Here is a 110,786-nt window from a genome sequence, read left to right on the forward strand (position 1 = left end):
AGTCGGTGTCCTCGGCGACCTTCGCGTCGGCCCCGCCGTAGAGCCGGTCCTCGCCGGTGCCACCGCGCAGGACGTCCTGGCCCGGGCCTCCGCAGAGGACGTCGTCGCCGCCGAGGCCGATCAGCACGTCGTCGCCGCCGGCGCCGTCGATCACGTCGGGACCGCTCGTGCCCCGCAGCGTCTCGCTCTTCGACGTGCCGTGGATCGTCGGGGCGGAGCAGGGACCGGCGGCGGCCGACGCGGTTCCGCTGGCGACGAACGACGCGGCGGTGAGGGTGATGGCAGCGAGGATCCGAGAGGCGCCCATCGCGCCAACCTACGCCGACAGCGCGGTGATCTCCCGGTCAGCACCGTCGGGGGTGAGGTAGTGGCCGTCGTCGAACCAGATGACGCCGTTGCAGAGCTGGCACCAGCCCTGCTCGGTGTGGTCCGAGACGATCTGGGCGCTGCAGCAGGTGTCGGAGCTGCTGTCCGGACAGGCCGGGGAGTGTGTGCACATCGTGGTCTCCAGGAATGCTTGGTGACTGTTCCATCGGCACGAGGTCGGTGGGGCTTGAGTGGTTCGTGTCACTGATTCCCAGCATGCGCCTCTTCGACGCCCGGCGCTGGGCTTTCTCCACAGGTCGTCTGGACCAGGCCCCAGGAGGTCAGTCGAAGACGTCGACGTGCACGTGGTCGCGGTGCTCCAGGATCGCGCGGTCACCCGGTTCGTCCGGCGGGTCGTAGTCGCGCCAGCCGTCGCCGGACCGGTCGTCGGCGGTCCAGATCCGGTCGTCGAAGATGACCGTCCGGATGTCGAGCCGGTCGGCCTGGGCGACGAGGTACTGCGCGATCGCCCAGCCGCGGACCTTGTTCTCCGGGCTGATCGGTCGCACGAAGACGTCGATCGCCCGGCCGTCGTAGTGGGCCGAGCCCTCCATGTGCCCCGAGCTCACGCCTCCCGGGGCGAAGCCTCCGAGCGGCGGGTTGTCGAAGACCTCGTCGATCTCGCGGCGTACGACGTCGGCGCGGCGCGTCAGCCCGGAGGCCGTGAGCTTGTCCCGCTCCTCGCCGGGGGTGCCGCCGAGCCGGCAGCTGAAGGCGTGCGGCGAGTTGCCGGTCAGCGCCGAGGCGAGCACGCGGGCGTCGGCCTCGTGGTCGGCGTACGCGTCGGGGAAGCCCGACCGCTGCACCTCCTGCGCGGCCTCGGTGACCGGCAACGACTCCCAGCCGTCGACCTTCTCGAGGGCGTCGTAGAAGGCGTTGGTCGCGTAGTAGGGGTTCTGCACCTCCTTCTCGGTGCCCCACCCCTGGGACGGCCGCTGCTGGAACAGTCCAGCCGAGTCACGGTCGCCGGACTCGAGGTTGTAGAGCTTGGACTCCTGGTACGCCGTCGCGAGCGCGATCGTCGCGGCGTGGGCAGGCATCCCGCGGTCGACCGAGACGGCGGTGATCAACGCGGCGTTCTCGGCCTGCTCGACGGTCAGGCTGACGGTGCGGCCACCGACGGTCGCGGTGCACTCGTCGGGGCTGAAGAGCGGTGCGACCTTGTGGAAGACGGAGTAGCCGGCGACGACTGCGACACCGAGGGCGGCGAGCCCGACCAGGGCCGCGACGGTGCGCAGCTTCATCGGTGGTCAGTTGGTGTGCAGGGCGGTGTTGAGCTCGATGCCGCCGCTCTTCCACGGCACCGCCTCGATCGTGCCGGTGACCGAGTTGCGGCGGAAGAGCACGTTGCTCGCACCGGACAGGGCGGCAGCCTTGACGACCTCCGGACCGATGCCGTCGACCTTGTCGATCAGCGTCACCTTGGTGCCGGCGGTGATGTAGCAGCCCGCCTCGACGACGCAGTCGTGGCCGAGCGAGATGCCGAGCCCGGCGTTCGCACCGATCAGGCAGCGCTCGCCGACCGAGATGACGTGCTTGCCGCCCCCCGACAGGGTGCCCATGATCGACGCGCCGCCGCCGACGTCGGAGCCCTTGCCGACCACGACGCCCGCGGAGATCCGGCCCTCGACCATGGAGGTCCCGAGCGTGCCCGCGTTGTAGTTGACGAAGCCCTCGTGCATCACGGTGGTGCCCTCCGCGAGGTGGGCGCCGAGCCGCACCCGGTCGGCGTCGGCGATCCGCACGCCGGCGGGCAGCACGTAGTCGACCATCCGCGGGAACTTGTCGACGCCGAAGACGGTGACGTGCCGGCCGTTGGCCCGCAGCCGGGCCCGGGTCGTCTCGAAGCCCTCGACGGCGCACGGGCCGGCGCTGGTCCACACGACGTTGGTCAGCAGCCCGAAGATGCCGTCCAGGTTGACGGAGTGGGGTACGACGAGGCGCGAGGACAGCAGGTGCAGCCGGAGCCACACGTCCTCGGTGGTCTCCGGTGCGGCCTGCAGGTCGTCGATCTCCACGAGCAGGACGTCTCGGGTGACGCCGCGGTCCTCGTCGCGGCCCTGCAGAGCGCCGAGCTCGGACGGCACGACGGCACCGGCCGGCTTCTCACCGCGCTTCGGCGCAGGGAACCAGACGTCGAGGACGTTGCCGTCGGCGTCGATGGTGGCGAGGCCGAAGCCCCATGCCGTCGAGGGGGCAGTCGTGGGTGTCGCGGTCACGCCGTACACCCTAGGGGGCGAGGCGAAGCCGCCTCACTGCCCGGTGCGGCCGTCGATGCACTCACGGAGCAGGTCGGCGTGGCCGACGTGACGGGCGTACTCCTCGACGACGTGGACCATGATGTCGCGGACCTCGTACTGCTCCTCGTCCGACGGGTTGCCGATGAAGCGGCTCCAGTCGGTGTCCTGGTCGTACCACGCGTCGGCCTCCTCGCCGACCCTGCGCCAGGTGGCCCAGGCCTCCTCGACGACGGCCGGGTCGGCGACCGCCCCGTTGAAGTCGCCCTCGCGGTCGCCGTCCTTGTAGAGCTGGGCGACCTCGTCGGCCTTGCCCTGCAGCACCCGCACGGACCAGTGGTGCTCCATCTGGGCCAGGTGCCGGACGAGCCCGAGCAGCGACAGGGTCGACGGCGGCACCGACCGGGCCGCCAGCTGCTCGGCGTCCAGGCCCTGGCACTTCAGCTCGAAGGTGAGGCGGTAGTTGCGCAGGTAGGCCAGCACGTTGGCGCGCTCACCACGGGTGGGGGAGTAGTCGCGGGGGTCCTCGTCCTGGCTCAGCCACATGTCGCTCATGGGCGCTACCCGATCAGGCGGGTGCGTCTGGCGCAAACCGATTCGCCCGGGAGCACCTAGCATCGGCCCATGCAGCGGTGGATCGTCGTTCTCGGGCTCGCTCTGGTCGTCGGTGGTCTCGGTGCCGCCCCGGCCGACGCGAGCATCTCCTACTCCTGGCGGTTCGACTCCCGGCCGGCCGGGCTGCCGGCAGCGACGGTCCCGGCACAGACTCTCGTCTTCGCCGCGGCCGGTGCGGAGTCCGGCGAAGGTCCGGCCCAGCTCCGCGCCGAGGTGGTGCTCGGTGGCGTCCCGGACGCCTCGACGAAGTCGTACCTCGAGATCGCCCTCGGGGTGGTCCAGGACGACGGCACCTGCGCGATGGACTGGCAGCTGACCGTCCCCACCGACGAGCCCGGGGGGCCGGTGACCAGGGGCGGGGACCGCCTCTCGATCAGCACCACGCTGGCGCCCCTCGACTTCGTGGACCGCTGCGGGTGGGTCCAGCTGACCGCCGCGGACGGCACGGTGCTCGACCGGCTCGATGCTCCGGGGGCCGGCACGGCGATCGGCGACCCGGGTGGCGTCATCCGGATCCGTGCGGTCGACGGACTCCGGGTCCAGCCCCACCAGTGGGCTCGGATCTGGGTCCGGATCGGCTACCACGGCAGTCCGGCCCACGCGGTGCGGCTCTCGGGCAAGGGCCGTGGGGTCGACGTCCGCACCACGCTGCAGGACGTCGAGCTGCGCGATGGCGACAGTCTGTGGATCCCCTTGCGGGTGCGGCTGACCAGATCGGCGCCTGCGCAGGTCGCGCTGGACGCCCTGCCGCGCGGCTACCTGGCCTTCCCCCAGGCCGGCCACCGCGACGTGGTGCTGCGCCCGGCCCGCTGAGGACGAGCGCCGCGAAAGGGCTCGCGGACCGTCTCGCCAGCGGGTTAGCGTCCGGGCGTGCACGATGGAGAGCTGCTGCTGATCATCGGACCTCCCGCCGTCGGCAAGATGACGGTCGGGCGGGCCCTGTGTGCCGTCACCGATTTCCGGCTGTTCCACAACCACCACACGATCGAGCCGTTGCTGGAGATCTTCGGGTTCGGAACGCCTCCGTTCGTCGTGCTCAACGGGGAGTTCCGGCGCCGGGTGATAGAGGAGGCGGCAGCCTCCGGGACCCGGCTGGTCTTCACCTTCGTCTGGAACGTCGACGACCAGCAGGACGCCGATGAGGTGCGCAGGCTCGTGGCGCCGTACGTCGATCGCGGACTACCGGTCTCCTTCGTCGAGCTGTACGCCGACCTCGGGACCCGCCTGGAGCGCAATGCGGGCGCGGACCGGATCAGCGAGAAGAAGTCGAAGCGGGACCTGGCCTGGTCCGATGCTCACGTGCGCGAGCTGGATGCGGCCCACGTCATGAGCACCGACCCCGCGCGCCCCACACCGGCTGACGCGGTGCTGGCGGACTTCGCGCACCTGCGGCTCGACAACAGCGATCTCTCGCCCGAGGACGCGGCGGCCCGCATCGAGGCCTGGCTGGACGACCGCAGCAACTGATTCGCGCGGTCGTGAGGGTGCGCCGTACGCTGTGACCACAGGCGTCTGAGCCGTCATCAGCGGTGAGCCTCCGGAAGAACGGTCTCGACAAGCTCGACCACCGACGAGATCTAGTAGAACCGGACGGGTAGGCCCGTCACAGCCGTGAACGAGCGGTCCCGTCGTACGACGGGGCAAGCGAGGTGGTACCGCGGCTCACGTCGTCCTCGTGGCAGAAGCCCGAGCACGACGTACCCGCAGGAGATGCCCCGATGACCTACCCCAAGGTCTCCACGAGCGACAGCTCGTCCGTCCCGTCGAGCCCGAAGTTCCCCGAGATCGAGGAGCGGGTGCTGGAGTACTGGAAGCAGGACGACACCTTCCAGGCCAGCATCGACCAGCGCGACGCGGGCGAGGACGGCGCCAACGAGTTCGTCTTCTACGACGGCCCGCCGTTCGCCAACGGCCTCCCGCACTACGGGCACCTGCTCACCGGCTACGTCAAGGACCTGATCCCGCGCTACCAGACGATGCGCGGCAAGAAGGTCGAGCGACGCTTCGGCTGGGACACGCACGGCCTGCCCGCCGAGCTCGAGGCGATGCGCCTCAACGGCATCAAGACGACCGACGAGATCCTCGAGCTGGGCATCGAGAAGTTCAACGCGGCCTGCCGCGCCTCGGTCATGCAGTACACCGGCGACTGGCGCGAGTACGTCACCCGCCAGGCGCGCTGGGTCGACTTCGACAACGACTACAAGACCATGAACCCCGACTACATGGAGTCGGTGCTCTGGGCCTTCAAGCAGCTGCACGACAAGGGCCTCGTCTACGAGGGCTTCCGGGTGCTGCCCTACTGCTGGAACGACGAGACGCCGCTCTCCAACCACGAGCTGCGCATGGACGACGACGTCTACCAGATGCGCCAGGACCCGGCGGTCACGGTCGGGTACGACGTGACGACGCCCGGCCAGTTCCAGGGCGCCAAGCTGCTGATCTGGACGACGACCCCGTGGACCCTGACCAGCAACCTCGCGGTGATGGTCGGCGAGGACATCGACTACGTCATGGTCGACGTCGAGGGCACCCGCTACATCCTGGCCGAGCCGCGCCTCTCGGCGTACGCCCGCGAGCTGGGCGACGACCCCACGGTGACCTGGCGCGGCACGGGCGCCGACCTGGTCGGGCTCGTCTACACCCCGCCGTTCTCCTACTACCTCGGCCACGAGAAGGCGTTCCGCGTCGTGCCGGCCGAGTTCGTGACGACCACGGACGGTACGGGCCTCGTGCACACCGCCGGCGCCTTCGGTGAGGACGACAAGATCGTCACCGACCGCGAGGGCATCGAGCCGGTCATGCCGGTCGGCAAGGACGGGAGGTTCACGTTCCCGGTCGTGGAGTACGAAGGCATGAACATCTTCGACGCCAACCTCCACATCATCGACCACCTGAAGGCCGTCACCGCCGGCGAGGCGGCCGGCTCGGTCACGCCTGGGACGGTGCTCCTGCGCCGCGAGACCTACGACCACAGCTACCCGCACTGCTGGCGCTGCCGGAACCCGCTGATCTACAAGGGTGTCTCGTCGTGGTTCGTCGAGGTCACCGCGATCAAGAAGCGGATGCTCGAGCTCAACCAGGAGATCAACTGGGTCCCGGACCACATCCAGGACGGCCAGTTCGGCCGCTGGCTGGAGAACGCCCGCGACTGGTCGATCACCCGCAACCGCTTCTGGGGCAGCCCGGTCCCGGTGTGGAAGAGCGACGACCCGGCCTACCCCCGCACCGACGTCTACGGCTCCTTCGAGCAGATCGAGGCCGACTTCGGCCGGGTGCCGCGCAACCAGGACGGCGAGCCCGACCTGCACCGCCCGTACGTCGACGACCTGGTGCGCCCCAACCCGGACGACCCGACCGGCCAGTCGATGATGCGGCGCGTCTCCGACGTGCTCGACGTGTGGTTCGACTCGGGCTCGATGTCGTTCGCCCAGGTCCACGTGCCCTTCGAGAACTCCGACTGGTTCGAGCACCACTTCCCGGCGGACTTCATCGTCGAGTACATCGGCCAGACCCGTGGCTGGTTCTACACGCTGCACATCCTGGCGACCGCGATCTTCGACAAGCCGGCGTTCGAGAACTGCATCAGCCACGGCATCGTGCTCGGCTCCGACGGCAACAAGATGTCGAAGTCGCTGCGCAACTACCCCGACGTGCGCGAGGTCTTCGACCGCGACGGCGCCGACGCGATGCGCTGGTTCCTGATGTCGTCGCCGATCCTGCGCGGCGGCAACCTGGTCGTCACCGAGCAGGGCATCCGCGACTCCGTGCGCCAGGTGCTGATCCCGCTGTGGAACAGCTGGTACTTCTTCCAGCTCTACGCCAACAGCTCGTCGTACGACGCGCAGGCGTCGACGGCGTCGACCGACCCGCTCGACCGCTACCTGCTGGCCAAGTGCCGCGACTTCGTCGGCGAGATGACCGAGGCGCTCGACTCCTACGCCGTCGCGGACGCCTGCGACGCGACGCGGTCCTTCCTCGACGTGCTGACGAACTGGTACATCCGCCGCTCGCGGGACCGCTTCTGGGGCGACAACCCGGCCGCGTTCGACACGCTCTACACGGTGCTCGAGGTCGTCTGCCGGGCGACCGCGCCGCTGATGCCGCTCACGACCGAGGAGGTCTGGCGCGGCCTGACCGGTGACCGCTCGGTGCACCTCGCCGACTGGCCCTCGGTCGACGAGCTGCCTGCCGACGACGCGCTGGTCGCCGCGATGGACCAGGTCCGCGAGGTCTGCTCGGCGACCTCGGCGCTGCGCAAGGCCGGCAACCTGCGCAACCGGCTGCCGCTGTCGACGCTGACCGTCGTCGTGGCCGACCCGGCCGCGCTGACCGGCTTCGAGTCGATCGTCCGCGACGAGGTCAACGTCAAGGAGGTCCGGCTGCTCGCGGCCGAGTCCGACGAGGCAGCGGCGTACGGCGTGGAGCAGAAGCTCACCGTCAACGCGCGCGCGGCTGGCCCGCGGCTCGGCAAGGACGTGCAGCTGGCGATCAAGGGCTCGAAGTCGGGCGACTGGTCGGTGGCCGAGGACGGCACCGTGACGGCCGGTGGGCTGGCGCTGGAGGAGGGGGAGTACTCCCTCGAGACCGTCGCAGGCGCCACCGACGGCGGCTCCGCGACCGGGGTGCTGCGCAGTGGCGGCTTCGTCGTGCTCGACACCGACGTCACGCCCGAGCTGGCCGCCGAGGGCCTCGCCCGCGACCTGGTCCGCCAGGTGCAGCAGGCGCGCCGCGACGCCGGCCTCGACGTGTCCGACCGGATCGCACTGACCGTCGGCGGCTCGGACGAGGTGCTGGCCGCGGCCCGCACCCACGAGCAGCTGATCACCGGCGAGACCCTTGCGACGTCGTACGACCTGGTGTCCTCGGACTCCTCCGAGCCGACCGTCACCGTCGTCAAGGCCTAGGTGGGTTGAGGAAGGCGCGCTAGCGCCTGTCTCGAAACCCGGGGACCAGGGTCAGCCCTGGAGGCCGAGGCGGGTGGCCATCCGGTCGAGCGAGCCGATGACCTCGTCGGGCGACTTGTCCGGGACGCCCCAGATGAGCTCGGTGGCGCCCTGCTCGGCCCAGGCCATCAGGTCCTCGGGGTTCGGCTTGAACGCGATCAGGATCCGGATCTCGGGGGCACCCGTGCGGCCGGCCTCGGACCACGCCTTCTTGAGCGCCTCGATCTGACCGGAGATGTCCTGCTGGGTCGGGGTGGTCATCCAGCCGTCGGCGTTCTCGGCGATCCACCTGAAGGTCTTCGGGCCGCCACCGGCGCCGATGATCAGCGGGATGTGCGCGGCCGGCTTCGGGAAGGCCCACGACGGGCCGAAGGAGACGAACTCCCCGTCGTACGACGCCTCCTCCTGGGTCCATAGCGCCCGCATCGCCTCGACGTACTCCCGCAGCACGGTGCGGCGCTTCTCCGGCGGGACGTGGTGGTCGGCGAGCTCGTCGGTGTTCCAGCCGAAGCCCGCACCGATCTCGACCCGGCCACCGGAGAGGTGGTCGAGCGTCGCGATCTGCTTCGCGAGCGTGATCGGGTCGGACTCGACGGGGAGGGCGACCGCGGTCGACAGCTTGATCGTCGAGGTGACCGCGGCGACGGTGGCCAGCGAGACCCACGGGTCGAGCGTGCGCAGGTAGCGGTCGTCGGGCAGCGTCTCGTCGCCGGTGCCGGGGTGCGCGGCGGTCCGCTTCACCGGGATGTGGGTGTGCTCGGGCACGTAGATCGTGTCGAAGCCCCGCTCCTCCGCGGCCTTGCCGAGGGCGGCCGGCGTGATGCCGCGGTCGGAGGTGAAGAGGACGATTCCGTTGCGCATGCGGCAAGACTAGAACCTGTTCCAGTTCTGAGGAAGAACAGTCTGCTGGTTGGATGGGTCACATGCTCGACCTCACCGCCGACGCCGTCACCCTGACCGAGCAGCTGGTCGACATCGAGTCGGTCAGCCGCGACGAGCAGGCGATCGCGGACGCCGTCGAGGCGGCGCTGCGCACCCTCGACCACCTCACCGTCACCCGTCGTGGCAACACCGTGGTCGCCCGCACCGACCTCGGTCGCGGCGAGCGGGTCGTGATCGCCGGCCACCTCGACACGGTGCCGCTCAACGACAACCTCCCGTCGCGCCGCGAGGGTGGTCTGCTGCACGGCCTCGGCACCTGCGACATGAAGGGCGGCGACGCGGTGATCCTGCGCCTGGCCGCCACGGTCCCGGACCCCAACCGCGACGTCACCTTCATCCTCTACGAGGCCGAGGAGATCGACGCGGAGTTCAACGGCCTGCGCCTGCTCGCCGAGAGCGACCCCGACCTGATGGTCGCCGACTTCGCGATCCTGATGGAGCCGTCGAACGCCGTCGTCGAGGCGGGCTGCCAGGGCACCCTCCGGGTGGACGTGCGTACGACGGGGGAGCGGGCCCACTCCGCGCGCAGCTGGCGCGGCGTCAACGCGATCCACGGCGCCGCGGAGGTGCTCCGCCGCCTCAACGAGTACGACGCCCGCCGGCCGGTCATCGACGGGCTGGAGTACCACGAGGGACTCAACGCGGTCTTCATCCGCGGCGGCGTCGCCGGCAACGTGCTGCCCGACGAGTGCGTGGTCGAGGTCAACCACCGCTTCGCACCGGACCGGTCCGAGGCCGAGGCCGAGGCCTTCGTCCGCGCGTTCTTCGACGGCTTCGAGGTGACCCTCACCGACAGCGCCCCCGGGGCGCTCCCCGGCCTCGACGTACCGGCCGCCAAGGCGTTCATCGACGCAGTCGGCGGCGAGGTCAACCCGAAGTTCGGCTGGACCGACGTCGCCCGGTTCACCGCGCTCGGCGTCCCGGCGGTCAACTTCGGCCCCGGCGACCCGATGCTCGCCCACAAGCAGGAGGAACACGTGCCGATCGAGCACATCACCCGCTGCGAGACCCAGCTCCGTGACTGGTTGACCGCATGAGAGCCAAGTTCAAGGGCCCGATCATCCAGCGCCGCGGCCAGGTCGACGAGGGCACCACCGACCAACGGCTGCTCGACTCGCGCGGCCCGTCCGACTGGGTCCACACCGACCCGTGGCGCGTGCTGCGGATGCAGGCCGAGTTCGTCGAGGGCTTCGGTGCGCTGGCCGAGCTCGGCCCCGCGATCGCGGTCTTCGGTTCGGCGCGCACGCCGCGCGAGCACCCCTACTACGCGCAGGCCGAGCAGGCCGGCCGGCTGCTCGCCGAGGCCGGGTTCGCGGTGATGACCGGCGGTGGACCGGGCGCGATGGAGGCCGCCAACAAGGGTGCCTGCGAGGCCGGTGGCATCAGCGTCGGTCTCGGCATCGAGCTGCCCTTCGAGTCGGGCCTCAACGAGTGGGTCGACGTCGGCATCAACTTCCGCTACTTCTTCGCCCGCAAGACGATGTTCGTGAAGTACGCCCAGGGCTTCATCGTCCTGCCCGGCGGTGTCGGCACCCTCGACGAGACCTTCGAGGCGCTCACCCTCGTGCAGACCGGCAAGGTCACGAGCTTCCCGATCGTGCTCGTCGGCACGGCGTACTGGAGCGGCCTGCTGGGCTGGATGCGCGACACCGTGCTGGCCGAGGGGATGCTGGGCGAGGCCGACCTGGAGCGGCTGATCGTCACCGACGACGTCGAGGAGGCCGTGGCGCTCATGGTGGCGGCCAAGGAGGTCGAGCGGTCGTGATGTGGTTCTTCGCGGTCCTCGTGGTCCTGGCCCTCGGTGGCATCGCCGTCGTGGCCGCCGGGCGGGGCGCGCCGCTCGCCGAGGTGTACGACGACCGCCCGGACGCCACGGTGCCCGCGGGTGGCCCGCTGCGGGCTGACGACCTGCGCCGGGTGCGCTTCTCCCTGGCCTTCCGCGGCTACCGGATGTCCGAGGTCGACGCCCTGCTCGACCGGCTCGCCCGCGAGCTCGACGTACCCCCGGTGGAGCCCGAACCGGGCGACACGCGTGGCGACACGCCCGCCGGATAGGGCACACTGCGCTCCGTGTCGACCTCGGTGATCGTGTACGTCCTCACCGCGCTCGCCGCTGTCGTGGTGGTCCTGACCCGTCTCCGCCTCGGCCGCGGGGACGGCGGTGCGGGCCGCTTCAGCGTGGGCAACGGGCTGCTCAACCTCCACACCGGCGCCGGCGTCCTGGCCCTGGTCACCTGGGTGGTCTTCCTGGTGGCACCCGAGGACTCGACGCTCGGCAGCCCCACGCTCGGCATCGTGGCCCTCGCCTTCTGGTGGGTCGTGGTCGTCGCCGGGCTGCTGATCCTGGTCCGCTGGCTGCCCAGCCGCGGCAAGCACGCGTCCGACGGCAGCGAGGACAGCTGGTCCGAGGGTCCCGGCCTGTCGATCCTCGCCCACGTCGGCATGCTGGTCGGCGTCTGCGTCTTCACCTGGGCCTACCTCACCTCGGCCGTCTAACTGGAGTGTGTCGGTAGGGTTCAGGCATGCGACTCGGGACCCTGATCACCACCACCCTCCTCGCAGCCTCCCTTCTCGCGGGCACGGCCCTGGTCGCCCTGCCGACCACGACGTACGCCGCGATGCCCGCGCCGGACGCCAGCGCGGTGATCGGCAAGGAAGTGATCGGCCACTCCGTGCGCGGCCGGCCGATCACGGCGTGGCACCTCGGCGAGCGCGGCAAGCCCAAGGTCCTGCTCATCGCGACCATGCACGGCAACGAGGGGGCGCCCCGCCAGATCCTGGCCACGCTGCGCGACGGCCGGCCGATCCGCGGCGTCAACCTCTGGGTGGTGCCGGTCTACAACCCGGACGGCCTCGCCGCGCACACGCGCCAGAACGCCCACGGCGTCGACCTCAACCGCAACTTCCCCTACCACTGGGCCGACCTCGACGGCAGCTACGAGTCAGGCCCGCGGGCCGGCTCCGAACCCGAGACCCGCGCGATGATGCGGTTCCTCCGGGAGATCCGCCCGCGGCGGATCATCAGCTTCCACCAGCCGCTGAACGGCGTCGACACGGACACCAAGAACCAGCGCTTCTCCGTCCGCGTCGCACGCGCACTCAACCTGCAGCGCAAGTCCTTCACCTGCGGCGGCATCTGCCACGGGACGATGACCGGTTGGTACAACAGCCGCTTCGCCGGCAGTGCCCTCACCGCCGAGTACAGCGCCCGGCCCGGCCATCACCGGATGCGCGTGCTGGCGCCCCGCCAGATCCTGTCCCTCTGGGACGCTCACCGGGTCCGGGGCTAGAGCGATGGCCACCACACGCATCCTCCTCAGGGCCGGCAAGGACCCGTTCCAGCCGCTGAGCGCCGAGGAGACGCTCGCCCGCAACGTGCTCGGGGACAACGGCGGCAACGCCCTCTTCTCCGGAGCCATCCACCAGCTGCTGAGCCGGGCTGACACAGAGGTCGTCGCCGACCACTGGAGCACGCAGAAGCCCGCCGACCAGCGGATGACGGTGCGCGACATCGCCGCCATCAACGAGGAGTACGACGCGTTCGTGCTGCCGATGGCGAATGCGTTCCGCCGCGGCTTCACCCGCAACCTGCGCGCCCTGACCCGCGTGATCGAGCGCCTGACCATCCCGGTGGTCGTCGTCGGCGCCGGTGCCCAGCTGCCGATGGACGGTCCGTTCGTCCAGCCCGACGACGAGCCCGACCGCCACATCGTCCGGTTCCTGCGCGCCGTCCTCGACCGGTCCCCGGCGATCGGGGTGCGCGGGGAGAAGACCCGCGCCTACCTCGGCAGCCTGGGCTTCGGGGACGAGCACGTCGACGTGGTGGGGTGCCCGTCCCTGTCGGCGCACACCGGTCCCGAGGTCGTGAAGCGAGTCGACTCCCTCGACCGCAGCAGTCGCCTGGCCCTCAACCTGACGCCCGTCGTGCCCGGGATCGGCGCCTTGGTCGAGCACCACGTCGACGCCTACGACGACCTCGTCTACATCGCCCAGACCAACGCGACGCTGGGGTTGCTCCTGGGCCAGGGCGACGACCGGGCCGCGGAGCTGGACCCGCGCCTCCCGCACAGCGTCGACCACCCGCTGTTCCGTGCGGGGCAGGTCCGCTTCTACGTGGACCCGACGCCGTGGATCGACTACCTGGCGACACGCGACTTCGCGTTCGGCACGCGGCTCCACGGCAACGTGGCGGCGTTGGAGGCCGGCACCCCGGCGGTGCTGCTGTCCATCGACTCACGCACCCAGGAGCTCGCCGACTACCACCAGATCCCGCACCGACGGCTCACCCACGACCTCTTCGAGACCGCTGACGCCGCCGAGCTGTACGCCGAGGCGGACTTCACGGCGTTCAACGCCCGGCGCACGGAGATCCGTGACCACCTGCTCGCGTTCCTGCACCGCGCAGGGCTCGAGACGCAGGACGAAGCGGACGCCGCTGCCTACCGTCAGCGGCTGGCGGCCACGCAGTTCGCTCCCGCGGTGGTCTCCGGGTCGTCGCCGGAGCGCTGACCCGGGGTCAGCGACCCTCGAAGACCGGCTTCTCCTTGGCCACGAACGCCGCGACCGCGGCCGCGTGGTCGGCGGTCGCGCCGGTCTTGGTCATCATCGCGCTCTCGAACTCCAGCGAGTCCTCGAAGGAGTGGCCCGCGGAGAACGCGACCGACTGCCGCATGGCGCCCAGCGCGACCGTCGGGCCGGCCGCGAGCCGGGCCGCGAGAGAGGCCACCTCGGCGGCCAGCTCGTCGGCCGGCACGACCGACGTGGCCAGTCCGAGCTCGAGCGCGTCCTGGGCGGAGATCGTCGACGGGAAGTAGAGGAGCTCGATCGCCTTCGCCCGGCCGACCAGCCGCTGCAGGGTGTAGCTCGCCCCGGTGTCGCAGGAGAGCGCGACGTTCGCGAACGCGAGGTTGAAGCCGGCCGTGTCGGCCACGATCCGCAGGTCGCAGGCGAAGGCGAGGCTGGACCCGGCGCCCGCGGCCACGCCGTTGACGGCGGCGATGACCGGCTTCGCCATCCCCGCGAGCGCGGTCACGGTCGGGTTGTAGTGCTTGTCGACGGTCGTGAAGAGGACGTCGCTTCCGCCGTTGTGGAGCAGCTGGACGTGCTCCTTGAGGTCCTGCCCGGTGCAGAACGCCTTGCCGGTGCCGGTCAGCACCACGCAGCGCACGGCCGGGTCGTCGGCGACCTGCTGGACGATCTCCAGCAGCAGTTCCTTGGTCGCCACGTCGAGGCTGTTGTAGGCCTCGGGGCGGTTGAGGGTGATGGTGGCGACACCGTCGGCGATGTCGAGCAGGACGGGAGACTCACTCATGGCGGCAGTCTGGCAGACGGGTCAGACGCCGAGGCAGCGGGCGACGAACCGGTCGGTCCCGGGCTTGAGCTCGTCGGCGCGCTCGGCGAAGAGGTCGGCCGCGGCGCGGCCAGGCCACTCGTCCGGCAGGAGGGCCGGCGGCAGCCCGGGGTCGGCGAAGAGGAACTTGCGCCACTCGTGGACGAGGTGGAAGCGCGCCGCGAACGCGGCCTCGTCGCCGTCGTCGTGGGCCTCGAGGTGCTGGTCGACCAGCTCGTCGGCCGAGCTCAGCCAGGCGTCGTACGACGAACGCAGCCCGTCGAGGTCCCACGCGCCCGTCGGGAGCGGGTCGAACCCGTCGGCGCGCGCGGTGCGGGCCCGGGCTCCGGCGCGCTCGAGGATCGAGTCGAGCTCGGCACGCGGGAAGGGGCTGACCCAGACGTTGTCGGACAGCTCGGCGTAGCCGACGAAGGCCAGGTCGGCCCGGAGCCGGGTGCGCGCGGTGCGACTGGCGGGCGGCTCGACGAACGCGAGCTGCCAGGTGCCGTCCCAGGTCGGCAGGTGCCGGCCGTAGACGCGGTCGCCCGCGTCGTCGAGGCGGCGGTTCGCGCGGTCGGTGGTGCGGTAGCCGCGCCCGCCGTCGAGCTGGACCGGCTCGAGCCAGCCCTGCATGACCATCCGGGAGATCGCGGTGCGGACCGCGGGGGCCGCGATCCCGACCGGGTCCAACATGCGGACGACGGCCGCGACGGGGGCCTCGCTGCCGCGGGCGCGCAGGTGGTCGCCGTACACGTCGAAGAGCGCCGAACGAGCCTGCATGACCCGAGTCTGCCAGCCCCGAGATGGTCCGGGTCCTGCCCTGTGCTCCACGTCACCGGCGGATAGGGGATAATGGTGTCGCGTACGGCGCCGCAAGCCCGCTCGGAGGCTCTGCTGGCGCCCTGATCATGCGAAGGAAGGTGCGCGGATGGCGGCGATGAAGCCGCGGACGGGCGACGGTCCGCTGGAGGTCACCAAGGAAGGACGCGGCATTGTCATGCGCGTCCCGCTCGAAGGTGGTGGCCGCCTCGTTGTCGAGCTGAACGCCGAGGAGGCCGGCGCACTCGGGGATGCCCTCAAGGACGTCGTCGGCTGACGCCGTGACGACCCAGAGAAGTACGGCGTCCTCGATACTTCCGAGCCAGGTCTCGCCCCCCGAATTCGCACTCAGTGCGGCCCTGCCGCACGCCGTTCTCGGAGCCGACGTGGTGGCCCTGCCTGTCCTACCGGCAGAGCAGGGTGACGGACCGCTGGTGGGTCCGGGCGCCGCGGAGCTCTCGGACGTGCTCGGGATCGACCTGCTGGGCGTGCTCGAGGTCGCCGGAGCGACGGGCAGGACCGGCGAGGTCACCACCGTGCCGGTGCCGCTCGGTGCCCCGGACAACGCCGACCTGCGCGTGGTGCTGCTCGTCGGCGTCGGCGCCCAGCAGGCCGTGGACTTCCGGCGAGCCGGCGCGGCGTTGGCGCGAGCCACCCGCGACCGCAGTGCGGTCGCGACCTCGATCCCGGCGCTCGCGCCCGAGGTGGCGCTCGCGCCGTTCGTGGTCGGCGCGATGCTCGGCTCGTTCGCGTTCCACTGGCGTTCGGGCCCGCCCGACCACCGGCCCGTGGCCAAGGTGGTGCTGGCCGAGGTGCCCGACGACCACGGCCCGGCGCTCACGCGCGCCGTGGCGGTCGGCGGTGCCTCGTGGCGCTCCCGGATGCTGTGCACGGTCCCCTCCAACGTCAAGAACCCCGCGTGGCTCGCCCAGCAGGCCGAGGCGCTGGCCCAGGAGGCCGGGCTGTCGGTCAAGGTCTGGGACGAGAGCGCGCTCGCGGCCGAGGGCTTCGGCGGGATCCTCGGTGTCGGTCAGGCGTCGGCGACCCCGCCGCGGCTGATCCGCCTCGACTACGCGCCGCCCAAGGCCGGGCGGCGGACCCCCACGGTGGTGCTGGTCGGCAAGGGCATCACCTTCGACACCGGCGGCCTCTCGATCAAGCCCGGCGAGGCGATGGCCACGATGAAGCGCGACATGACCGGCGGTGCCGTGGTGATGGCGACGATGGCCGCGCTGGCGGCGGTCGACTGCCCGGTGCGGGTCGTCGGGCTGGTCGCGGCGGCCGAGAACGCCGTGGGCGGCAACGCGCTGCGGCCCGGGGACGTCGTGTCCCACTACGGCGGCCGGACCAGCGAGGTCACCAACACCGACGCCGAGGGCAGACTGGTCCTCGCCGACGGCCTCGCGTACGCCGTCGCCGAGCTCGACCCGGCGGTCATGGTCGACGTCGCCACGCTGACCGGCGCGATCAAGGTCGCCCTCGGGCAGCAGATCGGCGGCATCTTCTCCAACGACGATGCCCTGGCTGCCACGATCCGCGCCGCCGGCGATGCTGCCGGTGAGCCGCTGTGGCGCTTCCCGCTGACGGAGGCCTACGAGTCGAAGCTCGTCTCCTCGGTCGCCGACGCCGACAACGCGCCCGGTGGCCCGGGTGCGATCACGGCGGCCCTCTTCCTCCAGCACTTCGTCGGCGACGTTCCCTGGGCGCACCTCGACATCGCCTCGGTCGGAGACGCCCCCGAGGAGAGCTACGAGTGGACCACCGGCCCGACCGGGTTCGGCGTCCGTGCGCTGCTCGAGTGGCTGGGATCGCCCGAGCCGCTCGCCGGGATCGGCACGTGACCGGATCGCGGCCCGGCCTCACCGTGCGCTGGTCGCTCGTGGGGGCTCCCGAGGGCGTCGAGGCGGAGCTGGCGTCGTACGTCGCCGAAACCTCGCACGCCCGCTTCTCGACGATGGAGGGCCTGCGGTTCAAGACCTGGCGCTCGCGTCCGGGCGAGTGGTTCGAGGGCTGCTACGTCTTCGCGACCGACGAGGTCCGCGACGAGTTCCAGCGCACCTTCACCGCGACCGCCGACGAGTCGCCGGGCTCGCGGATCATCGGCAGCTCGCCGATCCTGATCGAGGCGTGCTCGATCGTCGCCGTCGCCGAGGGAGCCGACGGCTTCCTCGCCGCACCGCGCTACTGAGCCGGGCCCGACACCTCAGTCGGCGTCCGGGCTCCACTCCTTCTTGGCGACCAGCAGTCCGTCGCCGACGGGCAGCAGCACGGGCACGAGCGCGTCGTGCTCAGCGACCTGCCGACCGAGCTCGCGGATCGCGACGGTCTCCTCGTCGCGCTGGGCCGGGTCGGCCACGCGGTCGTGCCAGAGAGCGTTGTCGAAGGCCACGACGCCACCGGGCCGCAGCAGGCGGAGCGCCTCGGCGAGGTAGGCGGAGTACTCCGCCTTGTCGCCGTCGCAGAAGACCAGGTCGTAGTGACCGTCGGTGAGCCGGGGGAGCACGTCGAGGGCCGCGCCGGAGATGGTCCGGGCCCGCTGGGTGGGGATCCCGGCCTCGTTGAAGGACTGCCGGGCGAGGCGCTGGTGCTCGGCCTCGATGTCGACGGTCGTCAGCACGCCGTCGCCGCGCATCCCGCGCAGCAGCCAGAGGCCGGAGACACCGGTGCCGGTGCCGATCTCGACCACCGCGCGGGCGTCGAGGACGGAGGCGAGGAACCGCAACGCGGCGCCGCCGCCGGAGCCGATCGGGGTGACGCCGACCTCGGCGGCACGAGCTCGGGCCGCGGCGAGGACATCGTCCTCCGCGACGTACTCCTCGGCGTAGGACCAGGTCGCAGGCTTCACGCGGCCAACCTAGCGCGATCGGGACGGATCCAGCGGGAACACCGCGCGAGGGTCGCTCGTTGTGACGATCGAGGCTGCTCACAGGATCCTCTCAGCAGCAGTCCCTACGGTGAGGAAGGACAGACCACTGTTCCCGCAAGCGCGCAAGCGTGGCCACCAGGCCGAGGAGGCCCCCATGGACGCAGCTCCCCTGCACGAGGGCACCCAGGGCGTGCCGTCGTGGGAGGAGATCGTCGAGAACCACTCCGACCGGGTCTACCGCCTCGCCTACCGCCTCACCGGCAACCGGCACGACGCCGAGGACCTCACCCAGGAGGTCTTCGTCCGCGTCTTCCGCTCGCTGTCGACCTACACCCCCGGCACCTTCGAGGGCTGGCTGCACCGCATCACCACCAACCTCTTCCTCGACCAGGCCCGCCGCAAGCAGCGGATCCGCTTCGACGCGCTCTCCGACGAGCGGGCCGAGCGCCTCACCAGCAGCTCGCCGAGCCCGGACGCGGCGTACGCCGACCGCACCTTCGACGACGACATCGAGCGCGCCCTCGCGACGCTGCCCCCGGATTTCCGTGCCGCGGTCGTGCTGTGCGACGTCGAGGGGCTGACCTACGAGGAGATCGCCGAGATCCTCGACGCCAAGCTCGGCACCGTCCGCTCCCGCATCCACCGCGGTCGCGCCATGCTGCGCTCCGCGCTGGCCCACCGCGCTCCGAGCGAGGGGCGGGTGCGGTACGCCGGTCCCGCCACCGGACCGCTGCTCACGGGCTGGGGGACCCCCACGTGATCGGGCACCTCGGCACGCGGACCAGCGCCCTGCTCGACGGCCGGCTGTCCGCCGAGGAGACCGAGCGGGCGTGGGAGCACGTGCACGGCTGCCACGCGTGCCGTGACCTGGTCGAGCGCGAGGGGTGGGTCAAGACCCGGCTCGCCGGCCTGGCCTACGACTGCTCGTCGGCGCCCGACGGGCTCAAGGGCTCGCTGCTCGGCGCGATCGGCTCGTCCCCGATGAGCATGACCCCGGGTGACACCTACCTGGCCATGAGCGCTCCCGACCACCGGCGGCGCAACGCCGGCCTGGCCGCGATCGGCGGCGGTGCCATCGGCGCCGCCGTGATGGGGGTGCTCGCCCTCGGCGCCGCTCCCGCCGACGCTCCCACGATCAACCGACCGGCGCCGGCCTCGATCACCCAGACCCGTGCACCGCAGGCGGCTGTTCCGAGCGAGCAGGTCGCGTGGCGGATGGCCCACAGCGGCTCCCGCCAGCCCTGACCGACACCCGCCACGCGTGGAATTGGCGCGACCGGACAAGATAGACCTGTGACGCAGGACGACGACCGGGGCGAGGGCACGCCCGACGAGCCCACCCGACCGCTCCCGTTCGCCTCGCCCTCGGGCCCGCCGCCGGTCCAGCCGCCCGTCCCGCCCTCGGGACCGCCCACGTGGGTCCCGCCGACCATCCAGGCGCCGCCGTACGCCCCGCAGGCGACCTGGGCGGGCTACGCGCCGTACCCGACGCCCCCGCCGCGACCGGTCGTGCCCCAGGGTCGGGTCCCGGCGTGGATGTGGCCGGTGGTCTGCGTCCTCGCGCTGGTGCTCGGTCTGTTCGGGGGTGCGCTCGGAGGCCTCGCGTACGACCAGGTCCACGACCAGGACGGCACCGTCAGCAACGGTCTCGACGGCGTCGACACCGTCACGACGCCCCAGCTGCCCGCCGACAACGGCTCGATCGCCGCGGTCGCCCAGAAGCTGCTCCCGAGCACCGTCCAGATCATCGCGGAGTACCAGGGCCAGGCCGGTGGCGCGACGGGGTCGGGCTTCGTGCTCGACCGTCAGGGCCACATCATCACCAACAACCACGTCGTGGCGGACGCGGCGTCCGACAGCGGTCCGGTCGAGATCGTCGACCAGGACGGGCGTCGCTACAAGGCGACCATCGTCGGTCGGAGCGCGGTCTACGACCTGGCCGTCCTCTTCGCCCCCGAGGCGCGCCGGCTGCAGCCGGCCGCGCTCGGCTCCTCGCAGCGGCTCGTCGTGGGGGAGGGCGTCGTGGCCTTCGGCTCCCCGCTCGGCCTCAGCTCGACGGTCACCGCCGGCATCGTGAGCGCGCTGCACCGCCCGGTCACCACCGGTGACGCCGGCAACGACTCGTCGTACATCAACGCGATCCAGACGGACGCGGCGATCAACCCCGGCAACTCCGGTGGTCCGCTGGTCAACCTGCGGGCGCAGGTGATCGGGGTCAACTCCGCGATCGCGACCACCGGTGGCACCGTCGGGGGACAGTCCGGCAACATCGGCGTCGGCTTCGCGATCCCGATCGAGCAGGTGCGCATCACCGCCGACCAGATCCTGCGGACCGGTGAGGCGAAGTACCCCGTCATCGGCGCGAAGGTGAAGACGGGCGACACCGGCGGCGACGGCGCCGAGATCGACTCGGTCATGCCCGGCACCCCGGCCGAGGACAGCGGGCTGCGCAAGGGCGACGTCATCGTCGCGGTCAACGGCGCCCGGGTCACCGACGGCATCGCGCTGATCGTCGCGATCCGGTCGCACCAGCCCGGCGAGAAGGTGGAGTTCACCGTCGAGCGCGACGGCGGCGAGCAGAAGGTCTCGGTCACCCTCGACGGCGAGGTGGGCTAGCGGGGACGCGCCAGCGGACCCGCTGATGGTGGTCGAGCGAGCCGCGCCGACCGAGGAACGAGGTCGCGACCGGCGTGTCGAGACCCAGTCAGATGTCCTGGATCATGTTTCCGGCTCGGCCTCGACGAACGGGTGCTCGTCGACGAAGGTCCGGGTCTCGGTGTACATCCGGGAGATGTACTGCTCGAGCTGCTCGGACTCGACCCGCCACTGGCCGCGGCCGCCGATCTTGATGGCGGGCAGGTCGCCGCGCCGGACCAGGGCGTAGACCTGGGCGCTGGAGGTGTTGAGCACCTCCGCGACGTCGGCGAGGGTGAGGAATCGGGGCGTGCCGGCCATGACCCCATCGTCGCACCTCGGATCCCCCGAGGGGACGTGGCCCGCGGGGCTGTGGATGACCGGGTTTCGGTGGGTACGGCGAGGGCCATCATGTCCGCGTGAGTCTCGGCACGGACCCGGTTCCCGCTGCCACCCGGACCAGCCGGCCAGGGTGGCGCGATCCGCGCCTGTGGGTCGGGATCCTGATCGTCGCGGTCTCCGTCGTCGCCGGCGCCCGGCTGCTCTCCGCGGCCGACGACACGGTCGCGGTCTGGGCGGTCGCGACCAATGCCGGCCCCGGCGCCGAGCTCACCAGTGCCGACCTCGTCGCCCACCGGGTCCGGTTCGCCGACGCGGGTGACCTGGACGGCTACTTCCGGGCCGACGACGAGCTGCCGAGCGACCTGCGCCTGGTGCGCGGCGTCGGCGCGGGCGAGCTGCTGCCGCGGGCGGCCGTGGGCGCGGCCGACGCACCCGCCGACACGGTCGAGCTGCCGGTCGCGGTCGAGCCCGCCCAGGTGCCGCCGTCGGTGCGCACCGGCTCCGTCGTCGACGTCTACCTGTCCGGGGGCTCCGGCAAGCACCCGCAGGTCGCCACCCCGGTCCTCCAGGAGGCCACCGTGGTCGACGCGCCGAGTGTCGACGCCGGCTTCGGGGGAGCCGTCGGGGAGCGCCAGCTGGTCCTGGCGATCGACGAGGACGACGCGGCGGCCTACTTCGCGGCCGTCGGTGTCGTCGACAACCCCGTCCTGACCGTCGTACGCCGGGGCTGAGCCGTGGTGGACCGGGTCGTCGTCCTGATCGTCGCGTCCGGCGCCGCCTGGGAGCCTGCCGCGCTCCAGGTCCTGGCCGAGCACCCGCGGATCGTGGTGCTGAAGCGCTGCGTGGACGTCGACGACCTGCTGGCCGCGGCCTCCGCGGGCCAGGCCGACGTGGCGGTCGTCGGGATCGACGCCCCGGGCCTCGACCGGGCCGCGGTCGACCACCTGCGTGGTCACGGTGTCCGCCCGGTCGCGATCGCCGCCGGCGGCGCCACGCTCGACGGTGGTCGGTTGCGGGCGGGCCGGATCGGCATCCCGGTCGTGGTCACCGACGACCGGCTCGACGAGCTGCCCGACGAGATCTGCGCCGAGCGGCAGCCGCCCACCGCCGTCCGCCCTCCGCCGCCGGTAGGGCCTCCGCCGGGCCAGCCGGCCGCCCTCCCGGCGCGGCCGGTCCCCGGCCGGGTGATCGCCGTGTGGGGACCGGCGGGGGCGCCCGGTCGCACGACGGTCGCCGCGGCGGTCGCCGCCGAGATCGGGCGCCGGAGGCGTCGTACCGTCCTGGTCGACGCCGATCCCTACGGAGGCGCCGTCGCGCAACAGCTCGGCATCCTCGACGAGGTCTCCGGGCTGCTCTCCGCCGCTCGGCTGACGAGCTCGGGCCAGCTCGCCGAGCGGTTCGGCTCGGTGCAGCGCGGGATCGACGCCCACCTGAGCGTGATCACCGGTCTGCCCCGCGGCGACCGGTGGGTCGAGGTGCGGTCCGGCACGCTCGAGGAGCTGCTCGAGGTCGCCGCCACGCAGGCGGAGGTCGTGGTCGACACCGGCTTCAGCCTCGAGGACGACCCGACGCCCGACTTCGGGTCCCGGCCCGCCCGCAACCAGATGACGCTGGCCGCCCTCGACGCCGCCGACGAGCTCCTCGTCGTGGGGAGCGCCGACCCGGTCGGGCTGTCCCGGCTGGCCCGGGGGCTGGTCGAGGTCCGGGAGCGGCGCCCGGGCCGGCCGGTGCAGGTGGTGGTCAACCGGATGCGGGCCTCGCTCGGGTGGAACGAGCGCGACATCGTGTCGATGGTGGCCGGGTTCAGCCGCACCAGCGCGGTCCACTTCCTGCCCGACGACCAGGTCGCGGTCGACCGTGCGCTGGTCTCCGGGCGCACCCTCGTCGAGGCGGGTGACTGTGCGCTGAGCCGGGCCGTCGCCCGGGTGGTCGACAGCCTGGTGCCCGTCCCCGCCTGAGGGGGCGATGTGAGGTAGTCCGATGGCCCGGATCTCTCAGCAGGGCCTCCGGGATGCCGAACACTCCTCTGTGGGAACTCGATGACCTCGAGCCGGCCGCTTCCGAGATGGAGGCCCGCCTGCTCTACCCCAGCGGACGGCGCAGTGTCGCCGTGTCGCCGCTGCTGGGTTCCGTCGTCCCCGCGCTGATCCCACGCATGTCCCGTGAGGAGCTCGGCATGCTCGGCGGGATGCGGGGCCCGGTCAGCCCCACCGTGCTCCCGGCCGGAGCGCCCCCCGACGCGCTCGTGAGCCAGATCCGCGTGCGCGCGAGCCTGGTCCGCTTCTACCTGGACCGGATGCCCGACCTGGACCGGATGCACCGCAACGGCGTCGACGCGCTCTGCGACATCGCGACCGTGCTGCACCTCGAGAGCTGGATCGACCCGGCGATCACGGGGCAGACCATGCGCCCGCTGCGCCAGCTGGTGGGTCCCGAGGAGGAGCTCGGCTTCGGTCCGTCGTACGTCGAGGTGCTCGCTGCGCTCCACAGCATCGCGGACTTCACCGGCAGCAGCCGGCGCGCGCAGGCCGTCACGCGCGCGTGGGTCGCGCGCCCCATCGGCTACTGGGACGAGGTCGCCGACGCGCTGCTCTCGGCCGCCACCGTCATGGGCCGACAGGTGTCGCTGCGCATGGTCAACCGGGTCACGGCGGTCTCCAGCGTCAACGTCCGCCAGAGCAGCGTCTTCCGCGCCACCCGTCTCCGGGCCGCCGCCGTGATCCTCGGCGACCTGGTCGACGACGAGCTGATCGTCGCCGCCAGCGAGCCGTGGCTCGCGGGTGTCGCGCCGGGGCCTGCTGCTGCCTGACGATCCGGTGGTTGAGGAGGTCGCGCGGCGACCGCACTCGTTGTCCCCCGCAGCCAACGCGGCTGCGTCGGTTTCCGGGGTTTCGAGACAGGACTTCGTCCTTCCTCAACCGCCGGGGGTCAGGCGGCGAAGAGGAGGTACAACCCGCCCACCGTGAACGCGATCATCGCGAACAGCAGCGGGAGCTGACCGGTGAGCTGGTGGCGCCGCGGCAGGATCCGGATGGCCCGGTCGTGGGCAGCGATGACACCGAGCACGTGGCCGGCGACGACCGCGACCACCTTGGTGTTGGCGAGCAGGGTCGGGTGGTAGCTCAGCCAGTAGCTGACCTGCAGGTTGCCGGTGCCGAGGTAGTTGCTGCCGTTGCTGAAGGGGTCGCTGAGCTGGATCAGGGTCAGCTGGCCGACCTCGACGAGATAGCTGAGGTAGTGGGCGACGACGTAGCCGACCACGATCGGGACCACGGAGTGCGCGAACAGGTTGGGCAGCTCGCGCCGCTTCAGGTCGTCGCCCAGGCCGGTCAGCATCGTGCCGGTCGCGAAGATCGCTCCCACCGCCACGCAGAAGGTCAGCAGCCCGAGGTTGTTCCAGGCGTAGCCGCTGAGGCCCTCGTGGTTCTGGACGAACTTCACCCAGTGCGCGGAGTCCTTGAACGAGTCGAACGCCGTGCTGCCGAAGAGCACCGCGACCACACCGATCAGGCCGGGGCGGACCGGCGTGGCGTCGAGGTTCGCCAGCGGGCTGCGGATCAGCAGCACGTCGTCCCGCCGGCCCCAGACCGACATCCGGGAGACCAGGGTCGAGTAGACCTCGAACGGGTCCGCCTTCTCGTAGAAGGTGTTGCCGAAGAGGGCTCCGCCGACGAGCATCACCGCGACGTACGCCGCGCACCACAGCCGGACCGGTCCGATCTCGGTGGAGTAGGGGTAGACCAGCTCGAGCCAGACGAACGCGAAGAGGCCGACGGCCGCCGGCCAGTGGCCGAGCCGCTCCGGGTAGGTGAAGACGCCGGTGTCCGGGTCGCTGCCCGAGATCTTGGCGAAGCCCAGGTTGATGGTGCGGACCGGGCTGATCGCCTTCCAGACCGGGCCGAACAGGAGCGAGAGCGGGACCAGGCCCACCCACCACCAGACGTAGAAGACGCCGAAGACCGGGTTGATGACCAGGTCCTTGCCGAAGATCGCGGCTGCGCCGACGTACAGGAAGACGACGAAGCCGACGACCCGCCACAGCACCCGCCACCAGGTCGAGTCGACGATCGCCACGATCCAGTCCGGCGCCGGACGACCGCTGGTGGCGGCGTCGTAGCGGGGGTTGCGCCACGCGACCGCGAGGACAGTGAAGGAGACGACCAGCGCGGCGGTGGCGCCGGCGATCGCCAGCTCGGGGGAGATCGGGAGGTCCTTCGCGCCGCCGAGCCCGTGCGCGAGGTTGATGCCGTCAGGTGACAACTCCCGGACCTACTTGACCTCGAGCTGGACGATGGTCTTCTCCAGCGTGTGCGACTCGACGACGACGATGCCGGGCTGGTCGATGCCCTTGATCGTGAAGGTGCTGTCGCCGGCCTCGTACTCGAACTCCTGCTCGGGGCTCGAGTGGACGTGGATCTCGCCCGGGGCGTCGGCCGTCACGTCGAGCTCGACGTCCTGCCCGACGGCGACGTCGACGCGATCGCCGTTCGGCGTCACGGAGTCACCGTCGATCGTGATCTGGATGACCTTGGGATCGGTCGAGCTGCTCGACGGGGCCTCGTCGCTGCCGCAGGCGCTGACGAAGGTCAACGTCGACAGGATCACGGCGAGGGCAGCCAGCGGTCGTCGCATGTTCGGTTTCCTCCACGTCGGTTCCGGGCAGGACCCGCCTGCCGGCATCTCGTCTGCCAGAATCCCATGCGGGACCAACTGTCGGTACGCCGCCCCGGCGCCCATGACGACGGGGACAGCGTCGACGGGCACCAGCACGCACGCAGGAACGAGGGGCATGGATGAGTGAGCGGCTGCGGCCACGTGACGTGGCCCTGCTTGCCGAGGAATCTCCGTCCACGCCCATGCACAACACCACGGTGGAGATCTTCGAGCCCGGCTCGTCCGGCTTCGACTACGCCCGCCTGGTCGAGCTCGTCCAGGAGCGGATCTCGTTCGTGCCGCGCTACCGGCAGCGGGTGCAGAGCGTCCCCGGACGGATGGCGAACCCCGTCTGGGTCGACGACGAGCACTTCGACATCGGCTACCACGTACGCCGATCCGCCCTGCCTCGACCGGGCTCGCTCGACCAGCTGCGGGAGCTCGTCTCGCGGATCGTCTCGCGCCCGCTGGACCGCAGCCGGCCGCTGTGGGAGATCTACGTCGTCGAGGGCCTGGCCGACGGCCAGGTCGCGCTGCTCTCCAAGTCCCACCTGGTGCTGGTCGACGGCATCGAGACCGTCGACCTGACCCAGGGGCTGCTCGACACCTCACCCGACGCCAAGCACCTCGGCGTCGACGAGTGGCGGCCCCGCCGCAGCCCGTCGCCGTTCGCGCTGATGGCGGGCGCCGCGAAGGACTCGGTGACCGACGTCGACACCGTCACCGACACGATCCGGACGACCACCGGCTCCGTGCTGCGCGGGTTCGCGGGTGCCGCGCGCACCACCGGCCGGGTGGCCGGTGCCCTGGCCAACCACACGCCGCGGTCGGACTCGCCCATCATCGGTCCGCTCTCGCAGCAGCGCCGCGTGGTCGCGGTGCGGACCGAGCTCGCCGACTACCGCAAGGTCCGCGAGGCGCACGGCGGCTCGGTCAACGACGTCGTGCTCGCGACGATCACGGGTGGCCTGCGGGCCTGGCTGATGACGCGCGGCGAGTCGATGCGCGGCGTACGCCGGGTGCGGGCGCTGGTGCCGGTCTCGGTGATCGACGACGAGCTCGAGCCCACCTCGCTGGGCAGCCAGATCGCGTCCCACTTCGTCGACCTGCCCGTCTGGGAGGCCAGCCCGGTCGTCCGCCTGCACCAGGTGTCCTACTCGTTCCTCGCGCACCAGGAGACCGGGCGCGGCGTCTCGGCGAGCCGGCTCGCGGCCATGTCCGGCTTCGCCCCCGCGACCTTCCACGCGCTCGGGTCGCGCGTGGCGGCCGACGAGCGCGGTCGCGGCTACGGACTGTGCGTCACCAACGTCCCGGGGCCGCAGGCGCCGCTCTACGCCGCCGGCGCCCAGATGATCGCGACCTATCCGGTGCCGCCGCTCTTCGAGGGACATCCGCTGGCGATCGGCGTGACGTCCTACAACGGATCCGTCTACTACGGCATCACCGCCGACCGCGACATGCTGCCCGACGCCGACCTGCTGGGCCCGTGCTTCCGCGAGTCGCTCGACGAGCTCGTCGACTCAGCGAGCGCCAGCCGCACCCGGGCTCCTCGCGGACGTCGCAAGCGCAAGCCTGCGGAGCCGACGTGACCACCCGCGTCTACCTGCCGCTGACCCTCGGGATGCTCGCGACGGCGTACGCCGAGGGGGAGGTCGTCGTGACCGACGCCGCGGTCGTCGCGGTCGACGACTCCGAGGACCAGGAGTACGCCGCCCTGATGACCGCGGCCGATGCCTCCACCGCGCTGCTCCACGGACCGGGTCGCCGGGTCGTCGCCGTCGCGGAGCTCGACAAGGAGCCCGAGACCGGCTGGACGATCCCGTTGAAGCGGATCGTCGCCGTCCACGCCGACACGGCCGACCGGCCGGTCGACGCCGACCCGGACGACGACCTCGGCTGGTTCGGGACCCAGGAGATCCCGTACCTCATTTGAGCTGCCCCGGAGCGAGCCTGCGAGGTCCGGGACCCAGCAGCCAGGTTGAGTAGTCGCGCGAGCGAGGGACGAGCTCGCGACCGGCGTATCGAAACCAAGGCATTTGGGGGGCTGCGCGCCCGAGTGAGAGCATCGCCAGCATGGACGCCATCACCTCTCCGCCAGTTCCGGTGAACGAGCCCAACCTGACCTACGCGCCGGGTAGCCCCGAGCGCGAGGCCCTGCTCACCGAGATCGAGAAGCTCGAGCGCAGGCCGAAGGACCTCAAGGCCCACATCGGCGGCCGTCGGAAGTCGGGCGGTGGTGCGGAGATCAAGGTCGTGCAGCCGCACGACCACCAGCACGTGCTCGGCACCCTGAAGAACTCCACGCAGGCCGACGCCCGCGCCGCGGTCAAGGCCGCGGGCGACGCCGCCCCCGGCTGGCGCGAGCTCAGCTTCGACGACCGCGCTGCGGTGATCCTCAAGGCCGCCGACCTGCTGGCCGGCCCGTGGCGCCAGCGGATCAACGCCGCCACGATGCTCGGCCAGTCGAAGACGGCGTTCCAGGCCGAGATCGACTCGGCCTGCGAGCTCATCGACTTCTGGCGCTACAACGTCCACTACGCGCGCGGCATCCTCGAGGACCAGCCGATCGCCAACAGCCCGGGCATCTGGAATCGCACCGACCACCGTCCGCTCGAGGGCTTCGTCTACGCGATCACGCCGTTCAACTTCACCGCGATCGCCGGCAACCTGCCGACCGCTCCCGCGCTCATGGGCAACACGGTCATCTGGAAGCCGTCGCCGACCCAGCAGCTCGCCGCGTCGCTGACGATGGAGCTGCTGGAGGAGGCCGGGATGCCGCCGGGCGTGATCAACATGCTGCCCGGCGACGGTCTCGAGGTCTCGAAGGTCGCGCTCGCCAGCCCCGACCTCGCCGGCATCCACTTCACCGGCTCGACCCCGACCTTCCAGCACCTCTGGCGCGAGGTCGGCAACAACATCGAGAACTACCGCTCCTACCCGCGCATCGTCGGTGAGACCGGCGGCAAGGACTTCGTCGTCGCGCACCCGTCGGCCGACCCCGAGGTCGTGCGGACGGCGCTGATCCGCGGCGCCTTCGAGTTCCAGGGCCAGAAGTGCTCGGCCGCGTCGCGCGCGTACGTCGCGCGCTCGGTGTGGAAGAAGATGCGCGACTCGTTCCTCGCCGAGGTCGAGGCGATCTCGATGGGCGACGTCACGGACTTCTCGAACTTCATGGGCGCGGTCATCGACGACCGGGCGTTCGCCAAGCACAAGGCGGCGATCGCGCGCGCCAAGCGCCAGAAGAAGCTCGACGTCGTCGTCGGCGGTGAGGTCGACGACTCGGTCGGCTACTTCGTGCGGCCGACCGTCGTCGAGTCGACCGACCCGACCGACCAGATGTTCACGACCGAGTACTTCGGCCCGATCCTGGTGGTCCACGTCTTCGAGGACGGCGACTACGAGAAGGTCGTGCGGGGCATGGAGTCGATCGCGCCGTACGCCCTCACGGGTGCGGTCATCGCCCAGGACCGCCGCGCGATCGCGTGGACGCAGGCCGAGCTCCGCTTCGCGGCCGGCAACTTCTACGTCAACGACAAGCCCACGGGCGCGGTCGTCGGTCAGCAGCCCTTCGGCGGCGGCCGGGCCAGCGGCACCAACGACAAGGCCGGTGCCGCGGTCAACCTGCTGCGCTGGACCTCGCCGCGGTCGATCAAGGAGACGTTCGTGCCGCCGACGGACTACCGCTACCCCTACATGCGCTGACCCTCAGGCACGTCGACCCGCCCGAAACTCTCGGGCGGGTCGACGTGATGTGAGGTCAGCTGGCGAGGGACGGGTAGTCCGTGTACCCCTCGGCGCCGCCGCCGTAGAACGTGGCCTCGTCGGGCTCGTTGAGCTCGGCGCCGGTCTCCCAGCGCTTCGGCAGGTCCGGGTTGGCCAGGAACAGGCGGCCGACCGCCACCGCGTCGGCGAGGTCCTGGTCGAGGATCGCCTGGGCCTTCTCGCGGGTGGTGATCTTGCCGAAGCCGTCGTTGGCGATCATCACGCCGCCGAAGTCCTTGCGGAGCTTCTGCACGAGCTCGTCGCTCGGCTCGGCGAGCACGCTCAGGTAGGCCAGGCCGAGCGGGGCGATGCCCTCGATGAGCGCGGTGTACGTCGCGGCCACGTCGGCCTCGTCGGTCTCGGTCGCGCCCTGGATGTTGTGGGCGGGCGAGATCCGGATGCCGACCCGCTCGGCGCCGATCGCCTCGGCGACGGCCCGGGTGACCTCGATGCCGAAGCGGGCGCGGTTGGCGGGCGACCCACCGTACTCGTCGGTGCGCTCGTTGGAGCCGGGCGCGAGGAACTGGTGGATCAGGTAGCCGTTGGCGGCGTGCACCTCGACGCCGTCCAGGCCGGCCTCGATCGCGTTGCGGGCGGCCGTGACGTACTCCTCGACGACCGCGGGGATCTCGTCGGTCGCGATCTCGCGGGGGACCGGGAACGGCTTGGGGCCGTCGGCGGTGAACATCTCGTCGGGCGCGGCGAGCGGGCTCGGCGCGATGATCTCCTCCCCACCGGTGTTGTCGGGGTGGGAGATCCGGCCGGCGTGCATCAGCTGGGCCACGATGCGGCCCCCGTTGGCGTGCACGGCGTCGGCGACGCGGCGCCAGCCCGCCAGCTGCTCGGGGGAGTGGAAGCCGGGGGTGTTCAGGTAGCCCTGGCCGCGGGCGCTGGGCTGCGAGCCCTCGGTGATGATCAGGCCGGCGGACGCGCGCTGGGAGTAGTACTCCACGGCCAGGTCGCCGGGGATCGTGCCCTCGGCGCGGTTGCGGGTCAGGGGCGCCATCACGAGACGGTTCGGGAGCTCCCAGGACTGGACGGTCAGGCCATCGAAAAGGTCAGGCACGTGTGCGTCTCCTCTGGTTGGGTCGCGGACGGGTACAGCGACACTGGGAGAACCGGGGCAGGTGCGCACGCGATTCCCCGTTCGGGCGAGAATGGTCCGCGATGAACGTCACGGTTTGGCTGGCAGCGCTCCACATGGGCGCGATGCACCCCTACGAGAAGGCGCTGACGCTGGTGCTCGCGTTCGCGCCGTTCGTGGTGCTGGCGGGGGTGATCGTCGTACGCCGCCGCCAGGACGAGCTCGAGGACGACCGGGCGGACGAGAGGGCTCAGCGCGACAAGTAGTCGCGCCCGGCGTTGCCCTCCGTCCGCAGCGCTGCGCGCAGCATGTCACCGATCAGCGACTCGATCTTGCCGCCGACCAGCGGGATGTTGACCTTGATCTCCACGTCGACGGTCTCGGTGGTGGTGCCACCGGACTCGACGAGCGTGATCGACCCCGTCATGGCTCCGGGCTTGCCGGGGATCGTGACGTGGAGGTCGGCGCGGTCGTCGGTGGACCACTCCTCGCGCTGGACGATGTTGATCTCGTCGCCGACGAACTTCTTCGCGAAGCCCGGGATGCCCTCGGCCGGCTGCACCTGGTCGACGACCACGGTCATCCCCACGCCGGAGCCGTCCAGCGTGATCTCGGACGGGGTGCCGCCCTGAGCGGTGCAGACCTCCTCGCGGAAGCCCCGGTCGGCGAGCATCGCCACGACCCGGGCCAGCGGCGCGTCGTACTCGATCTCGTGGGTGAGGTGCTTGCTCATCGGTTGCCTGCCAGGTAGGCGACACCGACCGCCTGGTCGGACTCGATGCCGGCGGCGACCTTGTCGGCGAGCAGCTTCTCGAGCTTGCCGCCGATGAGCGGGACCTTGATCCTCAGCTCCAGCTCGATCACCTCGCGCGTGGCGCTCGTGCCCTCGGGCTGGAGGGTGATGGTGCCCGTGACCTCGGACGGCTTGCCGGGCGCCTCGATGCGCAGGGTGCCGCTGGTGGCGTCCTTCCACACCTCGCGCTGGATGGCCCGGGTCGTGTCGCCGGCGAAGGTCCGGGCGAAGGCCGGCAGGTCGTCGGTGGGCTGCACCATGTCGACGGTCAGGGTGAAGCCGTCGCCGGCGGGCTCGAGCGTGACGTCGGCCGAGATCACCCCCTGCTCGGTGCAGCACTTCTCGCGGAAGGCGGGGTCGGCCAGCATCGCGAAGACCTCGGCGGGGGGCGCGTCGTACGTCAGCTCGTGTCGGAACTTCATGGCGGCCATCATGCCCACTCTCAAACCTGCCTACCGTCTCGCGCACGAGTGAGGCTGAGATCGGGTCCGGGGTAACGAGTAAAGGACTTCGTCCTTCCTCAACCTCCGGATAGACAGGACTTCGTCCTTCCTCGACCTCCGGAGATGACTCGCCGGTAGGAGGCCAGGTTGGCCGGGCGGGGACAGGGGTCCTAGTGTCGGAGGGTGTCAACGACGACGCGGGAACAGGACCTGTCCGAGCTGCTGAACGAGGCCGTGGGCCTCGCCCGGAGCGGGAAGGGGACCGGGGGACCACCCCACGATTCCGCCGACGCTCTGATCCGGGCCTACTACCGCCACGTCGCGGCTGAGGACGTCTGTCTGCGCTCCGCGGTCGACGTGTACGGCGCGTTCGCGTCGCACTACCGGCTGGCCGCCAACCGCCCGCAGGGCACCGCGCAGGTGCGGGTCTTCACCCCCGGACCGAGCGAGCAGGGCTGGTCGGCCGAGGGCCACTCGGTCGTCGAGGTCGTCGTCGACGACATGCCCTTCCTCGTCGATTCGCTCACCATGGAGCTCTCGCGTCAGCTGCACGACGTGCACCTGGTGATCCACCCGCTCTTCGACGTCGCCCGCGACATCACCGGCGCGCTGCGCGAGGTGCGTCCGGTCGCCGAGAGCGACTGGTCCAACAACACCGCCGACGGGATGGACGAGGTCGTCCGCGAGTCGTGGATGCACGTCGAGATCGACCGGATCCCCGACGGCGTCGACATCGCCGAGATCGAGGACTCCATCCAGCGGGTGCTCCGCGACGTCCGTGAGTCCGTCGAGGACTGGGACAAGATGCACGCCGAGGTCGCCGCGATCGTCGCCGAGCTCGAGACCACCGAGCTGCCGCTGGACCCCGCCGAGGTCGAGCAGACCCGGAGCCTGCTCCAGTGGCTGTCGGACGACCACTTCACGTTCCTCGGCTACCGCGAGTACAAGCTCGAGCGGCACGGTGAGGACGAGTACCTCCGCGGCGTACCCGGCACCGGGCTCGGCATCCTGCGCGCCGACCAGGACATGTCGGCATCGTCCGGCCGGCTGCCCCGGCTGGCCGGGTCGAAGGCCCGCGAGAAGACTCTGCTCGTCCTGACCAAGGCCAACTCGCGATCGACGGTCCACCGTCCGGCGTACCTCGACTACGTCGGCGTCAAGAAGTTCGTCGACGGCGAGGTCGTCGGCGAGCGGCGCTTCCTCGGGCTCTACTCCAGCGCGGCCTACACCGAGTCGCTGACCCGGATCCCGCTGCTGCGGGAGCGGGCTGCTGCGGTGCTGAAGCGGATCGGGTTCTCGCTGCAGAGCCACGACGGCAAGGCCCTGATGGACACGCTCGAGACCTACCCGCGCGACGAGCTCTTCCACACGAGCGTCGACGAGCTGGCGCCGATGGCCGAGGCCGCGATGCACGCCCGCGAGCGTCGCCAGCTGCGGCTCTTCATCCGTCGCGACACCTACGGGCGCTACGTCTCGGTGCTCGTCTACATGCCGCGGGACCGCTACAACACCAACGTCCGCGAGCGGTTCTCGCAGATCCTCAAGGAGCGCCTCGGCGGCGACTCGGTCGAGTTCACGGTGCGGCTCACCGAGTCGACGACGGCCCGGGTGCACTTCGTGGTCCACCCGGCCAAGGGAGCGACCATCCCCGAGGTCGACACGGCCGACCTCGAGCGACGGCTCACCGAGGCCTCGCGCTCGTGGCGCGACGACTTCACGACCGCGGTCCTGGGGGAGTACGGCGAGCAGGCCGGTGCCCGGCTCGCCCGGCGCTACCTGGACTCGTTCCCGGAGGCCTACAAGGAGGACTTCGCCCCGCGGGTCGGCTCGAGCGACCTCGGCCGGCTCGAGGCGATCGTGCTCGGCGAGGACGGCACCGGCATCGACCTCTCGCTCTACGAGGACATCGACGCCGGCCGTGGCGAGGCCAGCCTCAAGGTCTACCGGGTCGGGGCACCCCTCTCGCTCTCGCAGATCCTGCCGATGCTGTCGTCGATGGGGGTCGAGGTCGTCGACGAGCGACCGTACGAGATCGACGGCCTCGAGCGCCCGACGTACATCTACGAGTTCGGCCTGCGCTACGGCCGCTCGCTGCCCGACAACACCCGCGAGCTCTTCCAGGACGCGATCCGGGCGGTGTGGGACGGCAACAACGAGATCGACGGCTTCAACGCGCTGGTGCTGTCGGCCGAGCTGACCTGGCGGCAGGCGACGGTGCTGCGCGCCTACGCGAAGTACATGCGGCAGGGCGGCAGCCCGTTCGCCCTCGACTACATCGAGGACGCGCTCGGCAACAACGTCGACATCACCCGGCTGCTGGTCCGGCTCTTCGAGGCGCGCTTCGACCCGGCACTCGACCGGGACGCTGCCGCAGGGAAGGCGGCCGACATCGAGGAGCGGATCGCCCGCGCCCTCGAGGACGTCGCGAGCCTCGACCACGACCGGATCCTGCGGTCCTACCTCACCCACATCCGGGCGACGCTGCGCACCAACTACTTCCAGCCGGCGGCCGGCGGGGGAGTGCGCTCCTACATGTCCTTCAAGCTCGAGCCGTCGGAGATCCCGGACCTGCCGGCGCCGCGACCGAAGTTCGAGATCTTCGTCTACTCGCCGCGCGTCGAGGGCGTGCACCTGCGCTTCGGCGCGGTCGCCCGCGGTGGGCTGCGCTGGTCCGACCGCCGCGACGACTTCCGCACCGAGGTCCTCGGCCTGGTCAAGGCGCAGATGGTCAAGAACACCGTGATCGTCCCGGTCGGCGCGAAGGGCGGCTTCTTCTGCAAGCAGCTGCCCGACCCCAGCAACCGCGACGCGTGGATGGCCGAGGGCGTCGCCTGCTACAAGACCTTCATCTCCGGTCTGCTCGACATCACCGACAACCTGGTCGACGGGGTCACGGTCCCACCGAAGGACGTCGTCCGCCACGACGGCGACGACTCCTACCTCGTGGTCGCCGCCGACAAGGGCACGGCGACGTTCTCCGACATCGCCAACGCCGTCGCGATCGACTACGGCTTCTGGCTCGGTGACGCCTTCGCGAGCGGTGGCTCGGTCGGCTACGACCACAAGGCGATGGGCATCACCGCGCGCGGCGCGTGGGTCTCGGTGCAGCGACACTTCCGCGACCGCGGCATCGACTGCCAGACCGAGGACTTCACCTGCGCCGGCATCGGCGACATGTCCGGCGACGTCTTCGGCAACGGCATGCTCTGCTCCGAGCACATCAAGCTGGTGGCCGCCTTCGACCACCGCGACATCTTCCTCGACCCGACGCCCGACCCGGCGACGTCGTACGCCGAGCGCCGGCGGATGTTCGAGCTGCCGCGGTCCAGCTGGCAGGACTACGACAAGTCCCTCATCTCCGAGGGGGGCGGTGTCTACTCGCGGTCGCTCAAGCGGATCCCGCTCAACGACGGGGTCCGTGCCGCTCTCGGCATCGACGCGTCGGTGGAGGCGATGACGCCGGCGGAGCTGATGAACGCGATCCTCAAGGCCCCCGTCGACCTGCTGTGGAACGGCGGCATCGGCACCTACGTCAAGGCGTCCACGGAGACCCACGCCCACGCCGGTGACAAGGCCAACGACGGCATCCGCGTCGACGGCCACGAGCTGCGCGCGGCGTGCGTCGGCGAGGGCGGCAACCTCGGGCTCACCCAGCTCGGCCGGATCGAGTACGCCCGCGAGGGCTGCGGTGGCACCGGCGGCCGGATCAACACCGACTTCATCGACAACTCCGCCGGCGTCGACACCTCGGACCACGAGGTCAACCTCAAGATCCTGCTCGACCGGGTCGTCAAGGACGGCGACCTCACGGAGAAGCAGCGCAACCACCTGCTCGCCGAGATGACCGACGAGGTCGCCGCCTTGGTGCTGCGCGACAACTACGAGCAGAACCTCGCGCTCGCCAACGCGATCTCGCACGCCCCGTCGCTGCTGCACGTCCACGAGGAGTGGATCCGCCGCCTCGAGAACGACGGGCTGCTCGACCGCGAGCTGGAGGGCCTGCCGAGCAGCAAGGAGGTACGCCGCCGGCTCGACCGCCACGAGGGCCTCAGCGCCCCGGAGCTGTCGGTGCTGATGTCGTGGACCAAGATCGTGCTCGCGGACGAGCTGATCGCCTCCGAGGCGCCCGACGACCACTACTTCGACCAGGACCTGCGCTCCTACTTCCCGCACCCGATCCAGCAGGGCTTCGAGACGCCCGTCCACGAGCACCCGCTGCGCCGCGAGATCATCGTGACCCAGATCGTCAACGACCTCGTCAACGGTGCGGGCATGACGTTCTGGCCGCGGCTGGCCGGCGAGACCGGCGTCAACGCGGCCGAGCTGGCCCGGGCCAACTTCGTCGCCCGCGAGATCTTCGGGTCGCTGCCGATGCGCCAGGAGCTGGCGTCGTTCGACAACGTCCTCGACGCGACCGTCCAGACCCGGATGCGCCTCGAGATGCGCACCCTGGTCGAGCGCGCGTCGCGCTGGCTGGTCAACAACCGGAGGCCCCCGCTCGACAGCCAGGGCACCGTCGACCTCTTCACCGGACCCGTGCAGCAGGTGATGGCCGAGCTGCCGGACCTGATGACCGGCTACGAGCACGAGGCGTACGTCGCCCGGCGCGACCGCCTGATCGCCGAGGGAGTGCCCGAGGACCTGGCCAGCCGGTCGGCCGCGCTGCCGCCGGCCTACATGCTGCTCAACATCGTCGAGATCGCGTTGCGGGAGAACCGCGACCCGATGGTCGTCGCCCGCGTGCACTTCGCGCTCGGCGAGCGGCTCGGGCTGCCGGCGCTGGTGCAGCGCATCCTCACGCTGCCGCGCGACGACCGGTGGCAGACGATGGCGCGGGCCGCGCTGCGCGACGACCTCCACTCGGTGCACGCCCAGCTCACCGCCCAGGTGCTCGCGACCACGTCCGCGGACGACTCGGCGACGGCTCGGATCGCTGCCTGGGAGGACGCCGACGACGTCGTCGTGAGCCGGGCCGCGGTGACGCTGCAGGAGATCTGCGCCGACGAGGTGACCGACCTGGCTCGGCTGTCCGTCGGTCTGCGGGTCGTGCGCGGGCTGCTCACCTGAGTTCTCGGCCCCTCGGCACAACCCGCGAGGTCGCTCGGGACATCTGGAGGGTATGGACGCATTGGCCGATCGGGCGGAGCAGGATGCAGCGACGACTCCGGTGACGGAGGAGTTCGACGAGTTCTTCCGCGCCACCTGGCCGCGGCTCTTCCGCACGGCCTACGCCGTCGCCGGTGATGCCGCGTCCGCCGAGGACGCCCTGCAGGTCGCCTACGCGCGGGCCTACGCGTCCTGGCGCCGGATCCGGTCGGTCGACCACCCGGAGGCCTACGTCCGCCGGATCGTGGTCAACGAGATCATCGGCACTCGCCGGCGCGGGTGGTGGCAGCGCGAGCGTCCCCACGCGTCTCCCGAGCCGCCGGGCTCGGTCGCGTCGCCCGAGCTCGGGGTCGTCGATCGCGCCGCGGTGTGGGAGGCGGTCCGCACGCTGCCACCACGACAACGCGCGGTGATCGTCCTGCGCTACTACGAGGATCTCTCGGAGCAGGAGATCGCTGCCGCCCTCGGCTGCAGCGCCGGGACCGTGAAGTCCCAGGCATCGGCCGCCCTGGCCAACCTCCGCCGCCGTGCGGCCGAGCTCTCGAACGGAGAACCCGCATGACCACCGACCTCCGCGATGTCCTCCACGACCGGCTCGACGCCGTGGTCGCACCCGTCGGTGACCTCGACGGCGTGCGCGCCTCCGGCCGTCGGCTCCGTCGGCGCCGCCGCATCGTCGCGGGCGGTGGCGTGGTGCTGGCCTCGGTCCTGGTCATCGGCGCGCTGGGCTATGCCGGGTCCGGCGACGACCGTCCCACCGACCGTGGGCTCGAGCCCGTCGGCCCGATGGACTTCGACCAGGGGCTGCGGGCCTACGCCGACCCCGGCCACGAGATCCACCTCGGTGGCCGGACCTTCCCGTCGACGCGGCTCGACTACCTCGACACCGACGCGGCGGCCACGCCGTACGGCGTCGTCTTCTACGCCGGCGGCCGGCCGCGCCTCCTCCAGGAGACGGGGAAGGTCGCCGACCTGGAGCCGGACGCGGAGGGCACCGACTTCCACCCCACGGCGAAGGTCGACGCGCAGGGCCCGCTGGTCGCCTACGGCGTGACGATCGACGGGCAGGCGGAGGTCGTGGTGCGCGACCTCGACAGCGACGAGGTCGTCGCTCGCCACGACGTCTCGCGCGACACGGTCATCGACGCGCTCGACGGGGGCACGGTCTTCCTGCGCACCGACGCCGGCACGACGACCTGGGACACGGTCACGGGGCAGGTGGACCCCTTCGCCGGCCCGAAGACCCGGGTCGCCGACGTGCGCAACGGTGTCGTCCTCTACGACGGACCCGAGCCGGCGGACCCGGACACGCTGCCGTTCTTCCTGGTCAAGGGCGCGATCGACGCGCAGCTCACCTACGACGGGTCGCACGTCCTCTCCTGGTCCAACCGGCTCGAGCCCACGGACGGCGGACGCCCGATCGTGCTGGACGTGAAGGCCACGTTCTATGCCGTCGACACCGACGGCTCGATCCTCGCCGCCGGCTTCGCCCGGGGCGGCGGCGCCGTCGTCCACGACTGCGAGGTCCCGTCCGGCGAGTGCACCGAGCTCGGCCCGCTGACGACGAAGGGCGGCGACCCGATGTTCATCGGGGTCGACATGTAGCGGTCAGTAGGGTTTGGGCCATGACCGACCTACGCGCTGCCGGTGTGGCCGAGACCGCTCGCCTCGTGACCTCGGGAGAGTCCTCGGCCCGCAGTGTCGTCGAAGCGGCGCTCAGCCGGATCATGTCGACCGACGGGGAGCTCAACGCCTTCTCGCGCGTGCTGGCGACCGAGGCGCTCGCCGAGGCCGACGAGCGCGACGGCGCGTCGGCCGCGGGTGAGCCGGTCGGCCCGCTGCACGGCGTACCGATCGCCATCAAGGAGGAGATCGACGTCGCCGGCACGGTCACGACCTTCGGCGGCGACGGCAACTCCACTCCGGTCACGGCTGACGCCGAGGTCGTACGCCGCCTGCGCGACGCCGGGGCGGTGATCATCGGCAAGACGACGATGCCCGAGTTCGGCGCCTTCCCCTTCACCGAGTCCACGTCGCGCGGCGTGACCCGCAACCCGTGGGACCCGTCGCGGACCCCCGGCGGCTCCAGCGGCGGTACGGCGGCCGCGGTCGCCTCCGGCATGGTGCCGGCCGGGATCGGTGGCGACGGCGGTGGGTCGATCCGGATCCCCAGCGCCAGCTGCGGTCTCTTCGGCCTCAAGCCCCAGCGGGGACGAGTGTCGACCGCTCCGCACCCGCACCTGTGGTTCGCCCTCGGCACGGCCGGACCGCTGACCCGGACCGTGCTCGACAGCGCGCTGGTCTACGACGCGATCCGCGGCAACGTGGAGGGTGACCTCTACACCGCGGGTGGCGACGAGCCCTTCGTCGACGCGGTCGGCCGCGCCCCGGGGCGGCTGCGGATCGGCTGGTCGGTCAAGTCCGCCTCGCTCGGCGTGCGGCCCGACCCGGAGCACGTCGTCGCGATCGGCGAGATGGTCCAGCTGCTCACCGACCTGGGTCACGACGTGGAGTACATCGAGCCGCACTACCCCGATCCGACGGCCGCGTTCGTCCCGCAGTTCTTCGCCGGCATCCGGGCGGAGGCCGCGCAGGTCGAGCACTACGACCGCCTCGAGCGTCGTACCCGCGAGACGTGTCGGCTCGGCTCCTGGGTGACGCCGCGGGTGGTCGACTTCGCCCTGCGCCGGACCGAGCAGATCTCCGCCAAGGCCAACCGGGTCTTCGACGACATCGACGTGCTGCTGACCCCCACCATCGCCCACCGGCCGCCCCGGGTCGGTCGGCTCGAGGGCGTCGGCACCGTCACCGCCTCGCTGCGGTCGATGCCGTCCATCGCGTACGCCGCGCTCTGGAACGTCGCCGGCAACCCGGCGGCCTCGGTCCCGTGCGGCATCGCGGACGACGGGCTGCCGCTGGCGGTCCAGCTCGTCGGGCGCACCGACGACGAGTCGACGCTCTTCTCGCTCGCCGCCCAGATCGAGCAGGCGCGCCCGTGGCCGTTGACCTCTTCCTGACGCCGCGCTCCCGGCTGCGTCGGTGGCGCGGCGGGCCGAGCCCGCTGCGCGGCCGCACGGTGCTCGTGACCGGGGCGTCGTCCGGGATCGGCGAGGCGACCGCTCGCGCCGTGGCGGCGCAGGGTGCGACCGTGCTGCTCGTCGCCCGCCGGGACGAGGAGCTGCTCCGGGTGCGGTCCGCGATCGAAGCCGGCGGCGGCCGGGCGGCGTCGTACGTCTGCGACCTGACCGACGGCGATGCCATCGACGCCCTGGTCGGGCGTGTCCTCGCCGACCACGGCACGGTCGACTACCTCGTCAACAACGCCGGTCGCTCGATCCGGCGCTCGCTCGCCCTGTCCTACGACCGGTTCCACGACGTCGAGCGCACCATCGCGATCAACTACCTCGGGCCGGTGCGGCTGACGATGGGGCTGCTGCCGGCGATGCGGGCGCAGGGCTTCGGCCACGTGGTCAACATCGTGACGTGGGGCGTGCAGCTGAAGGCGCCGAAGTTCAGCGCCTACATCGCCTCCAAGACCGCGCTCGACACGTGGAGCCGGATCGCCGGCCGTGAGGCGTACGCCGACGGCGTGACCTTCACGAACATGCGGTTCTCCCTCGTGCGCACCCCGATGTCCGCGCCGACGGAGGCGTACGCCGGCCGCGGGGCGACGCCCGAGCAGGCCGCCCGCCGGATCGTGCGTGCGCTCGAGGACCGGCCGCTGACGGTCAACACCGTGGCCGGCAACGTGGGCGAGGTGGTCAACCTCGTGGCGCCACGGCTCAGCGACTGGATGTTCCACCGCTTCGACCGGATGTTCCCCGACTCCGCGGCAGCGCGCGGTGCGGTCAGCCCCGGTTCGGTCCCATCACCTTGAGCCGGACACCCTGCGGGTCCGCGAAGCTCGCCAGCCGGCCGTAGGGCGTGTCCTGCGGTGCATCGACCTCGGTGGCGCCGAGCTCGACCGCCTTCGCGAGCGCCGCGTCGGCGTCGGCGACCTGGATGTAGGTGCTCCACGCCGGGCCCTCGTCCCCGAGGAACGCCGAGCCGTCCATCAGGCCGGCGCGGGCCAGGTCATCGGAGCCGAGGGTCGTGTAACGGAACTCCGGGGTGTCGCTCAGCCTGTGGGTGTCCCACCCGAAGACGTTCTCGTAGAACGGGATCGACGCGTCGTACGCCGTGGTGAGCAGCTCGAACCACGCTGGCGCGTCGTCCTCGCCGAGGGCCGCGAAACCCGGGTGCTCGTCCGGCTGCCAGATGCCCACCATGGCGCCGGCCGGGTCGGTCACGACCGCCATCGTGCCGCGGTCGCCGATCTGCATCGGCTCGACGACCACCTGGCCGCCGTTCGCCTGGGCCATCGCGACGGTGTCCGCGGCGTTGTCGGTCTCGAGGTAGACCGCCCACGCCGACGGACCCTGGCCGTCGTTGCGCATCAGGCCGGCGACGGGCGCGCCGGCGCGCAGGAGCAGGCGGTAGCCGCCGTACTCGGGACCGGCGTCCTCGCTGGTCCAGCCGAAGAGGGTGCCGTAGAAGTCCTGGGCCGCGTCCGGGTCGGGCGTGAACAGCTCGATCCAGATCGGGCGGCCGGGCAGCTCGTCCATCAGTGGGCTCCTTCGTGCGCGTGGAGGTGAGCGGTGACGACCGGTGCCACCACCTTGGGCTTGATCATGTGGGTCTGTCCAGGCAGGACGGCGAGCTCGGCGCCGGGCACTGCAGCCGCGATCGCGGCCTGTGCGTTGCGCATGTAGTGGGGGCTCTTGCCGCCCGCGATCACCAGCGTCGGAGCGGCGACCTGGTCGTAGTAGCCGCCCGGCAGCGGCGTGCCCTGCTCGAACGGCACCACGATCGACAGGTCGTACGGGAGCGTGTGGGCGACCGCCTTGAGCTTCCTCCACGGCGGCATCAGGGGCATCACGGCGACCATCACCGCTGGTGCACCGACGGTGCGCAGGAAGGTCTTCACGGCATCGCCGCGACGGCCGTCGTCGACCATCGCCTGGAGCTGCTCGGGCAGGTCGACGGGGTTGGGGGCGTGGGTGTCGTCGAGGATGAACGGCGCCTCGTAGGCCACCAGGCTGTCGAGCGCGATGCCCGCGCGGGCGCCCTCGAGCGCAAGCGCTGCGCCTGACGATGCCGCGAACACGTGAGCGTGACCGCCCGCGACCGCGATCACGGCGCCGAGGTCCTCGACCTCGCGGTCGACGGCGTACGCCGTCGCGCCGGGTCCGCTCTCGCCCCGACCGCGTCGGTCGTAGATGTAGACGGTGAAGTCGCCGGACAGCGCGTCGCTCAGCCCGCGAGCAGGCCCCATCGTGCGGCTGCAGAGGGCGCCGTCGACGATGACGAGGGCCGGGCCGCGGCCGTGGACCTCGTAGGCGATCTCGGTGCCGTCGGCCGACACGGTGTGCTGGGTGGTCATGCGTTCTCCTCCGCGCGCCGGGTGAGCAGCGCGCGTTCATCGGTGTTGCGGGTCAGGATGGCGGCCGCACGGAACGCGGCGGCCGCCTCGGTCCGACGGCCGGCGCGCTCGAGCAGGTCGGCGCGTACGGCGAGCACGAGGTGAGACCCGGCGAGGGCCGGATCGTCATCGGTGGCGTCGAGGATCGCGAGTCCGGCAGCCGGCCCGAACGCCCGGCCGTGCGCCACGGCGCGGTTGACCTCCACGACCGGCCCGGGTGCCGCGGTCGCGAGCACGTCGTACAGCCGGGCGATCTCCGGCCAGTCCGTGTCCTCGGGCCGACGGGCGCGGGCGTGGCAGGCGGCGATCGAGGCCTGCAGGACGTAGGTGCCGACCGGCCGGCCCAGCGTGGTGCCCAGCGTGGTGCCCAGCGTCGTGGCCAGCGTCGTGGCCCGGTCGAGGGCGGCGAGCCCTCGGTGGACCAGCAGCTGGTCCCAGCGACTGCGATCCTGGGCCTCGAGCAGGACCGGCCGTCCGTCCGCGTCGCGGCGCGCCGCCAGCCGCGACCCCTGCAGCTCGAGCAGCGCCTGCAGGCCCTGGACCTCCGGGTCGTCCGGCACGAGCGACGCGAGGATCCGGGCCAGCCGCATGCCCTCGAGACAGAGCTCGGGGCGGGTCCAGGAATCGCCGGAGGTCGCGGCGTACCCCTCGTTGAAGACCAGGTAGACCACCGCCATCACGTCAGCCAGACGCTGCGCGCGCTCGGGTCCGGTGGGCATCTCCATCGACGCGCCACTCTCCGCGAGCAGGCGCTTGGCGCGGGAGATCCGCTGGCCCATCGTCGCGTCCTTGACCAGGTAGGCGTGCGCGATCTCGGTCGTCGTCAGGCCGCCGACCAGCCGCAGGGTCAGGGCGGTGCGTGACTCGGGAGGCAGCGTCGGGTGGCAGGCGAGGAACGCCAGCCGCAGCACGTCGTCCTCGATGTGGTCGACGGCGTCGTCGAGGTCGGGCATCTCCGCCTCCTCCAGCCCGTGGGCGAGCTCCGCCGTACGCCGGCGCAGGGTGTCGTTGCGCCGGAACTGGTCGACCGCCCGGCGCTTCGCGACCGCCATCAACCAGGCGCCGGGGTTGGCCGGAACCCCTCCGTCGGGCCACTGCTCGAGCGCCGCGACGAGGGCGTCCTGGGCGAGATCCTCCGCGAGGTCGAGGTCACGGGTGACCCGGGTCAGTGCGCCGACCAGCCGGACCGACTCGCGGCGCCAGACCGCGGTGATGGCCTCCTGGGTGGGTGTGGTCACTCGTCCTGGTTCCAGATCGGGCGGATCTCCACCGCCCCCTCCCACCCGGGCCAGTGCTGCTGGTGCAGCTCCAACACTCTCCGTGCGTTGGCGACGGCCTCGTCCTGGGTGCGTGCCTCGATGATCGAGAACCCGCCGACCAGCTCCTTCGCCTCGGCGTACGGCCCGTCCGTCGTCGTGATGCCCCCGCCTGCCAGGCGCAGCTCGACGATCTGCTCGCCACCCCCGAGGCCGCCGGCCGTGATCATCGACCCGTCCGCGAAGGACTGCGCCATCTCGGCATCCATCGCCTCGAACAGCGCCTGCGGCGCCTCGCCGACGTCGGGGGCCATCTTCACGAACACCATGTAGCGCATCTGCTTCTCCGCTCGATCGGGGTTGCTGTCACCAGGGCGTCGGACGAAGTCTTCCGGTTTCGACAGCCTCGTGGAACTGGTTCCGGTTCCCGGTCGGCCGGGCGGCTCCGGTGGGGGGCCTTTTCGGTTGTTCACACGTTCGTTCGGGATCTACGTACGAACGTGTGAACAACCAGAAACTGCCCTGCGGATCAGCCCGCCTCGCAGACGGAGAGCTGGAGCGCCGCTTCTGCGCTGAGAGGCGCGCGGGACGAGAAGTACCACCGTCCACGAGTCACCTGCGTCGCTGCGTCGTACGTCTCCGCGACGTCGACCTCAGCTGGCCTTCTTGGCCGCGGTCTTCTTCGTCGTCGACTTCTTGGCCGACTTCTTGGCGGCGGCCTTCTTCGCGGGAGCCTTCTTGGCGGTCTTCTTCGCAGCCGGCTTCTCGTCCGAGGAGGACGAGGACTCACCACGAGCGGTCTTGGCTGCGTCCACCGAGCGCTGGAGCGCCGCGAGGAGGTCGACCACCTCGCCGGAGGACTTCGTCGAGGTCTCGGTGCGCTTGACCTCGCCACCCTCGATCTTCGCCTTGACCAGGGACTCGACGGCCCCGGCGTAGTCGTCCTCGAACTCGGTCGCGTCGAAGTCGCCGGCGAGCGTCTCGACGAGCATGTTGGCCATCTTGACCTCGGCCGGCTTCACGTCACCGGTCTCGACGGAGAAGTCAGGCGTGCGGATCTCGTCGGGCCACATCATCGTCTGCAGGACGATCACGTCGTCGCGCACGCGGAGCACGGCCACCGAGGTGCGCTGGCGCAGGGCGACGGTGACGACGGCCATCCGGTCGGAGTCGACCAGGGCCTGGCGGAGCAGGCCGTACGGCTTCGCGCCGGACTTCTCGGGCTCGAGGTAGTAGGCCTTCTCGAACAGCATCGGGTCGATCTGGTCGGACGGGACGAACTTCTCGACCGAGATCTCCCGCGACGACGTCGACGGCAGCTCGGCCATGTCGTCGTCGGTGAGGATGACCATCTCGCCGTCCTCGGTCTCGTAGCCCTTGGCGATGTCGGCGTACGCGACCTCCTCGCCGTCGATCGAGCACACGCGTTGGTACTTGATCCGTCCGCCGTCCTTGGCGTGCACCTGCCGGAACGACACGTCGTGCGACTCAGTGGCGGAGTAGAGCTTCACGGGCACGCTCACCAGCCCGAACGACACGGCGCCCTTCCAGATTGCTCGCATGCCTCAGTATGACCGGCGCGACCCACGCCATTCATCGAAGGCCTGGCGAGAAGTTCGGGTCGGGGTGTAGCCGAAGACGGTCTTGAGGCGGGTGTTGTCGAGCACCGGGCGGTACTGCAGGAACATCGTCTGCTCCGGTCCGTACGGCGACAGGCCGAGCCGGGACAGCACCGCCAGGGCCGTGCGGAGCACCGGCTCGGGGATGGTCAGGACCGGCTTGCCCAGCAGCTCGGCGATCTCCGAGATGGTCAGTGCGCCGTCGCCGGCGACGTTGAAGACCCCGGTGACCGACCCCGTCACCGCCTGGGAGATCACGGCCACCACGTCGGTGTCCCAGATGAACACGAACGGCGACTCCGAGCCCCGGATCTTGAGCAGCCGCTTGCGCTCGAAGAGCGCCGTGATCTGGTTGTCGACGCTGGCGCCCAGGATGGTCCCGATCCGGAGCACCACCTGCTCCAGCGAGGGGTACGCCGGCAGCATCTCCTCGACCAGCCGCTTGTGGTGGCTGTAGGCGAAGACCTCGTTGCCGCGCACCGGCTGGTCCTCGGTGATCCAGTCCGGGTTGTCGGGGTGGTAGCCGTACGCCGCCCCGCTGGACGACACGACGACGCGTCGGACGCCGTGGGCGACGCAGGCGTCGAGGACGTGCCGGGTGCCGTCGACGTCGACGGCGTACTCCAGGTCGCGCGTCGAGCCCGGTCCCGGCGTCACGATCGACGCGAGGTGCACGACGACCTCCGGCCGGACCTCGCCGATCACGGTGTGGACCGCGGACTTGGACGTCACGTCCATGACGACGGACGGCGGGCGCAGGTCGGCGCTCACGACCTCGTGGCCAGCCGCCGTCAGCCCCGCGACCACCGACCGTCCGAGGAAGCCGCCGCCTCCCGTCACCAGCACCTTCACGCGGCCACCGGCTCCGCGACGTCCGCCGTACGCCGCTTCCAGACGGTGGCGACGATCAGCCCCGCGAGGATGTCGTAGAGGCCCCACCATGCGGCCACCAGCGCCATGCCGCCCAGCCCGTCGAAGTAGGCGAAGACCAGCACCAGCCCGAGGCCGGTGTTGCGCACGCTGACCTCGAAGGTCATCGCCTTGCGACTGCGACTCGGCAGCTGCGTGCCGCGCGCGACGCCGTAGCCGAGCGCCAGCGCCATCAGGTGCTGCAGGAAGACCGCGAGCAGCACGAGGGTGATGTAGTTCGTGAAGATGCTCCAGTTGCCGATGAACGCCAGCACGATGATGAGCAGGAGCATCACGAAGGCGACCGGTCCGGCGACCTGGTGGATGCGGTGCGCGGCCCGCGGCCGGAAATGGGCGATCGAGACACCCGCGACGAACGGCAGCCCGATCACCAGCGCGATCTCGAAGAACGTCTTCACCGGGTCGAGGTCGACCGACGTCAGGACGTCGCTGCCGTGGGGGGAGAGGCCACCCCAGAAGGCGAAGTTGATCGGCAGCATGAAGATCGTCAGCAGGTTGCTGATGGCGGTCATCGAGATCGACAGCGCCACGTCACCGCCCGCGCGGTGGGTGAGGATGTTGGAGACGTTCCCCGGCGGGCAGCAGGCGACCAGGATCATGCCGAGCGCGATCGAGCCGCGGACGTCGAGCACGATCGTCAGCAGCAGCGTCAGCGCCGGCAGCAGCAGGAACTGCGCGACGATGCCGACCGCGATCGGGAAGGGGCGCCGCAGCACGGCGGTGAAGTCGGAGATCTTCGTGTCCAGCGCGATGCCGAAGAGGATCGTCGCGATGATGATCTTCAAGACGGTCGAGGCGCCCGAGCTGAAGTCGATGTTGACGTCGTCGATGTCGGTGACGAGCGCACTGACAAGAGGGGCGAGCAACACGGTCATGCGATGGCTCCTGGGTCCTGCCCGAGTCGTTCGATCTCCGACCGCACGGCTCGGCGGTAGGCGTCCTTGTTGACGTAGTAGGACATACGTTCCAGCCCGAGGTAGTGATATCCGCCGGAGAGATCAGGTCGCGGCCCGGCGATCCGCTGCTCCAGCGCGGCGGCGGCACCTGGGGCCGTCGTGCGGGCCCTGAGGTACGCCGCGACCAGCTCGGCCTGCTCGTAGCGGCCCTGCCACCCGATGCCGGAGGCCTCGATCATCCCGAGCACGAAGAGGTTCGGGTCCTCCTGCGTGAAGACGTTGAGGTAGAGGTCCGGCGCCGTGCCGTGCCCCTCCCAGCGCAGCAGCTCCGGGCTCAGGAACGGGTAGTGCAGGTGGTAGCCCGTGGCCAGCACGATGACGTCGTACGGCGTCCTCGAGCCGTCCTTGAAGACGACCCCGTCGCCGTCGAACCGGTCGACGTCCGGCTTGACGCTCAGGTCGCCGTGGCCGAGGTGGTGGAGGATCAGCGAGTTCACGATCGGGTGCGACTCGTAGATCTTGTAGTCGGGCGCCGGGAAGCCGAACTTCACCGGGTCACCGGTGAAGAGCCGGAGCACCCGCGAGTCGATCGCCTGCTTGATCCGCGGCGGCAGCGGCTTGCCCTGGTTGAGGGTGTCGGCGGGCTTGCCGAAGAGGTACTTCGGCACGAAGTAGTAGCCGCGGCGCACCGAGATGTCGACGGACGCCGCGTGGTGGACCGCGTCGACCGCGATGTCGCAGCCCGAGTTGCCGGCGCCGATGATCAGCACCCGCTTGCCGGCGAAGATCGACGGCGACTTGTAGGCGCTGGTGTGGATCACCTCGCCGTCGAAGCTGCCCGCGAACTGCGGCACCGCCGGCTCGCTGAGCGTGCCGTTGGCGACCAGCAGGCCCGCGTGCCGGCGCTCGACGGTGCCCTCCGGCCCGGACGACACGACGATCCAGCCACCGTCGCCCGACGGCCGGGCGGAGACGACCTCGGTGCCGAACGAGAACCCGTCCGCGAGGGCGTGGGCGGCCGCGAAGTCCCGGAAGTAGCCGAGCAGCTCGCGGTGCGACGGGTAGTCGGCGACCTCGTCGCGCATCGGGAACTCGGTGAACTCGGTCGTGCGCTTCGACGAGATCAGGTGGGCCGACTCGTAGACCGTGCTCCGCGGACCGTCGATGTCCCACAGCCCGCCGACGCCCGAGGCCAGCTCGTAGCCCTCCCAGGGGATGCCGAACCGCTGCAGGTTGCGGGCCGCCGCCAGGCCGGACGGTCCTGCACCGACCACGGCGTACGTCCCATTGTCGAGCGGACGAGTCGAGTTCACGGAAGGCATGATGTCAGGCATGCGCCCGATGCTCGCGACCAAGGCGACCCACGTGCCGGTCGGCGAGGCGTGGACCCACGAGGTGAAGTGGGACGGCGTCCGGGCGCTCACCGACGTCCGCGACGGCGTCGTGCGGATGACCAGCCGCAACGAGAACAACATCACCGTCGCCTGGCCCGAGCTGTCCACGAGCCCGCTCGGTGAGCGCGACCTGCTCGTCGACGGCGAGATCATCGCGCTCAACGAGCGCGGGCTCCCGGACTTCCGCACCCTCCAGGAGCGGATGCACGTCCGCAACGCGACGACGATCGCCCGGCTGGCCGACGCGGTACCGGCCATCTACATGGTGTTCGACCTGCTCCGCCTCGACGGCCGCGACCTCACGTCCGAGCCGCTCGAGGCCCGCCGCGAGCTGCTCACCGGCCTCGGCCTCGACGGGTCGTGGCAGGTCCCTGCGCCGTACGACGACGGCGCGATGCTCTTCGAGGCGACCCTCCAGCAGGGGCTCGAGGGCATCGTCAGCAAGCGGCGCACGTCGCGCTACGTCTTCGGTGAGCGCACGCCCCACTGGCAGAAGCTCGCCCACCGCCACCGGCTCTCGTACGTCGTGGGCGGGTGGCGGCCCCAGGAGGGCACGTCCGACCGGCTCGCGGCCCTCCTCGTGGGGGAGCAGACCCCCGACGGGCTCCTCTACCGGGGCCGGGTCGGGAGCGGCATCGGACCGAAGCAGAGCAAGGTCCTGACCGAGCTGGTCGCCGGGCTGAGCAGCAGCGAGAGCCCGTTCACCGACGAGGTGCCGCGGGTCGACGCGGCCGGCACCCACTGGCTCGAACCGGTCCTCGTCGTGGACATCGACACCCACGGACGTGGGTACGACCGGTTGCGACAGCCCTCGTTCCAGGGGGTCCGCGCCGATCTCGCCCCGGAGGACCTGTGAAGCGCCTTCTCCTTCTCCTGCTCACCGCGGCCCTCCTCGCCCCGGCACCGGCCGAGGCGCAGCGTCAGGCCGAGCCGCACTCCGAGCCGGTCCACGTGCGCCTCGACGGTGTCGACGTCGTGCTCCACGCGCGCACCACCCAGGTCGTCACGGTCAACCACACGCGCGGCTATCGCGCCCGGGTCACGCTCTGGCGGCTGCGCGACGGGGCCTGGGAGCGCCGGTTGCAGGCCACCGACGGCCGGATCGGGTACGGCGGGCTCGTGGTCGGCGAGCGCCGCCACCAGGGCACCGGCACGACCCCGATCGGCACCTACGACCTGACCTGGGCGTTCGGGATGCACCCGGGCAGCAGCTCGTGGGACCTGCGCTACCGCCAGGTGCGGCGCGGGGACTTCTGGGTCGAGGACAACGCCTCGCGCTACTACAACCGCTACCGCAACCAGAGCCAGGGCGGCTTCCGCTGGCGCCTCCCGGCCAGCGCCGAGAACGCCTCCGAGCGCCTGACGGACTACCCGCAGCAGTACGAGTGGTCGATCGTCACCAGCTTCAACCACGGCCAGGTGCGCCACCGCGGTGCCGGGATCTTCCTCCACGTCAACGGCTCCGGGGCGACGGCCGGCTGCGTCAGCGCACCGCGTGTGTTCATTAAGCGGCTGATGGGCCGTCTCGACCCCGACAAGCGCCCCGTGATCGCGATCGGCCGCTGATGCCCGCGGAGAAGGAAGAGGTCCGCGTCCAGGTCGACGGCCGCACCCTCACGATCAGCAACCTCCACAAGGTGCTCTACCCGCGCACCGGCTTCACCAAGGGCGAGGTCCTCAACTACTACGCCCAGGTCGCGCCGACCATGCTGCCGCACCTCAAGGACCGCTGCGTCACCCGGATCCGCTGGCCGCACGGCGTCCAGGAGTCGAGCTTCTTCGAGAAGAACGTCCCGGGCGGCACCCCCTCCTGGGTCCACACCGCGAAGGTGCCCACGACCGGCTCCCGCGCGCAGTCGACCAGAGGTGGATCGGGGGGAGACACCCTCGTCTTCCCGATCGTCGACGACCTGGCCACCCTCACCTGGCTGGTCAACCTCGCCGCGCTCGAGCTCCACGTCCACCAGTGGACCGTCGGTCGCAACGGTCAGCCGCGCAACGCCGACCGGCTGGTCATCGACCTCGACCCCGGCGAGCCGGCCGGGCTCCACGAGTGCTGCCAGGTCGCGCTGCTGGTCCGCGACAAGCTCGCCGAGCGGGACCTGGTCGCCCGGCCGGTCACCAGTGGCAGCAAGGGCCTCCACCTGTACGCCGAGCTGCCCAAGCGGCTGCCCTCCGACGAGTCCACGGCGCTGGCCAAGGAGGTCGCCGAGGAGCTCCAGGCGGAGCATCCCAAGCTGGTCACCGCGACCATGACGAAGGCCCGCCGCGGCGGCAAGGTCTTCCTCGACTGGTCGCAGAACGCCGGGTCGAAGACCACGATCTCGCCGTACTCCCTGCGCGGTCGCGAGCGGCCCACGGTGGCCACGCCGGTCACCTGGGACGAGGTCGCGGAAGGGGCCGACGACCCCCTCGGGCTCGACCAGTTCAGCCCCGACCAGGTGCTCGCCCGGATCGCCGACCTCGGAGACCTCTTCCTGCCTGTTACCTGATCGTCATCTGTTACCAAACAGTGGCACCGGTGTGGGAAACGCGTGGACCGCGCGTGGAAGCCCCGCGCCTAGCGTGAGGGTCACAACACCAGCAGTACCGGGGGAAATCCATGACCACCACGACGATGCCGTCCGCGAGGACACCGTCCGCTCGGGCGTCGGCGACCTCGGCCAAGAAGTTCATCCTGCCCGTGGCCACCGTCGTCGGCGCGGGGGCGCTCGCGATGGTCATGGGTGTTCCGTGGACCAGCGCCAACGAGGGTGGTGCGGGCATCCGTCTGCAGGCCGATGCCAACCAGGGCGCCACGCTCACCATCTCGACGATGGAGCCGGGTGAGTCGGTCTCGCGCAACGTGACGATCCGCAACTCGGGTGCCGAGGACTCGCGGCTCTCCTTCGAGGAGAACGCCGCTCCGGCGACGTTCGCCAACGGCGAGCTCAACCTGAAGATCGAGCACGACGGTCGCACCGTCTACGACGGCACCTTCGGAGCGATGAACGACGTGTCCCAGGACGTGGGCAACCTGCCCCCGGGTGGGTCGAGCGTCTTCACGTTCACGGTGTCGCTGCCCAAGGACGCGCCGTTCGCCAACCAGGGCGAGCCGGCGGTCGCGAGCTACTCGTGGGTGAACTCCAACACGGGTGCTGAGTGACGACGCAAGTGGTGAACAACTGAAGACGTGGGGCCGATAAGGGCCCCGCAGGCCTGACGATGGCCGCCCGCGCCTCTGGGGGGAGCGCGGACGGTCGGCGTCAGACCGAACGGGCGAAGCGCGCGGCGTATCTGGGGGGAACGCCGAGCGTGCCGCTCTCCGAGTAAGTGGACAGGTCCGTCCGGCGTATCTGGGGGGAACGCCGGACGGACCGGTCCACACTCGCCCCCACTCGGACATCTCGGAAGACAACGAACCATGGAGATCGAAACCGCTCCCCACCGCCCGGCGCCCACGCCGTGGGGGCGCCTTCTGCTGTCCATCGTCGTCTTCGGGCCGGTCACCTTCTTGGTGCTGCTGCCCATCGGCCTGGGCCTCGAGCGCTACGTGATGAGCGGCGACTCGATGGCCGGCTCCATCGGCCAGGGCTCGATCGTCTTCGAGCGCGTCGTACCCGTCAGTGATCTGCGCCCCGGTGACGTGATCACTTATGAGCCGCCCGCCGCTGCCGATGTGGACGGCATGGTGACCCATCGGATCGTGGCGATCGGACCCGAGGGCATCGTCACGAAGGGCGACGCCGAGACCGCGGTCGACCCCTGGACGCTCCGCCCCGCAGGCCAGACCATGTCCCGGGTCGCGTTCAGCGTCCCGTGGGTCGGGTGGGCCTACCTCTTCCTCTTCCACCCCCAGGGATGGCTGCTGACCGTCGGGTCGGCGATGGCGTTGGCGCTGCTGATGTCGCGACGACTGATGGCCAAGCAGCCCACCCTGCGCCCGCCGAGCGACGGCACCGAGGCGGACTCGGCGGTGCTCCACGAGGTCAAACCGTGAGTATCGGCCTCAGTCGGAGCGACGCGGGTCCTATGCTCGCTCCCATGGCGCATCGAGTTCTAGTCGTTGAGGACGAGGAGGACATTGCATTTCCCCTCGTTCGGACGCTGGAACGTGAGGGGTACGACGTCGAGTGGGTGGAGAGCGGCCAGAAGGCGCTCGACGGCCTGGCGTCGGCACCCGAGCTCATGATCCTCGACCTCGGGCTCCCGGACATCGACGGCCTCGAGGTCTGTCGACGGGCACGGGAAGCCGGCTACGAGGGGGCGATCATCATCGTCACCGCGCGGGCCGGCGAGCTGGATCGGGTCGTCGGCCTCGACTACGGGGCGGACGACTACCTGGCCAAGCCTTTCGGCCTGGCCGAGCTGCAAGCACGGGTCCGTGCTCTGTTGCGCCGTACCTCCTCCGCGGTCACCACCGTGGTCGACGAGGGTCCGCCCGATGGTCTGCGGATCGATGTCGACGCCCGCCGGGTCTACGCCGGCGCCGAGGAGATCCCGCTCACCGGCAAGGAGTTCGAGGTCTTGAACATCCTCGCCGCCAACCGGGACAAGGTCGTCTCCCGCGGCCGGCTGATGGCCGATGTGTGGGACGAGAACTGGTACGGCTCGACCAAGACGCTCGACGTCACCATCGGTCGACTCCGCCAGAAGCTGGAAAGCATGGGCGTGACGGATCGAGTGGTTGCCGTTCGAGGCGTGGGATTCCGCCTCGAAGGCGGCACCCCGGATGCGTGAACGCCTCACCTTCGCCTTCATCGTCCTGACCGTCGTCCTGCTCCTCGGAGCCGGTGCCGTGCGGACCTACGTGCTCCGAGACCTGATCCGCGAGCAGTCCGCGGGACAGCTGGGCCAGGACGCCGAGCTGATCAGCTCCATCGTCGAGGACCGGCAGGCCGGCGGCGGCACCGTCGACGAGGACTTCCTCACCGGCCTGGTCGGGCCCAAGGACCGGCTCGAGTACGACCCTGCCGGCACGGGAGACCCGATCGTCGTCCACGGCGAGGACTACGCGGGCGACGGCGACCTCGACCGGGACATCTCGGCCCGCTCCACCGTCAGCGGTGGGTCCAGCGTGATCGTCAGCGAGTCGCCGTCGGTCGTGCGCGACGTCATCGGCCGCGACCTGGGCTCCATCGGCGCGCTCTTCCTCCTCATCGCCGTCGTCGCCGGCATGGCCGGCTTCCTGGTCGCCTCGGCGCTCTCCTCGCCCTTCCAGCGGCTGGCGGTCGCCGCCGCGGCGCTGGGCCGGGGCCGCTTCGACCTGGACCTCCCCAAGACGCGGGTGCCGGAGGCGCTGGCGATCTCCAACGCCCTGCGCTCGAGCGCCTTCCAGCTCGAGGACCGCGTCCACCGCGAGCGGGCCTTCGCCGAGCACGCCTCCCACGTCCTGCGCACCCCGCTGACCGGTATCCGCCTCGAGCTCGAGGACCTCACGCTGCGCGACGACATCCCGCTCGACGCCAAGGAGGCGGTCAACCGCTGCCTGACCCGCGTCGAGGAGGTCACGGCGGTCGCCACCGAGCTGGTCGAGATCACCCGGCGCGGCAGCCTCGTCGTCGGCGCCGAGCTGCCCCTGTCCGACCTGTCCGCCCAGCTCGCCCAGCGCTGGGCCGACCGGCTCGGGGCCCGCAACCGGGCCGTGACCGCCGCGGTCGAGGGCGACCTCGAGCTGACCTACACGCCGGGTCCGGTCGAGCACGTGACCGACCTGCTGCTCGCCGACGTCGTACGACGTGGCTCGGGCGCTGTGCGGATCACCTTCCGCGGCGAGCCCGGCGGACACCTGCGGATCCACGTCCTCTGCGCCGGTCCGGCGCCCGCGACCGAGCTCGACAACGAGACGCTCGACCGGATGGGCCAGGTGCGCACCGTCGTGGAGGCCCTCGGTGGTCGCGTGACCGGCGAGCACCCCGCGGACGGCATCGACCTGCTCCTGCCCCGCCGCTGACGCCCCACCCCTGAATCCCGCCCCTGACACAATGCCGCCATGACCGCCTCGCGCCCCGTGGAGACCTGGCTGACGGACATGGACGGCGTCCTCGTCCACGAGGAGGTCCCGATCCCGGGGGCCCAGGAGTTCATCGAGGCGCTCAAGTCGTCCGGTCGTCGCTTCCTGGTGCTGACCAACAACTCGATCTTCACCCCGCGCGACCTCCGCGCCCGGCTGCTCGGCAGCGGCATCGACGTGCCCGAGGACGCCATCTGGACCTCCGCGCTCGCGACCGCCCAGTTCCTCGACGACCAGCGCCCGCACGGCACGGCGTACGTCGTGGGCGAGGCCGGCCTGACGACGGCGCTGCACGACATCGGCTACGTGATGACCGACCGTGACCCCGACTACGTGGTGCTGGGGGAGACCCGGACCTACTCCTTCGAGGCGATCACCCGGGCGATCCGGCTGGTCGCCTCCGGCGCGCGGTTCATCGCCACCAACCCCGACGTGAGCGGACCCAGCCAGCACGGCATGCTCCCCGCGACCGGGTCGGTCGCGGCGCTGATCAGCACCGCGACCGGGCGCACGCCGTACTTCATCGGCAAGCCCAACCCGCTGATGATGCGCAGCGCCCTCAACCGGCTGGAGGCGCACTCCGAGACCACCGTGATGGTGGGCGACCGGATGGACACCGACATCATCAGCGGGCTCGAGGCCGGGCTGCGGACCATCCTGGTCACGACCGGCTCGACGCGTCCCGAGGACGTCGAGACCTTCCCCTACCGCCCGACCCGCATCGTCGACTCGGTCGCCGACCTGGTCACGGAGGTCGTTCCGGGATAGGTGTGGTGGAAGCGCTCCCACTCGCTTAGGGTGACCGGGTGACGAGGCCCCGGTCCCACCCGTTGTGGTGGGCCGCGCCGTTCCGGCTCGCCCGGACGCCCGGGTGGGCGGTGCTCGTCCTGGTGGCCGCCACCCTGTTCGTCGGGTCCGTGGTCGCTCCCGCGCTGTTCGTCGAGACCGCCCGATCGACCGCGCTCTCCGACGGCCTCGCGGCCGGGGCCGCCGGTCCGTACGGCGACCAGTCCGGCGACCTCCGCGTCACCTGGGACGGCGTCGTCAGCGACATCGACCCGTTCCTGGACCCGCTGTCCGCGATGCCGTCGTACGGCGAGCCGACGGTGACCGCCACCGGGGTCGGTCAGAGCCAGACCAACCACCCGGTCGCCCGCGCCGACGGGACGAGCTCACCCGCGGTCCTCTGGTACCACGACGGCGCCCTCGCGGCGCTCGGCGCCGCTGACGACGACCCGGGGGTCTGGCTGCCCACGGCGACCGCCGACGAGCTGCACCTCAAGATCGGCGACGAGCTCAAGATCGGCATGGAGCAGACCTTCCTCGGCACCAGCCGTCACCTCCGCCCGATCACGCTCTCCGGCACCTACGAGCCCGAGCCCGGCTCGCCGCTCCCGGCCGACCTCGCCGCGCTGCCCGATTCCGAGCGCTGGTTCCTGCCGCACGACCCCACCTCGCCCAAGCTGGTCACCCCGATGGCGATCGTCAGCCGGGCGACCTTCGACCGGATCGCGCCGAAGGTGCAGGAGCACCCGTTCTACGTCGCCGACCTGCTGCTCGACCCCGACGTGACGCCGGACGAGGCGGCCGTCGCGGTCGACCAGACGGCGGCGTACGGCGACGCCGCGTTCGACGGCAGCACGCCCGTCTACGGCGAGCTCGCCGACGCCCTGCCGGCCCCCGCGTCGCTCGACGTGATCACCGGCCTGCCCTCGATCGTCGATGCGTCCGAGAGCACGTCCAGCTCGGCCCGCACCCAGGTGCGGCCGTACGCCGTCGCCGGCGAGGTGCTCGCCGGGCTCCTCCTGGTCGCCGCCTGGGTGCTCATCGGCCTCAACCGGCGCCGCGAGCAGCTGCTCGCCAGCGGTCTCGGCCTCCGCCCGCTCGAGCTCACCCTGCTCGCCGCCCTCGAGGCGTTGCTCCTCTGCGTCCTCGCCGTGCCCGCCGGGGTCGGTCTCGCCCAGCTCGGCGTCGCGGTGGCCGGCCCGCCGACCGTGGCCGGCGTGCCGATCACCCAGGACGAGGTCGTCCACGCAGCCGTCGCCGGTGCCGTCGGGCTGCTGCTCATCGCCGTGACCGCCGGCTTCTCCGCGCTGGCGACCGACCGGCTCGACCGGATCTCCCGGCTGGGCCGGAGCCGGGTCTCGGTGCCCTGGGGGACCGCGCTGGTGGTGGTCACGGTCGTGGTCGGCTTCGCGGTCCTCACGGTCGAGATCACCGGCCGAGCGACCACGCCGCTCACCACGGCCTTCCCGTTCCTCGTCACGGCCTCCGTGGCGATGCTGGTCATCCGCGGTGGGGCGTGGGTGCGCGCCCACCGCTCGACCCGGGCGCGCCCGGGGACGCCGCGGTGGCTCGCCGCCCGGCGTACCGGACCCGTGCTCCGCGAGGTCGTCGCGCTGTCCGCGGTCGTCGCCGTCTCGCTCGGGCTGTTCGCCTACACGCTGACCGTCCAGCGCGGCATCGACCAGGGAGTCGCCGACAAGACCGCGGCCCTCGCCGGGACCGAGACGACGCTCGAGGTCGTCGACGACTTCCGGGGGCAGGGCACCGACCGGGCCGTCTACCCGCCCGTCGACGACACCACGCTCGTCTGGCGCCGCAACGTCGCGCTGCCGCCCAACGAGAGCCAGGTGCCGCTGATGGCGATCGACCCGGGCTCGTTCGCCGACGTCGCCGACTGGGGTGGCTCGGGCGAGCTCGACGCGGGCCGGGCGCTGGTCCCGCGGCTGCCGACGAAGGAGCGCGGGCTGCCGGTGATCCTGGCCGGTGACACGAACCTGAAGGCCGGCGCCGAGACGCTCATCAGCTTCGACTCCGTCGTCACCGTGCCCGTCTACGTCCTCGGGGTGGTGGACGCGTTCCCGGGCTCCGAGACCGAGCCCGGCTCGGTCACCGTCGTCATCGACAGCCGACGCCTGTTCAAGCTGGTTCCGCCCCCCGTGGACCCGCGCAAGAAGGTGGACCCCGGCAGCATCGGGCCGGGAGGACAGCTGACCTCCGTCGTGTGGAGCCAGGCCTCCGGGCACGCTCTCCGCAGTCAGCTCGGCGCCGCGGACATCACCACCGACGGCACCCTCGAGACCGCGACCGAGGCCCGGGTCGAGAACGGCCTGGTCGCCTCCACCTGGGCCGCGGGCTACGTGCTCGCCCTCGGTGGGGTCGTGCTCGCCCTCGCGCTCGCCGCCGGCCTGGTGCTCGCGCTGCGCCTCTCCGACCGCGACGCCGTCTCCGACGTGCTGCTGCGCCGGATGGGATACCGCCCCGCCGACCTGGCCCGGGCCCGCGCCTGGGAGGTGGGGTACGCCGTGGCGACGGCCGTCGTCGCGGCGCTGATCGCCGCCGCCGTCCTGGTCCTCGGGCCGGTCATCATCGACGCCGCGGCCCGGATCCCCCCGCTCTCCCAGCCGCGGCCGCAGTGGAGCGACCTCGTCTGGCTGCTCGGGGTCCTGGTGGCCCTGGTGCTGCTGGCCTGGGTCGCCGGCACCGTCCTCACCCGTCGTCGCTCCGCAGCGGAGGTGCTCCGTGCCGGTGGATGACATCGTCTCCTGCGAGGACCTCGTCAAGGTCTTCCGCTCCGTCACGGGGGAGACCCATGCGCTGCGGGGCATCGGGCTGGAGCTGGAGCCCGGCGCCCTGACCGTGGTCGCCGGACCCTCGGGCAGCGGCAAGAGCAGCCTGCTGACCCTGCTCGGCGCCCGCGACCGACCGAGCGCCGGGCGGCTGACCGTGCTCGGCAGCGACGTCGCGGTCGCGTCCACCCGCGAGCTGCGCCGCCTGCGCCGCAAGCGGATCGGCTTCGTGCCGCAGCGCTCCTCGGGGGCGATCTTCCCGCACCTGCGCGCCTGCGACCAGCTCGGCCAGGTCGCGTCCTGGCGCGGCGCCTCCCACGACCACCTCGACGAGGCGCTGGCGGCGGTCGGCCTCAGCGACCGGGCCGACCACCGACCGTCCGCACTCTCCGGCGGTGAGCAGCAGCGGCTCGCCGTGGCCATCGCCCTGGTCGGCACCCCGTCGTTGATCGTCGCCGACGAGCCCACCGCCGAGCTCGACCATGCCAACGCCGACCGCGTCATGGAGGCCCTGCTCGCGGCGGCTGCCGCCGGCTCGGCGGTCGTGATCAGCAGCCACGACGACCGGGTCACCCATCGGGCCGACCGGCTGCTCCGGCTGCGGCACGGCGTCGTCTCCAGCGAGACCGCGGGCCGTCGGGCAACGGCCGCGGTCATCGACTCCACCGGCCGGCTGCAGCTGCCGCCCGACGTGCTCGACCTGTTCCCCTCCCGCCGGGTCGTCGTCGAGACGGTGGGCGACGAGGTCCGGCTGCGCCGTCCCGAGGAGCCGACATGAGTGCGCTCGAGATCAGCGGGGTCAGCCACGGGTACGGCGCCGGCGCCGGCCGGGTCGAGGTGCTGCACGACCTGTCGCTGCGCGTCGAGCCGGGCGAGCTGGTCGCCCTCGCCGGCCCGTCGGGGTCCGGCAAGACCACGGTCTGCCACCTCGCGGCGGGCTTCGAGTCGCCCGAGCACGGCTCCGTCACCATCGACGGCCGACCGACCGCCGGCGTCGCGGACTGGGCCGTCGTGGCCGTCGTACCCCAGCAGCACGGCCTGCTCGTCGGGCTGTCCGTCGAGGACAACGTCTGCCTGCCGGCCTACCGCGCCGGCGTCGATCCGGCCGAGGCGTTCGCCCGGCTCGCGGAGGCGCTCGACCTGACCTCCTTCACCCGGCGCGGGATCGCCGAGACCTCGCTCGGCGAGCAGCAGCGCACCGCGGTCGCACGCGCGCTCGTCCTGGGGTCGCGCGTGGCCGTCCTCGACGAGCCCACCGGGCACCAGGACGACGACCACGTCGCCCAGGTCGTGACGGCCCTGGAGGACGCCGCCCGCGGGGGTACGGCGATGCTCGTCTCGACCCACGACGAGCGGGTCTGGGAGGTCGCCGACCGGGTGATCCGGCTCGACGAGGGCCGCATCCTGGCCTGAGCCGGGTGTGACCTTCGCCCCGTTCTGCCGGAAATTCAGGCGAGAGGTGTGGTGCGGACCACGCAAATCTGCGTTTGCCGACTCGTGATCGCGTGAATCGTCTGGTTACTGTCATTGACGATTGCACCACCGTGCACACGCACAGCCGATCCCGGGAACGCCGAGTCCTGCCCGCCCGGGCACCGGTCCGCCAGGTCCACCGCGACCGACGCAGAAGATCCACGGGCAGGAGTGGGGGAACCACTCTTCATGCGGCTCCGGCCGCTCGGGGTGAAGCCACCGACCCGCACCGGGTCAGTGGCCGGGCACCTTCCTCGCCCGAACCCGACAGCTCACCTCGCAGGCGTGGGAAGGAACCACGCACATGTCCACCACCATGCCCATGCTCGTCCGCGGCCTCGGCCGCACCGGCCTCCGCATCGCCTGCAGCGGTGCCCTCGCCATCGGCCTGCTGGCCACCGCACCCTCGACCGACGCGCACGCCATGATGGCGTCGTCCGGTCACGCAGCGCAGACCGGCCACAAGTCCGGCCACCAGTTGACCGAGCGTCAGCGCACCGCCAACCGGATCAGCCGCGCCGTCGGCATCGCCGTCCACCAGAAGGGCGACCCCTACGCGTACGGCGCCGCCGGCCCGAGCCGCTTCGACTGCTCCGGCCTGACGTTCTTCAGCTACCGCCACGCCGGCTTCAAGCACATCCCGCGGACGTCGTCGGCCCAGGCCCACTTCGCCAAGCGGATCCCGCGCAGCGCCATGCGCCGCGGCGACCTGATCTTCTTCTACGACGGCGGCGGGGTCTACCACGTCGGCGTCTACGCCGGCTTCAACCACGGGCACCGCTGGGTCCTGCACGCGCCGTACTCCGGCACCCGCGTCCGCACGGACAAGCTCTGGACCAACCAGTGGTACGCCGGGACGCTGCGCTTCCGCTGATCCCGACCCGGATCCCGCACGGGGCTAGTGGTGCTCCCAGTCGCCCTTGTCCTTGATGTCGGACACGTCGCCGGTCGCCATCTGCGGCCAGCCGTTGCCTGACTCGAGGCCGGGGAGCCCGGCGTTGAGGTCGTTCCACATCGCGATGTTGATGGTCGCGTCGGTGTCGAAGGTGCCGGACAGGTCGTTCAGCAGCTGGGCGGCCTTGATGGCGGCATCGAGGATGACCTTGATCGCCGGGCCGGTGTCGAGGGTCAGGACCTTGCCGGCGTCGGTGCCCTCCTGGATGGCGTCGACGACGTCACCGGCATAGCTGAGGATCGCCGAGATGACGGTGCGCCAGGTCTCGAGGATCTCCTTCGCCCCGGTGGCGTACGCCGCCGCCGTCTTCGTCAGTCCCTGGTCGATGCCGCCGAGGGCGTTGGAGAACTCCGTCGCGACCTGCGAGTAGGAGTCGAACGCGTCGCCCTCCCAGCCCTTGCCGACGTCGTGGACCATCTGGCTGATCGTGATCGACTGGCCGCGCAGCTTCTCCGCCGCCTGGATGTAGGACGACTGGAGCTCCATGAGCTTCCACGGCGTCGCGAAGAGCTGGTCGACGGTCTCCCAGATGTCCTTGCACATCTGCTCGAACTTGTCCCAGATCGCCTGGAACGCGTCCTCGAGCTTGTGGGCGTAGTGCTCGACGAGCGCGGCCCACCCGGGGGACAGGAACCGCCAGCCCGAGGTGAAGCCGGAGTCGTCCCACTTCTGCTTGACCCACTCGAGCGCCTCCTGGATCTTGTCCTTGAAGTCGCTGAGCTTCTGCTCGATCTCGGACTCGAGGTCCGAGAAGGTCTCGAGGGCCCCGACGCTCATCGCGCGGCCACCTCGCTCTTGATCTTCTGCTGGGCCGCGGCGATCTCGTCGTCGGTGACCCCGAAGTCGTGGGCGACGGCCTCCAGCAGCCGCGAGATCCGGCCGGCCGCGGCGAGTGCGTCGCCGAGGGCGACGTGCAGCGCCGAGACGAGCTCGTTGTGGAGCGGCGGGATGCCGGCCAGGGTGGCGAGCTCGCCGAAGGCCTCACCCTGCCCGAGCCCGTCCGCGACGAGGAAGCTCGCGCTGGCGATGTCGGTGGTCATGGCGTACCACCCTGCGGACGCCTCGGCGATGCGTTGGGCGTCGACGTGGATCGAGTCGGCCATGTCAGGCTCCCTGGATGGGTCGGTCGAGGAGGTGCCGGGCGGCGTCGCGGAAGGCGGTCGCGAGCGCGTTCTTGAGGTGCTCGGGCCGGGCGGTGGAGAGCCAGGCCTCGTCCGCGTCGACCGCGAGCAGCACGCCCTCGGCATCGAGGCGGACGCTGAGGTAGGTGTTGTCCGACGTGCCGGTCGCACCGGCGGGCGTCGCGGCCCCGGATGGACGCTGCGCACCACGATGGACGCTGGGACCGGGTGGGATCTGCAGCGGGCGTCGACCCGCGATGCGTTCCTCGCCGAGCGCGACGTAGCGGGCGAGCTCGCCGCTCGCCTCGAGCGACGCGAGGATGCGCCGGTCGTCGGCGATCGCGAACGCAGTCCTCACCGCGGTCGCGAGGTCGCCGGGCCGCCGCAGGTCGTCGACGCTGCGCACCTCGACCGCGACGACCCGTCGGGCCGCGTCGAGGGTCAGGGCGAGCGAGCCCGAGTCGGACTCGCCGGTCGTGTGGGCGACGTCGCCGCTGACTGCGTCGCCGTCGGCGTACTGGATGCGGCGCAGCAAGGTGACGCCGTCGTGGTCGAGTGGTGGCATCGGTGTCTCCGTCTCCCGTCCGATGTCGGGTTCCTTCCCCTCGATGTCGCCGGGGAAACGGTCGGTTTGGTCGACGGGCCGACGCGGGAGGATGGGGGCCATGCGATCCCGGGTGCTGCCTCTCGTCCTCGCCGCCGCGTTCTCGTCGCTGCTGGTGGGCTGCGACAGCGGCAGCGACGGGCCGCCCGGATCGAGCACGGAGGTGGTGACCTTGCCCGACAACCTGTGCGACCGGCTGCTGAGCGTCGTCTCGCCCGAGTGGCAGCTCACCGAGTCCGACCACGAGTCGTCCTCCGACAGCTCGACCGCGACGGCGACCTGCACGTTGGAGGGCGACCGCCAGGGAGCCGTCGACCTGACGGCCACCGTGACGGCCTTCGGCACCGACGACGACGCGACGGGTGCCCTCGGTGACGCCTGCGACGACATCAACACCTCGGGCGGCACCACGTTCAAGCGCTACGACGACGGCTGCGAGGCGACGTACTCCGGTCCGGGCGAGGCGCGTGGCGCCTACGCGCTGCCGTCCGACAAGGCCGTGCTCGACCTGACCATGAAGAGCACCGGGCCGTTCGGTGCCGCGGTCCCGGCCGAGCTGGCCCAGGTCTCCCTGGCGCTGGTCACCGAGCCGCTCGGCTCCTGAGCGACTACTTCCAGGTCCAGGTCGCGAGCACGGAGTCGATGACCTGCTGGCGCTCGGCGGGAGTGAAGTCGCTGGTCGCGAAGATGAAGTGCAGGTTGACCTGGCGGCCGTCGTGGATGGCGCCGAAGTCGTCGAACTGGTCGAGGCGGGAGATGCCGCCGGTCACGTGGTAGCACTCGACGCCGTCGATCGTGACGGGGTCGAGGACCTTCACGGAGCGGACGTCGCTGTAGTCCTTGATCGCGCTCTTGGCGAGCTCCTGCAACGAGGCGTCGCCGAGTGCTCGCAGGTCCGTCAGCTGGACGCCGGTGGCGGAGCCGGGCGCCTTCGCGTCGATGGCGAAGTCCACGAGCTGCTTCTGCAGCTTCCACTTCTCGGGCGCGCGCACCGACAGGGCCGACATGTCGAGCAGCGGGCCGGTGGCGGGGGTGACGTCCGATCCGGAGCTGGTCGACTCGCTGGTCGACTCGGTGGGGGAGGAGCCCGTCGCGGTCGGCGAGGCGCTGGAGCCGGTCGGATCGCTGGTGGGATCCGACGACCCGCCGCACCCGGCGACGAGCAGCGAAGCCGCCACCGCAGTGGCGCAGAGACTCCGACGTACGACCCGATTCGCGTCCATGGGCCGTCACCTACCCGGGCTGGTTTCGTTCCACACTTCGGAGGGCAGGAGGTCGGGGATGACCCTTGTCGGAGTTTCGGGATACGGGGAGTAGACATGGTTCAGGCTGATGCGTTCCTAGGAGCGATCGGCGTCGATCAGCAGACGATCGACGAGATCAAGAAGATGTTGGACGAGAACGCCAACGAGCTGCACGCCTCGCCGCCTGCAGCCGTGGCTGCGGGCGCCTTCGGTGGCTCGGTCGCCGGGCAGGACCTCGACCTGCAGACCTCGACGGCGCACCAGCACGTCGTCGACGCGATCGAGGAGATGGTGGCGGGCCTCAAGGGCTACCGCGTCAACGTCGTGAAGTTCGGCGAGGACATGGACATCACCGACGACGACGCCGGGGTCACCATGAACAACCTCAACACCATCAACCTCTGCACGACGCCGACGGACCTGCACACCAACCCCAACCCGGCTACCGCGTGCGTTCCGTCGGTGGCGGAGAACGGCGGGGGGAACTGATGCCCGGACCGCAGGAGACCCGTCTGATCCAGGCGCTCCAGGGCGCTCGTCCCGGCAACGTCGACAGCCGTTCCTACGAGTGGGCGAAGTGCGCCGACATCCTCCGCACCGTCTCCGGCCAGCTCGACCAGGCCGAGATGCCGGTCGTGGCCGGCGAGGCCGGGGAGAAGACCGCCAGCGCGATGAACTCCGCCTTCAAGGCCGCGGCTGCGGGCATGAAGGAGCGCGAGACCAAGCTCCGCGCCGGCTCCCAGGCGCTGGCCAGCGCCCAGGCCGCTCTCGACGAGGCCAAGAGCGCTCACGAGGCCCTCGGCGCCGAGTCCGCGCCGCCGACGTACACCCCGAGCGAAGACCCCGGCTCGGAGGCCGGGATCAAGCACCACAACGACTACCTCGCCAAGGCGGCTGCCCACCAGTCCGAGGTCGAGCACCGCGAGCGGGTCTCGCGCGAGCACGCCGACAAGCTCGACCAGGCGCTCCGGCACTCGTCCGACACGATGCGGGAGATCCACGGCGAGAAGGAGGGCGGCGACGACGGGGGTCGGCGCGGCCCGGTCGGCGGCGGTGGCGGCGGTTCGTCGTCCGCCGGCGGCCACGGCGGCGGGGCACCTGCGGTCCACCTGGCCGGTCCCAACCCCGGCTCCGGTCCTGGCTACCACCCGGGACACCACCACAACCCCGGCCACGGCGGCCACACCACCAACCCGCCCGGACCGGGCGTCACCTACCCGCCCGGCGGCGGCACCCAGGAGCCCGGCGGCGGCGGCACCATCGGCACGATCCCCGTCGGCACCAGCCCCGGCGGCGGTCTGCCGGGCACCGGCCTCGTCGCGGGCGCGACCGCGGGCGGAGTGGGCGCGGGCCTGCTCGGCGCGGGTCTCACCTCGGGTGGGCTCCGCGGCATCCTGTCGTCCGGTGGCGCCAGTCCCAGCACCGCCCAGAGCGCGGTCCGCGGCATCGGCACCACCTCCCGCGCCGCCGGAGCGACCACGCTCGGTCGCAGCGGCGTCTCGTCCGCCAGCACGACGTCCGGCACGGGAGCCAGTGGCCGCTCCGCGGGCGGTGCCGCAGGCGCCAACCGCAGCGGATCGTCGACCCGGGGCGGCAAGGCCGGTGGCCGTTCCGGCGGCCGGTCCGGCGGCGCAGCGGGCGGTGGTCGCGGCGGTCGGCGCAAGGATGACGACAAGTCGGGCAAGCACGACGTCTTCGACGTGGACGAGGACTGGGTCGACGACGAGGGCGCCGCACCCGGCGTCCTGGACTGACGTCGCTCGATGGGCTTCGACGACCTGCACCGTGAGCTCGTCCAGCGCCTCGGCTCCCTCGAGCAGGGCTCGTTCCTGATCCTCGGTGAACCGGTGCCCGAGCCGGAGAGGTCCGGGCTGTTCGGGCGGAAGCCGAAGCCACCGCCGACGCGCTACGTGCAGTTCCTGCGCGACCCGCGGCACCTGTACGGCGAGTGTGTCGGCTCGACCTGGATCGGCGGCGACTGGGAGATCAGCGAGGCCGAGCACGACCGGCTGCGGATGCTCGGCTGGCTCGCGCCCGGCGACCCGGACCCGGCCGGCACCCAGCCGGCGTACCCCAACTACTGGGTCACCGTCGACGAGGGACGGGCGGCCGACCTGGCCACGATGGCCACCGGCGCGCTGTCGCTGCTCGGCGCCGACCCGGCCACCCTGGAGTGGCGCACCGCGTAGCCCGTCTCAGGGCAGCAGCGTCGACAGGATCCGGTAGACCTCGGTGTTGGACGCCGGCCGCTCGCTGCCGTCGACCGGGTCGGTGAGCCGGATGCCGCTGGGTCCGTCGGTGGCCGCCAGTCGCCTGGACCCGCCGTCCCACTCGAGCTCGAGCTCCCAGCTGAAGTCGGGGCCGGTGTCGTCGGGGCGCCGCGGTCGCATCCGGGTGAGCCGGACCAGCGCGGAGGTGAGGAACGCCGGCGGGAAGCTGAGCTCCTGGAGCTGACCGGGACGCACCTCGGCGTCGAGCAGCACGACGTCGCGGTCGATCCGCGCCCGGTGCTCGAGCTGGGCCTCGGGTCCGGTGACCCGCAGGGTCAGGGCGATCAGCAGGTCGTCGCTCATGCCGCGCCTCCCGGCTGCCAGGTCGCTGCCACACCGGCGCAGAGGTCGGCGAGCTCGTCGTACCTCCAGGTCTCGACGGTCGCGGTCAGGGTGTGGCCCACGTCGTCGACCAGCACGAACCACTGCTCCATGGTCAGCGCCTCGCCGCCGGGGGAGGCGTGGTGGGCGAGGCGTCGGCCGCCGGAGTGGCGGCCGACGTCGACCTTCTCGAGGTCGACCGGCAGGTAGTCGTCGAGCACGCGAGGCAGCAGCTCGTCGGTGCCGGCCTGCCAGTCGCGGAAGCTCATCCCGCCGACGGTGACCGCCGTGACCACGAGGTTGGCGCGGAACCGGTCGGGGCGCTCGTCGTCGGCGGGCTCGCGCGCGATGAGCACGGTCTCGCCGGTGGGGTCGTCGAGGACCTCCCAGCCCGCGGGGAGCTCGAGGTCAGCCACGGGTGGCCGCCCGGGCACCGGTGGTCCGCTGGAACCACGACGGCTGGGCGAAGCGCGGCACCGGCAGTGGCAGCACCAGGAAGGCCAGAAGGGCCACGAGCGAGACTCCTATCGCGAGACCGAGGACGACGTAGGCACCGCTGTCGGCCGACATCCAGCCGGTGACGGCGCCGAGCACGAGGACGACCGCGATGAGCGGCCGGACGACCAGCACGCTGCGCACGCCCCAGCTGCCCTTGACGCTGCGCGCCCACGAGCGCGCGGCGGGGCTGCGGCCGAGGTGCTGCCAGGTGTTCCAGGCGGCCAGGGCGAGGCCGCCGACCAGCATCAGCACGTAGATCACGACGGCTCCCTCAGTCCCAGAAGCTCAGGGTGTCGCCGACGTCGGAGGCGAAGTCGCCCACGTCGCCGGCCGTGTCGCCGATCCAGTCGCCGGTGGCCGAGACCGCGTCGCTGACCGGGTCCATGATCGCGTCGCCGAGCTCGCCGCCGGCGAAGCCGCCGATGGCGCCACCGATGAGGCCGCCGACCACACCACCCACGACGGTGCCGACACCCGGGCAGATCGCGGTGCCGATCGCGCCGCCGGCCCAGGCGCCGCCCTCGGCGCCGGCCCAGGCTCCTGCTGCCGTGGTGGCGCCCTTGGTGGTCGCGCGGGTGACCCGCTCGGTGGTGTCGAGGGAGGGGTCGTCGGCGTCGGCCTGCCACTGGTCCCAGCCGGAGGTCAGCGCCGTGACCGCGACGCCGGCCCGGCCGGCCCACTTGCCGGCCGTCTCCCACGCGCCGCGGGAGGCGGCGCCGTACGGCGTGGCGTGCCAGTTGTCGCCGTTGCCGGCCGCGAGCGCGCGCTGCCAGAAGCCCATCCCGCTGGCGCTGCCGAAGCGGCCGGCCACGCGGGGCTGGAAGACGCCGTACTTGCCGTTGATCATCCAGCTGGCGCCGGCACCGAAGCCGAGACCCCCGAGGCCGAAGGCCCACGAGCCGATGTCCATGCCGTCGGCGAAGTCGGGCGGCAGGAAGCCGAGCCGCTGGAGGAGGTCCTCGATCCAGCCGTCGCCGGTGGACTTGCTGATCCCGTCGGCGAGGTTCTGGTGGGCCTCGCTCTCCTTGGTGCGGGCGCCGTCGACGATCTCGACGGCCTCGTTCCACGCGTCGGCCTTCTTGTTGTAGGCGTCGACCTGGCCCTGGCTCGCGGCGTCGGGAGCGGTCGGCGCGACGATCTGGGTGCCGTTGACGGACACGCCGGCAGCCGACGCGACCGAGCGCGCGTGCGCCATCCGCTCCTGCACGACGGTCAGCTCGCCGGCGAAGTCGGTGAGGGCGGTCTGGATCGCCTTGACCCGGGTCGAGAGCTCGGCGGCGTCCTTGCTGGTGGCCTCGACCTGGCCCTCGAACGCCGCGCCGGCCTGGCCGTGCCAGGAGCCGGCGAGCGAGCGGGCGGTGCCGAGGGACGACTCGGCGTCGCCGATCGCGGTGTCGGCGGTGCCGGCCTGGGTGGCTGCGGTGGTGCACGCCCCGGGGTCGCCGTACACCTGGGTCTCGAGGACGTCGCTCATGGGCCGAGCAGCCCCTGCTGCTGGGACATCGCGCCGCTGACCGCGCCGTCGGTGCCGGTGAAGTCGGTGTCGGCGGCGGTGGTGCTCTCGGCGAGGCTGCCGAGGTGCTGGGCCAGGCCGGCGACCGCGCTGGAGAGGCTGACCATCGCCTTGGCGACCTCGTCGGACGACTGCCCGGCGTCCGGGGTCGACTCAAGGTCGGAGGAGTGGCCGTAGAGCGCACTGCCGGCACCGTCGAGGACGGTGGCGATCTGCTGGAGGTCGGCTGAGCTGACCTCGAGGTCCGGGGAACTGCTCATGGATCGGCCTTACCCGCTCTTCCGCGGCCTCAATCAGCACGGGACGTCATCCGGATGGTGTGTCCCCTTGCTCCCTCCGGATGACGTCCCGCGCGGAACCCGAACCGCCCCGACTCGTTGTCCACAGGGTCGGGGCCGCCCGCGTTTCGGTGGCGGCGATCCGGCGCACACTGTTCGGCAAGGAATCCGTCTCGGGGGACCTATGTCACTGACCCAGCCAGCCACACGTCGCGTCTCCGGCGCGCACGACGAGCTCGTCGAGGTGCTCGACCAGCGCGTGCGCGAGCTGGTCCGCGGCGAGGCGATCGACCCGCAGCGCGACGCGGCCCTGGTCCGCCGGATCGCCGAGGGCGTCGTCCGCGAGCACGACGAGCGCAGCCTCACCGGCGTGGTCGCACCGGTGCCCGACGTCGGCGCACTCGTCGGCGAGCTGGTCGCCCGGGTCTCCGGCTTCGGCCCGCTGCAGCCCTTCCTCGACGACCCGACCGTGGAGGAGATCTGGATCAACGACCCGTCCCGGGTCTTCGTCGCACGCCGCGGCCGTCACGAGCTGACGACGCTGGTGCTGACCAGTGCGCAGGTGAGCGAGCTCGTCGAGCGGATGCTCAAGTCCAGCGGCCGGCGGATCGACGTCAGCCAGCCCTTCGTCGACGCGATGCTGCCCGAGGGGCACCGCCTCCACGTCGTCCTCGAGGGCATCAGCCGAGGCTTCTCGGCAGTGAACATCCGCAAGTTCGTGCTGCGCGCCGCCAGGCTCGGCGACCTGGTCGAGCTCGGCAGTCTCACGCCACCGGCCGCCGCCTTCCTCGAGGCCTCGGTGCGCGCCGGTCTCAACATCCTCGTCGCCGGTGGGACCCAGGCAGGCAAGACCACGATGTTGAACTGCCTGGCCGCAGCGATCCCGGGCGGCGACCGGGTCGTGTCGGCCGAGGAAGTCTTCGAGCTCCGGTTCCCGCACCCGGACTGTCCTGGAGCACGGTACAGCGTTCGCGGCGTGTGCGGAGACGTCTAGAGGGTTTGCGACCGCCTATCTGCGAGCCATTCGACGGCGTGCGAGTGTTTGCCCCGTGGAGCGAAGTCGTCGTCATCGGGCCCTGCTAGTCGGGGGCGTCGTTGTCGTCTCGCTGTTGGGAAGCCTCGGTGCCATCACCGCCTTGTGGGACGCCTCCGTTGTCTTAAATGTCGTCGTGGCAGGAGCGTTCGCGACCGGCGCCGGCCTTCTTGCCGCTGCGTTTGACGCCAACGATGACCGTGACCGCGTTTGGTTGATTGGTGGCTGTGCCGCGGCGATGTTGGCAGCGTTTCTAGCTACCGGCTACGAACTGGCGCGTCCCGATCCCGAACCGGTCGAGATGGTCGCCGTTGGGCGCGGCCCCACTGTGCAGCCGGTAGGCGAGCCTGGAGGGCGAATGGCTGTCAGCAACGTTCTTACCGGTACAACAGTGAAAGTCTCGTGTGTCGTACGCCTCGACGGTGATATCTGGTACCGGCTGGCGTGGATTAATCCTGCTGCTTGGTTGCCTGACAGTGCCCTCCGGCCTCCCCGGGGTCAGGATGTGCTCGACGTACCAGAGTGCGGTTGACATCGACCGCCCTGAGCTCGGATGCAACGCTCAGGGCCTCGTGTCAAAGGTATTGAGAGCCCGGAGAAGCAGGGCGCGAGAGTGCAGTCGATCCGCTGAGTGGACCGAGGTACGGCGGGAGGTTGACGGATGGCCGAGCGGACTATGAATGCGCGGCAGATGGAAGTGCTGGGGTGGTTGGTGGCCGGTTGCCCCGATGGAGTCATGATCGGGGTCAGTCACAAGACGACGGCGGTCGCGTTGCAGAACCGCCGGCTCGCGACGGTCTCGAAACGCAAGGGTGTCTGGAAGGCCGAACCTACGGACGCAGGCAGGTACTTCGTGGAGCACGGCGAGTACCCGGCGGGCCACTGGTCCGCCACCGCTGAGTCAGCGTTTGTGCCATTCACTCCTGCTACTCACACCCGGCCGACGCGCGAGCCGAAAGTGACAGGTCTGCGGCCCGCCGATCAATTGATGGCGGATCTCGCCGCTGGGGGCGGCGAGATCAAGATCCCCGCGAACGAGATCGGCTACTGGGAGAATCTGATCTTGTCAGCGACCCGGCACAAGAAGGTGCCCGACGGCAAGCGCCTCAAGATTGCAATGGGTGCGGACAGGTACGAGCGGCTGATCCGGCTCGAACACAGGCCCGACTGGATGACGGTTGAACTAGACCCGATTCAGGTTGCCGATGCGTTGCGCGGCCCGCATCCAGCGGTGGTCGCGCTGCGAGACGACAAGCAGCGCTTGCAGATGAAGCGCGGGGTCAGGGCGCGCGCACTGCGGATCCTCGACGCGATCGCGCAGGCAGCCGCGGCCCGGGGTTACGCGGTCGCCGCACCGAAGGCAGAGCAGGGATATCGCCATGCCAAGGGTCACCTCGTTATCACGATCGGGAAACACCCCAACACGATCGTTATGGACGAGTTGAACGACCGGGTGTCCCACGAGCCGACCAGACAAGAGTTGGAGCGCAAGGCGCGCTACTCGTGGTCCACGATCCCGAAGTACGACTACCTTCCGTCGGGTCGACTGCGGATCAAGCTCGATCGGGGGTGGCACGTCAGACAGGAATCATTCAGTGACACCAAGACGATCAATCTGGAGGACCGGCTCCCACACGTGCTCCAAGAGTTGGAACTTAGGGCAGCCGCGGACGAGGCGCGGGAACGGGAACGGGAATTGGAACGGGACGCACGTAAGCGGCAGTGGGAGCAGATCCACGACGAGGCGGTCGTGCAAGCGCGTGAGCATCACCGAGCAGGCGTGCTACTAGCGCAGGTCGAGGGCTGGCACGAGGCGCACAGACTCGATGCCTACCTAAATGCGATGGAGGCAAGGGTCACTAGGCTCGGCTCGGGTGACCGGAAGGCGGCGGAAGAGTGGATGGCATGGGCTCAGAACTACCGACAACGGATCGATCCGTTGAGCCGAGAACTTTGCCTGCCCCCTGATCCACAGTTCAGTGCCGAGGTGATCGCACCGTTCATGCGGGGGCTGTCGCCGTACGGCCCGCCGGCTGGTTAGCCGAGCGCCCGTGAGTGACACGAAAACGGATGAGTTTCGTATGGCTTGCGGCGTCCGCAGCTGTCGAGACCTCATATGAGGTTGACGACCAAGTGCACGCCCGGATTCAGAAGACTCCGCGCTTTAGGTGCGTGGTCGCGGCAAGTCTGCGGCTATGCAACGACGGCCCGGTTGTGTCAATAGCAGCAGGCCGTGGCACCGTCGCTCGGCCCGGGAGTGGACGCATCTCGGCCCCTGGTCGAGCACGACACGCCGTGCAAAATGGATTACTGGTCTCGAATTGGTGTCAGGATCGGCGCCAGTCACCCGACACGTGGAGCGGTCCAATGCCAAAGCATCAGTTCGCCCTGCACGACGTCGTTGTGCGCAAGATGAACGCTAAGAAGGACGCAGAGCGTTTGCTCCATGACGTTACTGGGCGTGGAGACGACCTGCTGAAGATCTTTCCTGAGTTCCTGAAAAACCACATCGGCACTGGGCGCGCGTGCAAGAAGCAGCGGTACATCAGGCTTGTGAAGAAGCAAACGAAGGGACGCTGCGTCTGGTTCGACGTCGAGGTCGGCCGGTGGGGCGTTAAGGGACGTGTGATCGACACGAGCGATCACAGTGAGGCCTACGCGATTCGCGCGCAGGACGCCCCGACGTATCTCATCCGCGGCGTGCTGATCGTCCCGAAGACTGGTTATCACGGCTTGATGGTCGCGGAGGTGGTCAGCAATCGGAGCTTCATGAGCACCCTTTGGCCGGAGTTCCGCGACTGGTTCGGTCCGCGTTTCCCGGATGACAATCTCTGGCCGCGTGAGAGCGCAGCAGTCGAGGCGCCGGCATGGTTGAAGTACCTGGACGACGCCATGCTGCAGAAGGTGACCTTCACGTCGTACGAGCGGAGCAGCGATAAGGCTCGGCGGGTACAGGCGCGTGATTGGGTCATCCGGGGATACCGGGGAGAGATGCTGCCGACGGATTGGATCGACAAGCTGGTGAAGCGGCGCCTCAGTGCGAGGTCCGTCGTTGCTGACATTCCATCCGGCTTCAACCCCGAGGAGACCAAGGTTGAGATGGTGGGGCCCGACGGGCCGAAGACCGTCATCATCCAGAAGGACTACCCCCGCTTTCTACACGAGCTGTCGGATGACGACGATCCTCGTCCGGAGGACGCCACGTTCCGCGCAGAGGTACTGTCGGAGGCCCGTGAGACGCTGACAGCGATGGGGTTGGACGCGGATCAGGTGCTCGCTGGAGCTACGTGAGGGTGGTGAGCGATGAGCGCTAAGTGGGACGTTAGCGACATCATCTCAGCGCACTTCAACACGTTGCGCGATGCAGCAAATGACGACAAGAGGCGGATCTGGGACTACCTGGGGTTGTTGGGTATCCCGCTCGCGTTTTCGGGCGCCGCCCTCATCTTCGGTTTGAAGCTCTACGACGTTTCCAAGCTGCTTGGCGGCATTAGTGTCTTCACTGCCCTGTTGTTCGGCATGGTCGGCAGTGTCTTCACTCTCTACCTGCGGGTGCGACGAGACGAGAAGCTGTCGCCGTATGACCCGCTCATCGCGGACGTTCGGGAGTTGTTCGCCAACGTCAGCTGGGCAGTCCTTGTCGGCCTTCTCCTGATTACGTCCATGGTCGTGGCGTCAGGTACGCAGGCACCACCGGCTCCGGGCGAGTCGGCACATCCGCTGTCTCCAGCGTGGACCGCCATCTTGACCTTCCTGTTCTTTCACCTCGTGATGTGCGTGTTGATCGCGCTCAATCGGCTTTGGTTGGCCCACGTGAAGATCGGCGAATTGCCACCGAAAGACTAGTCCGAACCGTGCGCGACGCCAGCGGCTTGCACGACGCAACGTGCGTCGCAAGCCGCGAGAGTGAGACCGGCGGTGGTGCACGGCCAGGTGGGTCGGAGGGCAAATGCCGTCGTGCGGTCGCGCTCTCTGAAAGTGTTGCCCCATGGTTCTCTCTAGATCAGCGCGCCCCGTAAGAGACGGGGCCCGTGCGGTCGACTGGTCGGTCTCATCATGACTCGCGACGAGGCAACGACGCGTCGCGACTTGATCGACCCGCTTCTGCACGATGCCGGTTGGTCGGATGGGCTACTTGATCGGGAGTACCGATATAAAGCCGGCCGGGCGTTCCTGATTGGCGACGACGTCCACAGGGACGTCCCACAGTTCGTCGACTACGTCCTCCGTGAGCGTCCAGGCGGGTCTGCACTCGCCGTACTCGAGGCGAAGGATGAAGGGCATGCGGTTGGTGCGGGCCTTCACCAAGCAGTGGCGTACGCAACCGACCTCGGGGTCCCAATAGCGATGTCATCGAATGGGCACGGGTTTCTGATTCAGGACCTACGTACTGGTTTCATCACAGAGTCGTCGACTCCGCCCAGTCCGGCCCAGGTAGTCGATTGCCAGAGCAGTGCATTCGGCCAACCCGAACCAAATCCTCTTCGCTCTCCGGCCCTTGTTGATCGCCCGCTGAGATACTACCAAGAACGAGCGATCAAGATTGCCGTTGAAGCAGCGATGACTGGCCGCCGACGGGTCTTGTTGAACCTAGCGACCGGCACGGGCAAAACTGTCGTCGCTGGCAATATCGTCTGGAAGTTGTGGCGAACCAATACCTCACGGAAGACGCTATTCCTGGTCGACCGTCTTGCCTTGCTCTCGCAAGCCTATAACAGCTTTGCGGCATTCGGAGACGCGCGTGGCGTCGTCGGAGAAGACGACGAGTTGCCCATGCTGCGCGATATTCATTTCGCCACCTATCAGACACTGTATAGCACGCGAGGCGGTGCCAAATTATTTGAGTCATATCCTCGCGACTACTTTGATTGCGTGGTAGTCGACGAATGTCATCGTTCAGGGTATGGGGATTGGCGTGCGATTCTTGAACATTTCGAGAGTTCGGTTCAGATCGGATTAACCGCGACGCCGAAACGTGCCGATAATCTCGACACCTACGCGTATTTCGGAGCTGAAAATCTGGATTCTAACGGTCAAGGACAGGCCGACTATGAGTATTCACTTTCGCGTGGAATCGAGGACGGCTTTCTTGCCACTTACCAGGTACTCCAGGTCTCCACGAACATCGACCAGAGCGGTCTGCATATCACTCGAGAACTCGAGCTTGGTGCGGAACTCTTTGTGCCGGAAGATCTGACAGTTCGAGATGCATACTCGATGCAGCAGTTTGAGCGGGAAATATCGGTTCCGGATCGCACGCGAGTGCTGACCGAACACCTTGCTTCAAAGATTAGAGAATGGGGACCGCACCAGAGGACCATCGTCTTCTGTGTCTCGGCCGCGCATGCGGACACCGTTCGTACGCAGTTGCAGAATCTATTGGGAGTACCAGAGGGTCTCAATAGGTACGCGGTACGGATCGTCTCCGAAGAGCGAGATGCCGCCGCTCTCCTCGAGGAATTTCAGAATCGTCGAAATCGACAACCTCTATTGGCAACTACGGTTGACCTTTTGAGCACGGGGGTAGACATTCCCAGCCTTCGCAACGTTGTCTTCATGAAGCCGGTGTCTAGCCCGGTCGTATTCAAGCAAATACTTGGTCGCGGCACCCGACTCGATCCAGACTCCCAGAAACTATTCTTCAGAGTCGTCGACTACACAAATGCAACGAGACTTCTGGACGCTTGGGACCTGCCGTCTCCGCCTGACGACGAGAATCTGATTGGTACCGCAGTTCTGTCGGTCCATGTCGTAGCGGCCGACGGCGCTGCCGTGGCAGGTGCACGTGTCGCAGTCAGCTTCGGCCGGCGGACCCTCGGACGAGGATCTACGGGACCTGATGGGACGTGTCGCCTCGCGAACTTGCCGCTCGGCGAACTGACCCTTCGGGTCAGTGCTGCCGGGTTTTCGCCGTTCCGTGGGCCTGTGAGTCTGACCGAGCCGTCCACGGAGACGCACCTCACGATGTCCACTGCAGAACGTGCGCTCGGGAGAGTGACAATTTCCGGCGTCGAGGTCACCCTGTCGTCGGAGGTCACACTCAATCTGTCTCCCGATGGCCGCCAGCTCACCGTCTCCGAGTACGTCGACCTCGCTGGGCGGCGTATCCGCGAGACTTTGGACGAGGGCTCGGCCACGCTCGTCGAACTATGGCGGGACCCGGACTCACGAAGTCGCCTCAGGGCGGCCTTGCGAGAAAGGCAAGTGGATCCTGACCTGCTAGCTCTTGTGCTGGCTCGGACCGACGTCGATGGTGTCGATCTCTTGGCACACGCTGCTTTCACGGCACCGTTGCGGACCCGTGACGAACGTGCGAGTCGCGTCGAGGATCGAGCGGACACGGTCATGCCCGAGCTGTCGGTCGACGAGCAGTCAGTGCTGCGAGCGTTACTCGACCAGTACCGCGTCGGCGGCGTGGACGAGCTTGACTCGGCCGCCGTCTTCCGGACGCCTAGCCTGCAAGCGATTGGTGGCCTAGAGGCAACTGCAAGGCTCTTGGGCGGCGCGGGGGAGGTGCGCCGTATCCTTCAGATCGCTCGGCTCGAGCTTTATAGGAACGGTGGCGTCGCTTGAACATGCAGGAACTGCAGCGAATCGTAAAATCGGCGAGCGACAAGATGCGCGCTGACGACAACACAAAGGGTACAGCGAAGTACCTCGAGCACTTCTCGTGGCTGCTATTTCTAAAAGTCTTCGAGCAGGTCGAGGATGACAAGGAGCTTGTTGCCGAAGTCGACGGCGTCAGCTATTCGCGAGTTATCGAGTCTCCCTACAAATGGAGCGACTGGGCGAGGGGGCAATATAGCGGCGATGAACTGATCGAGTTCGTAATTAACGAGCTTTTCCCTTACTTGCGTGCCCGTAATGAGACTGATGCGCATCGAAAGATTGCGCGCCTATTTGACGGCGTTAGCGTCGTGATGAAGAGCGGTTACGTACTGGCTGAGGTCCTGAAGATTGTTGACAGGATTGAGTTTCGGGAAAATAGTGACTACCACTCCATGAGTGTCATCTATGAGACGCTGCTTGCTCAGATGGGCAGCGACTCGGGTTGGTCCGGCGAGCATTACACGCCGAGGCCTCTGATTGAGTTCATGGTGGACATCGTTAATCCTCAGATCGGGGAGCGTGTTCTCGATCCCTGTTCCGGTTCCGGAGGCTTCCTCGTCGAGGCTTTCGAGCATCTCCAACCGCAGGTCGCCACTACTCAGGACGATCTGGTACTTCACCGAAGCTCGCTTTTCGGTCAAGATTCGGGCGAATTTCCATTTCTTCTTGGAACCATGAATTTGCTGCTGCATGGCGTGACGGAGCCGAATATTGAACACCGGAATGCGCTCGAGAGGGACATTCGCCACATCACGCAAGCGGAACAGTTCGAAGTAATTCTTACAAATCCACCATTCGGTGGTGCCGAACATCCTCAGGTTCAGCGGAATTTTCCCATCAAGAGTAGTTCGACTCAGCTTCTCTTCATGCAGCTGATACTCGCGAAACTCAGGGACAGCGGTCGACTTGGCGTCGTACTTCCCGAGAGCTTCCTGAGTAACGAGGGTGTCTTCGCCGGATTCAGAAAGCAGATGCTTGAACAGTGGAACGTTCACACGATCGTGAGCGTACCCGCCAAAGGAATTTGGTATAAGGACGTCAAGACGGACTTGGTATTCATCGATGGTCCCGGTCCAACTGAAGAGATTCTGTACGTAGAGATTCAGCCTCCTGCGGGGGCGAAGAACTTTAGTCGGGTTCGAAAGCCTCTGACTTCGGAGGCGATGGCGCCGTACGCCGCCATCGTTCGCGAGCGCATCGAGGGGGAGTCATCGTGGTTGGTGGATGTTGCTGACCTCGGCGAGGATTGCGACCTAAGGCCCATCAAGCCGGCCGGTGAGTCCCCCTTGACCCTGCAGGACGCGGCCGAGCGCCTGGAACGCGTTCGCGAGGCGCTGCCAAACCTCACGGCGAGTGTTGGGCTGCTGGACAACACCCTCGGATTCGATCCCGGGGAACAACTCGAGGGTTACGAGACGCGGCCGCTCAGTTCCTGTCTGACTCAGAGACGCGACGCGGTCCGTGTGGTCGACGACATGAACTACAAGCGGGTCCGGGTCTCGTTCCATGGGCGCGGCCTCTTTCTCCGTGACGAAGTGCTCGGACGTCAGATCAAGACGAAGACCCAGTACCTAGTCGAGGCTGGACAGTTCGTCGTAGCGGAGATCGATGCTCGACTCGGCGGTATGGGAATGGTTCCCGAGGAGCTCCATGGCGCGATCGTTTCGAGCCACTATTTTGCTTTCGATCTAGACGAGTCTGTGTGCCGGCCGGGGTGGTTGGCCCTCCTGTCTGAGTCTGAGTTCATTGCGGGGAGCCTGTCGGCGAAGGGGGCGACCAATTACGCATCGGTTCGGCCAGACGACATTCTTGCTTCGTTGGTGCCGATGCCTGCTCCGGTCGAGCAGGATCGGGTGCTGTCGCTAGTGGAGGCCGCGAGCGCCGGACATCGTGCGGCGCGGAAGATCAGTGACGAGTTGGAGACGATCCTTCAGGAGGTTCGGCTCGGCTCGCTTGCTGGTCAACTGGCTTCGCGGGAGTAGGTAACTAGGCCGCCCAAGTCGGGGAACGGCGCGGGCACGTCGGGGTTCTACCTTCGAGTCCGGTGAACCTGGTCGACTCAAGTCCGGGTGACTCGTGGTGTGGGAGTATGCCCCGTGCCTCTCACCCAGCAGGCCGAGCTGCGGCAGATGATCCTCGAGACTCTTGCCGGCCTTCCAGGTGGTGCCGGGCGGCGTAGGGATGTCTTGGTAGCCATGAATCACCGATTCCAGCAACATTGGACCGTCCAGGATCTACAACCTCCGAGTCAGCGACCGCACGAGGCAAACTGGATGAATCGCGCCAGTTATGAACGTATGGACATGGTTCGAGAGGGTTTGCTTCGACCCGATAGCTCGCCTGGGATCTGGGCCCTGAGCGCTGCTGGATGGGAAGTTGCAGGGGGAAGCACACCCTCCCCAACGACTGTCAGCTGGGATCTTGGTCCAGGCGATGATCTGAATCGCGCTGATCGGGCCGAGCTCTACGGGGGTGCGGAGCGCGGTGGGATCCAACCGTCGAGCACGAGTCCCAATGTCTTCCTATACTCCGATCCCGCGGCGGGAGAGATCTACGGCTACACGTATGACGGTTGGGATCGAGACGCCGACGTCTTCCTGTACACAGGCGAAGGCCGCAGCGGCGATCAACGGATCCGGGTAGGCAACAGGGCGATTGTCGACCATGTCGTGGACGGACGTGCGCTGAGGTTGTTTGTGGCCGATGGGTTCGAGTCCACATCTTCGGCCAAGCGCCAGGTGTACCTCGGCGAGTTCCAGATCGATTCATTGCTTCCGTTCGTTAGGGCCGAGGCCCCTGACACGGAAGGTGTGCTTCGCTCCGTCGTCGTTTTCCGCCTGCGTCCTGTCGGCGCCTTCCTCCGCCGACCGCAGGACGTGAGTGCGATCGGTGATGTTGCGGATCGAAACGAAGCCATGAGTGAGGCCGTCGAACCCACTCAGCTCCGCGAGGCCGCAACCTCCGTGGAGGACGACTCGACTGAGGTCGAATTGGAAGCGGACGGTGCTGCGACATTCCTTGTCTCTCCGGTGGCGCAGGCGGAGGGGGTTCGTAGAGAGGCTCTACTCACCCGCCGGTTCAGGGTGTTCATGAGCTCCCAAGGACGGACGCTGCGCAGATACAGGGTCCGGCCGGCGGGTGCAATCGCACCGCTCTACACCGATGTCTACGACATCGATGGGCGCGTGCTGTACGAGGCAAAAGCTGCTTCCACGCGTGAAAACGTTCGTATGGCGATAGGTCAGCTTCTCGACTATCGGCGACTCGTTCCGAGCGACTCGCGGCTCGCCATCCTCGTCCCTACGCCGCCGGCCGACGACTTGATTGCCTTGCTCGAGCAACTCGGCATCGGGCTTGTCGTTCAAGCAACCGAGTCTCGTTTCGAATGGCATCTCGGCGAGATGTAGGAGATGGGCAGGTGCTGTGCGACAAACGCTGAGGTATGCCCGGTACTGCCGCCAGCATCGCTTCTCCGCCGTCTTCGAGCCGCACATTCGCCGCCTCCAGTCACCCTCGTGACGATTCGACTCGCGGGTGCGGCTCTGGTCGTTTTCACATGAACTGACCGTAGTGGGATCCGACGGATCGCGCGACTGGTACGTCCTCGCTCTGGTGGAATTGGCTTCCCTATCCGAGCGCGCGCAGCGCTTCGGCGCGTACGCCTAGGCCCTCCGGTAAGTGCCGAACCAGCCAACGACACCCTCACACGCTTACCTCGTGCGCGAACCGGAGACTACGGGCACACTCACTCTGTGATCGACCTTAAGGGCACGCCGTACCTTCTGAGCGACCCGGGCATCTTCGACCGGCAGCGTGAGCTGTACGAGCGGGTTGAGATGCTCCGCGCACAGGGCACTTTGACCGATGCCACCCTTCGAGCCCACTTCGGAAACACTCGGTTCGAGCAGATTGCGGAGTCCAATGGCATCGAGGGAAGCACCCTCTCTGTCAATGAGACACAGCTGGCGGTACTGCAGGGCATTGCAATATCGGGTCACGACCCCGCCTTCGCTCGCGACGCACGTAACTTGGCCTCGGCCCTGGAGCGAGTTGTCGAGTTGGCGCGATCCGACGAGCCGCTGGACATCCCACGGCTCAACGAGATCCACTCGCTGATCCTCGGCAACAGTGCGGGCTCCGGACTATTTCGGAACGAGCCGATTCGAATTTCTGGAGCTGATCACCGACCACCGAAAACGTGGAAGGAGGTCATGGCGGCTATGGAGGACTGGGAGAGATGGTCAATGTCGAACCCGTCGGTTCCTCCGGTCCTGCGAGCTACGGTGCTGCACACCTGGCTCACGCACATTCACCCGTATCTCGACGGTAACGGTCGAACGGCAAGGGCCATCATGAACCTTGAGCTAATCCGTTCGGGCTATCCCGCTCTCATCGTGCGCCGCAAGGATCGCGTTCGCTACTACGAGGGACTGGCGGAGTCTGATGCTGGTGGAGACCTCAGCAGCATCGCCGAGCTGATCGTGCAGCGCGCTGAAGACGCCCTGCTCGCGTTGGAACGAGCCGCCAAGGTTGGGCAGGACTACGACCTCCTACGGGCTCGAATAGCAGCTCAGAACACGGAGCGAGTCGAGATCTGGAACTCGGCCGTCAGGCTGTTGCACACTCTGATCCAGCAAGGCCTGACTGATGCGTTTCAGGGCGTCGCGTCGACCATCGTGAAGTGGTACGACGGTTCCCTGAATGTCGACGACTACCTCGCAATGACCGAAGGAAACTCGGCTGGCAATTCCTGGGCTTTCAGCATCGAGGTGCGAACGATTGCGGGGCAATCCGTTTCGTACCTCGCATGGATCGGCTACCGATCCTCCAGGTTGCGCGATGACTTCGAGGGGCGAGGCGGGCCGAGTGTGTTCTGGTCTAAGCGCGCTGAATCTGGACCGTATCGCTGGGTCAGGACGACCGCGGAAGCACCAGGTGCAGCTGAACTCACGCTGGAGGTCCCCAACGTCGACCGGTGGACCGTCCGTGACAGCGCCGGTCGAGTCGAGCGATTGCTTCCGACGGAAATAGCCTCGCGCATCGTCCTGGACGTTGGACGCCGGCTCTCAGATAGTTGACGTCGAATCTTCTCAATAACGTTCGTTATCGGACACTCGGCACGCCGTCACGATCTGTGGGCGATCGGGGGTTCACAATCCGTGTGCGCAATCGCTGTCGCAGAATGATCGGCTCTCATGGATTGTGCTAACCTGACAACTGTCAAGTTGTCAGGAGGTGGCCGTGGGCGAACTGGTCGGATACGTACGAGTGAGTACTACAGATCAAAGAACTGACTTACAGCGCGCCGCACTCGAGGAGCTCGGATGCGTGCGGATCTTTGAGGACCAGGCGAGGGGAACTCGGACCGATCGTCCCGAGTTGACCGCCGCCCTGGACTACCTCAGAGCGGGCGACGTTCTGGTGGTCTGGAAGCTCGATCGCCTGGGGCGGAGTCTGAAACACCTTGTCGCCGTCGTGGCCGAACTCGAAGAGCGCGGAGTCGGGTTCCGCTCCGTGACTGAGACGATCGACACGACGTCATCGACCGGGAAACTGATTTTCCATATTTTCGCGTCCCTGGCCCAATTCGAGCGTGAGTTGATCGTCGATCGAACGAAGGCCGGCCTGGCGGCTGCCCGTGCGCGCGGTTCGCGCCCAGGGCGCAAGCCTGCACTGAGCAGTGACCAAGTCGCGATTGTTCGTGGCATGCATGAAGCCGGGGGCCACACTGTCGCGGCAATAGCCAACGTAGTTGGAGTCAGTCGCGCGACGGTGTATCGCACCATCAGGACGTCATAGTCATCGTCGAGTTCACTTGGGCTGGCCGGAGCTACTGCCTGTGTGCTCTCGGCGCCCAGGTCGGTCGGCCGTGTTCTGATGACGATGATGCGGAGCGATCACGACGGGGGACATTGGATGATGGGCTACGACGACAATCTTCGGGCATTCGACAGTCACGAACGCGGAATCCTTCTCCAGTGGATCGCCGGCCAAGACTTCATTCTCTCTGACGAGGTGCGTAGGACGATCGGGGCAGCGATCGAGCGAGTCATCCCTGAAGCGCCATTCGTCGCTATGGACTACACCCTCGACTGGCTCTACGCGGCGGTGCGCACGACACACGAGGGCACTGAGATCGCAACGAGGAGACCATGGCCAGGTGGCAAGCAACTGACGGCTTCCCCGGAGGACATCGACCTCCTGATTGCTTGGGAAGACAAGGACGGCCCGCACACGATCCTTGTTGAGGCCAAGGGCTTCACCGGGTGGAGCAACTCGCAGATGACGAGCAAGGCTGCACGCCTTGCCGCGATCTTCCCCTCAGACCTCGCAATCTCGTTCGATGTCCACTTCGTCCTTGCGGGGCCCAAGAGGTCCCCAGGGCTGTCGACCGAAGGTTGGCCGGCGTGGATGAGTCAGAACAACCGCGTCCACTTTGTGAACATCCCAGACCCCGGTACTAGGTACTCAGTCCAACGCTGCGACTCCGATGGACGCCCCACCAAGAGCAACGTCACGCACTGGCAACCATGGGCGCGGAAGTGGCCCCAATCCCTCTAGCGGCCGAAGTCGCAGAGACGGCGCAATTGAGGAGACGGTGTGAACGCGACAATGTCCTCCGCACAGACTGACCGGGCCTGCGGCGTTCTCCTCGGGCAAGCCTGCGGCGATGCTCTCGGCGTCCCATATGAGTTCGCCAGACCTCCTGCCGCTCATGAACAGGCTCAGATGAGAGGCGGTGGTCTCGGTCCCTACGCACCCGGTGAGTGGAGCGATGACACGCAAATGGCCGTCGGCATCGCACAGGTCGCTTCCAGTGGCGCCGACCTAAGCAGTCCAGGTGCTCTCGATGAGATCAGCGAGTACTTCCTGCGCTGGCGACGCGAAGGCGCAAGCGACATCGGCGTGCAGACCAGCACCGTGCTCAGCAGCGCCTGGTCCGACGAGGGGTCGCCATCCAAGCGACTTCGAGACGCCTCGCAGCGCTACGCCGAGCAGCATCCGCGCAGCGCAGGGAATGGCGCGCTGATGCGCACCGCCATCGTCGGGATCAGCGCCCTAGATGATCGAGACGCCACCGCGGCGAACGCTCGAGCCGTTGCTGAGTTGACGCATGCAGATCCTTTGGCCAGCGACTCATGCGTCCTCTGGTCCGAGGCGATCCGCATCGCTGTCCTCGACAAGCGATTGGACCTCCGGAGCGGCCTCGACCTTCTCCCCGCAGATCGACGCAACCAGTGGGGGGACTGGATCACCGATGCTGAGACATCCGCTCCTAGCGGCTTCACGCCGAACGGCTTCACGGTCACCGCGCTCCAAGCAGCATGGTCCGCCATCATCCAGTCCGACCCTGCTAACAGGAACTCCAAGCGGCAATTCGACTGCGAGCATCTGCAAGACGCACTACATGCGGCCATCCGTATCGGGAACGACACCGACACGATCGCTGCCATCGGCGGGGGACTCCTCGGGGCCTTCTGGGGCCAGTCGGCGATACCGCTTGCCTGGGTTCGTCAACTTCACGGCTGGCCCGGTCTGCGCGCTCGGGACCTTGTACGTCTCGCGGCTCTAACGGCCACCGGAGGCGTCCCAGACAGGCAAGGCTGGCCACAGCTGAAGCACCTTGAATACGGTGTGCCGCCTCGGTCCGCAGCCACGCTCATCGCCGACGACGAGGTTCTGCTCGGCACCGCCAACGCCACCGGGCACGACGCCACCGCACTGGTGTCCCTGTGTCGACTCGGCACTCAGGACGTCCCGGCCCCAGGGATCAAGGCACCGGATCACGTCGAAGTTCGGCTCCTCGATTCTGATGCACCCGACGCCAACCCCAACCTCGGCTTCGTCCTTGCAAACACAGCCGAGACCATTCGCGACCTTCGGCAAGAAGGTCACCGAGTGCTCGTCCACTGCGTTCGAGCCGAACAACGAACCCCCGCCGTCGCCGTTGTCTTTTTGAAGCTGATGGGCTTCCCGGTGGACGAGGCGAGCGCTCAGGTAGCTCGTGCGCTACCCGATAGCCGTCGAGTCGGGCGTGTCTGGGTTGCAGCGACCAATGCTTGAGCTGCAGCGCCTGGTCAAACGTCCGTCTTGAAGAGCTCGACGAGCGGAACGTGGAATGCGTTAGCTATTTTTACCAGCGAGTCGAGGCTCGGATTTCTTGACCCGGTCTCGATCCCACTGATGTACGGGCGATGCAGATCGGCGCGGCCGGCAAGGTCGAGCTGACTCCACCCACGCTCATGGCGCAGTTCCGCTATGCGCGCTCCAAGGAGTCGGCGGTGTGCCGTTTCCTCGTAGGCGGGTTGCCGGCGCGAGGTCACACCTCGACCGTGACGTCTCAGTGCCGCCTGAGCGGTCCACTATAAGTTACTTTTCTGCCTTGAGCGTTCTCCGCCTAGAACAGGAGACTCAGATGAAGTACGCCATCACGAGACGGGTTTCGGTAGCTACCGGCGCAGAGCCGGACGATCCCTCACCAACTCACCTTGAGTGCGGCGAGACCTTGACGTTGGTGCTTGGCGAAGATCCGCTACTACCTTCGTCTAAGTGGCAGTGCCTTTCCTGCCTCACGACTGGCGCCTTGGTGATCTCCGAGGACTTTTCGCCGCGACGACAGACTGCTCTTGAACGGATGAGGCCACGTTGGGAACGCGGTACCCCGACATGGCGCGTCGATGGCGATCTCGAGCAGACCTCCACCTGGCACGACACTCTGACCAAATTCTTCTCGCGCGGGATCTGGGTGATGAGCTCGCACGACGACTCGCACTACACGATCGCCGACGACAGTCCCTTGGTCCTCGGCACCGAAGTCCGGGTCCGAGCAGGGGAGGACGGACGAAGCCAACTCGAAATCGCCGACTCAAGCGACCGTCGATGGCATCTCGTCACTGACATCGTCGCCATCCGGGAGTACATGCCCGGGATCCTGGTCGCGATCAGTTCGACCGGCATGTGTGTGCGGCTGGACTCCCACCTGACCGTGGAGGATGAGCAGTACCTAGCGGGGGCGCGCGCGACATGGTGAAGATGAGCCTCGTGCACCAGTCGGCAGATCTACAGCAGGGGGAGCCCGGTGACCAAACCTGACGAGGCACCTCGGCTGGCCGAATGGCTGACGGCAACCGAGGTTGCAGACCTCTTCGGTGTGTCCCGACAGACCGTAAATCAGATGATCGCGTCCGGAGAGTTCCAGAGTCTCCACGTCATCGGACCCCGGTCGCGACCGCAGTACCTGGTTCGTCGAAGTGAAGCTGAGATTCTGAAAAACCAGCGTGAGTTCCCGCGGGGAAAATTGAGATCTGAATTCTGATTCTCAGAAATTAGAATCGGGATCCGGCTCCGGACCCCGCGCCCGTCTGAGGCGAGCTCGGACAACATGAACCCCGCTCACACCCTTGCGGGAGTTGAAGACGACGACTTGGCGCCCAGATATATCCCGACGGCGATCGTCCCACTCCATCGCAGGTCAGGGATGCGGGCCAGTCGCCTGATCCCGATGGCACCTCTTGGACAAGAACCATCCAACTCCAGCTCCATGGCCGTACGTAGTACATAGGCATCGGCTCGTGAGCGAAGCGAAACGGTTCCTACGGTTGGACATTCTCCAACCGTGTACGTCCGTTTGTACGGTCTTCTATGTATTGATATGGAGTGTGTGATGAGGGTGCTCAAACCTTTCGAACCTGATGGGGAAGCGGGTGACAAGTTCTTTCTGAAGTACTGGGAAGGGCTCGAGGAAGAGATCGACCAAGGCCTGCTCGATCCGACCCAGGACCTGGTCCCGGTTAACCCCGCGCCCGACATCGTCATCAACTCGTTCGTCGTACGGCACTCAAGTGGTCTTACCCGTCCGCCGGGGATCTCGATGCCGAACCTGGTGCTGACCGGCGGCGACGAGATCTACGCGCTGTGGTTCTTTCCCGTGGTCAGGCCGGAAGAAATTTCTGAGAAGTCCGGCAAGCCGAGCGGGCACAACGCGTTCTTGATGGTGCGGCACATGTATGAGGTCGTGCTTGAAGGCGTACTCCTCGATCAACTGCCGTCGCCGTACTTCTATCCCGAGGCCGCGCAGTGGCGGCCTCCGTCGAGCGCTGACTCACTGGCTTCGATGCGTAAGGAACTGCAAGCAGCTGGCCGCTGGGCGCCGATGCCGCCGGAGTTCATGTCGCGCGGGGGATCGTCGACGAGCGAGGCCAAGAAGCGGGCCGCTCGGGACAACGCGGTGATCGCCCGGCGGAAGCGTTCGGATCTTGCGATGGCGCGTTACGAGCGGATTCGAGAGGCTCACGCGTCTGGGCTGAGTCTCGACGAGATCGCCGGGGAGCTGGACTTGAGCAGGGAAGCCGCGAGGAAGCTCTTGGAGCGTTCGCAGCGTGCCAACGTGCAAGGTTGAACACGAACGACGCACCGACTAATCGCGTCGCAGAATTGCCGCCTCCACACTGACGAACCACGCCTCGGCGCGCGAACGACCATCTCAGGCGGTTCGCGGCGTTCAGACGGTCGGTGGGCGGCGAACGGTGGGAGGGCCCAGTCTTCGAGGGCGACATCACTGTCGAGGTTACGTCCCCCGATTGATCCCACGGACTGAATGCGCGAGATCCTTACGCCTGAGTCTTATTGCCGATTTCGACTTTAGTGAGCGGCTACTGACTCCTGCACTGAGCGGAGGAGATCGATCAGAGGTCGAGCGCTCTGCTCGAGTTCAGCTTCAGCGTCGTCGTTGCCCACAGCCCACGTTCGAACGGCCCGCACAAGTTCGCCCTTCATGCGCATCGCCCGCTGTCGATCCCCTTCTGCTCTGATGGCTTCCACTTGGTCGGAGAATCGTGCCGGGTAGAACTCCTCGATGTTGTTCCGGTCGAGCGTCCGAAACCGATCCGGCGGCCAAGCGGAGAATCGCTCCCGTAGTTCCCCGATTGCATCGCGGCCGGCACGATCGCCGTCGGCGATGACCCACGCCAGTGGAGCATCGGTGGACAGGTGGGCGAAGAGCAGCATTGAGTGCAAGCCGTCAAGACGTCTCGCAAGGTTGCCAGCGCCGTTTGCAGAGACCGTACGGAGGATCGCGAGCCGCGGTGCGAAGAGCGGAATGATTACATCGCGAACGAAGGTCTCACCACTGGCTTCCTCCATCAGAAGCCACCCGTACGGCGCGGTCTGCTCGTACCCGAGTTCGCGAAGGGCTTCCTCGCGGTCGAGCGAGTCGGAAATCGGGTGATACGAGCTCAGCGGAAGACCCCTGTCATCGGCGCCGACTTCGACCCGATAGATCCGCGTCCCAAGCTTGGCTCCAAGTTCACGCAACACGATGTCGCTGTGCGTTGTGATCAGGAACTGATGCCCATCGATAGCGGCCTCGCCGAGAACATCCAGCAAGGCGCGCAGCGCCCTCGGGTGTAGGTCGTTCTCGGGCTCCTCGATCAGGAAGAGTCTGCGCCCCGGTGCGGCCAGATCGGTCATCATTGCAACGATGCTGCTGACGCCCTCGCCCATGCGTGTTAGTGCGATCCCGTCCCCCGACGACACCGCTTGGCCGGGGATCTGACCGTCGTCAACGAGATAGGTGGAGACCTCGATGCCCAGCACGCGGTCTACGAGTTCTCGGTACCGCCTGCCCTCCGAGTGCGCTCCGGTCGCCAGGCTTGCAATTCGCGACGTCAAGTTTCGGTCGGTCGTGTCGACCTCTTGTGCGAGGTCGCGTCTAACTGCCGACTCGTATTGGGCACTCTTCCGCCGGGAGAAGAACGGCACCGTCAGATGGTCAGGACGTCGCGACGGAATCTGCACTACCTGTGCCGCCCGCTGAGAGTCTCTCGGCCAGTCCAGTGACACGCCGAACTCGTAAGCGTCCTTGTCAGCCGTCAGAGTCACACCGTCCCCAAGCGGGTATCGCCCGTGACGCAAGATTGTGGAAACCGCCGTGGGCGGCGGATCGCTAATGGCTAGGACGACTTGGGCGCGACCAGTTCCGATACGGATGTCGTCGGGCTCAGCACGTCCGCCACCTTGGACCATGTGCACGGCGCGTAGCAGGGACGACTTCCCTGCGTTGTTCTCGCCGATCAGGAGAGTGATCGGCCCCAGGTCAATCTGCCCACTTTCGCGGATCGAGCGAAAGTTGCGCACCTCGACGGATTCAATCGGCACCCCCGCAGTGTGCCGTGTCCGGTTGCTCAGAGTCGCGTTTCCGCGACGTGCGTTCCTCAATCAAGCGGTTTGGACCGTTCTTGAGGCGTCCCCGGCACGACCTCCGAGCGAATTGGCGGCGCATCCGACCGCGATCTGCAATTGGACCTCGTCGGCGGTCTGAGGTTCTTCGATCAGCGTCATCTCTCTACTTCGGCAGCATGCAGGCGACCTTCACTTGAGCGAGGCACGAGGTTCGCGGCCCGATGGTCGCGGCGCCGGTCGACCTGGTCGTCCGCCTCCGCCGCATCGACGAGCAAGGCGTGCGGCGTATCGACGAGATCGCCGGTATCCCCGGTCGGGTCGAGAACGACGTGATCGAGGTCGAGCCGATCTTCGAGCGGCGTGGCGATGATCTGCAACTGTCCGGCGGGCTCGGGCTCGGGCTCGGCGTCGGCATTGGACTGACGCTCGTGACGAGCGCGTTCTTCCTGCCGCGTCGCGCCCGTGACGACGTACGACGCCGTCACGCCGGAGCTAGCTTGCGTTAGTTCATCCATTCGCAGTCCGACCAATCTGGCGGTTCTGGCGCGCCGGTGATCGGATCGATCCAGGTGACTATCACTCGTGCAGCGGCGGTTGACTTGGTTGGGCGCACCCCTTTCAGGGCCGGCTGCACCTCGATACGAAAGAGCGCTCGAATGATCTCGCGCTTGCTGTTGAGGTCGAGCGAGGCGAATCCATGACGGACTTGGTCCTTGACCTCGGCGGCCAGCTTGAAGGACGCCTTCCCATCTCGAACGATGTTGACCTGGTTTGCCAGCATTGCGGCTAGCGCCATCCGCTGTGTAATGCCCGAGAGACGATCCTCTAGCTGACGTCGCTCGATGTAGAGACCCTCGAGTTGTCGGAGGCGTGACTCCGGAGAGATTTTCGACGTCTCGATCAGCCTCTCGTCCCCAACGATCTGCTCGAGACGAGCCTTGACCCGCTGCGCTTTGTCTCGTTCTCCAGCCGTCAGCTCGAGCATCGATGCACTGGGAAGGGTTAGGCGCGAGTAGAGGGCCTCAGTGATGACGAAGTTCGCAGTTTCATAGTCGACGCCAAGGCGGCAGCCGGCCGCGCCGCACTGGTAGGTGAGGTACTTCCGACCGGCTCTGGAGGTCGTTGAGGCACCGCGCATCGATCCGCCGCACTTGCCACACCGGAGGATGTGCGAGAGCAAGTGCCGGCGGCCCACTTGACCCCGGTGACGGATACGACTCGGGTCCTCTAACTTGATCCGGAGGGCGCGGAAGTCCTCCTCGTTCACAAGCCCTTCCCACGTGCCAGGGGAGTGTTCGATGGCCGTCCGCCGACCCGTCACAGAATCAATGACTGTCCGCTGCCGAATGCCGGCGTTGCTCCAGCGCATGAGTAGGGCGCGCATCGAGGAATAGCCCCACTTGCCCCCTCGAGGCGCCGGAATCTCGCGGTTGTTCCAGTCAGAGATCAGGGAGCCAAGGGACCCGCCGGCCAGGACGTGCTGTACCGCCAGTCCGATTTCGGGTGCCTCCAGATCGTGGGGTGTCATGTCGCGGTTGAACCCGAAAGGTCGTGGCCCACCGGGCTGCGGTCGACCTTCGCGAAGCAACTGCTCGTGAAAGACCTTCTGTCGTTCCTTCTTGTGTTCGATTTCGTACAGCGCGACCTGAGCCGCAATTCCAGCATTGAGTACGCCAGAGGGAGTGGCGAGATCGAGCGGGTATCCCGCCCACTCCTGGTGTACGAGGATCTTGCGCGTGCCGAACACTCGACTGACGCGAAGCTGATCGATGGGATGTCGGTACAGCCGGTCCGCGTGCCGGACGATCACTGCCGAAAAGAGGCCCGCGTCGGCATCACGGAGCAGGCGCTCAAACTCCGGCCTGGGCTTCGCCTCGGGATCCGAGGCCGGTCGCGAGTTGTCGCAGTACACATCGAACACAACGAACTGCATCGCCTCCGCGATCTCGCGGCAGGCACGTTCCTGGTCGGCAACGTTCTCGCCGGTCTTCTTCTTGTCGTCACTGAGTCTGAGGTACAGCGCACACATCTTGGGCTCCATGTACTACGTACGGCCTCCCGCCTGGCTCTGACTAGCTTCATCGCAGTCCGGTCACCCCGACTGGGTGCCGTTGCAGACGCGTCAGTCCGGGCTCGAGGGCACGGGCGAGATCCGTCTGCGCGACCTGGTCAAGGAGAGCCTGCGGATGCGGCCCAGCCGGATCATCGTGGGTGAGGTCCGCGCCGAGGAGTGCCTCGACCTGCTGCTCGCCCTCAACGCAGGACTGCCGGGCATGTGCACGATCCACGCCAACAGCGCCCGCGAGTCGCTGGTCAAGATGTGCACGCTGCCGTTGCTGGCGGGCGAGAACATCTCGTCGCGGTTCGTGGTCCCGACGGTGTCTGCGTCCGTGGACCTCGTCGTCCACCTCGGGATCGACGAGCACGGCGTACGCCGGACGAACGAGATCGTCGGGGTGCCGGGCCGGGTCGAGAACGACGTGATCGAGGTCGAGCCGATCTTCGAGCGGCGCGGCGGCGAGCTCCGTCGGGCCGGCGGGATGCCACCGCACCTCGAGCGCTACGAGCGCCTCGGCATCGACATCCACCGGGTCATCGCCGGAGCCTCGTGATGGGCGCGTTGGTCGGGCTCGGCGTCGGCATCGGGCTGATGCTGGTGTGGAGCGCGTTCTTCCTGCCGCGACGCCCGCGCGACGACACGCCTACGCCGTCGCGCTGGAGCCAGGTCCTGCGGCAAGCGGGTCTCGAACAGGTGTCGGTCACCGGGTTCGTCGTCCTCTCGGTCCTGTGCGGAGCAGTGACGACGTTGGTCGTCGGGCTGATCTCCGGCACCCCGCCCGTCGCGGTCGCCTTCGGGCTGATGGGCGCCTACCTGCCGGTCGGGGTCGTCACCGGTCGCGCCCGGCGACGCCAGCGGGAGCTCGCCGAGGTCTGGCCCGAGGCGGTCGACAACCTGACCTCCGCCGTACGCGCCGGGATGTCGCTGCCCGATGCGCTCGCGGGCCTCGGGGTGCGCGGGCCGGCGCCGCTGCGACCGGCGTTCGACCAGTTCGCGCTCGACTACCAGGTAACCGGTCGGTTCGGGGAGTCGCTCGACCGGCTCAAGGACCGGCTCGCCGACCCCGTGGGCGACCGCGTCGTGGAGGGACTGCGGATCGCCCGTGAGGTGGGCGGCGGCGAGCTCGGCCGGCTGCTGCGCAACCTGTCGACCTACCTGCGCGAGGACGCTCGCACCCGCTCCGAGATGGAGGCCCGGCAGGCCTGGACCGTCAACGGTGCTCGGCTCGCGGTCGCGTCGCCCTGGCTGGTCCTGCTGCTCATGTCGTTCCAGTCCGAGGTGATCCACCGCTACGCCTCGCCCACGGGTGTGTTCGTGCTGATCCTCGGAGCCGTTGCCTGCGTGGTCGCCTACCGGCTGATGATGCGCATCGGCCGGCTCCCGACCGAGAGACGGATCCTCTCGTGACGCCGGCGATGTGGGGCACCGCCCTCGGCGGGCTTTTCGCTGCCGGGTTGTTGCTCGTCGCGGCCCGGGTGCGGACGATCCGGCGTCCCCAGCTCGCGCTGCGCGTGCTGCCCTACGTCCGCGACGTACCCCAGCTCGGCCGCACTCCCAGCGCTCGTACGCCGTCGGCTTCGCCCACGATGGCCGCGGCCGGAGTCTTCGGGCCGGTGCTGCAGTCGGCGGCCGACGTCGTCGAGCGGGTACTCGGTGGGGCGACCTCGGTCCGCCGTCGACTGGAGCGGGCGGACCTGCACAAGACCGTGGCGGAGTTCCGGGTCGAGCAGGTGCAGTGGGGCCTGGTCGGCTTCGCGGGCGCAGCCGCCGTCGGGATCCTGCGGACCGTGACCCATCCCGGCTCTGTCGGGCTCTGGCTGGCGTTCTGCGCCTTCGCCTTCGCCGCCGGGGTGCTCGCGCGCGACACCCACCTCACCAGCCAGGTACGCCGGCGCGAGCGCCGCATCCTCGAGGAGTTCCCGACCGTCGCCGAGCTCCTCGCCCTCGCGGTCGCCGCCGGCGAGAGCCCGGTCTCCGCGCTCGATCGCGTCGTACGCCGCAGTGGCGGTGAGCTCTCCACCGAGCTCGGCCGGGTGCTGGCCGCGATCCGCACCGGCGAGCCGGTCAGCGTGGCCTTCGACGAGCTGGCCGCGAGCACCGGCCTGCCCCTGGTGTCGCGGTTCGCCCAGGGCGTCGCCGTCGCGGTGGAGCGGGGCACCCCGCTGGCCGACGTGCTGCACGCCCAGGCGGCCGACGTCCGCGAGGCCGGGCGCCGCGAGCTGATCGAGGCGGCTGCCCGCAAGGAGGTCCTGATGATGGTGCCCGTCGTCTTCCTGGTCCTCCCGATCACCGTCCTCTTCGCGTTCTGGCCCGGCGTCGTGGGCCTGCACCTCACCACTCCCTGAGGAGGGGAACCATGGAACACATCTCGATGACACTGGCCCGGCTCTGGCTGGTCCTGACCGCACCGCACGAGCGCGACGAGCGCGGCGACGTGCCGGGGTGGGTGATGATCACGGTGATGACTGCAGGCCTGGTCGTCGGCATCACCGCGGTCGCCGGTCCGGCCCTGCAGGACATGGTGACGTCGGCGCTGAACCAGGTGAAGTAGGCAGCCGTGCCATGGCGCCGAGCCGATCAGCGCGGGTCTGCGGTGGTGGACTTCGTGCTGGTGCTCGTCGTCCTGGTGCCGCTCTTCCTCGGCATCCTCCAGGTCGCGCTCGTGCTCCTGGTCCGCAACACCGTCGCGTCTGCGGCGTCCGAGGGTGCGCGATACGCCGCCACGCTGGACCGCGATCCCGCTGATGGCGCCGCACGGACGCGCAGCCAGATCGACGGAGCGGTCTCCGGCGGCTTCGCCCGGGACGTCGACGCCCACGCGGCGATGGTCGACGGGGTCCCGGGAGTCGAGGTCACCGTGCACGTGGTCGTCCCCGCACTGGGCATCGGCGGTCCGGGCATCGAGTTCACCGTCACCGGGCACGCGGTCGAGGAGCAGCCGCCGTGAGGCGTCGCACCCGCGACGAGCGGGGCAGCGCCCTCGTCGAGCTGAGCTGGCTCGGGATCCTGCTCCTGGTCCCGGTGCTCTGGATCGTAGTGTCGGTCTTCGACGTGCAGCGCGGTGCCTTCGCCGTCTCGGGAGCGGCTCGGGCGGCGGGGCGTGCCTACGCCCTCGCACCCGACGACGCCACCGGGCGGGCGCGGGCCTACGCGGCCGCGGCGCAAGCGCTCGACGACCAGGGCGTGCACGGCGTCCCGCTCGACGTCGAGATCACCTGCACGCCGTACCCCCAGGACTGCCACTCCGGCACCTCGGTGATCACCGTCGTCGTGCGCTCGCGGGTCGACCTGCCGCTGATGCCGGCGATCCTCGGTGGCAGTGCGCCGGGCTTCGCGCTGGACGCGACCCACACGGTCCCCATCGGACAGTTCCAGGAGGTCGCCGATGCGACGCCGTGACGAGTCCGGCCAGACCACGGTGCTGATCGTGGGCCTCGCGCTCGTGCTCGCCATGGCGGTTGCCATGGTCGTCGACGTGTCCGCGGCCTATCTCCAGCGCCAGGGGCTCGACACCGTCGCCGACGGCGCCGCACTCCGTGGCGCGGACCTCGGGGCGACCGGACGTGAGGTGTACGCCGGGGGAGTCCCGGAAGGTCGTCTCGACCTGACGGCCGGTGCCGTCCGCTCGTCGGTGCAGGACTACCTCGCGAGCTCGGGCGCCTACGCGAAGTACCCCGGCCTGTCCTTCACCGTCCACGTCGACCCGCGCACCTCCAGCGTCACCGTGCACGTCACCGCGCCGCTCGACCTGCCGCTCACCGTCCCGGGCTCGCCGGCGGTCGCGACGATCGGCGCGACCGGGTCTGCGGTGGTGGTGGCGGAGCGATAGGACGGGACGACGAAGCCCCGGGCCGCTCGCTGCGTGAGGGCGGTCCCGGGGCTCTGTCGTCGCTCAGGCGTTGATGGCGGCCGGCTGCTCCCCGCGCTCGCTGCTCGAGCCGTGGGAGACCTCGATCTTGCGCGGCTTGGCCTTCTCCGCGACCGGGACGGTCAGCCGCAGGACGCCGTCGGCGTAGCCGGCCTCGATGCGGTCCAGGTCGAGGTTGTCGCCGAGCACGAGCTGGCGGCTGAAGACACCGCGCGGACGCTCGGCCGCCAGCGACTCCCAGTCGCCGTTGCGGGCCACGCGCTCGGCCCGGACGGTGAGCACGTTGCGCTCGACGTCGAGGTCGATGCTCTCGCGGGCGACGCCGGGGAGGTCGAACTCGATGACGAAGCGGTCACCCTCGCGCCACGCGTCCATCGGCATGACCGCGGGGCGGTTGGTGGTGCCGAGGACCTGCTGAGCCAGGCGGTCGAGGTCACGGAACGGGTCGGTCGTACGAAGCAGCATCACATGTCCTCCTGGTTCGTCGGTCAGGGACTTGTGGTCCCTAGATCTGTAACAGCGGATACAGGTTTTATATAGTCAATGCATGAGCCGGAGTCAAGCGGAGGATGGTCAGCGCAGTCGTGGCGTGTTCGCCATCTCGGTGGCGGCCGAGATGGTGTCGATGGAGATCCAGAACCTCCGCGTCTACGAGCGCCGCGGGCTGGTCGAGCCCGACCGCACGCCCGGTGGGTCGCGGCTCTACAGCGCCGACGACATCGACCGGCTGCACCGGGTCCGCGAGCTCCTGGCCGACGGGCTCAACCTCGCCGGGATCGCGCACGTCGTCGCCCTCGAGGAGCGGGTGCGCGTCCTCGAGGAGCGGCTGCGCCGCAGCGGCGGGCGGCGATGAGGGAGCGCTGACGGGCTGCGGGGGTTTCGAGACAGGCCCCCAGGGGGCCTTCCTCAACCAACGCTGGGGACAGGCCCCCAGGGGCCTTGCTCGACCAACGCTGGGGACAGGCCCCCAGGGGCCTTGCTCGACCAACGCTGGGGACAGGCCCCCAGGGGCCTTGCTCGACCAACGCTGGGGACAGGCGCCCAGGGGGCCTTCCTCAACCAACGCTGGGGACAGGCCCGCAGGGGGCCTTCCTCAACCAACGGGCTACGGCGTGCCGGTGAAGTACGGCGAGAACTCCCAGGTCTTGAGCAGGCGGGTCGCCATGCCCTTGTCGAACTTCGCGCCACCGGTGCCCTGGTTGGGCAGCCACGGGCGGCTCACCCAGAGGTAGGCGTCGACGTACTTCGCGGCCGTCGCCTCGTCGGCCGCCGAGAGTCCCCAGAGGGGGTTGTCGACGTCGGTGGTCGGCGGGACGCCGAGCGCCGTGCAGGGGTTCTTCTGGTTCTTCTTCGTGCAGGGGTTGATCTCGCCGGGGGCGGTGTAGGGCCCGCTGTGCGGTCCGCGCGGGTTGATCTCGCTGCCGGCGAAGGGCTGGCCGTTGTCGGAGGTGTCGAGCACCGCGTGCTTGCCGGGCAGACCCAGGTCGGCGAGCTGCTGCGAGACCTCCTTGGCGAAGTTGATCTCACGGTCGAGGTAGTTCTTGTGCGACACGTTCATCGAGAAGCCGCGGGCAAACTCCACGCCCGAGAGCTTGAGCCACTTCGCGACCGTGGCGGCGTCGCCGAGCGCCCAGTCCTCCGAGCCCATGTCGACGTAGACCGTCGTGTGCGGCTGCGCGGAGAGCGTCTTCGACGTCCACTTCAGCAGCCGCGCGGGCAGCAGGGCCTGCTTGCGGCCGAGCTTGTCGGCGTACGCCTCGAAGGCCTTTTTCACGAAGTAGCCGTCCGGCTGCAGCACCACCGCGACCGGGTTGTCGTCGATCGCCCGGGCGACACCGCGCACGAAGGTCTTGTACGACGCCTGCTCGGCCTCCGTCGGGAGCCGCTTGTCGATCCGCGCCTCGCCCTCCCACGGGAACATCCGGAAGAGGGTCATGATCGTCAGCCTGGTCGGGTCGCCGTCCTGGGCGTTGTCGATGTACTGCCGGGTCAGGTCGTCGGCCTGGCTGTCGGCGACCCACTTCCCGAAGAACTTCGCCTTGTGGATCATCGCGATCGGCGCGAGCTCGTCCTGCGCCGCCTGCCCGAGCTTGGCCCAGCCGTTGTAGGCGGGGTCCTGCAGCCCGAGGTAGACGCCCCACTCGCGCCCGGCGAGCGGGTTGGACGGGTTGGCGTCCTGCACGGTGGTGACCGGCGCGATGTAGAGGGTCTGCTCGGTCGACGCCGCCTTGCCGGTGGCGATGCCGATCGTGCCGCGCACGGCGACGTCGTAGGTGTGGCCGAGCTCGAGCCCGCTCGTGATCGTGTACGACGTCGTGGTCAGTGGCACGGTCGCGACCACGACACCGTCGAGCATCACGTCGTACAGGAGCGGCGTCGGCAGCCCGGTCGGGGCGGACCAGGTCACCTCGATCGCCTGCCGGCCCGGCACGACGGTCGTGTGCAGCTGCTTCGGCGGCCCGGGCGTGACGCCGGGGCCGGCGGCGGTGGCGTCCGGGCCGGTCGGCAGCGCCATGAGCGCGGCGACCACGCCGAGCGCGAGCAGTCGGATCAGGCGTGTGCGCATGGCGGGACGGCTCCCCGGATGACGTCTCGGATGGTGCTTCGAGCGTAAGACGTTCGGAGCCGCCCCGGGGGCGGTTTGGTCAGCTGGTCTTCGCGATGACCCCCAGCGGGAGGAAGTCCTGCCCGTTGAGGTTCGTGTAGATGTTCGACCCGTAGGCGTAGCCGCCGGGCGCGGTCGTGACAGCGCTCGGGTGGCGCTCGGGCACCGGCGACGGCACGAACTCACCGCTGTCGATGTCGAGGAACCTGCCGCGGTAGGAGTCGAACCACAAGAGGCTGCCGAGCGCGTGGATCCGCGTGCTGTAGCCCGCGCCGTTGAACTTCGACGGCGTGGAGAACTGGTCGTCCCTGGTCGAGCGCGAGCTCATCTTGGTGATGCCCCGGCTGTTGACGGCGGTGGGACCCTCGAAGACCTTCTGGAAGAGCCCGTTGGCGAAGACCGAGGAGCCCTGCACCGCGAGGTCGTAGACCGGCCCGTGGATGTGCGGGTCGAAGTACGGCCGGCGGTCGCCGTTGGTGGCGTCCACGCGGAGCAGTGCGGTGTTGCGCAGGCCGCCGTTCGCGCTCTTGCGCTTGAAGCTGCCGCCGAGCAGCAGGTCGCCGCCGACGCTGCTGAGCGTGCTGACGTAGCCGAGCAGCGGGACCTGGAACGACCGCACCTTCTTGCCCCGGGCGTCGTAGACCGTGATCCGGTTGCGGGGGAACTTGATGTCGTTGTCGAGACGCTGCGCGACGTAGAGCCGGTCGCCGATCGTGGTGATGCCTGACAGGTTGCTCACCTTGAGGGAGAGCTTGGGCAGCGCGGCGCCCGAGTCGGGATCGAAGGCGCGCACCGACGACGTGTAGTTGTAGTAGGGGTGGTTGACGTCGTAGCTGTCGTAGCCCTCGAAGTGGTTGCTCGCCATGTACAACGCGTCGGAGCCGATGGTCAGGTCGCCGTACGGCCGCTCGCTCATGTGGAACCCCCGCAGCGGCTCCAGGGTCGTGGCGTCCAGGGCGGCGATGTTGCGCGTGCGCATCCAGTCGCTCATCGCGAAGGTGCCACCGACGAAGACGGCGCCGCCGGAGAGCTCCACGGCGTTGACCTGCTTGTCGTACTTCGGGGTGCTGACGTCGACGCGGGTGCCCGAGGTCGCGTCGAGGACCGCGAGCCCATCGGTGGCCACGCCGCCCGCCGAGGTGAAGCTGCCGGCGACCCACAGGTGGCTGCCGTCGAGCGCGAGGTCGTAGACGCCGCCCGGTCCACCGAAGGTGCCGTTGCTCCCGGCGAAGTGGGCGTTGAAGGTCGGGTCGACCGCACCGGTCTCGGGGTCGAGCACCTGCAGCCGGTCCGTGCGGTCGGAGCCGACGTAGAGGCCGCCGTCCGTCCAGAGCAGCGAGTGGTAGTAGCGCCCCGACTGGGCCGCACCCGCGTTGAACGTCGCGTCCACGGCGCCGGTGGTCGGGTCGAGGGCGACCAGCTTGTGGGTGCCGACGTACAGGTGGCCACCGCCGAGCGTGAGCGCGTGCACCTCCTCGGCCGAGGTCGACGTGAAGGCGGGCAGCGTGGCGCCGGTCAGGAGGTTGACCGCCGAGAGGTGGTCCTCGGTGCCGACGTAGAGAGCCGTCGGCCCGGCCTCGAGCTCGGTGACGCGCCGGCTCTGCGGTGCGTCGAAGGGCAGGACGGAGCCGTCCGCGACGGAGACGGCCGCGAGCCCGGCCCGGGACGCCGAGCCGACCTTGGTGAAGTCACCGCCGACGTAGAGCGTGCCGCCGACGAGCGCGATCGCGCTCACCAGGCCGTTGGTCTTCGGGAGGAACGCGGGGTCCAGGGAGCCGTCCGCCAGCACGTGCGCCAGGCCGCCGGACGCCTTGCCGCCGATCCCGGAGAAGTCGCCGCCGAGGTACCAGCCGCCGGCGCCGTCGCTGACCTCGACCGAGATCTGGCCGTCGGCGAGCTGCGGGCTGGCGAGCTGGGCGCCGGTGGCGTCGAGGCGGTCGCCCGCGCCCTGGTAGCGGCCGATCCGTCCGAAGGCGCCGACCGCGTAGATCCGGTCCCCGGCGTGCACCAGGTCGAAGATCGACCCGTCCGTGATCAGGGAGCCGGCGGGCAGGTCGCCCGGACGGGGGTCCTCCTGCACCCGGAGGGTCGAGCCGGGGCTCGTCTGCTGCGCCGTGGCGCTCGGCGCGCCCAGCGTGAGGCCCAGGGCCAGCGCAAGCGTGAAGGGAACGGCGACGGAGATCGAGCGGCGGGGGACCATGTCCGGAGGTTAGGTCGCTGGCGCCGGATCGGTGGCGGTTACGATGCGACAGGGGGAACGGTCTAGCCCATGCCTTCGGAGGTTTGCACCATCGCCACCCGACTGATGTCCATCTGTCCGCTGGTCTGCCTGCTCGTGAGCGCGTCGGCCTGGCTGGCGCCGGCCGAGGCGAGCGTCCCTGCCCCGGGCGACTCGAAGACCTACCAACGCGACGCCATCGACGCGACCAACCTCGAGCGACGCCTCCACGACCGGGTCAGGCTCAGGCAGGCGGACTGCGTGCAGCGGTTCGCGGTCAAGCAGGCCGGACGGATGGCGGCCCGGGAGGTGATGTTCCACCAGGAGCTCGGCCCGATCCTGCGCCAGTGCGGGCTCCAGGAGGTGGGTGAGAACGTCGCCTACGGCTATCCCACCGGGACCTCCGTCGTCGTCGTGGGCTGGATGAACTCGCCGCCGCACCGGAAGAACATCATGCGCCCGGGCTACCGCCTGATCGGGCTCGGAGCACGACAGGGCCAGGACGGCTCGTGGTACGTCTCGCAGGTCTTCGGCCGGAAGATGTCCCGCTGAGATGAGCTAGGTTCCTCGGGTGGGCGAGGAGCGCAACCGTCCGACGATCGTGGTCGTCGACGACGCCGCTGAGGTGCGGGCGCTGGTCCGCGCTCGGCTGCGGCTTTCCGACAAGCTCGACGTGGTCGGCGGCGCGGCCAACGGTGCCGAAGCGGTCGAGCTGGTGCGCCAGCTCCGGCCGACGCTGGTCCTCCTCGACGTGTCCATGCCGGTCATGGACGGACTCGAGGCGCTGCCGCTGATCCTCGAGGCCTCCCCGGGGACCCGGGTGGTGATGTACAGCGGCTTCCAGGAGCAGGGCCTCGCGCACCGCGCGATGGCGCTCGGCGCCTCGGCGTTCCTGGAGAAGTCGATGGCGCTCGACGATCTCGCCGAGGACCTGCTCGCCGTCCTCGGCGCGGACGCGCCGGTGGCGCCGACCAGCCCGCTGGAGACCCAGCACCCGGCCGCCGACGACCTCGACCGCAGCATCCTGCGTGAGCACCTCGAGCGTTTCCGGGAGGTCTTCGAGGACGCCGCGATCGGCATGGCCACGGTGACGCTCGCCGGTCAGATCGTCCGCGCCAACCGCACGCTCGCGGCGCTCTTCGAGCTCTCGGTCGACGACCTGGTCGGCGTACCCTTCGCCGACTTCACGGCAGCGAGCGCGACCGCGGTCCGCGCCGCGCTCGCGGACATCCTCGCGGGTCGCCGTCGGGTCGTGAAGATCGAGCACGAGATCGCCGGACCGGCGGTGCCGCTCCAGGTCCGCACCACCCTGGCTCCGGTCCTCGACAGCAACGACCGGCCGCTCTACCTCTTCCTGCAGATGGAGGATGTCACCGCCCAGCGCGGTGCCGAGGAGGAGCTGCGGCGCAGCGAGGACCGCTTCCGGCTGCTGGTCGAGACGGTCGAGGACTACGCGATCTTCATGCTCTCGCCCGAGGGCCTGATCGAGAGCTGGAACGCCGGGGCGCAGCGCACCAAGGGCTACACGGCCGACGAGATCATCGGCCAGCACTTCCGGGTCTTCTACCCGCCGGAGCTGCAGGAGTCCCAGCACCCGGAGCACGAGCTCGTGATGGCCCTGCGCGACGGTCACTACGAGGAGGAGGGCTGGCGGGTCCGCAAGGACGGCACCCAGTTCTGGGCCAACGTCGTCATCACGACGGTCCGCAACGGGGACGGCCGCCACGTGGGCTTCGCGAAGGTCACGCGGGACGTGTCGGAGCGACGCGCGATGCTCCAGGAACGCGAGGCGACCTCCGCGGCGCTGACGGCGGCCAACGCCCGGCTGCAGCAGGTCGCCGAGGACCAGGCGCACTTCCTCGCCGTCACGGCCCACGAGCTGCGCACCCCGGTCGGGGTGCTCGGGGGTACGGCGGACACGCTGGCGGCCCACTGGGCCGACCTCGAGGAGGACGAGCGCGACGAGCTGCTCGCAGGCATGAGCTCCAGCGCCGGGCGGCTGCGGCGGCTGCTCGCCGACCTGCTGACCGCGTCGCGCCTGCAGTCCAGCGCCCTCCAGCTCGACCTCGCCGCGGTCGACGTCGGCGCGGTCGTCGACACCAGCGTCGCCACCGCGCAGCGCACCCACCCGGGGGCCGCGATCATCGCCGACACCGAGCGCGACCTGGTGGTGCAGGGAGACGGCCAGCGCCTGGCCCAGATCGTCGACAACCTGGTCAGCAACGCGCTGGCGCACGGCGTCCCACCCGTGGTCGCCAGTGCCCGCCGGATCGGTGACGAGATCGAGGTCGCCGTGTCGGACGCCGGTCCGGGCGTCCAGCCCGAGATGTCCGAGCGGCTCTTCGAGCGCTTCTCCACGGGCCGCGCCGCCGGTGGCACCGGACTCGGTCTCTACATCGTCCGACAGCTGGCGCGAGCCCACGGCGGCGACGCGACGTACCGCCGCCCGGAGGGGTCGGAACCCGGCGCTTTCGTCGTGCTCCTCCCGCACAGCCCTCCGAACGCCTAGGCTGCCTCCCGTGCCGATCCGCGTCCTCTTGGTGGACGACGTCGTGGAGGTACGCCGGTTGGTCCGCACCTCCCTTCGTTTTCGGGGCGGCTTCGAGGTCGTGGGCGAGGCGGCTGACGGTGCCGAAGCCGTCATGCTCGCTGCTCAACTGCGTCCCGACATCGTCGTTCTCGACCTCGGCCTGCCCGACATCGCCGGCGGGGAGGTGCTCGGTCGCATCCGTCAGGAGTCGCCGGCCTCCAAGGTCGTGGTCTTCTCCGGCCTCGAGACCGTCGACCGGGCCTGGCTCGACTCCCACGCCGAGGGGTTCGTCCTCAAGGACGCCGACCTGGGCTACCTCATGGAGCTCCTCGAGTCGGTCGGTCGGCCGTCGGACACCGAGGCGGTCCTCGATCTCCCCGACGACCTGGCGAGCGTCGCGGTCGCGCGACGGTTCGTCCGCGAGAAGCTCGTCGAGTGGGGCATCGACGAGCCGATGGACGACGCGCTGCTGGTCGTCAGTGAGCTCGCCGCCAACGCGCTGACGCACGCCGAGTCGTCCTACCGCGTCCGCCTCGTCGCCACCGGGACCGCGCTGCGGATCGAGGTCGAGGACGACGGCGCGGGCACCCCGGAGCCGCAGCCGTTGACCGAGACCGAGGAGCACGGTCGCGGCCTGCACCTGGTCGGCGCCCTCGCCGCGTCGTGGGGCATGGAGGCCGGCGGGAGCGGTGGCAAGCGGGTCTGGGCGGACCTGGCCATCCCGGCGCTGGCGCCCGGTGTGGGTCACTGAGTAGGTCCCACTCACCGTCAGCCCGTAACCTTGCTCCTTGTGGCAGGACCGGACTTCGAAGCAGAGATCAAGCAGCTCCAGGCGACCATGCACACGATCGAGCAGGTGCTCGACGTCGACGCCATGCGCCGGGAGATCGCCGACCTGGGTGAACAGGTCGCCGCGCCCGACCTCTGGGACAACGTGGAGAGCGCGACCCGGATCACCGGTCGCCTGTCCGCGCTCCAGGGTGAGCTCGACCGCGTGACTGCGCTCGGTGGTCGCATCGAGGACCTCGCGATCATGGTCGAGCTCGGCCAGGAGGAGGGCGACGCAGGCGCGATCGCCGACGCCGAGCTCGAGCTCGAGCGGGTGAAGAAGGTCGTCGACAACCTGGAGGTCCGCACCCTCCTCAACGGTGAGTACGACGCGCGCGAGGCGCTCGTCTCGATCCGCGCCGGCGCCGGTGGCGTCGATGCGGCCGACTTCGCCGAGACGCTGATGCGGATGTACGTCCGCTGGGCCGAGCAGCACGGCTACCCCGTCGAGGTCTTCGAGACGTCGTACGCCGAGGAGGCCGGCCTCAAGTCCGCCACCTTCGCCATCCACGCGCCGTACACCTACGGCACGCTGTCGGTCGAGGCCGGCACCCACCGTCTGGTCCGGATCAGCCCGTTCGACAACCAGGGCCGCCGGCAGACGTCGTTCGCCGCGGTCGAGGTCGTCCCGGTGCTCGAGCAGACCGACGAGATCGACATCCCCGACGAGGACATCCGCGTCGACGTCTACCGCTCCGGCGGTCCGGGTGGCCAGTCGGTCAACACCACCGACTCCGCCGTACGCCTCACGCACATCCCGACCGGCACGGTCGTCAGCTGCCAGAACGAGAAGTCGCAGCTGCAGAACAAGGCCTCCGCGATGGTCGTGCTCAAGGCCAAGCTGCTCGCGCTGAAGAAGGCCGAGGAGAAGGCACACCTCGACGGGCTGCGCGGCGACGTGCAGGCGAGCTGGGGCGACCAGATGCGCAACTACGTGCTGAACCCCTACCAGATCGTCAAGGACCTCCGGACCGGCTACGAGCAGGGCAACCCGCAGGCCGTGTTCGACGGCGACCTCGACGGGTTCCTCGAGGCCGGCATCCGCTGGCGCCGCGGCGCCGAGAAGGCCGCCGAGAACTAGGCATCCGGAGGTTGAGGAGGTCGCGCAGCGACCGTCTCGAAACCCCCGCAGCCAACGCATGTACGTCGGGTTTCGCGGTTTCGAGACAGGACTTCGTCCTTCCTCAACCAGCGGAGCGTGACACCACCGCACCGATCGCCCGGGCGACAGCGTCAGCGAGGGCGTCGGCGCCCACCGTGCCGGGGGAGACCTGCGCGTCGTCGAAGAGCGCCTGGGAGGCGCCGAGGGCGAAGAGGATCCGCCACGCCGCCTCGGCGTCGGCGGGTGACGCGTCGAAGCGGCTGCGCAGCCAGCCGCAGACGGTGCGGGCCAGCAGGTGCGAGCTGCGCTCGTTGCGCTGCTCGAGGCCGGCGTCGCCCTGCCCCTCGACCAGGAACGCCCGCATCGGGCCGCGGTGCCTCGTGAAGATGTCGAGCGCGGCGTCCGCCAGCAGACGCAGGGCGCGGGTGTCGTCGGGCTCGGCGTCCGCGCGGGCGAAGGCCGCCGCCGTCTCGGTCTCGATCGTCGACAACGCCCGGTCCTGGGCGGCGAGCAGTAGCCCGGCCCGGTCGCCGAAGCGGTGGTAGAGCGATCCGTTGGACGTCTCGGCCAGCTGGGCGACGGCAGCGACCGTGACCGCCTGCAGCCCACCGGCCTCGAGCAGCTCCAGGGTCGCGTCGAGCATCCGGTCGGCCGACGACGAGCTGCGGGTCTGGAGCGGGGTGCGCACGAGCGTCACTGTACAGAACTGGAGTGCCTGCTCTAGTTTGTCGACCATGAGGCGCGACCACTGGAAGCGACGCAACGACGAGCTCGACCCGGCCACCGACTTCGTGGAGATCTACGCGACCGTCGTCGGGCACGAGTTCCCCTGGGACATGAACCAGGCGCTCGGCTTCGCTCTGTTCCGCACGTACGCGGTCCCCGGCATCGGGCGGCTGCTCGACGAGACCGGCGAGTTCACCGGCAACGTGCAGAAGCGCTACGACGACACGGCGCTGCTGCTCGAGCCGCCGACCCGGCTGGGGTTCGACGACCCGGAGGCCAAGGCCGCGATCCGCCGGATCAACGCGATGCACCGGGCCTACGACATCCCCAACCACGAGTTCCGCTACGTGCTCAGCACCTTCGTCGTCGTCCCCAAGCGCTGGCTCGACGACTACGGCAAGCGGCCGCTGACGCCCAACGAGCTCGAGGCGAGCGTGCACTACTACCGCACCCTCGGCCGCCACCTGGGCATCAAGGACATCCCGGAGACGTACGCCGACTTCGAGGAGCTGATGGACTCCTACGAGGCCGAGCACTTCGGCTACGACGAGGGCGGCCGTCGCGTCGCGGACTCGACGCTCGCGCTGATGGTCGACTTCCAGCCGAGGGTGGCGCGACCGGTGATGGGCATCTTCAGCCGCGCGCTGATGGACCCGCCGCTGCGCGCCGCGTTCCGGTACGACGACCCGCCGGCCGCCGTGGTCGCGATCTCGCGCGGCGCACTCAAGGCCCGCGGGTTCCTGCTGCGCGCCTTCCCGGCGCGCAAGGACCCGAAGCTGATCGAGGACCTGCCGCAGATCCGCAGCTATCCCGACGGCTACGACATCGAGCAGCTCGGCACCTTCCCGGTGCCCGGCGTCGCCGGCTGCCCGGTGCGCCACGGAGACGCGGAGCAGCTCAGCAGCTGACCATGACCTCGGCGTCACACACGTCATTGCCGCCGCGGCCGTCGACCGTGTCCTGGCCGCCGGAGCCGAAGAGCCGGTTCGGCCCGTCGTCGCCGTAGATGGTGTCGTCGCCGGGACTGCCGTCCACGTCCTCGATGCCGGCGATGGGGAACGCCCCGACGGTCGCGTTGGTCACGGTCGCGGCCGCCAGGTCGATGGTGGCGCCCTCGTCGTCGTACCAGAGGCCGATGGTGTCGGTGCCCGGACCGCCGTCGACGACCTCCGGGTTCGACGCGCCGACCTGGATCCGATCGTCGCCCGAGCCGGTGTGGATCGCGCCGTAGGCGAAGGACACGGTCACCGTGTCGTCGCCGGCGCCCATGTGGACGACGCTCCGGCCCCTCACGATGTCGACGGCGTCGTTGCCACCTCCGGTGGTGATCTCGTCCGAGCCGCCGTTGTCGTAGTAGTCGTCAGCGCGAGAGGTCCCGACGAACACGTCGTCGCCGAAGGTCCCCATGAACCCCTCGACGCCGGTGAAGGCGTCGCGCTCGTTGCCCACTTCGTGTCCGTCCGCGACGGTCAGGCTGATGGCGGGGCCGGTGAAGGCGAGACGGTCGTGGCCGGGTCCACCGTGGAAGAGATCGGCCGCGCCACGGCGGCCCGCGGGAGCGTCGCGGTCGAGGAAGTCGTCGTCGCCCGGCCCGCCCCAGACCTCCGCCCGGCCCACTCCGACGTCGATGTAGTCCGTGCCCGCTCCGCCGCACACCAGGTCGTGTCCGCCACCGCTCTGCTGGTACGTGTCGTCGCCCGCTCCGAGGACCACCACGTCGTCGCCGCTGGTGCCGAAGACGTAGTCGTCGCCGTCACCGAAGACCATCGTGGCCCGTTTGCCGCCACAGGTGGGCGCCGCGTCGGCCGCCGGTGAGACGGTGAGCAGAGGGAGGACCAGGAGGGTGAGGACGAGCAGGTGGCGCACCGGGTGCTCCCTTTCCGAGATGGTGGCAGTGCTGATCAGCGTGCAGTGACCCGCTTCGAGGCCGGGCTGAACGCCCCGAACCCCTCGGAGTTGCGCGCCTGCACCCGGAAGCTCCACACGCCCCGACCGAGCACGAAGGACGCGGCGTGCGTGCTCGCCTTCAGCACGTTCGAGCTGAGCGTCCGCACCGCGAAGCCGTTCTTCCACCGGGTCGCGCTGACCACGTAGCCGTCGACCGCGGCGCCGCCGTCGTCCAGAGGAGCCGCCCAGCGCGCCGTCGCGGTCACCTGTCCGCCCCGCGCCCCCGGGCTCGCCCGGCCGATGGTCGGTGCGCCCGGGACGTCGACCGTGGGGTCGGGGTCGGGGTCGACGTCGCCGCAGCTGCTGGTCAGCGTGTAGGCGCCGATGCTGGCGTAGTCGTCGTAGCCGTTGGCCGGGGTGCCGTTGCCGACGCCGTCGACGGAGACGACGTAGTCGCCAGGGTCCACCTCGGTGGAGATGCTCGCCGACATGCCGCTGGCCACGAAGTCGCTGACCCGGGTCGACGTCGGGTTGTCGGAGGCGACCAGGTTGCCGTCGCCGTCGTAGAGCCGCAGCTCGATGTCGAGGTCTGGGCTGACGGGAGCCACCTCGGCGTCGATCGTCAGCGCGCCCTCGCACTCGCCGAGGTCGTAGAAGTCCTTGTCCGAGCGGGTCGTGACGTACGCCGTACCGCTGGGAAGCCCCGAGGCCGTGGCGATCGTGCCCCCGGCCTCGTCGGCGCGATAGCTCAGGCCGTGGCTGGCGATCATCGCCAGGTCGTCCTCGTGGTTGTTCGCGCCCGGGTAGTCGCCCTGGCTCCACTGCACGATCGGCTGGTAGTAGCCGGCACCCATGATCGGCGCCCACGAGCCGTGACCCTCGTAGTAGTCCGGGTCCTTCGCCGTGCCGTCGTGCGACAGGGACAGCTGGTGGCCGACCTCGTGGGTGGCCGCCTCGGCGAGGTACTTGGCGTCGCTGGCCTGGAACGTCTCGCTGGTGAGGTACTGCGAGAAGACCCAGGCGGGTTGTTCCTGCTGGTGCGAGAAGGTCTGGTCGAACGCGCCCAGGATCGCGATGCCGCCGCAGCCGTCGGGGCACAGGATGTCGGCGGCGCTCGGGCTCGGCCCGATCAGGACGTGCGCGCCGTACTGCTGGTCACCGGAGCCGCTCCGGTCGATGACCGCGTCGCCCTGGTCCTCGGTCGTGACGTCGACGTCGAAGGGTGCGTAGTCCTCGCTGACCTGCTGCCAGACGGCCTGGACCGCTGCCTGCTCGGTGGCGTTGAACGTGCTGGCGTTGCCGTCGATCGTCCACGCGGGCTGGTTGTCGGGGACGCCCCATTCGGAGCCCACGTCGTCCGTGCCGTCGAAGTCGAGGAAGATCGTCCGGTTCGAGCCCGGGTTGCTGTGGAGAGCGAAGGTCTGGTCGAGCGGGTACGGCGCGTTGGCCGCGGTGAACCGTCCGCGGTGCTCCAGGCTCGGCGCGACGTCCGTGTAGAACAGCCGACCGCTGTCGGTCAGGGCGGCAGTCGGGTCGGTGCGCAGGATCGTCGACAGCCGAGCCACGGACATGTCGTTGACCGCTGCAGCGTGCTTGATCGAGCTCCCGGCGGGGTCGACCTGCGCGAGCGCGCTCGGCACGGTCATCCCGCTCGTCACCGCCAGCGCGAGCGCGACCGTGAGTGCGCCACGAAGCTTGTTCCCCATCCCCCGACCTCCTGCCGTACGACGCTAGTGGCGCGCCGCGCCGGTGTCCGGGGAATGCGTCAGGAGGTGGCTGCCCCGGCGACCGCCACGCACCAGCGACCGACGCGCTCGACGTCGTTGGCGTCGAGGCTGCAGGAGAGCCAGGCGTCACCGAAGAGCCCGTGGAACGCGGTCTCGTCCCCGCACCTCACCGCGATCGACGGGGAGCCGTAGTCCGGGGCGCCGCGCACCGGGGCGCACCCGTCGGCGTGCGCCGCCGCGCCACGGAGGGCCTGGGCCCGCTCGGCGGTCACCGGCGGCGCGAAGACCCACGCCCGGGCGACCGTTCCGTCGGCCGCGGTCCAGGTGCAGCCGAACTCGTGCACGACGTCGGCCCGAGCGCCGCCGATCCGGACGCGGTCGCCGTTGCCGTAGCTGTCCGAGCTGGTCGGCTCGCCGCCCAGCGCCTCGTCGACCGCAGCCGGCGCGACGCGCGCGCAGAAGTCGGCGCGGGCGACGCTCAGGCCGGTGGTGTCGAAGTCGGCCAGGGGAGTGCTGCTGGCGGAGGGCGGGTCGGCGGGGGCCTCGTCGTCACTGTCGCAGCCGGCCAGCCCGACCCCGAGCAGCGCGAGGACCAGGGCAGCCACGACACGCATGAGGACAACGTACGGCGCCGTCGCAGCGCGCGGAGGACGCGGTCCCCAGGACGTGTGCACCCACCGACTACCCTCGATCCGGTGATCCGCTTCGAGAAGGTCGACAAGCTCTACCCGGGACAGGCCGCCCCGGCGCTCGATCAGGTGTCGGTCGACATCGACAAGGGCGAGTTCGTGTTCCTGGTCGGCGCGTCCGGCTCGGGCAAGTCGACGTTCCTGCGCGTGATCCTCCGTGAGCACCGCACCACGTCGGGCCGGGTCTACGTCGCCGGCAAGGAGATCAACCGGCTGGCGAGCTGGAAGGTGCCGCGGCTGCGCCGCCAGATCGGCACCGTCTTCCAGGACTTCCGGCTGCTCTCCAACAAGACGGTCAACGAGAACGTCGGGTTCGCGCTCCAGGTGATCGGTCGCTCCCGCTCGGAGATCAGCCGGCTGGTGCCCGAGACCCTCGAGCTGGTCGGTCTCGAGGGCAAGGGCGACCGGATGCCCGACGAGCTGTCGGGCGGCGAGCAGCAGCGGGTCGCGATCGCCCGCGCGTTCGTCAACCGGCCGATGATCCTCATCGCCGACGAGCCGACCGGCAACCTCGACCCGACGACGTCGGTCGGGATCATGAAGCTCCTCGACCGGATCAACCGCACCGGCACCACGGTGCTGATGGCGACCCACGACGCCGGCATCGTCGACCAGATGCGCAAGCGCGTCATCGAGCTCGAGGGCGGTCGGGTCATCCGCGACCAGGTCCAGGGCGTCTACGGCTTCCAGCACTGATTCGACAAGGACCTCTCCACCTCATGCAGCTGCGCTACGTCTTCACCGAGCTCCGCCAGAGCCTCCGTCGCAACATCTCGATGCACATCGCGGTGATCCTGACCCTGTTCGTGTCGCTGACCCTGGTCGGCTTCGGGCTCCTGATGAGCGAGCAGTCCGCGAAGGCCCGCGACCAGTGGGGCTCCGAGCTCCAGATCACGGCGTTCCTCTGCAAGGCCCGCGACGACAACCCGGCCTGCACGGGCGAGGTCACCGACGCGCAGAAGGCCGCGATCGCCGACGTCGTCGAGAACAACAACGAGGTCAGCGACTACCACTTCGAGAGCAAGGAAGAGGCGTTCGCGAAGGTCAAGGAGCTCCTCGGCTCCGACAAGTTCGACGGCCCCAACCCGGCGGCGACGGCCGACGACATGCCGGAGTCCGTCTGGATCACGCTCAAGGACCCGGACAAGTACGAGGGGATCACCAGCGCGATCATCGGGCTGGACGGCGTCAGCAGCGTGCGTGACCAGCGCGACGTGGTCGGACCGATCCTCAAGAGCATGCGGCTCATGCAGGTCGGCGCGGCGGTCGTGGCGCTCGTCCTGGTCGCCGCGGCCCTCCTGCTGGTCGGCAACACGATCCGGCTGGCGGTCTTCGCGAGGCGCCGGGAGATCGGGATCATGCGCCTGGTCGGCGCGTCCTCGCTCTACATCCGGCTGCCGTTCCTGCTCGAGGCGCTGGTGACCGCCGCGATCTCCGTGGCCCTCGTCGGCGGCACGCTCTCGGCCGTCATGTACTTCGGCGTCGAGCAGCGGCTCAGCGAGTCCGTGGGCTTCATCCCGTGGATCGACTGGACCAACCTCTGGTACGCCCTGATCCGCGTCGCGATCCTCGCGCCGATCCTGACGCTGGTCCCGACACTCTTGGTGAGCCGCAAATCCCTCAAAGTGTGATCCGCGCGCGTTACGGTCATCGCGTTCACTTCCCCGAACACGAGTAAGGCAGACCGGTGCGTCTCTTCCCCCGTACCGCCAGCCGACGCTGGGCCGCGGCCGTCGCCGCGAGCTCGCTGGCGCTAGGCGCGCTCGCCGTCCCCTTCGCGCATGCGGACCCCCGGGACCTCAAGCACAAGCAGCACCAGGCCCAGCACCAGATCAAGAGCGCCCAGCACGACCTCGACGAGTCGAGCTCGCAGCTGCAGTCGGCGCAGGCAGCGCTGGCCAAGGCGAAGACCGATCTGCACGCGGCGCGCAACGCCTTCCGTGCCGCGAGCGCCAAGCTGGACGCCGCCCAGCTCCGTGACGAGGAGATGCAGCACCAGCTCGCCGCCGCGGAGCAGCGGCTCACCACGGCGCAGCAGGAGCTGACCGACGGGCAGGCCGCGCTCGCCGCCCAGCGGCTCACCGTCACCGACACGGTCACCGACCTCTACGAGCAGGGTGACCCGCAGCTGGTCGCCTTCTCCAACCTCCTCAAGTCGCAGAGCACCACGGACCTCACCCGGCAGGAGGAGTTCAACAACGTCGTCGTCGGCAAGCAGACCCAGGCGTACGACGACCTCCACGCCGCGGAGGTGCTGCTCCAGGTCCGGGAGAACGAGGTCCAGGCCGCCCACGACGACGTCGAGGTCCAGCGCCAGGCCGCCGCCGACCACCTGGTGGTGATGGAGCAGCTGCACCAGCAGACCCGGGACGCCCGCGACTCCGTCGTACGCCT

The 110,786-nt window shown here is 69.5% G+C and carries 117 protein-coding genes and 1 riboswitch (2 of these 118 running past the window's edge); of the genes, 74 read left to right on the forward strand and 43 right to left on the reverse strand.

The features are described 5' to 3' along the window. The 5 genes from ABLE68_RS13240 to ABLE68_RS13260 form a co-directional block, all read right to left on the reverse strand. A protein-coding gene (locus tag ABLE68_RS13240; RefSeq protein WP_348871916.1) for a calcium-binding protein crosses the window boundary here: on the reverse strand, positions 1-307 show its beginning. Its footprint begins 944 nt before the window's first position; only the first 307 of its 1,251 coding nucleotides appear in the window; its start codon is at positions 305-307; its stop codon lies off the left edge, out of view. 9 nt (positions 308-316) lie between these two features. After that, positions 317-499 carry a DUF5999 family protein gene (locus ABLE68_RS13245; protein ID WP_348871918.1) on the reverse strand — a complete coding sequence of 61 codons (183 nt, stop codon included), beginning with the start codon at positions 497-499 and terminating at the stop codon, positions 317-319. Positions 500-647: 148 nt separating this feature from the next. Continuing rightward, the gene (locus ABLE68_RS13250; RefSeq protein WP_348871920.1) at positions 648-1,610 is read right to left on the reverse strand and encodes a VldE C-terminal domain-containing protein; all 963 of its coding nucleotides are present in this window, start codon (positions 1,608-1,610) and stop codon (positions 648-650) included. 6 nt (positions 1,611-1,616) lie between these two features. Further along, positions 1,617-2,585: a 2,3,4,5-tetrahydropyridine-2,6-dicarboxylate N-succinyltransferase gene (gene dapD, locus ABLE68_RS13255; protein ID WP_348871921.1), complete on the reverse strand. Its 969-nt coding sequence runs from the start codon at positions 2,583-2,585 to the stop codon at positions 1,617-1,619. Positions 2,586-2,618: 33 nt separating this feature from the next. Further along, the gene (locus ABLE68_RS13260; RefSeq protein WP_348871922.1) at positions 2,619-3,158 is read right to left on the reverse strand and encodes a DinB family protein; all 540 of its coding nucleotides are present in this window, start codon (positions 3,156-3,158) and stop codon (positions 2,619-2,621) included. A 69-nt stretch (positions 3,159-3,227) separates the two neighbouring features. Here ABLE68_RS13260 and ABLE68_RS13265 point away from each other — a divergent pair, with 69 nt between their 5' ends. The 3 genes from ABLE68_RS13265 (at position 3,228) to ileS (ending at position 8,122) form a co-directional block, all read left to right on the forward strand. Further along, positions 3,228-4,031 carry a hypothetical protein gene (locus ABLE68_RS13265; protein WP_348871923.1) on the forward strand — a complete coding sequence of 268 codons (804 nt, stop codon included), beginning with the start codon at positions 3,228-3,230 and terminating at the stop codon, positions 4,029-4,031. Between the two features lie 57 nt (positions 4,032-4,088). Next, on the forward strand, positions 4,089-4,685 hold the full coding sequence (locus ABLE68_RS13270) for a P-loop nucleotide/nucleoside kinase family protein (RefSeq protein ID WP_348871924.1): 597 nt from the start codon (positions 4,089-4,091) through the stop codon (positions 4,683-4,685). 251 nt (positions 4,686-4,936) lie between these two features. Continuing rightward, positions 4,937-8,122, forward strand: a complete 3,186-nt coding sequence (gene ileS, locus ABLE68_RS13275; RefSeq protein ID WP_348871926.1) for an isoleucine--tRNA ligase — start codon at positions 4,937-4,939, stop codon at positions 8,120-8,122. 51 nt (positions 8,123-8,173) lie between these two features. Here the strand turns inward: ileS and ABLE68_RS13280 are convergent, their stop codons facing one another. Then, a complete protein-coding gene (locus tag ABLE68_RS13280; protein WP_348871928.1) occupies positions 8,174-9,022 on the reverse strand; it encodes an LLM class F420-dependent oxidoreductase in 849 nt (282 codons plus the stop codon). A gap of 62 nt (positions 9,023-9,084) precedes the next feature. Between ABLE68_RS13280 and dapE the strand changes: the two genes are divergently transcribed. From dapE to ABLE68_RS13310, 6 genes are read left to right on the forward strand one after another with little or no spacing between them, the layout of a single operon-like run. Then, positions 9,085-10,140: a succinyl-diaminopimelate desuccinylase gene (gene dapE / locus ABLE68_RS13285; RefSeq protein ID WP_348871929.1), complete on the forward strand. Its 1,056-nt coding sequence runs from the start codon at positions 9,085-9,087 to the stop codon at positions 10,138-10,140. Further along, the gene (locus ABLE68_RS13290; protein WP_348871931.1) at positions 10,137-10,868 is read left to right on the forward strand and encodes an LOG family protein; all 732 of its coding nucleotides are present in this window, start codon (positions 10,137-10,139) and stop codon (positions 10,866-10,868) included. The genes dapE and ABLE68_RS13290 overlap by 4 nt, the downstream gene beginning before the upstream one ends. Continuing rightward, on the forward strand, positions 10,868-11,158 hold the full coding sequence (locus tag ABLE68_RS13295) for a DivIVA domain-containing protein (protein WP_348873272.1): 291 nt from the start codon (positions 10,868-10,870) through the stop codon (positions 11,156-11,158). Before ABLE68_RS13290 ends, ABLE68_RS13295 begins: the two co-directional genes overlap by 1 nt. Positions 11,159-11,173: 15 nt before the next feature. Beyond that, on the forward strand, positions 11,174-11,599 hold the full coding sequence (locus ABLE68_RS13300; protein ID WP_348871932.1) for a hypothetical protein: 426 nt from the start codon (positions 11,174-11,176) through the stop codon (positions 11,597-11,599). Positions 11,600-11,625: 26 nt separating this feature from the next. Further along, on the forward strand, positions 11,626-12,393 hold the full coding sequence (locus ABLE68_RS13305) for a M14 family zinc carboxypeptidase (RefSeq protein WP_348871933.1): 768 nt from the start codon (positions 11,626-11,628) through the stop codon (positions 12,391-12,393). A gap of 4 nt (positions 12,394-12,397) precedes the next feature. Continuing rightward, a complete protein-coding gene (locus ABLE68_RS13310; RefSeq protein ID WP_348871934.1) occupies positions 12,398-13,612 on the forward strand; it encodes a polysaccharide pyruvyl transferase family protein in 1,215 nt (404 codons plus the stop codon). 7 nt (positions 13,613-13,619) lie between these two features. Here the strand turns inward: ABLE68_RS13310 and ABLE68_RS13315 are convergent, their stop codons facing one another. Both ABLE68_RS13315 and ABLE68_RS13320 read right to left on the reverse strand, forming a co-directional pair. Beyond that, positions 13,620-14,414, reverse strand: a complete 795-nt coding sequence (locus tag ABLE68_RS13315) for an enoyl-CoA hydratase/isomerase family protein (protein WP_348871935.1) — start codon at positions 14,412-14,414, stop codon at positions 13,620-13,622. A 21-nt stretch (positions 14,415-14,435) separates the two neighbouring features. Continuing rightward, positions 14,436-15,212 carry a PaaX family transcriptional regulator gene (locus ABLE68_RS13320; RefSeq protein WP_348871936.1) on the reverse strand — a complete coding sequence of 259 codons (777 nt, stop codon included), beginning with the start codon at positions 15,210-15,212 and terminating at the stop codon, positions 14,436-14,438. Positions 15,213-15,360: 148 nt separating this feature from the next. Between ABLE68_RS13320 and ABLE68_RS13325 the strand changes: the two genes are divergently transcribed. From ABLE68_RS13325 to ABLE68_RS13335, 3 genes are all read left to right on the forward strand, one after another. Further along, positions 15,361-15,528 (forward strand): DUF3117 domain-containing protein, encoded by a 168-nt coding sequence (locus tag ABLE68_RS13325; RefSeq protein WP_082574674.1) that lies wholly within the window; start codon positions 15,361-15,363, stop codon positions 15,526-15,528. 157 nt (positions 15,529-15,685) lie between these two features. After that, a complete protein-coding gene (locus tag ABLE68_RS13330) occupies positions 15,686-17,092 on the forward strand; it encodes a leucyl aminopeptidase family protein (protein WP_348871937.1) in 1,407 nt (468 codons plus the stop codon). After that, on the forward strand, positions 17,089-17,439 hold the full coding sequence (locus ABLE68_RS13335) for a hypothetical protein (protein WP_348871938.1): 351 nt from the start codon (positions 17,089-17,091) through the stop codon (positions 17,437-17,439). Before ABLE68_RS13330 ends, ABLE68_RS13335 begins: the two co-directional genes overlap by 4 nt. Before the next feature lie 15 nt (positions 17,440-17,454). Here the strand turns inward: ABLE68_RS13335 and ABLE68_RS13340 are convergent, their stop codons facing one another. After that, the gene (locus tag ABLE68_RS13340; protein ID WP_348871940.1) at positions 17,455-18,096 is read right to left on the reverse strand and encodes an O-methyltransferase; all 642 of its coding nucleotides are present in this window, start codon (positions 18,094-18,096) and stop codon (positions 17,455-17,457) included. A 175-nt stretch (positions 18,097-18,271) separates the two neighbouring features. Between ABLE68_RS13340 and sigE the strand changes: the two genes are divergently transcribed. Genes sigE through ABLE68_RS13355 form a run of 3 tightly spaced genes read left to right on the forward strand, consistent with a single transcriptional unit; the run spans position 18,272 to position 20,733 of the window. Further along, positions 18,272-18,877 carry an RNA polymerase sigma factor SigE gene (sigE, locus tag ABLE68_RS13345; RefSeq protein ID WP_425475628.1) on the forward strand — a complete coding sequence of 202 codons (606 nt, stop codon included), beginning with the start codon at positions 18,272-18,274 and terminating at the stop codon, positions 18,875-18,877. After that, complete coding sequence (locus ABLE68_RS13350; protein ID WP_348871942.1) at positions 18,874-19,362, forward strand: anti-sigma factor; 489 nt, start codon at positions 18,874-18,876, stop codon at positions 19,360-19,362. The genes sigE and ABLE68_RS13350 overlap by 4 nt, the downstream gene beginning before the upstream one ends. A 48-nt stretch (positions 19,363-19,410) precedes the next feature. Continuing rightward, complete coding sequence (locus tag ABLE68_RS13355) at positions 19,411-20,733, forward strand: S1C family serine protease (RefSeq protein ID WP_348871943.1); 1,323 nt, start codon at positions 19,411-19,413, stop codon at positions 20,731-20,733. A 102-nt stretch (positions 20,734-20,835) separates the two neighbouring features. Here the strand turns inward: ABLE68_RS13355 and ABLE68_RS13360 are convergent, their stop codons facing one another. Further along, a complete protein-coding gene (locus ABLE68_RS13360; protein ID WP_348871945.1) occupies positions 20,836-21,072 on the reverse strand; it encodes a helix-turn-helix domain-containing protein in 237 nt (78 codons plus the stop codon). Between the two features lie 98 nt (positions 21,073-21,170). Here ABLE68_RS13360 and ABLE68_RS13365 point away from each other — a divergent pair, with 98 nt between their 5' ends. Genes ABLE68_RS13365 through ABLE68_RS13375 form a run of 3 tightly spaced genes read left to right on the forward strand, consistent with a single transcriptional unit; the run spans position 21,171 to position 23,902 of the window. After that, positions 21,171-21,824, forward strand: a complete 654-nt coding sequence (locus ABLE68_RS13365; RefSeq protein ID WP_348871946.1) for a hypothetical protein — start codon at positions 21,171-21,173, stop codon at positions 21,822-21,824. 3 nt (positions 21,825-21,827) lie between these two features. Then, positions 21,828-23,051, forward strand: a complete 1,224-nt coding sequence (locus ABLE68_RS13370) for a CpaE/TadZ family protein (RefSeq protein ID WP_348871948.1) — start codon at positions 21,828-21,830, stop codon at positions 23,049-23,051. 53 nt (positions 23,052-23,104) lie between these two features. After that, entirely contained in the window at positions 23,105-23,902 is a 798-nt protein-coding gene (locus tag ABLE68_RS13375; RefSeq protein ID WP_348871949.1) for a hypothetical protein, read from the forward strand. 119 nt (positions 23,903-24,021) lie between these two features. Here ABLE68_RS13375 and ABLE68_RS13380 read toward each other — a convergent pair whose 3' ends face one another. Together ABLE68_RS13380 and ABLE68_RS13385 are read right to left on the reverse strand one after the other, a co-directional pair. Further along, complete coding sequence (locus ABLE68_RS13380; RefSeq protein ID WP_348871951.1) at positions 24,022-25,353, reverse strand: hypothetical protein; 1,332 nt, start codon at positions 25,351-25,353, stop codon at positions 24,022-24,024. Between the two features lie 9 nt (positions 25,354-25,362). Further along, positions 25,363-25,725: a hypothetical protein gene (locus tag ABLE68_RS13385; RefSeq protein ID WP_348871952.1), complete on the reverse strand. Its 363-nt coding sequence runs from the start codon at positions 25,723-25,725 to the stop codon at positions 25,363-25,365. A gap of 161 nt (positions 25,726-25,886) precedes the next feature. On the opposite strand from ABLE68_RS13385, the gene ABLE68_RS13390 reads away from it, so the two are divergent. From ABLE68_RS13390 to pruA, 3 genes are all read left to right on the forward strand, one after another. Next, entirely contained in the window at positions 25,887-27,335 is a 1,449-nt protein-coding gene (locus ABLE68_RS13390) for a WS/DGAT/MGAT family O-acyltransferase (protein ID WP_348871954.1), read from the forward strand. Further along, a complete protein-coding gene (locus ABLE68_RS13395) occupies positions 27,332-27,679 on the forward strand; it encodes a DUF6912 family protein (RefSeq protein ID WP_348871955.1) in 348 nt (115 codons plus the stop codon). Before ABLE68_RS13390 ends, ABLE68_RS13395 begins: the two co-directional genes overlap by 4 nt. Before the next feature lie 140 nt (positions 27,680-27,819). After that, positions 27,820-29,448 (forward strand): L-glutamate gamma-semialdehyde dehydrogenase, encoded by a 1,629-nt coding sequence (pruA, locus tag ABLE68_RS13400; protein ID WP_348871956.1) that lies wholly within the window; start codon positions 27,820-27,822, stop codon positions 29,446-29,448. A gap of 55 nt (positions 29,449-29,503) precedes the next feature. On the opposite strand, the gene ABLE68_RS13405 is transcribed toward pruA, so the two are convergent. Further along, complete coding sequence (locus ABLE68_RS13405; RefSeq protein ID WP_348871957.1) at positions 29,504-30,574, reverse strand: alkene reductase; 1,071 nt, start codon at positions 30,572-30,574, stop codon at positions 29,504-29,506. A gap of 101 nt (positions 30,575-30,675) precedes the next feature. Here ABLE68_RS13405 and ABLE68_RS13410 point away from each other — a divergent pair, with 101 nt between their 5' ends. Next, the gene (locus ABLE68_RS13410) at positions 30,676-30,858 is read left to right on the forward strand and encodes a hypothetical protein (protein WP_348871958.1); all 183 of its coding nucleotides are present in this window, start codon (positions 30,676-30,678) and stop codon (positions 30,856-30,858) included. Here ABLE68_RS13410 and ABLE68_RS13415 read toward each other — a convergent pair. Together ABLE68_RS13415 and ABLE68_RS13420 are read right to left on the reverse strand one after the other, a co-directional pair. Continuing rightward, positions 30,843-31,325 (reverse strand): DUF2505 domain-containing protein, encoded by a 483-nt coding sequence (locus ABLE68_RS13415; RefSeq protein WP_348871960.1) that lies wholly within the window; start codon positions 31,323-31,325, stop codon positions 30,843-30,845. The two genes, ABLE68_RS13410 and ABLE68_RS13415, sit on opposite strands and share 16 nt — an antisense overlap. Continuing rightward, positions 31,322-31,807 (reverse strand): DUF2505 domain-containing protein, encoded by a 486-nt coding sequence (locus ABLE68_RS13420; protein WP_348871961.1) that lies wholly within the window; start codon positions 31,805-31,807, stop codon positions 31,322-31,324. The genes ABLE68_RS13415 and ABLE68_RS13420 overlap by 4 nt, the downstream gene beginning before the upstream one ends. Positions 31,808-32,011: 204 nt before the next feature. Between ABLE68_RS13420 and ABLE68_RS13425 the strand changes: the two genes are divergently transcribed. The 5 genes from ABLE68_RS13425 (at position 32,012) to ABLE68_RS13445 (ending at position 40,811) form a co-directional block, all read left to right on the forward strand. After that, on the forward strand, positions 32,012-36,895 hold the full coding sequence (locus tag ABLE68_RS13425) for an NAD-glutamate dehydrogenase (protein ID WP_348871962.1): 4,884 nt from the start codon (positions 32,012-32,014) through the stop codon (positions 36,893-36,895). A 100-nt stretch (positions 36,896-36,995) separates the two neighbouring features. After that, positions 36,996-37,496 carry a SigE family RNA polymerase sigma factor gene (locus ABLE68_RS13430; RefSeq protein WP_348871963.1) on the forward strand — a complete coding sequence of 167 codons (501 nt, stop codon included), beginning with the start codon at positions 36,996-36,998 and terminating at the stop codon, positions 37,494-37,496. Then, a complete protein-coding gene (locus ABLE68_RS13435; protein WP_348871964.1) occupies positions 37,493-38,539 on the forward strand; it encodes a hypothetical protein in 1,047 nt (348 codons plus the stop codon). The genes ABLE68_RS13430 and ABLE68_RS13435 overlap by 4 nt, the downstream gene beginning before the upstream one ends. A gap of 20 nt (positions 38,540-38,559) precedes the next feature. Continuing rightward, positions 38,560-39,951 carry an amidase gene (locus tag ABLE68_RS13440; protein WP_348871966.1) on the forward strand — a complete coding sequence of 464 codons (1,392 nt, stop codon included), beginning with the start codon at positions 38,560-38,562 and terminating at the stop codon, positions 39,949-39,951. Next, positions 39,930-40,811: an SDR family NAD(P)-dependent oxidoreductase gene (locus ABLE68_RS13445; RefSeq protein ID WP_348871968.1), complete on the forward strand. Its 882-nt coding sequence runs from the start codon at positions 39,930-39,932 to the stop codon at positions 40,809-40,811. Before ABLE68_RS13440 ends, ABLE68_RS13445 begins: the two co-directional genes overlap by 22 nt. Here ABLE68_RS13445 and ABLE68_RS13450 read toward each other — a convergent pair. The 8 genes from ABLE68_RS13450 to ABLE68_RS13485 all read right to left on the reverse strand — a co-directional run bounded on the left by ABLE68_RS13450 (position 40,783) and on the right by ABLE68_RS13485 (position 48,409). Beyond that, complete coding sequence (locus ABLE68_RS13450; protein ID WP_348871970.1) at positions 40,783-41,538, reverse strand: VOC family protein; 756 nt, start codon at positions 41,536-41,538, stop codon at positions 40,783-40,785. The genes ABLE68_RS13445 and ABLE68_RS13450 overlap by 29 nt on opposite strands. Then, the gene (locus ABLE68_RS13455) at positions 41,538-42,356 is read right to left on the reverse strand and encodes an alpha/beta fold hydrolase (RefSeq protein ID WP_348871972.1); all 819 of its coding nucleotides are present in this window, start codon (positions 42,354-42,356) and stop codon (positions 41,538-41,540) included. Before ABLE68_RS13455 ends, ABLE68_RS13450 begins: the two co-directional genes overlap by 1 nt. After that, complete coding sequence (locus ABLE68_RS13460; protein WP_348871974.1) at positions 42,353-43,633, reverse strand: RNA polymerase sigma factor; 1,281 nt, start codon at positions 43,631-43,633, stop codon at positions 42,353-42,355. The genes ABLE68_RS13455 and ABLE68_RS13460 overlap by 4 nt, the downstream gene beginning before the upstream one ends. Then, positions 43,630-43,989, reverse strand: coding sequence for a YciI family protein (locus tag ABLE68_RS13465; RefSeq protein ID WP_348871975.1), 360 nt, complete (start codon positions 43,987-43,989; stop codon positions 43,630-43,632). The genes ABLE68_RS13460 and ABLE68_RS13465 overlap by 4 nt, the downstream gene beginning before the upstream one ends. Before the next feature lie 315 nt (positions 43,990-44,304). Further along, complete coding sequence (ku, locus tag ABLE68_RS13470; RefSeq protein WP_348871977.1) at positions 44,305-45,213, reverse strand: non-homologous end joining protein Ku; 909 nt, start codon at positions 45,211-45,213, stop codon at positions 44,305-44,307. Positions 45,214-45,216: 3 nt separating this feature from the next. Next, positions 45,217-46,122, reverse strand: coding sequence for an SDR family oxidoreductase (locus tag ABLE68_RS13475; RefSeq protein WP_348871978.1), 906 nt, complete (start codon positions 46,120-46,122; stop codon positions 45,217-45,219). Further along, a complete protein-coding gene (locus tag ABLE68_RS13480; protein ID WP_348871980.1) occupies positions 46,119-47,075 on the reverse strand; it encodes a bile acid:sodium symporter family protein in 957 nt (318 codons plus the stop codon). The genes ABLE68_RS13475 and ABLE68_RS13480 overlap by 4 nt, the downstream gene beginning before the upstream one ends. Then, positions 47,072-48,409: a flavin-containing monooxygenase gene (locus ABLE68_RS13485; RefSeq protein ID WP_348871982.1), complete on the reverse strand. Its 1,338-nt coding sequence runs from the start codon at positions 48,407-48,409 to the stop codon at positions 47,072-47,074. The genes ABLE68_RS13480 and ABLE68_RS13485 overlap by 4 nt, the downstream gene beginning before the upstream one ends. Before the next feature lie 19 nt (positions 48,410-48,428). On the opposite strand from ABLE68_RS13485, the gene ligD (ABLE68_RS13490) reads away from it, so the two are divergent. The 12 genes from ligD (ABLE68_RS13490) (at position 48,429) to ABLE68_RS13545 (ending at position 60,401) form a co-directional block, all read left to right on the forward strand. Further along, positions 48,429-49,346, forward strand: a complete 918-nt coding sequence (ligD, locus tag ABLE68_RS13490; protein ID WP_348871983.1) for a non-homologous end-joining DNA ligase — start codon at positions 48,429-48,431, stop codon at positions 49,344-49,346. Then, the gene (locus ABLE68_RS13495; protein ID WP_348871985.1) at positions 49,343-50,056 is read left to right on the forward strand and encodes a L,D-transpeptidase family protein; all 714 of its coding nucleotides are present in this window, start codon (positions 49,343-49,345) and stop codon (positions 50,054-50,056) included. Before ligD (ABLE68_RS13490) ends, ABLE68_RS13495 begins: the two co-directional genes overlap by 4 nt. Next, a complete protein-coding gene (gene ligD / locus ABLE68_RS13500) occupies positions 50,056-50,982 on the forward strand; it encodes a non-homologous end-joining DNA ligase (protein WP_348871987.1) in 927 nt (308 codons plus the stop codon). The genes ABLE68_RS13495 and ligD (ABLE68_RS13500) overlap by 1 nt, the downstream gene beginning before the upstream one ends. Before the next feature lie 110 nt (positions 50,983-51,092). Beyond that, positions 51,093-51,635: a COG1361 family protein gene (locus tag ABLE68_RS13505; RefSeq protein WP_348871989.1), complete on the forward strand. Its 543-nt coding sequence runs from the start codon at positions 51,093-51,095 to the stop codon at positions 51,633-51,635. A 258-nt stretch (positions 51,636-51,893) separates the two neighbouring features. Continuing rightward, positions 51,894-52,469 carry a S24/S26 family peptidase gene (locus tag ABLE68_RS13510; RefSeq protein WP_348871990.1) on the forward strand — a complete coding sequence of 192 codons (576 nt, stop codon included), beginning with the start codon at positions 51,894-51,896 and terminating at the stop codon, positions 52,467-52,469. Beyond that, positions 52,466-53,209 (forward strand): response regulator transcription factor, encoded by a 744-nt coding sequence (locus tag ABLE68_RS13515; protein WP_425475629.1) that lies wholly within the window; start codon positions 52,466-52,468, stop codon positions 53,207-53,209. The genes ABLE68_RS13510 and ABLE68_RS13515 overlap by 4 nt, the downstream gene beginning before the upstream one ends. Continuing rightward, complete coding sequence (locus ABLE68_RS13520) at positions 53,202-54,422, forward strand: hypothetical protein (protein WP_348871991.1); 1,221 nt, start codon at positions 53,202-53,204, stop codon at positions 54,420-54,422. The genes ABLE68_RS13515 and ABLE68_RS13520 overlap by 8 nt, the downstream gene beginning before the upstream one ends. 39 nt (positions 54,423-54,461) lie before the next feature. After that, on the forward strand, positions 54,462-55,250 hold the full coding sequence (locus ABLE68_RS13525; RefSeq protein ID WP_348871992.1) for an HAD-IIA family hydrolase: 789 nt from the start codon (positions 54,462-54,464) through the stop codon (positions 55,248-55,250). 38 nt (positions 55,251-55,288) lie between these two features. Next, entirely contained in the window at positions 55,289-58,021 is a 2,733-nt protein-coding gene (locus tag ABLE68_RS13530) for a hypothetical protein (RefSeq protein WP_348871994.1), read from the forward strand. After that, positions 58,008-58,832: an ABC transporter ATP-binding protein gene (locus tag ABLE68_RS13535; protein WP_348871996.1), complete on the forward strand. Its 825-nt coding sequence runs from the start codon at positions 58,008-58,010 to the stop codon at positions 58,830-58,832. The genes ABLE68_RS13530 and ABLE68_RS13535 overlap by 14 nt, the downstream gene beginning before the upstream one ends. Then, positions 58,829-59,467, forward strand: a complete 639-nt coding sequence (locus ABLE68_RS13540) for an ABC transporter ATP-binding protein (RefSeq protein ID WP_348871998.1) — start codon at positions 58,829-58,831, stop codon at positions 59,465-59,467. The genes ABLE68_RS13535 and ABLE68_RS13540 overlap by 4 nt, the downstream gene beginning before the upstream one ends. 199 nt (positions 59,468-59,666) lie before the next feature. Continuing rightward, positions 59,667-59,826: riboswitch (cyclic di-AMP (ydaO/yuaA leader) on the forward strand. Between the two features lie 5 nt (positions 59,827-59,831). Next, positions 59,832-60,401: a C40 family peptidase gene (locus tag ABLE68_RS13545; protein WP_348871999.1), complete on the forward strand. Its 570-nt coding sequence runs from the start codon at positions 59,832-59,834 to the stop codon at positions 60,399-60,401. 24 nt (positions 60,402-60,425) lie between these two features. Here ABLE68_RS13545 and ABLE68_RS13550 read toward each other — a convergent pair whose 3' ends face one another. Genes ABLE68_RS13550 through ABLE68_RS13560 form a run of 3 tightly spaced genes read right to left on the reverse strand, consistent with a single transcriptional unit; the run spans position 60,426 to position 62,168 of the window. Then, positions 60,426-61,259 carry a WXG100 family type VII secretion target gene (locus ABLE68_RS13550; RefSeq protein ID WP_348872000.1) on the reverse strand — a complete coding sequence of 278 codons (834 nt, stop codon included), beginning with the start codon at positions 61,257-61,259 and terminating at the stop codon, positions 60,426-60,428. Continuing rightward, positions 61,256-61,585 (reverse strand): hypothetical protein, encoded by a 330-nt coding sequence (locus ABLE68_RS13555; protein WP_348872001.1) that lies wholly within the window; start codon positions 61,583-61,585, stop codon positions 61,256-61,258. Before ABLE68_RS13555 ends, ABLE68_RS13550 begins: the two co-directional genes overlap by 4 nt. Before the next feature lies 1 nt (position 61,586). Next, positions 61,587-62,168, reverse strand: coding sequence for a hypothetical protein (locus tag ABLE68_RS13560; protein WP_348872002.1), 582 nt, complete (start codon positions 62,166-62,168; stop codon positions 61,587-61,589). A gap of 100 nt (positions 62,169-62,268) precedes the next feature. Here ABLE68_RS13560 and ABLE68_RS13565 point away from each other — a divergent pair, with 100 nt between their 5' ends. Beyond that, positions 62,269-62,811 (forward strand): hypothetical protein, encoded by a 543-nt coding sequence (locus tag ABLE68_RS13565; RefSeq protein WP_348872003.1) that lies wholly within the window; start codon positions 62,269-62,271, stop codon positions 62,809-62,811. Between the two features lie 4 nt (positions 62,812-62,815). On the opposite strand, the gene ABLE68_RS13570 is transcribed toward ABLE68_RS13565, so the two are convergent. Further along, complete coding sequence (locus tag ABLE68_RS13570) at positions 62,816-63,430, reverse strand: hypothetical protein (RefSeq protein ID WP_348872004.1); 615 nt, start codon at positions 63,428-63,430, stop codon at positions 62,816-62,818. Positions 63,431-63,526: 96 nt separating this feature from the next. Here ABLE68_RS13570 and ABLE68_RS13575 point away from each other — a divergent pair, with 96 nt between their 5' ends. From ABLE68_RS13575 to ABLE68_RS13585, 3 genes are read left to right on the forward strand one after another with little or no spacing between them, the layout of a single operon-like run. Then, positions 63,527-63,940 carry a hypothetical protein gene (locus tag ABLE68_RS13575; protein ID WP_348872006.1) on the forward strand — a complete coding sequence of 138 codons (414 nt, stop codon included), beginning with the start codon at positions 63,527-63,529 and terminating at the stop codon, positions 63,938-63,940. Next, complete coding sequence (locus tag ABLE68_RS13580) at positions 63,940-65,205, forward strand: hypothetical protein (RefSeq protein ID WP_348872008.1); 1,266 nt, start codon at positions 63,940-63,942, stop codon at positions 65,203-65,205. The genes ABLE68_RS13575 and ABLE68_RS13580 overlap by 1 nt, the downstream gene beginning before the upstream one ends. A gap of 9 nt (positions 65,206-65,214) precedes the next feature. Continuing rightward, positions 65,215-65,640, forward strand: a complete 426-nt coding sequence (locus ABLE68_RS13585) for a TY-Chap domain-containing protein (protein ID WP_348872009.1) — start codon at positions 65,215-65,217, stop codon at positions 65,638-65,640. Between the two features lie 6 nt (positions 65,641-65,646). Here the strand turns inward: ABLE68_RS13585 and ABLE68_RS13590 are convergent, their stop codons facing one another. The 5 genes from ABLE68_RS13590 to ABLE68_RS13610 are packed head-to-tail and all read right to left on the reverse strand — an operon-like array spanning position 65,647 to position 68,313. Continuing rightward, a complete protein-coding gene (locus ABLE68_RS13590; protein WP_348872011.1) occupies positions 65,647-66,024 on the reverse strand; it encodes a hypothetical protein in 378 nt (125 codons plus the stop codon). Continuing rightward, on the reverse strand, positions 66,021-66,458 hold the full coding sequence (locus tag ABLE68_RS13595) for a DcrB/PsbP domain-containing protein (protein ID WP_348872012.1): 438 nt from the start codon (positions 66,456-66,458) through the stop codon (positions 66,021-66,023). Before ABLE68_RS13595 ends, ABLE68_RS13590 begins: the two co-directional genes overlap by 4 nt. Next, positions 66,451-66,801 carry a hypothetical protein gene (locus ABLE68_RS13600; protein WP_348872014.1) on the reverse strand — a complete coding sequence of 117 codons (351 nt, stop codon included), beginning with the start codon at positions 66,799-66,801 and terminating at the stop codon, positions 66,451-66,453. The genes ABLE68_RS13595 and ABLE68_RS13600 overlap by 8 nt, the downstream gene beginning before the upstream one ends. A 10-nt stretch (positions 66,802-66,811) precedes the next feature. Further along, complete coding sequence (locus ABLE68_RS13605; RefSeq protein ID WP_348872015.1) at positions 66,812-68,014, reverse strand: hypothetical protein; 1,203 nt, start codon at positions 68,012-68,014, stop codon at positions 66,812-66,814. Then, positions 68,011-68,313, reverse strand: a complete 303-nt coding sequence (locus tag ABLE68_RS13610) for a hypothetical protein (protein WP_348872016.1) — start codon at positions 68,311-68,313, stop codon at positions 68,011-68,013. Before ABLE68_RS13610 ends, ABLE68_RS13605 begins: the two co-directional genes overlap by 4 nt. Positions 68,314-68,515: 202 nt before the next feature. Between ABLE68_RS13610 and ABLE68_RS13615 the strand changes: the two genes are divergently transcribed. From ABLE68_RS13615 to ABLE68_RS13670, 12 genes are all read left to right on the forward strand, one after another. Further along, the gene (locus ABLE68_RS13615) at positions 68,516-69,325 is read left to right on the forward strand and encodes a TadA family conjugal transfer-associated ATPase (protein ID WP_348872017.1); all 810 of its coding nucleotides are present in this window, start codon (positions 68,516-68,518) and stop codon (positions 69,323-69,325) included. Positions 69,326-69,380: 55 nt separating this feature from the next. Further along, a complete protein-coding gene (locus tag ABLE68_RS13620) occupies positions 69,381-69,896 on the forward strand; it encodes a hypothetical protein (protein ID WP_348872018.1) in 516 nt (171 codons plus the stop codon). A 129-nt stretch (positions 69,897-70,025) separates the two neighbouring features. Further along, positions 70,026-71,405 carry a hypothetical protein gene (locus ABLE68_RS13625; RefSeq protein WP_348872019.1) on the forward strand — a complete coding sequence of 460 codons (1,380 nt, stop codon included), beginning with the start codon at positions 70,026-70,028 and terminating at the stop codon, positions 71,403-71,405. Positions 71,406-71,731: 326 nt separating this feature from the next. Beyond that, positions 71,732-72,655 carry a hypothetical protein gene (locus ABLE68_RS13630; RefSeq protein ID WP_348872020.1) on the forward strand — a complete coding sequence of 308 codons (924 nt, stop codon included), beginning with the start codon at positions 71,732-71,734 and terminating at the stop codon, positions 72,653-72,655. A 12-nt stretch (positions 72,656-72,667) separates the two neighbouring features. After that, complete coding sequence (locus tag ABLE68_RS13635) at positions 72,668-73,210, forward strand: hypothetical protein (protein ID WP_348872021.1); 543 nt, start codon at positions 72,668-72,670, stop codon at positions 73,208-73,210. A 210-nt stretch (positions 73,211-73,420) separates the two neighbouring features. Beyond that, positions 73,421-75,937 (forward strand): DEAD/DEAH box helicase family protein, encoded by a 2,517-nt coding sequence (locus ABLE68_RS13640; RefSeq protein ID WP_348872022.1) that lies wholly within the window; start codon positions 73,421-73,423, stop codon positions 75,935-75,937. A gap of 2 nt (positions 75,938-75,939) precedes the next feature. Next, entirely contained in the window at positions 75,940-77,955 is a 2,016-nt protein-coding gene (locus ABLE68_RS13645) for an N-6 DNA methylase (protein ID WP_348873274.1), read from the forward strand. 114 nt (positions 77,956-78,069) lie between these two features. Then, complete coding sequence (locus ABLE68_RS13650) at positions 78,070-79,380, forward strand: SRA domain-containing endonuclease (RefSeq protein WP_348872023.1); 1,311 nt, start codon at positions 78,070-78,072, stop codon at positions 79,378-79,380. A 345-nt stretch (positions 79,381-79,725) separates the two neighbouring features. After that, the gene (locus ABLE68_RS13655) at positions 79,726-81,051 is read left to right on the forward strand and encodes a Fic family protein (protein ID WP_348872025.1); all 1,326 of its coding nucleotides are present in this window, start codon (positions 79,726-79,728) and stop codon (positions 81,049-81,051) included. A 163-nt stretch (positions 81,052-81,214) separates the two neighbouring features. Continuing rightward, entirely contained in the window at positions 81,215-81,772 is a 558-nt protein-coding gene (locus ABLE68_RS13660) for a recombinase family protein (protein ID WP_348872026.1), read from the forward strand. Positions 81,773-81,889: 117 nt separating this feature from the next. Beyond that, positions 81,890-82,534, forward strand: a complete 645-nt coding sequence (locus ABLE68_RS13665) for a hypothetical protein (RefSeq protein ID WP_348872027.1) — start codon at positions 81,890-81,892, stop codon at positions 82,532-82,534. Positions 82,535-82,585: 51 nt separating this feature from the next. Continuing rightward, positions 82,586-84,037 carry an ADP-ribosylglycohydrolase family protein gene (locus ABLE68_RS13670; protein WP_348873275.1) on the forward strand — a complete coding sequence of 484 codons (1,452 nt, stop codon included), beginning with the start codon at positions 82,586-82,588 and terminating at the stop codon, positions 84,035-84,037. A gap of 14 nt (positions 84,038-84,051) precedes the next feature. Here the strand turns inward: ABLE68_RS13670 and ABLE68_RS22320 are convergent, their stop codons facing one another. Continuing rightward, positions 84,052-84,297: a helix-turn-helix domain-containing protein gene (locus tag ABLE68_RS22320; protein ID WP_425475630.1), complete on the reverse strand. Its 246-nt coding sequence runs from the start codon at positions 84,295-84,297 to the stop codon at positions 84,052-84,054. Positions 84,298-84,389: 92 nt separating this feature from the next. Here ABLE68_RS22320 and ABLE68_RS13675 point away from each other — a divergent pair, with 92 nt between their 5' ends. From ABLE68_RS13675 to ABLE68_RS13680, 3 genes are all read left to right on the forward strand, one after another. After that, on the forward strand, positions 84,390-85,004 hold the full coding sequence (locus ABLE68_RS13675; protein ID WP_348872028.1) for a hypothetical protein: 615 nt from the start codon (positions 84,390-84,392) through the stop codon (positions 85,002-85,004). Between the two features lie 48 nt (positions 85,005-85,052). Then, positions 85,053-85,289 carry a helix-turn-helix domain-containing protein gene (locus ABLE68_RS22325; protein ID WP_425475631.1) on the forward strand — a complete coding sequence of 79 codons (237 nt, stop codon included), beginning with the start codon at positions 85,053-85,055 and terminating at the stop codon, positions 85,287-85,289. 348 nt (positions 85,290-85,637) lie between these two features. Then, positions 85,638-86,372, forward strand: coding sequence for a type I phosphoribosyltransferase (locus ABLE68_RS13680; protein WP_348872029.1), 735 nt, complete (start codon positions 85,638-85,640; stop codon positions 86,370-86,372). Positions 86,373-86,614: 242 nt separating this feature from the next. On the opposite strand, the gene ABLE68_RS13685 is transcribed toward ABLE68_RS13680, so the two are convergent. From ABLE68_RS13685 to ABLE68_RS13695, 3 genes are all read right to left on the reverse strand, one after another. Further along, positions 86,615-88,129 carry an ATP-dependent nuclease gene (locus ABLE68_RS13685; RefSeq protein WP_348872030.1) on the reverse strand — a complete coding sequence of 505 codons (1,515 nt, stop codon included), beginning with the start codon at positions 88,127-88,129 and terminating at the stop codon, positions 86,615-86,617. A 179-nt stretch (positions 88,130-88,308) separates the two neighbouring features. Beyond that, the gene (locus tag ABLE68_RS13690; protein ID WP_348872031.1) at positions 88,309-88,638 is read right to left on the reverse strand and encodes a hypothetical protein; all 330 of its coding nucleotides are present in this window, start codon (positions 88,636-88,638) and stop codon (positions 88,309-88,311) included. A 17-nt stretch (positions 88,639-88,655) separates the two neighbouring features. Beyond that, complete coding sequence (locus ABLE68_RS13695) at positions 88,656-90,194, reverse strand: recombinase family protein (RefSeq protein ID WP_348872032.1); 1,539 nt, start codon at positions 90,192-90,194, stop codon at positions 88,656-88,658. Between the two features lie 64 nt (positions 90,195-90,258). Between ABLE68_RS13695 and ABLE68_RS13700 the strand changes: the two genes are divergently transcribed. The 7 genes from ABLE68_RS13700 to ABLE68_RS13730 are packed head-to-tail and all read left to right on the forward strand — an operon-like array spanning position 90,259 to position 94,041. Then, complete coding sequence (locus ABLE68_RS13700) at positions 90,259-90,765, forward strand: ATPase, T2SS/T4P/T4SS family (protein WP_348872034.1); 507 nt, start codon at positions 90,259-90,261, stop codon at positions 90,763-90,765. Beyond that, positions 90,765-91,619 carry a type II secretion system F family protein gene (locus ABLE68_RS13705; protein ID WP_348872036.1) on the forward strand — a complete coding sequence of 285 codons (855 nt, stop codon included), beginning with the start codon at positions 90,765-90,767 and terminating at the stop codon, positions 91,617-91,619. Before ABLE68_RS13700 ends, ABLE68_RS13705 begins: the two co-directional genes overlap by 1 nt. Further along, entirely contained in the window at positions 91,616-92,557 is a 942-nt protein-coding gene (locus tag ABLE68_RS13710; RefSeq protein ID WP_348872037.1) for a type II secretion system F family protein, read from the forward strand. The genes ABLE68_RS13705 and ABLE68_RS13710 overlap by 4 nt, the downstream gene beginning before the upstream one ends. An 11-nt stretch (positions 92,558-92,568) precedes the next feature. Next, positions 92,569-92,763: a hypothetical protein gene (locus ABLE68_RS13715; RefSeq protein WP_425475632.1), complete on the forward strand. Its 195-nt coding sequence runs from the start codon at positions 92,569-92,571 to the stop codon at positions 92,761-92,763. A 45-nt stretch (positions 92,764-92,808) separates the two neighbouring features. Then, positions 92,809-93,159 (forward strand): TadE/TadG family type IV pilus assembly protein, encoded by a 351-nt coding sequence (locus ABLE68_RS13720; protein ID WP_348872039.1) that lies wholly within the window; start codon positions 92,809-92,811, stop codon positions 93,157-93,159. Beyond that, positions 93,156-93,611 (forward strand): hypothetical protein, encoded by a 456-nt coding sequence (locus ABLE68_RS13725; RefSeq protein ID WP_348872041.1) that lies wholly within the window; start codon positions 93,156-93,158, stop codon positions 93,609-93,611. The genes ABLE68_RS13720 and ABLE68_RS13725 overlap by 4 nt, the downstream gene beginning before the upstream one ends. Further along, positions 93,598-94,041: a TadE/TadG family type IV pilus assembly protein gene (locus ABLE68_RS13730; protein WP_348872044.1), complete on the forward strand. Its 444-nt coding sequence runs from the start codon at positions 93,598-93,600 to the stop codon at positions 94,039-94,041. The genes ABLE68_RS13725 and ABLE68_RS13730 overlap by 14 nt, the downstream gene beginning before the upstream one ends. 63 nt (positions 94,042-94,104) lie before the next feature. On the opposite strand, the gene ABLE68_RS13735 is transcribed toward ABLE68_RS13730, so the two are convergent. After that, a complete protein-coding gene (locus ABLE68_RS13735; RefSeq protein WP_348872045.1) occupies positions 94,105-94,545 on the reverse strand; it encodes an Hsp20/alpha crystallin family protein in 441 nt (146 codons plus the stop codon). Positions 94,546-94,627: 82 nt separating this feature from the next. Between ABLE68_RS13735 and ABLE68_RS13740 the strand changes: the two genes are divergently transcribed. Then, on the forward strand, positions 94,628-94,933 hold the full coding sequence (locus ABLE68_RS13740) for a MerR family transcriptional regulator (protein ID WP_348872047.1): 306 nt from the start codon (positions 94,628-94,630) through the stop codon (positions 94,931-94,933). A 252-nt stretch (positions 94,934-95,185) separates the two neighbouring features. On the opposite strand, the gene ABLE68_RS13745 is transcribed toward ABLE68_RS13740, so the two are convergent. Both ABLE68_RS13745 and ABLE68_RS13750 read right to left on the reverse strand, forming a co-directional pair. Further along, entirely contained in the window at positions 95,186-96,646 is a 1,461-nt protein-coding gene (locus tag ABLE68_RS13745) for a glycoside hydrolase family 6 protein (RefSeq protein WP_348872050.1), read from the reverse strand. Positions 96,647-96,725: 79 nt separating this feature from the next. Further along, positions 96,726-98,885, reverse strand: coding sequence for a hypothetical protein (locus ABLE68_RS13750; RefSeq protein ID WP_348872051.1), 2,160 nt, complete (start codon positions 98,883-98,885; stop codon positions 96,726-96,728). A 105-nt stretch (positions 98,886-98,990) separates the two neighbouring features. Here ABLE68_RS13750 and ABLE68_RS13755 point away from each other — a divergent pair, with 105 nt between their 5' ends. Genes ABLE68_RS13755 through prfB form a run of 4 tightly spaced genes read left to right on the forward strand, consistent with a single transcriptional unit; the run spans position 98,991 to position 103,342 of the window. Next, positions 98,991-99,455: a CAP domain-containing protein gene (locus tag ABLE68_RS13755; protein ID WP_348872053.1), complete on the forward strand. Its 465-nt coding sequence runs from the start codon at positions 98,991-98,993 to the stop codon at positions 99,453-99,455. 19 nt (positions 99,456-99,474) lie between these two features. Further along, a complete protein-coding gene (locus ABLE68_RS13760; protein WP_348872054.1) occupies positions 99,475-101,412 on the forward strand; it encodes a PAS domain S-box protein in 1,938 nt (645 codons plus the stop codon). A 10-nt stretch (positions 101,413-101,422) separates the two neighbouring features. Beyond that, positions 101,423-102,184, forward strand: a complete 762-nt coding sequence (locus tag ABLE68_RS13765; RefSeq protein WP_348872055.1) for a response regulator — start codon at positions 101,423-101,425, stop codon at positions 102,182-102,184. Between the two features lie 39 nt (positions 102,185-102,223). Continuing rightward, a complete protein-coding gene (gene prfB, locus ABLE68_RS13770; protein WP_348872057.1) occupies positions 102,224-103,342 on the forward strand; it encodes a peptide chain release factor 2 in 1,119 nt (372 codons plus the stop codon). Between the two features lie 103 nt (positions 103,343-103,445). Here prfB and ABLE68_RS13775 read toward each other — a convergent pair whose 3' ends face one another. Continuing rightward, on the reverse strand, positions 103,446-104,051 hold the full coding sequence (locus tag ABLE68_RS13775) for a TetR/AcrR family transcriptional regulator (RefSeq protein ID WP_348872059.1): 606 nt from the start codon (positions 104,049-104,051) through the stop codon (positions 103,446-103,448). A gap of 46 nt (positions 104,052-104,097) precedes the next feature. Here ABLE68_RS13775 and ABLE68_RS13780 point away from each other — a divergent pair, with 46 nt between their 5' ends. Further along, on the forward strand, positions 104,098-104,997 hold the full coding sequence (locus tag ABLE68_RS13780) for an oxygenase MpaB family protein (RefSeq protein ID WP_348872060.1): 900 nt from the start codon (positions 104,098-104,100) through the stop codon (positions 104,995-104,997). Here ABLE68_RS13780 and ABLE68_RS13785 read toward each other — a convergent pair. From ABLE68_RS13785 to ABLE68_RS13795, 3 genes are read right to left on the reverse strand one after another with little or no spacing between them, the layout of a single operon-like run. Continuing rightward, positions 104,987-105,955 carry a calcium-binding protein gene (locus ABLE68_RS13785; protein ID WP_348872062.1) on the reverse strand — a complete coding sequence of 323 codons (969 nt, stop codon included), beginning with the start codon at positions 105,953-105,955 and terminating at the stop codon, positions 104,987-104,989. The two genes, ABLE68_RS13780 and ABLE68_RS13785, sit on opposite strands and share 11 nt — an antisense overlap. 35 nt (positions 105,956-105,990) lie before the next feature. Continuing rightward, entirely contained in the window at positions 105,991-107,682 is a 1,692-nt protein-coding gene (locus tag ABLE68_RS13790) for a fibronectin type III domain-containing protein (RefSeq protein WP_348872064.1), read from the reverse strand. A 59-nt stretch (positions 107,683-107,741) separates the two neighbouring features. Beyond that, positions 107,742-108,317, reverse strand: coding sequence for a hypothetical protein (locus tag ABLE68_RS13795; RefSeq protein WP_348872065.1), 576 nt, complete (start codon positions 108,315-108,317; stop codon positions 107,742-107,744). A gap of 81 nt (positions 108,318-108,398) precedes the next feature. On the opposite strand from ABLE68_RS13795, the gene ftsE reads away from it, so the two are divergent. The 3 genes in view from ftsE to ABLE68_RS13810 are tightly spaced (at most 56 nt apart) and all read left to right on the forward strand, a layout consistent with a single transcriptional unit that may run on beyond the window. Next, positions 108,399-109,088: a cell division ATP-binding protein FtsE gene (gene ftsE, locus ABLE68_RS13800; RefSeq protein ID WP_348872067.1), complete on the forward strand. Its 690-nt coding sequence runs from the start codon at positions 108,399-108,401 to the stop codon at positions 109,086-109,088. A gap of 23 nt (positions 109,089-109,111) precedes the next feature. Beyond that, positions 109,112-110,023, forward strand: coding sequence for a permease-like cell division protein FtsX (gene ftsX / locus ABLE68_RS13805; RefSeq protein WP_348872069.1), 912 nt, complete (start codon positions 109,112-109,114; stop codon positions 110,021-110,023). A gap of 56 nt (positions 110,024-110,079) precedes the next feature. Beyond that, positions 110,080-110,786 carry the 5' portion of a peptidoglycan DD-metalloendopeptidase family protein gene (locus ABLE68_RS13810; protein ID WP_348872070.1) on the forward strand. Its footprint extends 553 nt past the window's final position, so 707 of the gene's 1,260 nt are visible here — the first part of the coding sequence; it begins with the start codon at positions 110,080-110,082; the stop codon falls past the right edge of the window.

It is taken from the genome of Nocardioides pollutisoli (genome assembly GCF_040045055.1).
Taxonomy (GTDB): Bacteria; Actinomycetota; Actinomycetes; order Propionibacteriales; family Nocardioidaceae; genus Nocardioides; species Nocardioides tweenelious.

Excerpts from the sequence above, each read along its gene's own strand:
- ABLE68_RS13245 (WP_348871918.1), bottom strand. The coding sequence starts at position 499 with ATGTGCACACACTCCCCGGCCTGTCCGGACAGCAGCTCCGACACCTGC.
- ABLE68_RS13250 (WP_348871920.1), bottom strand. The coding sequence starts at position 1,610 with ATGAAGCTGCGCACCGTCGCGGCCCTGGTCGGGCTCGCCGCCCTCGGT.
- ABLE68_RS13260 (WP_348871922.1), bottom strand. The coding sequence starts at position 3,158 with ATGAGCGACATGTGGCTGAGCCAGGACGAGGACCCCCGCGACTACTCC.
- ABLE68_RS13265 (WP_348871923.1), top strand. The coding sequence starts at position 3,228 with ATGCAGCGGTGGATCGTCGTTCTCGGGCTCGCTCTGGTCGTCGGTGGT.
- ileS (WP_348871926.1), top strand. The coding sequence starts at position 4,937 with ATGACCTACCCCAAGGTCTCCACGAGCGACAGCTCGTCCGTCCCGTCG.
- ABLE68_RS13280 (WP_348871928.1), bottom strand. The coding sequence starts at position 9,022 with ATGCGCAACGGAATCGTCCTCTTCACCTCCGACCGCGGCATCACGCCG.
- dapE (WP_348871929.1), top strand. The coding sequence starts at position 9,085 with ATGCTCGACCTCACCGCCGACGCCGTCACCCTGACCGAGCAGCTGGTC.
- ABLE68_RS13290 (WP_348871931.1), top strand. The coding sequence starts at position 10,137 with ATGAGAGCCAAGTTCAAGGGCCCGATCATCCAGCGCCGCGGCCAGGTC.
- ABLE68_RS13295 (WP_348873272.1), top strand. The coding sequence starts at position 10,868 with ATGTGGTTCTTCGCGGTCCTCGTGGTCCTGGCCCTCGGTGGCATCGCC.
- ABLE68_RS13305 (WP_348871933.1), top strand. The coding sequence starts at position 11,626 with ATGCGACTCGGGACCCTGATCACCACCACCCTCCTCGCAGCCTCCCTT.
- ABLE68_RS13310 (WP_348871934.1), top strand. The coding sequence starts at position 12,398 with ATGGCCACCACACGCATCCTCCTCAGGGCCGGCAAGGACCCGTTCCAG.
- ABLE68_RS13315 (WP_348871935.1), bottom strand. The coding sequence starts at position 14,414 with ATGAGTGAGTCTCCCGTCCTGCTCGACATCGCCGACGGTGTCGCCACC.
- ABLE68_RS13320 (WP_348871936.1), bottom strand. The coding sequence starts at position 15,212 with ATGCAGGCTCGTTCGGCGCTCTTCGACGTGTACGGCGACCACCTGCGC.
- ABLE68_RS13325 (WP_082574674.1), top strand. The coding sequence starts at position 15,361 with ATGGCGGCGATGAAGCCGCGGACGGGCGACGGTCCGCTGGAGGTCACC.
- sigE (WP_425475628.1), top strand. The coding sequence starts at position 18,272 with ATGGACGCAGCTCCCCTGCACGAGGGCACCCAGGGCGTGCCGTCGTGG.
- ABLE68_RS13360 (WP_348871945.1), bottom strand. The coding sequence starts at position 21,072 with ATGGCCGGCACGCCCCGATTCCTCACCCTCGCCGACGTCGCGGAGGTG.
- ABLE68_RS13375 (WP_348871949.1), top strand. The coding sequence starts at position 23,105 with ATGCCGAACACTCCTCTGTGGGAACTCGATGACCTCGAGCCGGCCGCT.
- ABLE68_RS13385 (WP_348871952.1), bottom strand. The coding sequence starts at position 25,725 with ATGCGACGACCGCTGGCTGCCCTCGCCGTGATCCTGTCGACGTTGACC.
- ABLE68_RS13390 (WP_348871954.1), top strand. The coding sequence starts at position 25,887 with ATGAGTGAGCGGCTGCGGCCACGTGACGTGGCCCTGCTTGCCGAGGAA.
- pruA (WP_348871956.1), top strand. The coding sequence starts at position 27,820 with ATGGACGCCATCACCTCTCCGCCAGTTCCGGTGAACGAGCCCAACCTG.
- ABLE68_RS13410 (WP_348871958.1), top strand. The coding sequence starts at position 30,676 with ATGAACGTCACGGTTTGGCTGGCAGCGCTCCACATGGGCGCGATGCAC.
- ABLE68_RS13415 (WP_348871960.1), bottom strand. The coding sequence starts at position 31,325 with ATGAGCAAGCACCTCACCCACGAGATCGAGTACGACGCGCCGCTGGCC.
- ABLE68_RS13420 (WP_348871961.1), bottom strand. The coding sequence starts at position 31,807 with ATGAAGTTCCGACACGAGCTGACGTACGACGCGCCCCCCGCCGAGGTC.
- ABLE68_RS13435 (WP_348871964.1), top strand. The coding sequence starts at position 37,493 with ATGACCACCGACCTCCGCGATGTCCTCCACGACCGGCTCGACGCCGTG.
- ABLE68_RS13440 (WP_348871966.1), top strand. The coding sequence starts at position 38,560 with ATGACCGACCTACGCGCTGCCGGTGTGGCCGAGACCGCTCGCCTCGTG.
- ABLE68_RS13450 (WP_348871970.1), bottom strand. The coding sequence starts at position 41,538 with ATGGACGAGCTGCCCGGCCGCCCGATCTGGATCGAGCTGTTCACGCCC.
- ABLE68_RS13455 (WP_348871972.1), bottom strand. The coding sequence starts at position 42,356 with ATGACCACCCAGCACACCGTGTCGGCCGACGGCACCGAGATCGCCTAC.
- ABLE68_RS13465 (WP_348871975.1), bottom strand. The coding sequence starts at position 43,989 with ATGCGCTACATGGTGTTCGTGAAGATGGCCCCCGACGTCGGCGAGGCG.
- ku (WP_348871977.1), bottom strand. The coding sequence starts at position 45,213 with ATGCGAGCAATCTGGAAGGGCGCCGTGTCGTTCGGGCTGGTGAGCGTG.
- ABLE68_RS13480 (WP_348871980.1), bottom strand. The coding sequence starts at position 47,075 with ATGACCGTGTTGCTCGCCCCTCTTGTCAGTGCGCTCGTCACCGACATC.
- ligD (WP_348871983.1), top strand. The coding sequence starts at position 48,429 with ATGCGCCCGATGCTCGCGACCAAGGCGACCCACGTGCCGGTCGGCGAG.
- ligD (WP_348871987.1), top strand. The coding sequence starts at position 50,056 with ATGCCCGCGGAGAAGGAAGAGGTCCGCGTCCAGGTCGACGGCCGCACC.
- ABLE68_RS13505 (WP_348871989.1), top strand. The coding sequence starts at position 51,093 with ATGACCACCACGACGATGCCGTCCGCGAGGACACCGTCCGCTCGGGCG.
- ABLE68_RS13510 (WP_348871990.1), top strand. The coding sequence starts at position 51,894 with ATGGAGATCGAAACCGCTCCCCACCGCCCGGCGCCCACGCCGTGGGGG.
- ABLE68_RS13520 (WP_348871991.1), top strand. The coding sequence starts at position 53,202 with ATGCGTGAACGCCTCACCTTCGCCTTCATCGTCCTGACCGTCGTCCTG.
- ABLE68_RS13525 (WP_348871992.1), top strand. The coding sequence starts at position 54,462 with ATGACCGCCTCGCGCCCCGTGGAGACCTGGCTGACGGACATGGACGGC.
- ABLE68_RS13540 (WP_348871998.1), top strand. The coding sequence starts at position 58,829 with ATGAGTGCGCTCGAGATCAGCGGGGTCAGCCACGGGTACGGCGCCGGC.
- ABLE68_RS13545 (WP_348871999.1), top strand. The coding sequence starts at position 59,832 with ATGTCCACCACCATGCCCATGCTCGTCCGCGGCCTCGGCCGCACCGGC.
- ABLE68_RS13550 (WP_348872000.1), bottom strand. The coding sequence starts at position 61,259 with ATGAGCGTCGGGGCCCTCGAGACCTTCTCGGACCTCGAGTCCGAGATC.
- ABLE68_RS13555 (WP_348872001.1), bottom strand. The coding sequence starts at position 61,585 with ATGGCCGACTCGATCCACGTCGACGCCCAACGCATCGCCGAGGCGTCC.
- ABLE68_RS13560 (WP_348872002.1), bottom strand. The coding sequence starts at position 62,168 with ATGCCACCACTCGACCACGACGGCGTCACCTTGCTGCGCCGCATCCAG.
- ABLE68_RS13565 (WP_348872003.1), top strand. The coding sequence starts at position 62,269 with ATGCGATCCCGGGTGCTGCCTCTCGTCCTCGCCGCCGCGTTCTCGTCG.
- ABLE68_RS13570 (WP_348872004.1), bottom strand. The coding sequence starts at position 63,430 with ATGGACGCGAATCGGGTCGTACGTCGGAGTCTCTGCGCCACTGCGGTG.
- ABLE68_RS13575 (WP_348872006.1), top strand. The coding sequence starts at position 63,527 with ATGGTTCAGGCTGATGCGTTCCTAGGAGCGATCGGCGTCGATCAGCAG.
- ABLE68_RS13580 (WP_348872008.1), top strand. The coding sequence starts at position 63,940 with ATGCCCGGACCGCAGGAGACCCGTCTGATCCAGGCGCTCCAGGGCGCT.
- ABLE68_RS13585 (WP_348872009.1), top strand. The coding sequence starts at position 65,215 with ATGGGCTTCGACGACCTGCACCGTGAGCTCGTCCAGCGCCTCGGCTCC.
- ABLE68_RS13590 (WP_348872011.1), bottom strand. The coding sequence starts at position 66,024 with ATGAGCGACGACCTGCTGATCGCCCTGACCCTGCGGGTCACCGGACCC.
- ABLE68_RS13605 (WP_348872015.1), bottom strand. The coding sequence starts at position 68,014 with ATGAGCGACGTCCTCGAGACCCAGGTGTACGGCGACCCCGGGGCGTGC.
- ABLE68_RS13610 (WP_348872016.1), bottom strand. The coding sequence starts at position 68,313 with ATGAGCAGTTCCCCGGACCTCGAGGTCAGCTCAGCCGACCTCCAGCAG.
- ABLE68_RS13615 (WP_348872017.1), top strand. The coding sequence starts at position 68,516 with ATGTCACTGACCCAGCCAGCCACACGTCGCGTCTCCGGCGCGCACGAC.
- ABLE68_RS13625 (WP_348872019.1), top strand. The coding sequence starts at position 70,026 with ATGGCCGAGCGGACTATGAATGCGCGGCAGATGGAAGTGCTGGGGTGG.
- ABLE68_RS13630 (WP_348872020.1), top strand. The coding sequence starts at position 71,732 with ATGCCAAAGCATCAGTTCGCCCTGCACGACGTCGTTGTGCGCAAGATG.
- ABLE68_RS13635 (WP_348872021.1), top strand. The coding sequence starts at position 72,668 with ATGAGCGCTAAGTGGGACGTTAGCGACATCATCTCAGCGCACTTCAAC.
- ABLE68_RS13640 (WP_348872022.1), top strand. The coding sequence starts at position 73,421 with ATGACTCGCGACGAGGCAACGACGCGTCGCGACTTGATCGACCCGCTT.
- ABLE68_RS13645 (WP_348873274.1), top strand. The coding sequence starts at position 75,940 with ATGCAGGAACTGCAGCGAATCGTAAAATCGGCGAGCGACAAGATGCGC.
- ABLE68_RS13665 (WP_348872027.1), top strand. The coding sequence starts at position 81,890 with ATGATGGGCTACGACGACAATCTTCGGGCATTCGACAGTCACGAACGC.
- ABLE68_RS13670 (WP_348873275.1), top strand. The coding sequence starts at position 82,586 with ATGTCCTCCGCACAGACTGACCGGGCCTGCGGCGTTCTCCTCGGGCAA.
- ABLE68_RS13675 (WP_348872028.1), top strand. The coding sequence starts at position 84,390 with ATGAAGTACGCCATCACGAGACGGGTTTCGGTAGCTACCGGCGCAGAG.
- ABLE68_RS13680 (WP_348872029.1), top strand. The coding sequence starts at position 85,638 with ATGAGGGTGCTCAAACCTTTCGAACCTGATGGGGAAGCGGGTGACAAG.
- ABLE68_RS13695 (WP_348872032.1), bottom strand. The coding sequence starts at position 90,194 with ATGGAGCCCAAGATGTGTGCGCTGTACCTCAGACTCAGTGACGACAAG.
- ABLE68_RS13705 (WP_348872036.1), top strand. The coding sequence starts at position 90,765 with ATGGGCGCGTTGGTCGGGCTCGGCGTCGGCATCGGGCTGATGCTGGTG.
- ABLE68_RS13715 (WP_425475632.1), top strand. The coding sequence starts at position 92,569 with ATGGAACACATCTCGATGACACTGGCCCGGCTCTGGCTGGTCCTGACC.
- ABLE68_RS13730 (WP_348872044.1), top strand. The coding sequence starts at position 93,598 with ATGCGACGCCGTGACGAGTCCGGCCAGACCACGGTGCTGATCGTGGGC.
- ABLE68_RS13735 (WP_348872045.1), bottom strand. The coding sequence starts at position 94,545 with ATGCTGCTTCGTACGACCGACCCGTTCCGTGACCTCGACCGCCTGGCT.
- ABLE68_RS13740 (WP_348872047.1), top strand. The coding sequence starts at position 94,628 with ATGAGCCGGAGTCAAGCGGAGGATGGTCAGCGCAGTCGTGGCGTGTTC.
- ABLE68_RS13745 (WP_348872050.1), bottom strand. The coding sequence starts at position 96,646 with ATGCGCACACGCCTGATCCGACTGCTCGCGCTCGGCGTGGTCGCCGCG.
- ABLE68_RS13750 (WP_348872051.1), bottom strand. The coding sequence starts at position 98,885 with ATGGTCCCCCGCCGCTCGATCTCCGTCGCCGTTCCCTTCACGCTTGCG.
- ABLE68_RS13755 (WP_348872053.1), top strand. The coding sequence starts at position 98,991 with ATGTCCATCTGTCCGCTGGTCTGCCTGCTCGTGAGCGCGTCGGCCTGG.
- ABLE68_RS13780 (WP_348872060.1), top strand. The coding sequence starts at position 104,098 with ATGAGGCGCGACCACTGGAAGCGACGCAACGACGAGCTCGACCCGGCC.
- ABLE68_RS13790 (WP_348872064.1), bottom strand. The coding sequence starts at position 107,682 with ATGGGGAACAAGCTTCGTGGCGCACTCACGGTCGCGCTCGCGCTGGCG.
- ABLE68_RS13795 (WP_348872065.1), bottom strand. The coding sequence starts at position 108,317 with ATGCGTGTCGTGGCTGCCCTGGTCCTCGCGCTGCTCGGGGTCGGGCTG.
- ftsX (WP_348872069.1), top strand. The coding sequence starts at position 109,112 with ATGCAGCTGCGCTACGTCTTCACCGAGCTCCGCCAGAGCCTCCGTCGC.